Raw genomic sequence first — 110388 nt, 5'->3', positions numbered from 1 at the left:
TGCTGGTTGCCGCCGGAGAAATTGGCCGTCCTCAGCTGCGGATTGCCTGGACGGATGTCGTATTTCTCGATCTTGTCCTGCGCGTCGGCCATGATGGCGTCGACGTTGAGGAACGGTCCCTTCAGGTAGCGCTCGTCGTCGTGATAGCCGAGGATCGAATTCTCGTTCTCCTCGAAGGCCAGCACCAGCCCGACATGGTGGCGGTCTTCCGGCACATGGGCGAGACCGCGGTCGCGCAACTCACCGGGGTCGGCCTTGCCGGTCAGGTCGATCGGCTTGCCGTCGAGCATGACTTCGCCCGAGACGGCATGCCGGATGCCGGAAATCGCCTCGAGCAGCTCCGACTGGCCGTTGCCGGCCACGCCGGCGATGCCGACGATCTCGCCGCCGCGCACGTCGAAGGAGACGTCGTCGACCATGGTGACGCCGCGCTGGTCCTTCACAGTCAGGTTCTTGACCGAGAGCTTGATGGCGCCGGCCTTGGCCTCGCCCTTCTCGACCCTCAAGAGCACGCGCCGCCCCACCATAAGTTCGGCCAGTTCGCCGACTGTGGTCTCCTTCGTCACCCTGGTCGCCACCATGGTTCCCTGGCGCATCACCGACACGGTGTCGGTGATGGCCATGATCTCGCGCAGCTTGTGGGTGATCAGCACCACCGTTTTTCCCTGCTCCTTCAATTGCTTGAGGATGCGGAAGAGGTGGTCGGCCTCGGCCGGGGTCAGAACCCCGGTCGGCTCGTCGAGGATAAGGATCTCGGCGCCGCGATAGAGCGCCTTGAGGATCTCGACGCGCTGCTGCAGGCCGACAGGCAATTCCTCGATGATGGCGTCGGGATCGACTTCGAGGCCGTATTCGCGCTCCAGCCGCTCGAGCTCCGAACGTGCCTTGGCGATGCTTTTCTTCAAGAGCGCATCGCTTTCGGCGCCGAGGATGACGTTTTCCAGCACGGTGAAATTGTCGACCAGCATGAAATGCTGGTGCACCATGCCGATGCCGAGCGCGATGGCGTCGTTGGAGGTGTTGATCGACACCGGCTTGCCGCCGACGTGGATCTCGCCGCTGTCGGCCTGGTAGAAGCCGTAGAGGATCGACATCAGCGTCGACTTGCCGGCGCCGTTCTCGCCGACGATGCCGTGGATGGTGCCGCGCGCGACTTCCAGGTTGATGTCGCGGTTGGCGCGCACCGCGCCAAAACTCTTGTTGATGCCTATGAGCTCGATTGCGGCTTGCGCCATGCAGCCTGTCCCACTCGTTATTTTTTTATCGCTTGGTCAAAATGCCTAGCATGATGCCCCGCCCGTGCCAATTGGCCGGAACGCCATTCACTCTCGACAAATCCCCGCGCGCTTGTCAATTTCGAAGGTGGCCGAGAGCTTCACATTCACAGAGACAGGATTTTGAATGACCATGTCTGACGATCGGCTGACGACGCTGGAAATCCGTGCAGCCGAGCAGGAAAAGACCATTGAGGAACTGTCCGGCCAGATCGCCGAGCAGTGGAAGCTGATCGAGCGCATGGAACGCAAGCTTGCCGCCCTTACCGACCGGTTCCTGGCCTTGGAGGAGCAGGCCGCTTCCGATGTGCCGGTGACCAAGCCGCCGCACTGGTGAGTGAACAAGAGCGAGCATCGGGGAGGACGCGCATGGCCGGTGAAGGAGACCGCATCGCAAGGGCCGGCGACTATGTCTTCGGCCTGATGGATGAAAGGGAGCGGGCGCGTGCCGAGCACGACCTCGAGATCGATCCCGCCTTTCGCGACGCGGTGCTGAGGCTTGCCGAACGCATGCGTGCCCTGGATCCGGCGGGAGCGTCGAACACGGCTTCGGACGAACGCTGGCGGCTTGTCCAGCGCCGGCTTGGCGAGCTGCCGCAGATGCGGCTTGCCGGCCTGGGCAATGTTGAGGCCAAGTCGCAGCCTATCGTGATCCATCGGCTTGAGCGCAAGCCCTATGGCGTCGGCCTGCATTCGCTTGGCGGCCGGCTCGGACTCGTCATTGCGATGGCGCTGCTGGCGGCGTTCGCGCTGGGCTATCTCGCCGGCACACTATAACTCTCGCACCATCAGGAGCATCGGCTCGCCGTCCTGCTCAAAGGTCTCGATCGCCGTCCAGCCGAGCGCTTCGTAGAAGGGACGCGCCTGCCAGGTGTAGAGATGGAGCTTGCTCACGCCGGCCGATACGGCATGGGCTTCGACTGTTCTGACCAGCGCCGTGCCGATGCCCCGTCCTCGATACGCCTCGTCCACGACCAGCCCGGCAAGCCAGGGCGTCAGATCATGCGCCGGGTCGATCTCGTCGCGGACGAACAGGCAGCTGCCGATCGGCGAACCATCGAGGTGAGCGACGAAGGCCGCCTCGAAGCCGTCGCCCGCGATCAGTCCGCGAAGCGCGTTCATATCCTCTTCGAGCGTCCGGCAGGTGCCCTCGAAGAACGCGACCAGGCGCAGCCTGCCGATCGCCCGGACATCGCGCTCCGTCATGGCTTCGATAGTCGGCTGCATGGATGCTTATCCAAAAAGAAACCGCCGGGCGAAGGCCCGGCGGTCGATTAATCCTGGTTCAGTTGCCGATCAATATGGGCAGGCGTTGTCCGCGGTATAATCGTGCACCTGGACCTTGCCGGCTATGATGTCGGCCTTGGCCTTTTCGACGGCGGCCTTCATCTCATCCGTCACCAGCGCCTTGTTGTTGTCGTCCATGGCGTAGTCGACGCCGCCTTCCTTGAGGCCGAGATTTTGCACGCCGCCCTTGAAGGTGCCGTTCTTGCCGTCCATGAAGGCCGTGTAGACGGCGACGTCCACGCGCTTCAACATCGAGGTCAGCACCTTGCCGGGCTGCAGGCCGTTCTGGTTGGAATCGACGCCGATGCCGAGCTTGCCGGCATCCGCCGCGGCCTGCAGCACGCCGACGCCGGTACCGCCGGCGGCGGCATAGACGACGTCCGCGCCCTGATCGATCTGCGTCTTGGCGATCTCGCCGCCCTTGGCCGGGTCGTTCCAGGCGGCCGGCGTGTCGCCGGTCATGTTCTGGATGACGTCGGTGGCCCCGGCCGACTTGGCGCCGCCGACATAGCCGCATTCGAACTTGCGGATCAGCGGGATGTCCATGCCGCCGACGAAGCCGACCTTCTTCGACTTCGACGCCATCGCCGCCAGGATGCCGACGAGGTAGGAGCCTTCGTTCTCCTTGAACACCAGCGAGCGGACATTGGGCAGGTCGACGGCATCGTCGATGATGGCGAAGTTGAGGTCGGTATATTCGGCCGCGACCTTCTTCAGCGCATCCTCCCAGGCAAAGCCGGCCATCACGATCGGGTTGCGGCCGTCCTCGGCGAAGCGGCGCAGCGCCTGCTCGCGCTGCGAGGCGTTGGAGACTTCGAACTCGACGTACGCGACGCCGGTTTCCTGCTTGAATTTCTCGGCGCCGTGAAAGGCGGCCTCGTTGAAGGATTTGTCGAACTTGCCGCCGAGATCGTAAAGGAGGGCCGGCTGGACATCCGCGGCGAAAGCCGGAAGAACCATCGCGGTTGCGGCCAGAAGGCCGAGAACGATACGTTTCATGTGATCCACACCCTGTCGGTTATTTTTCCGTTGCACCGCACGCCTGCCCGGTTCTCCGGCAGCCATGCGACGTCTGGCAGGAAGTGTATTCCCCTCCCCGCTCGCCGCCAATCTGGCACGGCCCGAAACAAAATTCACGTGGAATTTTGACCTGTTGGAAAAAGCGTCTGGGCCGGCCGTTTCGGGCGGTGCGAAACGCCCGCGTCAGTTGGTCGGGGCGAATTCGTGGCGCCGCCGCCGGTAGCCGATGGCGTAGAGCAGGAACGCCAATACCGCGAACACCGCGAACCCTGGCTGGCCGAGCACCCAGGCGACGGCGCCGTCCCAGACCAGCGGATTGGCCTTGGCGCGAACATAGGTCTCGAAGGCCGCGCGGGTGTCGGGCGATACCGCCAGCCAGCTTGCGTTGAGCGGCGTCATGACGAGCGCCGACGCAGCCACCGAGCGCGTGGTGTCGACCACCGCCATGATGACGGAAATCGATAATGCAACCATAGCCGCCAGCCGAAAGATGAAACGCAACATCCAACGCACTCCCCGAGAAAAGCTCCCGTCTGCCCCGCAACCGACATAGTGCGTGCGCAATCGCCACGCAATCGCGACACGTGATTTTGAGGCTAGCTCGTTCTTGCCGGTTTCCGCCGGTTGACCCGCCAGATGGCGGAGATTCCGCCGGCGATCGCCCCGACGATCAGGCCTGCGAGGCCGATGAAGGCAGCGAGGAACCCGCAGGCGCCCTCGAACCAGCTCATATGGGTGGCGTCGGCGATCAGCGACCCGGCGAAAAATCCGGCGCAGGCACCGATGGCGCCGCCAAGGACGATACCGAGCAGCGCGGCAACGAGCGAGACCAAAAGCGACGGGCGTTCGGTCTCGCGATTGGCATAGACGGTCTCGGCGCCGTGCCGCAGGAGGTAGATGCAGAGCAGGCCGACGGCGATCTCGGCCGCGGTGAAGCCCAGCGCTTCGGCCGAGAAGACGAAGTCGGGCACCAGAAGCGTGTGGGCCTGGCGCACGACGAGCCACAGTATGATGGCGACCTGCCAGATGATGTAGTGACGCGGGAAGCGCGCCGATCGGTTGAAGGCAAGACCGAGCAGGTAAAGCCCCCACAGGATCGTGACGAGGCCGCCGGCGAGACCGCCATAGATCAGGAAGAGCACGCTTTCCGGCAGGTTGAAGTCGCCGATCAGCCGCCAGCTCGAGATCAGGCCATAGGCCGAAAGCCCCATGACGATGATCAGCCATGCCACCGGAATGAAGGAGAGCCCGCTGTCCGGGCGGCGCGCGGGTTCCGGGTTGGTCGATGCCATGTCAGGACTATGCCCCTCGCAAAGCCCAGGCCATTCCGGGAAAGGCGCGTAGCGGTTTTCCGTCCGGAATTGCGCAGAAAACAAACATTTCAGGCAGTCGACAGGCCGCCGGGGCCGGAGTCAAGCGCAGCAAACGGCGCGATCCGGCCTGTGCACATCATTCGAACGCCGGTACCCCTTGTGGAAACACTTGCTCGAGCCATCCACGGCAAAGGCCTTTGGACCGTCACTATGGCCGTCATTATGGCTTGGCATTCGCTCTAGGATCGACTAGATGAGCCCCGCGCCTGTTTTGCGTAGACGGCTAGAGGTGCCGGGAAAGGGTTGTCCGCCGGTTGAAGGCACCCCAAATAGTCCGTTGAGGATTTCCCGAGGGAGGTGTATCTCCCCAACCCGCGCGGCGAAACCGGCCGGCGCGCAATGCAAGGACGGAGAGGTGGCCGAGTGGTTGAAGGCGCACGCCTGGAAAGTGTGTTTACGGGAAACCGTAACGCGGGTTCGAATCCCGCTCTCTCCGCCAGCTTTATCACTAATAATCATTTGATTTCAAAAACTTAACCGAACCGGCAACGCCGCAATATTGGCTAATGTGAGAGACGCAGAGAAATCTTGACCCGTGGTGCGAAAAAGCAACGCAAATACGGCTGATTGGTTATGACGTACGTGTTCTCGCAGATATGGTATTGCTCGTCCGGTGATTCCTGCACACGGTCTCGCGGAATGGTGAAATCATGCGGCAAATAGGTGTAACCGCCGTCAACCCTGGCCCGTACTGAAGATTGAGGTATGGCGCGGCAATCATAACCACCGCAACACTTGAATTTCGTCACCGGGTCAATCTTGTCTTCGTACCAATCATGGGCGGTAGCGCCCGTTGCGACGGCGATACATATTGCCGTGAAGATGAACCTTCGCATCGCATTCCTCAGACGCGGCTCATACGAGCGTCCAAGTATATTGGCGATCCGCTGAAAAGACCATTCATCTCCGAATGACCGACGTGTCCCCGGTAAACGACGGTCGCAACCGAAAGACCGCAATGGCCGTTTCCGGCCATTGAGCCTGTGCGAGATGGCTTCCTAGCCTGCCAGCAGGCCCTCGAAAGCCTTCTCGAACACCTTGGCCATCTCGGCATAGCCAGCGTCGGACGGATGCAGGCCGTCGCCGCAATCGAAGGCGGTGAGCAGCCTGGACGGGTTGGCGGGATCGGCAAGCGCGGGCTCGAAATCGACGACGGCATCGGCTTCGCCCGATGTCCTGATCCAGGCGTTCACCGCTTGCCGGTCGCGCTCCTTGGAGGGAGAGTAGAAGGTCTTTAGCGGCTGGCCTTCGAACGCGCCGCCGAAGGGCGGCAGCGTGCCGAGCAAAACCTTGATGCCGTTGAGGCGGGCGCGCGCGATCAACTGCCGGTAGGCCGCGATCAGGTTTTCGACGGCGACGGCCTCTTGGCCCCCGGCGAGCATGGTTTCCGGCCAGCCGATGTCGTTGATGCCTTCCAGCACCGATATCCACCGCACATTCGGAAAGCTCAGCACGTCGCGGTCGAAGCGGGCGAGCGCGTTGGCGCCGCGGGCGCGGTTGGCAAGCACGCGGTTGCCGCCGATCCCCTGGTTGAGGACGCCGACGCCCGGCAGCCGGCCGCTTTTCGCAAGCCGCTCCGCCAACCGGTCCGGCCAGCGCGCATTTCCGTCGACGGTCGAGCCGAAGCCGTCGGTGATGGAATCGCCGAGGCAGACCAGCGAGCCGCTGCCCGGCCCCCTCTCGACCAGGACGGCGCTGAGGAAATAACGGCTGGTCGAGATCTGCTGCACCGGCAGTTCGGCTGCGCCGGCGAAATCCCCGAACTCGGAGATGTAGGCGGTCTGCTGCGCCTCGTAATGATAGGTCTCGATCGGCGCAAAGTCGGGAAAATAGAGGCTGATCGCGATCTGCCCGAGATCGGGAACCGTGAGGTCCACGACATCGCTGAGCAACGGCGCACCGGGCGCCAGATCGGTCTGCGCCTCACCGCCAAATGTCACTCGCCGGATGGTCGCGTCGTCGACCGCGCCTTCTTTAGAGGTAAGGGCGACGGTGGCGGCGCCGATCCGGATCGGCGAGGCGCCATATTCGTTGGACAGCCTGATTCGCAACCTCTCGCCACCCGTGCTGACGCGCAACACCTGGCGCACCGTCTGCTGGTGGAAGCCATAGAGCACCGCATCTCCCGGCCAGACGTTCATCGGGCTGGCGCTCCAGGTTCCGATCCAGTGTTCCATGCTCTCCATCCCTTCGATTTCGGCGAACAGCGCCCGGTGAACACAGATAGCCGCAGCGCGCGACGCGGGCTACGCCTTCCGCGACACATACATTTTTGGCTCGCCGACCGTGAGCCGGCAGGCAAGTCCCTTGCCTTGGCGGCTGCCGGCGCGGCTGCCGTATCGGTTTTCCCGTGCGGAATCAAAAAAATACTAACACCTGCCTTGGAACGTGGTGGCTGGCCGCACAGCACCCGCCTAGCCTGAAATCGACATCAGATCGCCGGGGGAGGAGACGTTCCGGCAGATGTCCGGGGTCGCGTGCCCCGCCGAGCGACTTGGTGGAAAGTCGCGCCGGCAAAGGATTCCAACCATTTCAGGGAGCGAGACATGGGTTGCGAGACCAAGAGCTTTACGATGAACCGTCGCATGCTTTTGCAGGGCGCGGCAGCGGCCGCCGGCGGCCTGTTGCTGGCGGGAGGCGAGCGCGCCGCGGCGCAGGGCGCGGCCTCCAAGATTGTGGCCTGGGAGACCGGCTATCTCGGTTTCTTCTTCTTCGTCGTGCTGCAGGAGGCGCTGAAGCGCAAGGTCGAAGGCCTCGGCCTGGAGTTCGTCGGCAAGGACGCCAATGGCGATGCCAACGCGCAGGTCAACGACTGGAACAGCCTTCTGCTGCAGCGACCCCGCTACCTCATTTCCGACGCGCTGGACTCGGAGCTGCTCATCCCGCTGAGCAAGAAGGCGAAGTCGCTCGGCGTGCCGCTCGGCATGGTCGATACCGTACTCACCGGCGGCGAGGTGGCCGCTTCGGTTACCTTCGACAACAAGCAGTCGGGCGTCATGGCGGCGGAAAAGACCGCCGAGCTGCTCACCAAGAAACACGGCTCGCCGAAGGGCAGCGTGCTCAACAACTACGGCTCGCTGACGGCCGTCGCGTTGCGCGACCGCAAGGATGGTTTCGAGGACACGCTGAAGAGCAAGTACCCCGACATCGAGATCATCTCGCGGCCGCAGAACAACCAGCATGAGCAGGCGCTCGCCGTGGTCTCGGCGACGCTGCGCGAACGGCCGGACCTCGACGCCATCCACATGCCGACCGACATCTTCGTCGTCGATGCGCGCAAGGCGCTCGAAACGCAGAAACGACTGTTCCCGGTCGGCCATGAGAAGCACATCATCCTGACCAGCATCGACGCCTCGCCGAACGCGCTGGAATGGGTGAAGGCCGGCGAGATCGACGCCGATATCGCGCAGGACCCGATCGCCTATGTCGAGATCGTCGTCGACCTGCTGGAAGAATACACGCTGAAGGGCAAGCCGGTTCCGACCGGGCCTTACGAGAACAAGAAGTATTTCTGGGAGAAGGGCACGATCGCCGACAGCCCGTCCGGCCCGCTGCTCACCATCCCGCCCTACTTCCTCACCAAGGAAAACGCCGACGATCCGCGCCATTGGGCGAATGTCGTCACCCAGGTTTGGAAGATGCAGCAGAACGCCGGCTGATATTTCAGCCGACCAGAAGGGTGGGGACGCGCCGTCGCGTTCCCACCCCATTTCGAGATTACCGGTTATTCCAATGGTCATCGCCGACGGCACGATCGTGCCCGATAGTCTTGTGCCGGACAGCGCCGACGCTGTTCTGACCGTCGACAACGTCTTCAAGCGCTTCGGCCCGCTTGCGGTGTTGGACGACGTCTCGCTGACCGTCACGAAAGGCGCGATCCATGGCCTGCTCGGCAAGAACGGCGCCGGCAAGTCGACGCTGTCCAACATCATCGCCGGCCTTTTGCGCCATGACGGCGGTACCGTCCTGTTGAACGGCGAGGACGTGTCGGCCCTGCCGCTGACGGCGCGCAAGAAGCGCGGGCTCCATCTTCTGTCGCAGCATTCGGAGATCTTCGAGGACCTCTCGATCGGCGAGAACCTCTTGCTGCCCGATCTGCCGAGGCGCCTTGGCCTGACCACCTGGCCCGCGCTGCATCGCCTGGCGGGGAGCCTGCTCGAAAGCCACGGCATGCCGGTCGACCCGAGGCGGCGCGCCGGCGATCTCGGCGCCAGCGACCGGCGAAGGCTCGCCATCATCAAGGCGGTGGCGGCCGAAGCCTCACTGATCATACTCGATGAGCCGACGGCGGGCTTGGCGGCAGCAGAACGGCTGCACCTTCTGGAGTGGGTCGAGAGCCTCACCGAAAGAGGCACGTCCTTCATCTACATCTCGCACCACAATGACGAAGTGCGGCAGCTCTGTTCGGAATACACGGTGCTGCGCGATGGCAAGGTCACCGCCGGCGGCAAGGCGGCGGAGCTGTCGGCCGACGCCATGGCACGCGTCATCACCGGTGCCGACGTCACCGAATTCCACCGAATTCGCGAGGACCACCCCGCGGCAATCGAGCTCAGCGGGCTTGTCTTTGCAGGCGGCGGGCCGGTCGATCTCACGATCGGCCGCGGCGAGATCGTCGGCCTGGTCGGCCTGCTTGGCGAAGGGCCGCAGGAGCTGATGCGGGCGATGGGCGGCCTGCTGCCCATTGAAGCCGGCGCTGTTGTCATCGATGGCCGCCAGGCGCGCCTCGGCTCGCCGGGGCAGAGCCTCGGATCGGGCGTCGCCTATCTCACCCACGACCGCATCGGCGAGGGCCTGGTCGGCTCGATGTCGGTGACGGAGAACCTCAACCTCGGCAACTGGCCGCGGTCGCTCGGCTGGCTGGTGAGCGGCGCCGGCATGAACCGCCGCATGCGCGAGGCGCGCGGCGCCATGGATATCGTCATGGGCGGCGGCAGCCAGGAGATCGGCGAATTGTCGGGCGGCAACCAGCAGAAGGTGCTGCTCGGCCGGCTGCTGGAACGCAAGCCGAGGCTGCTCCTGCTCGACGAGCCGACCGTCGGCGTCGACGTCGCCGCCAAGGAACAGATCCACCGCCTGATTGACGATGCGACCAGGAAGGGCGTCAGCGTGCTGCTGCTGGCGCAGGACCCGGAGGAGATGCAGCGCCTCGTCGACCGCGTGGTGATCTTCTCCAAGGGCCGGATCGCGCGAACGCTCAGGGCGCCGAGATAACCATCGATGCGACCGCCGAAGCGAGAACGGCGCGATGACAGGGGCAGTATAGGAAATGGCCAGCAAGAAATTCCTTCTCGACAATGTGGTCTGGATCCTGATCGTCGTGTTCAGCATCCTCGCCGGCTTCCTCAACCCGTTCTTCCTTTCGGAAGGCAATCTGCAGAATGTGCTGGTGCAGGCGACCACGCTGGGCGTGCTGGTGCTGGCGGTCTCTTTCACGCTTTTGATCGGCGAGATCGATCTGTCGGTGGTCGGCAATCTCGTCTTCTCCAGCATGGTCGGCGCCTACGCCATGCAGCAGTTCGGCGTCCACTGGACGCTGGCCGTCCTCATCACCATCGCCGCAGGCGTCCTCGTCGGCCTGCTCAACGGCTACTTCGTCGCCTATCTGCGCATGAACTCGCTGATCGCGACGCTGGCGATGGGGCTTTTCCTGCAGGGCGCGGTGCTTGGCGCCACGCAGGCGCGCACAATGGTCGTCACCGATGAAGGGTACAGCTACATAGGCAGCGCCACCATCGGCAATTGGCCGGTGATGCCGATCGCGCTGTTCGTCGCCTATCTGCTGGCCCATATCGTGCTTGCCTATTCGGCCTGGGGCCGCAACCTTTACGCCACCGGCGGCAACCGCCGGGCGGCGAATGCCGCCGGCATCAACGTCAAGCGCGCGAGACTCGGCGCCTTCATCGCTTCCGGCTTTCTTGCCGGACTCGCCGGCTTCCTCTACACCTCCTATCTCGGCGGCGTCAGCGTCACCGTCGGCAGCACGACGCTGCTCTATGCCGTGGCAGCACCCGTCATCGGCGGCGTCTCGCTGTTCGGCGGGCGCGGCCGCGTCATCGGCATGCTCGGCGGCACGCTGCTCATCACCGTCATCCAGACCGGCCTTCAGCTCATCAATGTCTCGGCCTACTATATCCAGATGATCGGCGGCGCGATGATCCTGCTCGCGATCGCCGTCGACGCCTTCCGCATCAGGAGCGAGGAGCGCGGCATCGTTTGAGGCGCCGTTCAATGCCGCGGAGGCTCAGGATAGTCAAAAAAGTACCAATGATGGGACGGGAACATGGTGGCGCCGATTTTGTCGGCTCAGTAGTTTGGATGGCATGAGGCCGATAGCAGATGGCGCATCGATGAGGCGATGGCGTTAAAGGCTTCTAAACGGGAGGAACCGCGATGAAACCTGATCTCGAGGTTGTGCAGATCAGGCCGGGCGAGTCGTTCACGGCTTGGTCGCACGGCTATCCGTTCCGCACGGTGCGCTGGCATTTCCATCCGGAGTACGAGTTGCACCTCATCGTCGCCACGCGCGGCCGCTATTTCGTCGGCGACTTCATCGGCGAGTTCGAGCCGGGCAATCTAGTGCTGACTGGCCCCAACCTGCCGCACAACTGGGTGAGCGATGTGCCGAAGGACGCGACGGTGCCGCTGCGCTGCCGCATCATCCAGTTCAACGAGGGCTTCATCGACGGCGCCATCAACACCTTCCCCGAGCTCGCGGCGCTGACGCCGGTGCTCGAAGCCTCGCGCCGAGGCGTGCTGTTCAGCCGGCAGACCAGCCGGCAGCTCGCGCCGCTGATGGAGGAGATCATGAATTCGCAAGGGGTGCGCCGCATCGAGCTATTCATGATGATGATGGGCCTGCTCAGCCGCGCCGAGGGCGCGCAAATGCTCGCCAGCGCAAGCTATCTGCCGGACCCGTCGGGCTACATGTCGGCCGGCATCAACAAGGCGCTTGCCTATCTGCGCGAGAACCTCACCCAGCCCTTCAGCGAGACGGACCTGGCCGCCATCGCCGACCAGTCGCCCAGCGTCTTTTCCCGCGCCTTCCGCCAGCACACCGGCATGACTTTGGTGCAGTATGTGAAGCGGCTGCGCATCAACCTGGCCTGCCAGATGCTGATGAGCGACGAGCAGGCCTCGATCACCAGCATTTGCTTCGAGGTCGGCTACAACACCCTTTCCAACTTCAACCGGCAGTTCCTCGCCGAAAAGGGCATGACGCCCTCGCATTTCCGGCGGCTGACACTGCACAACATCAACCTGGCGAAGGCGGCCTAGACGACAGACGGCTGCATCGAGATGTGGCCGGGCAAGCCGTTCCCGGCGAGGTAAGGCTTTGCCTGCACCACGGGTCTGTCAACATGGATAGGAAGACGAGGAACGCATGGCTCAGAAACTGATCGACAAGGTCGCCGCGGTCACCGGAGCGGCCTCCGGCATCGGGCTTGAATGCGCCCGCATGATGGTCTCGGAAGGCGCGCGCGTGGTGCTGGTCGACCGGGACGAAGAAGCGCTGCGTGCCGCCTGCGAGGGGCTTGGCAAGGCGGCGATCCCCTTGCGCGTCGATCTGACGGATGCCGCCGATGCCGCCCGCATGATGCCGGAAATCCTCGATCGCGCCGGCCGGCTCGATATCTTCCACGCCAATGCCGGCGCCTATATCGGCGGCGAGGTGGCGAGTGGCGACCCCGATGCCTGGGACCGCATGCTGAACCTCAACGTCAATGCCGCCTTCCGCTCCATCCGGGCCGTGCTGCCGCATATGGTCGAGCGCAAGACGGGCGACATCGTCATGACCAGCTCGATCGCCGGCCTGGTGCCATCGTATGGGAGCCGATCTACACCGCCTCCAAGCACGCGGTTCAGGCTTTCGTCCACACTGTCAGAAGACAGGTCGCCAAATACGGCTTGCGTGTCGGCGCCGTGGCACCAGGTCCGGTGGTCACCGCGCTCATCAAGGACTGGCCGAAGGACAAGCTCGAGCAGGAGCTTGCCGCCGGCGGACTGATGCAGCCGGTTGAGGTGGCGGAAGCCGTCATGTTCATGCTGACCAGGCCGCGCAACATCACCATTCGCGACCTTGTCATCCTGCCGCAAAGCAATGACCTATAGAGCAATTCCAGGAAAAGTGCGTAGCGGTTTTCCGTCCGGAATTGCGCGAAAAACAACATAGTTAGAGCAGTTCAGCGGAACATCGAACGCTGAACTGCTCTGAGGAACCGGACGGATCGGGCGAAGGATCTGAAGTCATGAGTAGCCATTTCATCGGCATCGACATCGGCACCGGCAGCGCCCGTGCCGGCGTCTTCGACGAAGCGGGCGCGCTGCTCGCATCCGCCAAGGCCGACATCGCCGTCTGGCACGCCGAAGGCCATATCGTCGAGCAATCGAGCAACGACATCTGGCGCGCCGTCGCGGCCACCGTCCGCGAGGCCGTGTCGCTCGCCGGTATTTCATCGCAGTCGGTGCATGGCATCGGCTTCGACGCCACCTGCTCGCTTGTCGTTCTTGGGCCGCAGGGCGCGCCGTTGACGGTCAGCCCGTCGGGAGATCCGGAGCGCAACATCATCGTCTGGATGGATCACCGCGCCACCGAGCAGGCGCGCAGGATCAACGACACCGGCGAGGAGGTGCTGCGTTATGTCGGCGGCACCATCTCGCCCGAGATGGAGACGCCGAAACTCTTGTGGCTAGCCGAGAACATGCCGCCGACCTTCGCCGCGGCGTGGCAATTCATGGACCTCGCCGATTTCCTCACCTGGAAGGCCACCGGCAGCCTGGCGCGCTCGACCTGCACGGTGACCTGCAAATGGACCTATCTTGCGCATGAGGCGCGCTGGGACGACGCCTATTTCCGCAAAATAGGATTGGGCGCGCTCGCAGACGAGAAATTTGCGCGGATCGGCACCGAGATCGTGGCGCCCGGCACGGCTCTTTCCAGCGGCTTGACGAAGGCGGCGGCGGCTGAGCTCGGCCTCTCGCCTGGAACGCCCGTCGCGGCCGGCATGATAGACGCCCATGCCGGTGGCATCGGCTCGGTCGGCGCGCGCGGCGGCGCCGGCGACGTGACGACGCGCATGGCCTATGTCTTCGGCACCTCGGCCTGCACCATGACGACGACCGAGCAGGCGGCCTTCGTGCCTGGCGTGTGGGGGCCTTATTTTTCCGCCATGGTGCCGGGCCTGTGGCTGAACGAAGGCGGGCAGTCGGCTGCGGGTGCCGCCATCGATCGCCTGGTCGGCATGCATCCTGCCGCCGTGGAGCTTGCCGGGATCGTGGCGCGAAACGGCCAAAGCCTCAGCCAATGGCTGGCGCAGGAGGCGGAACGGCGCGGCGGCGCGGCCAGGGCGGACAGGCTGATCGCCGGCCTGCATGTCGTTCCCGAATTTCTCGGCAACCGCGCTCCCCTGGCCAATTCCGACGCCCGCGCGCTGATCGCCGGGCTGGACATGGCGACCGGCGGCGACAGTCTCGTCGCGCTCTATCTCGCCGGCCTCTGCGGCCTCGGCTATGGCGCAAAACAGATCCTCGAGGCCATGCGCGCCTGCGGCATCGGGATCGACACCATCGCCATCAGCGGCGGCGCGGGACAGAGCCCGCTGGTGCGGCAGCTCATTGCCGACGCGACCGGCAAGGTGGTCTACGCGCCGACCTCTCCCGAGCCGGTGCTGCTCGGCTCGGCGATGCTCGGCGCCGTGGCCGCCGGACGCCACGCGGACCTTCCCGCGGCCATGTCCGCCATGTCGGAAGTGGGCGAGGTCTATTCGCCCAACCCTTCGCTTGCAGCCTGGCACAACAGGCGCTTTGAAGCGTTCGAGCGCCTGCAGGCCGCGGCGCTGTCGGTGCTGTCTGCCTGAGGCTCCATCGGGCGCTGAAAAGCGGCTGCCTGGCACGAACCGTTATGCCCCTCCGCCGGGAACCATCGCCCGGCAGAGGGGTTGTGTCGTCAGACTTCGAGACATGGAGGAAAGACGATGCGGACATTGACGATGGTCCTCATGCTTTCGGCCCTGGCACTGGCACAGCCGGTGTGCGCCCAACGGGCGGACCCGCAGCCGCCTCAGGCCCTGCCTCCGGCACAGGGGCCCTCGCTTGACCAGGCGCAACCCGATCAGCCACAGCCGAATCAGGCGCAACCCGATCCGGAAAGTCAGGGGCAGCGCTTCACCAACGTGGTGGTGGTTGCGATGGAGGACTTACCCGCTGAAGTGAAGACACAGGCGGAAGCAGTGGTCACCAGGACGACCGCGAAGGACTTGGCGAAATTGCAGAAGTCGATCGATGACTCGCCTGAGGCGGTATCGGTCCTGCGAGCGAACGGACTGAATTCCTCGCAAGTCGTCGCCGCCAACATCGATGGCGACGGTACGCTGACGCTGATCATCCAGACGACGACATGACCGGCGCCGCCAAGCGCCGCTGATCGGAACCCGGCGCCGGCCAAGATAGAACCAGATCCCGCGAAGGGGCCGCCATGGCCGAAACCGCAGTCCGCAACTTCACGCTCAACTTCGGACCGCAACACCCCTCCGCGCACGGCGTGCTCAGGCTGGTGCTGGAACTGGACGGCGAGGTCGTCGACCGCGCCGATCCGCATATCGGCCTGCTCCACCGCGGCACCGAGAAGCTGATCGAATACAAGAACTACCTGCAGGCCCTGCCCTATTTCGACCGGCTCGACTATGTGGCGCCGATGAACCAGGAGCACGCCTTCTGCCTCGCCGCCGAGAAGCTGCTCAAAATATCGGTTCCCCGGCGCGGGCAGCTCATCCGCGTCCTGTTCTGCGAGATCGGCCGGCTGCTGTCGCATCTGCTCAACGTCACCACCCAGGCGATGGATATCGGCGCGCTGACGCCGCCGCTCTGGGGCTTCGCCGAGCGCGAGAAGCTGATGGTCTTCTACGAACGCGCGTCCGGCGCCCGCATGCATGCGAACTATTTCAGGGTCGGCGGCGTGCACCAGGATCTGCCGCCGAAGCTTCTCGACGACATCTGGAACTTTTGCGATCCGTTCCTGAAAGCTTTGGACAACCTCGATGAACTGCTGACTGAAAACCGCATCTTCAAGCAACGCAATGTCGACGTCGGCGTAATCGGACAGGATGATGCCTGGGCCTGGGGGTTCTCCGGCCCGATGGTGCGCGGCTCTGGCGCCGCCTGGGACTTGCGCAAGGCGCAGCCCTATGAGTGCTATCCCGAGATGGATTTCGACATTCCGATCGGCAAGAACGGCGACTGCTACGACCGCTATCTCGTGCGCATGGAAGAGATGCGCCAGTCGGTGCGGATCATGAGGCAGTGCCTGGAAAAGCTGCGCTCGGCCGATGGCGCGGGACCCGTCGCCGTGCCCAACCAGAAGATCACGCCGCCGACGCGCGCCACCATGAAGCGCTCGATGGAAGCGACGATCCACCATTTCAAGCTCTACACCGAAGGGCACAGGGTGCCGCCTGGCGAGGTCTACGCCGCGGTGGAAGCTCCCAAGGGCGAATTCGGCGTCTATCTGGTCTCGAATGGCAGCAATGTTCCGTACCGCTGCAAGATACGCGCGCCGTCCTTCGCCCATCTCCAGGCGATGGACTTCCTGTCGCGCGGGCACATGATCGCCGATGTCGCAGCCATCATAGGATCGCTGGATATCGTCTTCGGCGAGATCGATCGCTGACTGGTGGCTAAGAGCATTCCAGGAAAAGTGCGTAGCGGTTTTCCGTCCGGAATTGCGTTAGCAGAAAGAGCAATTCCGGGAAAAGTGCGTAGCGGTTAGGCTCGGCGACTTCGCCGCAGCCTTCCGTCCGGAATTGCGTGAAAACAAAGGGTAGAGCGGTTCGGCGTTTCCGTGAAACGGTGAACCGCTCTAGCTGTCGACGGCGGCGAGAACAGGCAATTCCCCCGTCTCCGACAAAGTCCGGGATTGAACTTGCCGCGGCTCCATGAACCGCGGCAAATCGCTTCAGTGCATGAACACCGCTCTCAGCCAGGCAAGGATGCCTGAGCCTGGAGTGATGGCCGCGCGGACGCGGGACGCTGCCCAGCGTGCCGGCAGATTGGCGCCGACATGGCAATGGCAGACGACCTCGTGCAATTGCCAGTCACTGAGTTCGAAGAAGCGCTTCGCTTCGCCGTAAGTGTCGTCCTTCAGGCCCTGAGCACGAAAGATCGGGTCTTCGAAGGCGACAGTGATCGGCGATCCGGTGGAACGCATTCTTTCGCGCACGTCTGGAGTGGCGTATTCGGTGCCAGCAAGCGCCACGAGGCGCCGGCCGGGATCCTGCTCGAGAAGTTGCGCCCAGCGTTCGAGACGTTGGCCTCGACTGGCTATGAGAACCGCTGCTTCAGCATGAACGTCGGCAACGGCATTGAGTTGGTCTACGGTTTGATGCTTCAAGGCCGCCTCCTATGTCGGCAGATGATCACCCGCCCCGCAACGGAACTAAGGCGCTGCATGGCGCCGGCAAGGGCGAAATGGACGACAGGAAATCATTTGATCGCCATTCATGCCCTGCGCCGCCGAAATGCGCAGATATCGATGTGGAACCATCCCCCCTCGTGACCGTTCTGCCAGCGTCAGCCGCCGGCCAATCAGGTGTCGATGAAGCACCGGATGCGGCGGCCTATCCATCATGTTCTGGTCGAGCAGATATCCGGTTGCCGGAAACCGCATCGCGCCGACAGCTCGCCAGCGCAACGAGGGAATGATTTTATGGCCATTCTCCCCAATCCCGACCCGACACCAACGCCGGTCCCCACGCCGCCACCGTTTCCCGACCCGAAGCCGATGCGCGAACCGGATCCGGAGAGGCTGCCGGACGAGGAACCCGTCCCCAATCCGGATGAGAACGATGTGCCGCCCAAGCACTCGGGAGCGGGCGATCGGTCGACACGAAACCGTGCGGCCGGCTAGGCCGCCGGCGGCCGATCATCGGGCCGGACGGTCAGGCACCAGAAGTGCCTTCCGGCATTGCTCCCTGCGCACTTCCGAAGTGCCTCGCGCCGAAATGCTGGCGGAACCGACGGTTGAAGGTCGCCAGATCGCCGAAGAAGGAGATGTCCAATGCATAATCCGTTGCAAGAACATCAGCAGGAGACTGCACATCTCGTCGATGTGCGCGCTACCGAGATGATCGAGATCCAGGGCCCGACGATTCAGTTTCTGACGCCGCTTGCGGCGATCGGCTCAACTGCCGATGACGACGGTCCCTGCGTCATGCGGGGCACCATCCCGCCTGGCGTGTCGGTGCCGCTGCACAGCCATCACGATCCCGAGACGTTTCTCACCCTCTCCGGAGAGTTGGAGGGGCTTGCCGAATCCCGCCGCGGCTTCGAATGGATCCGCATCGAACCCGGCGATGTCTTCCACGTGCCGGGTGGAGCGAGGCACGCTTTCCGCAACATCGGCCAGGAGGCCGCGGTCATGAACATCGTCAGCACTGCGAGGATTGCCCGGTTCTTCCGGGAGGTCGGCAGGCCGGTCCCGGCTTCCGGCGAACCACCGCTCGGTCCGCCATCGGCCGAGACGATCCGGCACTTCCTCGCCACCGCCGAGAAATATGGCTACTGGAATGCGAGCCCGGAAGAGAATGCGAGAATAGGCATCGCGCTGCCGGACGCGTCGTGACCGATGCAGTCGGCATCCGGCCGCGAGGAATAGGCGGGAGGCGGCGAAGCGCCTCACCAGCACCTGCGCCGCAGTCGGCTTGTCCGCAATTCCGACATTCACGCTCTGACGGCGCGTAGGAAATGCAGGCCAAGCCAGTTGAGTGGGCCGCCCTCGATGCGTTCGAAACCTGCGTCCACCAGCGGTCCACGAAGACGCGCCACATCGAATTGGCCATGCAGGCCGTGCCTTGCCGACAGATGCCTGCGCTCGGCCACGGGGCCTGAATAGTCGACCAGCAACAGCCGACCGCCCGGTGGCAGAATACGCGCCGCCTCGCGCAGGCAAAGGCTGCGCCTTGCTTCCGGCACCATGTGCAGCACCGTCGTGAAAGTGACTACATCAAAGCGTCCGTCCTCGAACGGCAGGGCGGCTGCATCGGCATGATGAAACGCGATGTCGAGGCCCGCCTGACTGGCCTTGCGGCGAGCCGCGGCAAGCATCTTTTCGGAGATGTCGACGCCAACCACCGACCCGCCAGGCTGCACGCGGCGCCAGGCTGAAATCGCCTGCGTGCCGGTGCCGCATCCGACGTCCAGCAGTTGGAACCCAGGCGCCAGACCGGCCAGATCGAGCACAGCCTCGCGATAGGCCCGATCCCGCCCACGAGTTAGCAGGAGGACCAGCAGATCGTAGAGACGCGGAAAGCCGATGCCCTTGTTTTCTTCCGGGCCGATTGCGGCCCCGGCGGTGCCCATTTCGCTTCGCATATGGTGCATGTTCGTCACGTCCTTTCTTCAGCAGCGCAGAGCCAGCTACAGCGACTGCCAACTGGTGAAGTTTCGAAACAGTCAGTATGATAATGCACCCTCTGTCCGGAATCTTCGACGGACGATGGAGGCAGAATGTCCGCTAGTGGACAATCCGAGTGCGCTGTCCTGGAAAAGGCACCGAGGGTACAGGTAAAGGAGCAGTGACCCATGCCGCGGGAGATTGATCGCCGAGCCGCCCGTACCCGCAAAGCCCTTCATCACGCGCTACTCACGCTCATGCTGCAAAAGGGCTACGAGGCCCTCTCTGTGCAGGACATCATCGACGAAGCCGATGTCGGCCGCTCAACATTTTATGCACACTATACCGGCAAAGAGGATCTTCTGCGGAGCGGTTTCCAGATGCTTCGGGAGGAACTCCGGGAGGCGCAGTCCACCGCGCGTGAGAAAGCCGGAGTGCCACACGACGACCCACTTGGCTTCAGCGCCACGATGTTCGAGCATGCAGCCCGGTATGCCGACCACTACCGGACGATGATTGGCGGGCGAGGCGGCGCCGTTACGGAGAACGAAATCCGCCTGATCCTTTCGGAGGTGGTGCGGCAGGAACTTTCCTCCACCCTCCAAGACGATGCCATCCCGCGCGACTTCGTCGTGCAGTTCATCGTCGGCGCCTTCCTTACGGCTCTGAACTGGTGGTTCGAGCGGAAGCCCGGACTGCCGCCGTCCACGGTTGACGCCATGTTCAAAAGCCTGGTGCTCGACGGGCTTTCATCCTTCAGCGGTGGCCGCCGGTCCGGCGATCATCCGACTACAAATCGCGGTGCGCATCGATCGAATCTCAAAGACCGGGGCTGATCGAGCTCATCCAAATCGCGCCGGCGTCCACGCCCCGCCGGCTTTATTCGACTCAACCGCCGCCGCAACGAACTTCACACCTCGCGCGCCGTCGACCACATCGGGCACCTGGGCCGCGCGCGCGGCATCGACCGCTTCGCCCGAACGATGCGTGCGGATGATGTCGGCGGCGTCGCGGTAGAAATTGGCGAAGGCCTCGATATAGCCTTCCGGATGCGCGGCCGGCATGCGCGAGATGCGCCGGGCTTCCGCCGTCGATCCGTGGCCGCCGCGCACCAGCGTGCGCGTCTCCTCCCCATAGGGCGAGAAACGCAGCTCCTCCGGCCGCGTGCCCGACCATTCGAGCCCGGCCTTGTCGCCATAGACCCTCACCGAGAGGTCGTTGTAATGACCGGGCGAGGTCTGGCTGGCGAGGATCGTGCCGCGCGCGCCGCCCGTCCAGCGCACCATGACATGCGCATTGTCGTCGAGCCGCCGTCTCGGCACCGCCGTGAACAGGTCGGCCGAGACCGCCTCGGCCTCGAAGCCTGGGATGAAGCTCGCTAGGTTGAAGGCGTGGACGCCGATGTCGGCGAGCACCGCCGACTGCCCGGCGCGCGCCGGGTCGGTGCGCCATTCCGCCTGCTTCTGGCCCTCGGCGTCGATCGGCTTGGTCAGCCAGTCCTGGATATAGGCGCCATGCACGGAAACGATACGGCCGAGCGCGCCCGCCGCCACCATCTCGCGCGCCTGGCGCACCATGGCGTAGCCGGTGTTGTTGAGGGTGACGACGAAGCGGCGCTTCCTGGCTTTGGTCAGCGCCACCAGCGCTTCGGCCTCGGCAAGCGTCGTCGACAGCGGCTTGTCGCAGATGACGTCGATGCCCGCTTCAAGGAACGCGGTGGCGATCGGCGCATGCAGATGGTTGGGCGTGACGATGACCACCGCCTCGATGCCGTCCGGCCGCGCCGCTTCGGCTTTCGCCATGGCACGATAGTCGGCATAGCTGCGCTCAGGCGCGATGCCGATCTCCGCCGCCGAAGCAGCCGCATTTTCGGGATCGGAGGACAGCGCTCCCGCGACCAGCGAAATCTGGTCGTCGAGCCGCATGGCCAGCCGGTGCACGGCACCGATGAAGGCGTTGCGGCCGCCTCCGACCATGCCGACCGACAAGCGTTTGCGCGAGGTTCCGTCGGCGGTTGCATCGACCATGGTTCGTTTTTTCCTCCCGGATGGCTGTCATTGGCAGCGCAGGACTATAGGGGTCTCCCCGCCAATTTCGAACAGTCTTTCCAAATTTTGTTTTGTAAAACGATCGTGCCGCACTAGCCTTGCGCGAAAACGGGAGGAGAGTTCGGGCGATGAAGCGTCGCATGACTGCCGGTCGGCTCACCGAGGCTATGGAAGCAGGACAATCGCTTCAGGTTTTGAGTTCGCTCTTTTTCCCGGGCGCCGGCGCTGCCCCCCACCTGCCTGCCCGTCCTCCGCAGCAGCTGCGCTGCAGCTGCGGAGGGTGGACCGGCAGGCACTCCCCGTATAGTGACGGGGAGAGGGGTGCTCTCATCGCCGGTTTCGTCAATCGCCAGCGTTGCAGGAAGGGCGCCGGGGCTGCAGCCAGCCCCCTTCTCCCCGTCACTATACGGGGAGAAGTGCCCGACAGGGCGATGAGGGGCAGCGCCGACTTCGACGATTCGTGGTCTCGACCACGAGTTTGGGTCCATTCATACGCGATAGCTCAAAGGCCCATCCCATGAGCGGCGCGCGAACCTCACCCGGGCGGGCCGGCACCGGCGAGAGCGCTCCCCGCAAACAGGGCCGTTCGCTGGCAGCGCTTGGCTACACCAAGCCGCAGACCTATGAAGAACTGCGCGCCGTGCTCTCGTCCGGCACCGTGCATTTTCCGAAGCGGTTGCGCCAGGTCGCCATCTTCCTGTGGCAGCATCCGAGCGACGTCGCGCTCGGCACCATCGCGCAGGTGGCCGACCAGGCCGGCGTGCAGCCCTCGACGCTGGTGCGCTTCGCGCAGATCTTCGGCTATGCCGGCTTTTCCGATTTCCAGGGCCTGTTCAAGGACCATATGAAAGGCTCCTGGCCGGAGGGACGCCAGCAGGACAACCAGGAGCCGGCGGCCGAACCCAACGCCAACCTGCACTTTCTCAACGGTATGGTCGGCGCCTCGCAGGCCTCGCTCGGCCGCATCGGCAGCGGCTTCGACATCGACAGCTTCGAAAAGATGGTCGACCTGCTGGCAGGAGCCGAGCTGATTTACGTCATCGGCAGCAAGCGCGCCTTCCCCGTCACCACCTATCTGTCGCTGACGCTGTCGCAACAGGGCGTACGCAATGTGCTGGTCGACAATGTCGGCTCGACCGCTCTCGACCAGGTCGGCTGCATAAGCCGGCGCGACGCGGTACTTGCCGTCTCCTTCAGCCCCTATAACTCGATCACGCCAGACCTGGTCGCCGTCGCGCATGAGCGCGGAGCGCGCATCGTCACCATCACCGACAGCACCTTCTCGCCGCTGGTGAAGCTCTCCGACACCTGGCTCGAAGTGGTCGAGTCCGACTTCGCAGGTTTCCGCTCGCTTGCCGCCTCGCTCGCGGTCGGCATGGCTTTGGTCCACGGCGTCGTCGCACGCCGGACAGGCTGACGGCGCGATTGACTATCAGGAACTGTCGTTCCATATTTGAAAAAATAGAAACTTTGTTCCGGGAGGAGGAATGGAGGTTCGGCTCGACGGCAAGGTGGTGCTGGTCACCGGCGCGACGCAAGGCATCGGCCGCGCGATCGCGGAGATTGCCGCGCGCTCGGGCGCTGCCGGTCTGCTGATCACTGGCCGTAACCGGAAGCGCGGCGACGCTGTCGCGGCGGAACTGTCGGCCATGGGCGCGCCTGCCGCTTTCGTCGCCGCCGACCTCGGCGACCCGCAGACTCCGGCGCTGCTCGCCGCTGCATGCATCGAGCGCTTCGGCCGCATCGATGGGCTGGTCAATGCAGGGGCTCTGACCGACCGCGCCTCCTTCGTCGATGCCGGCCTCGACGACTGGGAATCATTGTTCGCCGTCAATGCCCGCGCGCCGTTCTTCCTGATGCAGGCGGCCATCGCCGACATGAAGAAGCGCGGACAGGGCGGCGCCATCGTCAACATCCTGTCGATCAACGCGCATTGCGGCTCACCTGAGCTTGCCGTCTATTCGGCCACCAAGGGCGCGCTGGCGACGCTGACCAAGAACGCCGCCAACGCCCATCGCTTCGACCGCATCCGCGTCAACGGCATCAATGTCGGCTGGACCGACACGCCGGCCGAACGCGTCATGCAGACCGAGACCCTCGGCCATGGTCCGGGTTGGCTCGACGCCGCCAACGCCGCACAGCCCTTCGGCCGGCTGTTCTCGGTCGACGACATCGCCAACCTCGCCGTGTTCCTGCTTTCCGACGCGGCCGGACCGATGACCGGCGCGCTGATCGACCAGGAGCAATGGGTGATCGGAGCGAACCGGTGAGCCCAGCGCACGGCGCAAGCCTCGGCCCTGCCCTGCTCGGCGACCTATCGTCCAAGGTCCGCAAGCCGGCTTACGATCGCTCGGCGCTCAAGCCGGGCATCGCGCATATCGGCGTCGGCGCCTTCCATCGCTGCCATCAGGCCGAATACACCGACGATCTTCTGGCCAAGGATTTCGACCGCTGGGGACTGGTCGGCATCAACATCCGCCCGCCTTTGCTTGGCCAAACGCTTGGCCGGCAAGGTGGCCTCTACACGCGGCTGATCCGCCAGAACGACGAGGTCGAGGCCCGCGTCATCGGCAGCATCGTCCGGGTCGTCGACAGCCAGGACAGCGCGGCGCCGGCGCTCGAAGTGCTTTCCTCTCCCGACATCGAGACGGTCACCATGACGGTGACGGAGAAAGGCTATTGCCACATTCCGTCGAGCGGCGCGCTCGACCTCGATCACCCCGACATCGTCTATGACCTCGCCAATCCGCAAGCGCCGCGCAGCGTGCCCGGCATGCTGGCTCGGGCGCTGGAGTTGCGCATGGCTTCGCATGGCAGGCCGGTGACGCTGCTTTCCTGCGACAACATCCCGGCCAACGGCATCATCCTCGGCAATGTCGTGCGGACAATCGCCGAGCGGCGCGGCAACGGACTGGCGGAGTGGACTGCCGCCAACGTCGCCTTCCCCTCGGCCATGGTCGACCGCATCGCGCCGGCGACGACGGAGGCCGATATCGACACTGTCGAGCGGCGCTTCGGCTATCGCGACAGCGCCGTCGTCGTCGGCGAGCGCTTCCGCCAATGGGTGATCGAGAACCGCTTCGCCGGCCGCATGCCGCGCTGGGACCTTGTCGGCGCCGCCTTCGTCGACGAGGTCACCCCGTTCGAGCATCTCAAGATGCGGGTGCTGAACGGCGCCCAGACAACGCTCAGCTATCTCGGCGTTTTGGGCGGCTTCGAACATACATTCGAAGCGATCGCCGATCCGCTTCTGGCGACCTTCGTCCGCCGCATGCTGATGGAAGAGACGCTGCCGACGCTGATGCCGGTGCCCGGCATCTCGCCGCCTGCCTATGCCGAGCAGAGCCTTGCGCGCCTTGCCAACACCGCGATCCGCCACCGCAACCACCAGATCGCCACCGACGGCTCGCAGAAGATCGTGCAGCGCCTGCTCAACCCGATCCGCGACCGCCTGGCAAAAGACGAGAGCATCGCGCTGCTGTCGGTTCCCGTCGCCGGCTGGATGGCTTATCTGGTCAAGGCTTCCGCGCGTTTCGGCCGCGCCTGGCATGTGTCGGATCCCTTTGCCGAGAAGATCGCGGCAATCGCCGAGCGCGTCGGCGCTGACAGCAACGAACTGGCCAATACAATCCTTGCCATCGATGCCATTTTCGATCCGTCGCTCGCAGCCCATGACACATTCCGCGCAAATGTCGTCGCCGCCCTTGAGGGACTGCTCTCAGAGAATCCGATGGCCTTCGTGAAGTATGTCTGCACTGAGCCAATAGATGCGTGGTTGAAGCATCCAGCACGATCTGCATAGTACGGGAAGGGAGGCATCATGAAGCTTGGATTGCTCACGGCACCATTTCCGGATACTCCGCTCGGCGAGGTCGCCGACTGGGCAAGATCCGCTGGCTTCGAAGCGCTTGAGATCGCCTGCTGGCCGAAGGCTTCCGGCGCCAGCCGCCGCTATGCCGGCACCAGCCATATCGACGCCGCCAACACATCCGCCGCGCAAGCGAAGGACATCGCGGCCGAGCTTGCCGGCAAGGGCCTGACCATCTCCGGTCTCGGTTACTATCCCAATCCCCTGCATCCAGATCAGGCGCATCGCGAGGCCGTGATCGATCACCTCAAGAAGGTGATCGTGCTGGCCAGCCACGTTGGTGTCTCGCTCGTCAACACCTTTTGCGGCGGCGACGCCTCGAAGACCGTCGACGCAAACTGGGAGACAGCGCAAAAGGTCTGGCCCTCGATCATCGCCCATGCCCGCGAGCACGGCGTCAAGCTTGCCTTCGAGAACTGCCCGATGATCTTCAGCTATGACGAATGGCCGGGCGGGCACAATATCGCCTACTCGCCTTACGTCTGGCGCCGCATCCTCGAAGCCTGGGGCGGCGACGTCGGCATGAATTTCGACCCCTCGCATCTCGTCTGGCAGATGATCGACAAGGAGCGCTTCATCCGCGAGTTCGGCCCGCACATGCAGCATGTGCATGCCAAGGACCTGATGATTGATCATGATGGTTTGTACGAGCGCGGAATCCTTTCGGCCGGCATAGGCTGGCAGGTGCCGCGCATGCCGGGGCTGGGCGACATCAACTGGAGCACCATTTTTTCAGGGCTCTACCGGGCCGGATATGACGGGCCGGTCATCATCGAGCATGAGGACCGGCGCTTCGAGGGGAGCGACGACAAGGTGAAGCGCGGTTTCCTGCTTGCCCGCGACGTGCTGCGTCCCTTCGTGAAATGACAATAAGCAGGGCTCCGATACATCGGAGCCCTGGAACTGCAACTGACAGCCAATGTGGAGGAGCACTGAAATGAAGAAATACCTGACCATGGCCCCGCTGCTTGCCGGCGTCGCCCTGCTTGCCTCGGTGGGCGTTTCGTCCGCCGCCGGCAAGTACACGATCGGCATTTCCAACACCGTGCAGGGCAATGGCTGGCGCGAGGAGATGATCTGCGCCATGAAGGCCCAGGCGCTCGCTTCCGGCGAGGTGGCGAAGCTCAACATCGCCCACCGCAACACCGATGCCGCCGGCCAGCTCGAGGATATCCGCAACCTGATCAGCGCCAAGGTCGACGCCATTGTCGTCAACCCGGCCGATCCTGCCGGCATCAAGTCCGGCCTCGAGGAAGCCACCAAGGCCGGTATCGTCGTCGTCGCCGTCGACCAGGCGGTGACCGAGCCGTCCGCCTACATCATCTCCAACAACCAGGAACAATACGCCTATCTCGGCGCCAAGTGGCTGTTCCAGCAGATGGGCGGCAAGGGCGAGGTGCTCTACATGCGCGGCGCCGCCGGCGCTTCCGCCGATAGCGATCGCGACAAGGGCTTCAAGCAGGCGCTGGCCGAATTCCCTGACGTGAAGGTCGCGCAGGAGGTCTTCACCGGCTGGCAGCAGGATCAGGCCAAGCAGCAGATACTCTCCTTCCTCGCCACCGGAACGCCGATCAACGGCATCTGGACCTCCGGCATCGACAACGTCATCGTCGACGCGCTGGTCGAGCAGCAGGCGCCGATGGTGCCGGTTGTCGGCGCCGACAATGCCGGCTTCGTCGGCCAGCTGAATACGGTCAAGGATCTGGTGGGTGCCGCCGTCACCAACCCCGGCTCGATCGGCGGCGCCGGCGTCACGCTGGCGCTGCAGATCCTCGACGGCAAGAAGCCGGCGCAGCAGACCGTCCTGGTCGAGCCGCAGCTCTGGGAGAATGCCACCGATGAAGGCAAGGCCAAGGTGAAGACTGCCGCCGACCCGTCTCTCAGCCCCGAATGGCCGGTCTCGATCTCGATCCCGGATTGGACCACCTACACCAAGGACCAGATCGTCGCCTGCAAGGGCCCGGGCGAATAAGCGCCTGATCTGAACGGAAGCGCGAGGACGCCGGACTAAGGTCTGGCGTCCTTGCCATTTGATTTGGCACGCATAATTTGAGCCGTTGGACCCAGACGCTTTGATCACCAACCCTCTCCTCGACGCCATGGGCGTGGCAAAGAATTACGGCGCTGTCGCCGCGCTGCGCAACGCCTCGCTGTCGGTGTTGCCGGGCGAGGTCCATGCGCTGATGGGCGCCAACGGCGCCGGCAAGTCGACCTTGGTGAAGATCCTCACCGGCGCAATCCGGTCGGACGCCGGCCACGTCCTGATTCGCGGCGAGGCCCGCGACGTGCGCTCGCCCGCCGCCGCGCGCCGTGCCGGCCTGCTGCCGGTCTACCAGGAACCGGCGCTGATCCCCGATCTGGATGTGCTTTCCAATCTCAGGCTCACCGGCACCCCGGTCGAGCCGTTCCGTGCCTGGGTGCGTGAGCTCGGCATTCCCAACCTCGACATACGCGAGACCGCGCGCCACATTCCGCTGGCCGTCCTGCGCGTGCTCGACCTGGCGCGCGCGCTCGCCGTCGAGCCCGACGTGCTGCTGCTCGACGAGATGACGGCCGCACTGCCCGCCAACCTTGCCGAGAAGGTGCTGGAAGTGGTGCGCCGCCAGGGCGACAGCGGCCGTTCGGTGATCTTCATCTCTCACCGTTTCGTCGAGATCTCGGCGCTCTGCGACCGCGCCACGGTGCTGCGTGACGGCGTCACCGTCGGCGTCGTCGACATCGAGCCGGGCGTCGAGGAAAAGATCGTCGAGATGATGCTTGGCGCCCGCATCGAGAAGACCAGCGTCGCCGCCGCGCGGATGGCAAATGAGACGCCAGCCGCCAAGGACAGCCACCCTCGGCTCGCGGTCCGCAACCTGCAGCTCGGCACCAAGCTGCATGACGTCTCCTTCGACCTCGCCAATGGGGAGGTGGCCGGCGTCGTCGCGCTCGAGGGCCAGGGCCAGGACGAGCTCTTCGCCGCGCTTGCCGGCTCGATCCGGCCGGCCGGCGGCACGATCGCGGTCGATGGCGCGCCAATAAAGTTTTCGCACCCGAGCGACGCCATCCGCGCTGGCATCGCCTATGTGCCTGGCGACCGTACCGAGGCGCTCGCCATGCAGCGCTCGGTGCGCGAGAACATCGCGCTTCCCTTCAGCGCCGCGCCGCGCAAATGGGGGCCGATCCGGGTGCGGCGCGAGCGCATGGTCGTTTCCAGCGCCATCGCCCGACTGCAGATCGACACCCGCGCGCAGGGCGAGGTGCAGCGCCTTTCCGGCGGCAACCAGCAGAAGGTCACCATCGCCCGCTGGATCGCTGCGGATGCCCGCACCATCCTTTGTTTCGACCCGACGCGCGGCATCGATGTCGGGACCAAGCAGGAGATCTACAAATTGCTTCGCGAGCTCGCCGGCCTCGGCAAGTCGGTGCTGTTCTACACATCCGAGCTGGAGGAAGTACAGCGTGTCTGCGATCGCGTCATCGTCATCTTCGGCGGCCGCGTCGTCGACACTTTCCCGGTCGAGCTCGCCGACGAGCCGGCGCTGATGCGGGCGGCCTACGGCCTGCCGCGCGGCGCCAGGGAGGATGTCGGCATCCTTGCCGACATCAGGCCCGCCTCCGATACGGAGACCGCGCCATGACCCGCTTCCTCCGCAACCAGGGTTGGGTCGCCGGCCTGCTCGCCTTGCTCATATTCCTCTTCGTCGTCACCAGGCTGATACAGCCGGGCTATGGCAGCGGCGACTTCGGCTCGCTGGTCCGCGCCGTGCTGCCCTATGCCTTCGCCGTCGCGGCGCAGACCGTCGTCGTCATCGCCGGTGGCATCGACCTCTCGGTAGCCGCCATGATGGCGCTGACAAGTGTGACCGCCGCCTCGATGATGAACGGCGCCAGCGAGGAATATGCGTTCTTCGTCGTGCCGTTTGTGCTTGCGATGGGCCTCGTGCTCGGCGCGCTGAACGGCTTGCTCATCGTCGTCACCCGCGTGCCGGATATCGTCGTCACCTTGGCCACTTTGTTCGTGCTGCAGGGGGCCGCGCTTCTGGTGCTCGACGCGCCCGGCGGTGCCGCCGCCGAGTGGCTGAAGGCAACCGTCGTCGGCACCATGCCGATCCCCGGCCTGCCGGATTGGACCGACGCCTGGGTTCCGAAGGCGCTGGTGCTGCTCGTCGTCTGCCTCTTCGTCGTCTGGCTACCGCTCAGGCGCTCGCGCCTCGGGCTTTCCATCTACGCCATCGGCAGCAACGAGCTTGCCGCCTTCCGCAGCGGCGTGCCGGTGGCCCGCACCAGGATCTTCGCCTATGCGCTCTCCGGCCTGTTCGCAGCGCTTGGCGGGTTGTCGCTCACCATCAGCACCGGCATCGGCGCACCGATTCCGGGCCCCTATCTGCTCGCCAGCGTCGCGGCAGTGGTGCTGGGCGGCGTCGCGCTCGGCGGCGGCAAGGGCGGGCTGCTCGGACCGATCATCGCCGTCTTCGTGCTCAGGCTGGTGCGCACCGACCTGACGCTGCTCGCCATCGACCCCAACGTCACCACCATCATCGAGGGCGCGATCATGGTCGCCGTCGTGATGTTCGGCGCCTTCATCACCATCCGGGGGCGCCCGGCAGGAGCTACGCCATGACGACCAGCGCGACCATGCCCCAGGCGGCCTCCTTCGGCGGCCGCCTGAAACGCTTCATGGCGGACCGGCCGCTCATTCCGCTGGTCATCCTGCTGGTCATCCTGGTGATGATCCTGCAGATCCTTCGCCCCGGCATCGTCAACGAGCGCTGGATCGCCAATACCGCGAAGTTCGCCATCCCACTGGCGATCCTCGCCGGCTGCCAGACCATGACGATGCTCACCGGCGGCATCGACCTCTCGGTCGGCACGGTGGCGACGATGAGCGCCTTCATCATGGCAACGCAGATCGTCAACCAGGATCCGGCGGTGGCATTTGTCCTCGCCATGCTGCCGGCGGTGCTGATCGGCCTCGTTAACGGCGTGGGCGTCGGTGTTTTCCGCGTCCATCCGCTGATCATGACCCTGGGCACCAGCTTGATCGGCACCGGCTTCCTGCAGGTCTACCAGCGCACCGTGATCGCGTCCGGCGCCAGGATTCCGGATTTCCTCAACTGGCTGGGCACCGGCCTCACCTACGGCTTTCCCAACGCCCTGTTCCTGTTCGTGCCGGTGGCGGTGCTGATCGTCTTCACCCTCAACCGCACCGGCTTCGGCCGCCTGCTCTATGCCGTCGGCGACAATGAGCGTGCAGCACGCCTGTCCGGTGTCCGCTACTGGCAGGTGATCACCGCGCTTTACGTCATCTCCAGCCTGCTCGCGGGCATCACCGGCCTGCTCTATATCGGCCTGATCAAGGCCCCGTCGCTGTCGCTCGCCGAGCCGCTGGTGCTGCCTTCGGTGGCCGCGGCGGTCATCGGCGGCACCTCGATCTTCGGCGGCCGCGGCGGCTATATGGGCACCATCATCGGCGCGCTGATCCTGACCGTGCTGACGACGCTGCTCACCATCCTGCACATGCCCGAAGGCGGCCGCCGCATCCTCTTCGGCTTCATCGTGCTGTTCGTGACCGCGGCGTATTTGAGGATCATCGAGGATAGGTAGGATTTTGAGCTAAGGTGGCCCATCCCTGTCGCATCGGAGAGGCACCCTTATGGCCGAACGTTCGAGTGCTGCTGCAAACGGCCCTGCCGACGACGACCCTCGTCTCGTATTCATCTATCAGGAGGCGGTGAGAGGTCTCACTCACCAGCAGACTGTCGTGGAGAAAATGAATACCCGCGCCGGCAGCCTTATCTTTGCCACCGCGTTCGCGAACTCGCTGCTCGGCAGCGCGGCCCTCTCAAACGGGCTTGGGCTGTGGGACTGGACTGCGGTGGCTCTCCTGTTCGCCATTGGCGGGCTGATCGTCTTCATGCTTTGGGCCTACCACCAATACGCATTCCGCTTCGACCCGGAAGAACTGCTCCATCAATATGTCGACGGCGATGGGCCGAGGACGATGTCGGCCATGCACCGCGCGCTTGCCCTTCGCATCAAGGCGGACATGGCCTGCAACTGGCGGATTATCCAGCGGCTCCGTGTGGCTTTGCAGATAGCGCTGCTCTTTCTGCTCGATATCCTGGCCTGGCTTCTGGCGATTGCGGGCGTTTGAGCCAGAGGTATTGGGCAGACATCGCGCCTGTCGGGCTGTGCCGCGGGCAAGTCGTCACGGTCCGGCCAGATCGACGTGATGAGCGCCGTGCGGCAACGGGATGCGGCCAAGCCGTTCCAGCGCCGGTCGATCGCCGCTGTCGGCATCGCCCTTGACGACACGGAAGACCTCAAGCCCCGCGCCGGTTTCGGGTCCCGAGCCGTCATGGCCCTGAAACACAGCGGCGAGGAAATGGTCTCCGGTCTTGTCGAAACTGCCGCCTTCCGGCAACGATCCATCGAAGGGATAATCGGCGATTTTGGCAATGCCGCCGGTCACTGGATCGAAGCTTAGCAGCGTGACGGTAGCGTCGCGCTGAAAGCGGTCGGAGGCCGGCGGGAAAGCAGTGCCGCGCATGTTGACGGTTGCCACCAGCCTTCCATCCGGGCTGATCGCGATGCCCTCGGCCGACAGATCGGTCACGGCCCGGGCGACAAGCCGGTGGTGGGCGACGACGCCAGTCGATGCTTCGGGATCGGCAAGCCGCACGACGCTGACAGTCGATGGCGTCTCGGGGATGCGCCCCTCGAGATTGGCGGCCGCGAAATTCCGCCCCCAGTTGGAAGTCAGGTAATGGCGCCCATCCGGCGTGAAACGGCCGACGAAGGGATCGGCGCCGACCTCCACGCTATTGCGCCAGGGGCGCAGGTTCGGCTGGCCGTTCGCGTCGCCGACCTTGAAGAAGACGACCCGATTTTGGGTGTTGATATTGACCGCGATGACGCGGCCGCTTGGATGCCAGTGCACGTTGGTCGCCGTGACGCCGCCGCGAGGCGTGGGAGCAGATCCCGTGATCCCGAGAGCGGCGAGGTCGAACCGGGCGACGGGACCGAAACGACCGCCGGGATAGCCGATGATCTGAACGAAGCTTGCCTCCGCAGTGTTCGATACCACGGCGATGCGGCGCCCGTCGGGCGAGACCGACAGGCCTTCGGGGAAAGCGGCAATCTCGGCCGCGTCCGCGAGGCGGGGTGCGGCGCTGTCCGAAAGGTCGACGGCGAACAGCCGCCGTCCCGGCGGCAGGTCGCGAACGGTATCGCCTTCTTCCGTGCGTTCGCCCAGTCTTTCGGTGACGAAGGCGGTCTTCCCATCCTTGGTCATCTGCAGGATTTCGGGAGCGGCGGTCACGGAATTGGAGATCGGCACGGCGCCGCTAACCACCTTGCCGTCGATGACGGACAGGATCGTCAGTATATCGCGGAACCCCGCCTCGCGCGGCGCAAGCTGGCCCGTGGCGTATGTTTGGGCGACGAAGTCGCCGTCGGAGATCACGGCGATCCGGCTCGCCGAGATCCGGCCGGCAAGATCGAGCGACTGCGCCGCCGCGGTCGACGGCCCGCCCAGCGCGGTGACGAATATGAGGCCGCGAAAAGCTGAACTGAACATGGACGTTGTTCCTTTTGCTGGTTCCCGCCGAAAGCACCCTTGTGTGTCTGAAACTATTGCTGGCATTGATCGTCTTCCAATCGGAATATTATCGTCTGTGATAGGGGATCTGCATAAGGAGCGATTTTGGACATCCGCACCCTGGCCTGTTTCATCGCCGTCGCCGAAGACCTGCATTTTCGCCGCGCGGCCGATCGGATGAACCTCACCCAGCCGTCGCTCAGCCAGCGCATCCGCGCCCTCGAGAACGAGATCGGCGCCGAGTTGTTTGAGCGGGACCGTCGCGGCGTTGCGCTGACGCCAGCCGGAGCCGCCTTCCTTGGTCCAGCTCGAAAGGCGGTCGAGCACGCCAATGCCGCCAGGACGCAGGCGCTGAGAGCCGTTCGCGGCGAGGTCGGGCACTTGCGGCTCGGCTTCACCGTCATCGCCTTCTACGGAGTTCTGCCGGAAGCGGTGCGCGCGTTTCGCGCCCGTTACCCCGATGTCGAGGTGGATCTGATCGAAATGAACTCGCCGCTGCTGGAGGCGGCACTTGCGGCCGGCGATATCGACCTCGGCGTGCTGCATCCGCCCTTGTCGACGCCGGACTTGATTGCTCATCCCCTGCCGGACGAACCGCTGGTGCTGGCGCTCCCGTCGGCGCACCGGCTCGCCGAGCAGGCCGCCATCCATGTGGCCGATCTCGACGGCGAGCCCTTTCTGCTGGCGCCCCGCGCCATTGGGCCAAGCATCTACGACCGCGTGATCGCCTTGTTCCAGACCGAAGGCCTGAGCCCCCGGATCGTCCAAGAAGTGACGCCGATGACGACATTGGCCGGCCTGGTCGCGGCCGGCGCCGGCCTGGGTTTCGTCACGGCAGGCATCGCCCGGGTGGCTCGGCCCGGCGTGACTTATCGCCCGGTCACCCCGGCACCACCATCCTTGCCGATGGCGGCCGCCTGGCGCGAGCCGGCGTTGTCTGCCAGCGGCCGACGGTTTCTCGAAATGGTCAGGACGTTGGTTGCAGCGTCCGGATCCTGACACTTGCGGCGATTGCTTCCGCTGCGAACGCTAACGCCCGCGTAGCTTCCTGCCGCAGGCCCCCGCTGAGGAAGCGGCGTGGCCAGCCGCTTCCTCAGCCACGCCCGTACCATCACGCTGCCGAACTGCCCTGCTCGGCCTCAGCGGCATTCGGATTGCCCGGCGCCGTTGCCCAGGCGAGCTCGACCAGCGTCACCGTGCGGCGGCCGACGCCGTCGATCTGGCAGACGATGAGGCCCTGCTCCTCGATGTAATCGAGCAGCCGCCGCGCGCGGCGCAGCGAATGCGAGCCATAGGCCCGCGCAATCGCCGCGTCGCTCGGGCATGGCCAGCCTTCCTTGGCGGCTCTCGCGATCATCATGAACACGCCCTGCATATCCTCGGGCAGAAGCGAGGCGCGCACCGAGACGTCCCGCCACGCGTCGTCCTCGGCCACGTCGGAGCCGACGCCGGCGCGGGCGCGCGTCAGCATGCGGCGGAACGCCGAAAGGTCCGGCACGGCCGAAGCGAGACCTTCGATACGGCAGCGGACCACGAACTCCTGGTAGAGCACGCCGATGACGCGGAAACCGGCGTCGGGCTCGGCGAGGATGGCGCGCAGGATGTGGTCCATCCGCCCGCGCCGCTCGGCGAGGTCCTCGGCGCTCGGCTGCGGCTCGGCAGGCTCGGGGCGCATGTCCAGCGGTGCCGCCTTGGCCGCCATCAACTGATCGAGCAGGTCCGGCGAGGGCCGACGCTGCGGGCGCACAGTCTCGGGCGGCGGTGCCGCGAGGATGATCGAGCGCGCATCCTCCAGCGCCGCCTCCGGCAGCGGCATCAGCCGCGGCGTGCCGTTGCGTGGGCTGGTTTCGGTCGAGCCGATCCGCACGCTTAGCGGACGGTGCGACAACGCGGGTCCGAGCGCCATGAAATGCCCGCGCTCCAGGTCTCGAAAGGCTTCCGCCTGCCGCCGCTCCATGCCAAGCAGGTCGGCCGCGCGCGCCATGTCGATGTCGAGGAAAGTCCGGCCCATCAGGAAGTTGGAAGCTTCCGCCGCGACGTTCTTGGCGAGCTTCGCCAGCCGCTGCGTGGCGATGATGCCGGCAAGCCCGCGCTTGCGGCCGCGGCACATCAGATTGGTCATGGCGCCGAGGGAGAGCTTGCGCGCCTCGTCGGAAACCTCGCCGGCTGCGGCCGGCGCGAAGAGCTGCGCCTCGTCCACCACCACCAGCATCGGATACCAATGGTCGCGCGCGACTTCGAACAGGCCGCCGAGGAAGGCGGCGGCGCGCCGCATCTGGTTCTCGGCGTCGAGCCCTTCGAGGTTGAGCACCGTCGAGACGCGGTGGATGCGCGCCCGCTCGCCGGCCGCCTGCAGGCCGCGCTCGGTGTGCTCCTCGGCATCGATCACCAGATGACCGTAGCGCTCGCCGAGCGACACGAAATCGCCTTCGGGGTCGATGATGGTTTGCTGCACCCAGGGCGCGCTCTGCTCGAGCAAACGGCGCAACAGATGCGACTTGCCCGAACCAGAATTGCCCTGCACCAGCAGGCGGGTCGCCAGCAGTTCCTCAAGGTCGAGGGGCGCCGGCGCACCTGCCGTCGTCTGCCCCATCTCGATTGCAACCGTCATGTCGACTCAGAAGTCTCCCTGCGCCGGATGGGGTTATCAACCCGATCATCGTGCGTCGAGTGTGCAATCGCTGGCCGCCCGGTGTTCGCACAGCTACTCGGTTCGCAAACGTCGACCCAAGCGGCCGGATATCCTCGACGGCCGCATCATTGGCGGCTAGGTTTCGCTACCTGCTATGTCAACAACAAAGATGGGAACCACCGTGCCGACTGAACCGCGTTCTCCACGGCTTGCAGTGCTGATCGACGCAGACAATGCTTCGGCCAGAATTGTCGATGGGCTGTTCGAGGAGATTGCCAAGATCGGCGAGGCAAGCGTCCGCCGCATCTATGGCGACTTTTCCAGCGCTCGTTCGAAGGCTTGGACCGACGTGTTGTCCAACCACGCGATCATCCCGCAACAGCAATTCGCCTATACCACGGGCAAGAACGCGTCCGACATCACATTGGTCATCGATGCGATGGACCTGCTTCACAGCGGTCGCTTCGACGGCTTCTGCCTGGTGTCGTCCGACAGCGATTTCACCCGTCTTGCCTCGCGCATCCGGGAAGAGGGTATCGACGTGTACGGGTTCGGCGAGCAGAAGACGCCGGAGAGCTTTCGTCAGGCCTGCCGGAGATTTGTCTACACGGAAAACCTGCTGCCAATGTCGCCGGCAAACACCCCGGACGCAGTCTCAACCACGAAACCGCTGCAGCCGCCGAGCGCCGCCACGCCGATCATCACCAGGGTTATCGCGCAAATGGAAAGCGAAGACGGCTGGGTGCCGCTCGGCGCGGTTGGCAACCAACTTGCCAACCTTGCTTCGGACTTCGACCCCAGAACCTTCGGCTTCCGCAAGTTGAGCGACCTCGTGCGCAAGACAAACGCGTTCGACATCGAGCATCCCGAAGGCGGAACCATGCGAATAAGGATCAAGCCGGCTTCGCGGAAATCCAGGGCGAAAAGGCGCTGAACAAGGTCTGTCCGGCCAACTGGTCGGACCACCATTTCGCTGGCGCAATCCGGCCATTGGCGTATCATCTTTTCAGGGAGGGTTCATGGCAGGAGGAGGCCGATGAACGTCGCTGCGGAAGTGCCCGTCATCGATCAGACGGCGGAAGATATTGTTTCGTCTGCTCTTTCGAAATTTCGCGCCGGCGACACCGTTTCGACCCGGGCGATGCTCGACGCCATTCGCCGATCCGACCCCGCCTGCGAGGACAGCGACGACCATCTGGTCGAATTGATCGTGATGGGCGCCGTTGGTAAGACCATGGGGGTCGTATTCGATCATCGCTCGCCTGACGAGCGGTTGCCGCACCTTTCCTAGGAGATCTATTAGCCGAAGCCTCCCCAACGTCGTCATCCTTGGACGTAGCGCCGCGAAGCGGGGCGAAGACCCAAGGATGTGACCTCAGCCCCGTGTCGCTTCGCTCCTTGCTACGCCCAAGGATGACGAAATGACCGGCGCTTCGGTCAATCTCCACAATGGGCGATTTTGTCAACGCAGGCGCCTTCCAATAGGGTCCTAGCTTCCCAGCGGATGCGGCATATAGCCGACGAAGCCGGCGATCTTCCAGCGGCCGCCGGCCTTGCGGCAGAAATAGAGCGTCTGCCATTTGAGCCTGTCGACGCCGCCATCTGCCTTGGCGACGGAACCGTCGAATTTCTTGTGCAGCACCGCGCGGTCGCCGTCGACGTCGATGTCGCGCATGTTGGTGACGCGGAACAGCGCTTCGCGCAGCGGCTCGGCGAATTTCGTCGCCGCGGTTTCCTTGGCCTGGCGCAGCCATTCGTCGCGATAGACCTCCAGCCTCGGGAACTGCAGCCGCCAGGCATCGGCGTTGTTGAGGAAGTGCGCATGCATGCCGAAGAAGCTTTCGGCGATGAAATCGTCCTCGACCATCGACCAGTCCTGGCTGAGGAAGGCATCGATGTCGCGCCGCACCAGCATTTCCCACAGCGCGTGGCGATCGGCGTCGCCTTCCGGAAACGGATTCTTGTCGAAGGTCATGCCGGATCTCCCTCTCTCATGCATGCCGCAGGCGGCTACGGGTTGCCGACACGGCTTTGAGGCGCAGGATGCTCAGGCTTCTGTAATAAAGCAACATGGATTCGCGAAAAAATGTTGCTTTCCGACATTGCCTCTAGGAGGATCACGCCGGCAAGCGTAGACGGCCATAAGAACGGCCCGACCAGTCGATAACAGGAGGCTCATTTGCCCAAGCAGTGCTTTGGAAAATCGCACGTCCCGCTCTCGCCCGCCGTGCGCGCCGGAGATTTCGTCTATGTCTCCGGCCAGGTGCCGGTGGGCAGTGACGGGCTGGTGGTCAAGGGCGGCATCGCCGAGCAGGCTGAGCAGGTGCTGCAGAACGTCAAGGCCGCGCTGGCGCTCGCCGGCTGCACCATGGACGATGTGGTGAAAACCACCATCTGGCTCGAGGACGCCCGCGACTTCGGCGCCTTCAACACTGTCTATGCCAGGCACTTCCCGAAGGATCCGCCCGCGCGCACCACGGTGGAGTCGCGCCTGATGATCGACATCAAGATCGAGATCGAAGCGGTCGCTTACCGGCCGGTCTAATCGCTGGAGCAATTCCAGGAAAAGTGCATAGCGGCTTTCCGTTCGGAATTGCGTAAAAAACAACAGTTAGACAACAGGGAGGCGCCGATGCAGTTCGATCTGCTGATCAAGGGCGGCCGCGTGATCGACCCGGCCTCCGGGTTGGACGCGGCGCGCGATGTCGCCATTGCCGATGGCCGCGTCGCCGCGATCGACGTGGCCATCGACGCAGAGGCCGCCGGCGAGGTCGTCGATGCCAGGGATTGCATCGTCACGCCCGGCCTCGTCGACCTGCACAGCCATGTCTATTGGGGCGGCACCTCGCTCGGCGTCGATGCCGACCGGCTCGCCGCCAAGAGCGGCACCACCACTTTCATCGACGCCGGCAGCGCCGGCGCCGGCAATTTTCTGGGCTTCCGCCGCCATGTCATCGAGCGTTCTAAGGCGCGCATCCTCGCTTACGTCAACATCTCCTTCGCCGGCATATTCGGCTTCTCCAAGACTGTATCCGTCGGCGAATGCTGCGATCTCAGGCTCTGCGAGCCGCGCGAGACGGTGGCCGCGGTGCGCGAGCACGCCGACATCGTCGTCGGCGTCAAGGTCCGTTCCGGCCGCCACGCCAGCGGCACCAGCGGCATCGCCCCGGTCGACCTCGCGCTGGAAGCCGCCGACAAGGTCGGCCTGCCGCTGATGGCGCATATCGACGAGCCGCCGCCCGGGCGCTCGGAAGTGCTGCCGCGCCTGCGCCGCGGCGACATCCTCACCCATTGCTTCCGGCCGTTTCCCAACGCGCCGGTCTTCGCTTCCGGCGCGGTGCGGCCGGACATGCGGCTGGCTCGCGAGCGCGGCGTCATCTTCGACATCGGCCACGGCATGGGCTCCTTCGACTTCGAGGTCGCGAAAGCGATGCTCCAGGAAGGCCTGGCACCCGATGTCATCTCGAGCGATGTCCATCTCTACTGCGTCGACGGCCCCGCTTTCGACATCCTGGTCTGCGTGTCGAAGCTCATGGCGCTCGGCATGCCGCTGATCGAGGTTTTGCGCGCGGCGACGCAGCGGCCGGCCGAGGCTATCGCCAGGCCCGAGCTCGGCGCGCTGAAAGTCGGCGGCATCGGCGATGTGGCAGTGCTCAAATTTCTGCCTGGACGCTTCACCTTCGTCGACGCCGTCGGCGCCTCGCTGGTCGCGGATCAGCGGCTGGTCTCGGAGGGCATCGTCATCGGCGGCACATGGTGGCCGAACGAAGCGGCCGACCACAACGAGACCGAGCGCTTCGAGGCGCATGCGCATCACGCTCATGTCGAGGTCGCGGCCAGGCATTTCGGGAGGTGATTGACTAATCTCCCCCTCGAGGGTCCCTCGAGGGGGAGATCGAACGTCACCGTCTCGCATTGCTCGGCTCGCCGTAAACCGGCGTGGCAATCCCTTCCATGCGCGCCTTGAGCTGCAGCGCCACGAATTTCGAATAGTAGCGCGACAGCGCCAGGTTGCCGCCGTGGAACCACAGCGCGTCCTGAGCCGTCGGCTTCCACATGTTGCGCAATTCGCCCTGCCAGGGGGCGGGGTCGCCCTTCACGCCGGAGCCGAGCCCCCAGCATGGACCGACCTTGTCGGCAACCTCGCGCGAGACGATGCCCGCCACCGTCTCGTTCATCGACTGGTAGCCGGTGCAGCAGACGATGGCATCGACGGCGAGCTCGCTGCCGTCCTCGAACAGGATGCCGTTCGGCGTCAGCGACTTGATGCCGACGCCGCTCTTCACCGCGATCTCGCCGTTCAGGATCAGCTCGCAGGCGCCGACGTCGATGTAATAGCCGGAGCCGGTGCGGTAGGCCTTCATCAACAGTCCGGTCTCGTCCTCGCCGAAGTCGATGGCGAATCCGCTGTCGCTGAGGCGCTGGTAGAAATCCGCGTCGCGCTCGCGGATGACATCGTAGAGCGCCCGCTGGCCTTTCGGCACCAGCGCGAACGGCGTCGAGGCGACGATCATGTCGGCCTTGTCGGTGGTGATGCCGCGCGCCAGCGCCTTTTCGGAAAAGATCTCGAAGCCGACCTCCATCAGCGTGTCGGACTTCACCACCGTCGTCGGCGAGCGCTGCACCATGGTGACCCTGGCGCCCGCCTCCCAGAGATCGACGCTGACATCATGGCCTGAGCTTGCAGCACCTATCACCGCGACGCGCTTGCCGCGGAATTTCTCGCCGGTGGAATACCGGCTCGATTGCAAAAGCTCGCCCTTGAAGCTGTCCGCGCCGGGCAAATCGATCTGCCGTGGCGGTCCGTAGGCGCCGGTGGCGAAGACGATATGCCTGGGTTTCAGCGTGATGCGCTGGCCGACTCGGTCGACCACCACCGTCCAGACCATTTCCGTCTCGTCATAGGCCGCGCTGATGCATTTGGTGGCGGCCCAGTAATTCAGCTCCATGACGCGGGCATACATTTCCAGCCAGTCGCCCATCTTGTCCTTGGGCGTGAAGACCGGCCAGTTTTCCGGGAATGGAATGTAGGGCAGATGGTCGTACCAGACCGGGTCGTGCAGCACGAGCGAACGGTAGCGCTTGCGCCAGGAATCGCCGGCGCGCGCATTCTTCTCGACGATGATTGAGGGAACGCCGAGCTGCCGCAGCCGGGCGCCCAGCATGATCCCGCCCTGGCCGCCGCCGATCACCAGGCAGTAGGGCTGCTCGTGAACGCCAAGCTCGCGCGCCTCGCGCGCTCGTGCTTCCGCCCAGGTCTCACGCTCGGGATCGGCCTTGTGGCGGATGCCGAGCGGCCGGGCCGGGCCTTTCCGCTCCTCGAAACCCTTGAGCTCGCTCATCGCCGTGAACAGCGTTCGGCAGCGTCCATCCTTGAGCCGCAGTATTCCCTCGCCTCGGGCTACGGCTGTCTCGAAACTGAACCAGCCTTCGATAACGCCGTCGTCGACGCTCGCTTCGCCGGATAATCGCCAGTGGGAGGGCCTTGCCGATGACAGGGTCGCCTTGAGCATCTCGCTGACCGCCGCCTGGCCTTCCATGGTTTTTATGTTCCATGTGAAGGTCAGCAGGTCGCGCCAGTAGCAATCCTCCAAGAAAAGGTTGGCTACCGCCTCGATGTCGCCGCTGTCGAGCGCCCGGCCGAACGAGCCGAGCCAGGTTGCCGCCTGTTGCGATGGTGCGATGTCGAGCATTGTCGTCCTTCCAGCTGGCCTCGCATGGCTGCAGGCTTTGTTCAGCGCCCCCGCCGACTTTAGCATATTTGCGATTATCTGCTGCTGGCCATCGGGGACTCCGGGGGAGTCTATAAGCATCTTTATTCGCTGCCTGAGGACAGCCGAATGGTGAACTGGCCATGGCTGGCCGAAGACGCTGAACCAAAAAGCTCCTATGAAATTCCTATATCTTTCCCACCCGCCCCGTCTCGAACCTTTATGGCGATTGGGTCCATATTTCCTTCCGAAAAGAAGCTTTGATCGCCGTCACCACCAAGGTGACGCGCGTTCGCATACAGTTTTTCGTCCGTCGGCATCAGGCGGGAAAGCACGAGCAAAAACAAGGAACGCCTAAAATGGATCTCATTGTTTTCGGGATCGGGATTTTATTCTTCGCCCTGTCCTTGGCCTACGTCAAAGCTTGCAACAGTATCTGAGCGGAAGATCAGGCCATGCTTTTCGACTACATCCTCGGCGGCGCGGTGACCTTGTTCCTGCTTGCCTACCTCACCTACGCGCTCATCCGTCCAGAGCGCTTCTGACCGGCGCGCGGAGAGCTCATCATGACCATAAATGGCTGGATACAGATCCTCGTCTATTGCAGCATCCTGCTTTTGCTCGTGAAGCCGCTCGGCGGCTATATGTACCGCGTTTTCAGCGGCGATCGTACCTTGCTGTCGCCGCTGCTCGCTCCGGTCGAGCGCGGCCTCTACCGCCTCGCCGGAACGAGCGAGAAGGAAGAACAGCACTGGGCCGTCTATGCGACCGGCATGCTGCTCTTCAACCTCGCCGGCTTCCTGGTTCTTTACGCGCTGCAGCGGCTGCAGGGCGCCCTGCCCTATAATCCCGCGGGCATGAGCGCGGTCGAGCCAGGGCTTGCCTTCAACACCGCCGTCAGCTTCGTCACCAACACCAACTGGCAGAACTACGGCGGCGAAAGCACGATGTCCTATCTCGTGCAGATGGCCGGCCTCACCGTCCAGAATTTCGTCTCGGCCGCCACAGGCATTGCCATCGCCATTGCCCTGATCCGCGGCTTCGCGCGCGCTTCCGGCAAATCGATCGGCAATTTCTGGGTCGATCTGACCCGCTGCACGCTTTATGTGCTCTTGCCGCTCTGCATCGTGCTGACGCTCGCCTATGTCTGGCTGGGCATCCCGCAGACGTTTGGGCCCTATGTCGATGCGACCACGCTGGAAGGTGCCAAGCAGACCATCGCGCTCGGGCCGGTCGCCTCGCAGATCGCCATCAAGATGCTCGGCACCAACGGCGGCGGTTTCTTCAACGCCAACGCCGCGCATCCGTTCGAGAATCCGGACGCGATCTCCAACCTGATCCAGATGCTATCGATCTTCGCCCTCGGCGCTGCTCTCACCAACGTCTTCGGCTGCATGGTCGGCAACCAGCGCCAGGGCTGGGCGATCCTCGCCTCGATGGGCGTGCTGTTCCTCGTCGGCGTCACGGTCTGCTACTGGGCCGAGGCCGCCGGCAACCCGCTGGTGCATGCGCTCGGCATCGACGGCGGTAACATGGAAGGCAAGGAAACGCGCTTCGGCATCGCCTTGTCGGCGCTGTTCGCGGTCATCACCACGGCCGCCTCCTGCGGCGCCGTCAACGCCATGCATGACAGTTTCACCGCGCTTGGCGGCATGATCCCGCTCATCAACATGCAGCTCGGCGAGGTCATCGTCGGCGGTGTCGGCGCCGGTTTCTACGGCATCCTGATGTTCGTCGTCATCGCCGTCTTCGTCGCCGGCCTGATGGTCGGCCGCACACCGGAATATCTCGGCAAGAAGATCGAGGCCAAGGAGGTCAAGATGGCGATGCTTGCCATCCTGTCCCTGCCGTTGGCGATGCTTATCTTCACGGCAATCGCCGTGGTCCTGCCGGGCGCCGTGGCTTCGATAGCCAATGGCGGCCCGCACGGCTTCAGCGAGGTGCTCTATGCCTATACCTCGGCGGCCGCGAACAACGGCTCGGCCTTCGGCGGCCTCTCCGGCAACACGCCCTGGTACAACATCACGCTGGGTCTCGGCATGCTAATGGGCCGCTTCCTGGTCATCATCCCGGCGCTCGCCATCGCCGGCTCGCTGGCCGCGAAGAAGACCGTGCCCGCCTCCGCCGGCACCTTCCCGACCGACGGCACGCTGTTCGTCGGCCTGCTGGTCGGCGTCATCATCATCGTCGGCGGCCTCACCTTCTTCCCCTCGCTCGCCGTCGGTCCGATCGTCGAGCACCTGGCGATGATCCATGGACAGACTTTCTGAGATGACCATGCCCTGGTTCAACCTCATACGCTGGCACGACCGTCACCAACCCGATGACGGAAGGCCGGATGACGGGAGGGACGAGAAGCCTCGTCCTTTCCCCACACTCTCCACCTTCCTCGGCATGGCAGCGGTGCTGTTCGTGCTGTGGCTGCTGGCTTCCGGCCTTCCGCACCTGTTCCCCAAGACCGAGCACCCGGCGCCGTCCAACATCACCGATACCGGAGCCTCGAAATGAGCCAGTCCAAATCAGCGAGCATTCTGGATGCCCGCATCCTGGTGCCCGCCATCGGCGGCGCCTTCCGCAAGCTCGATCCGCGCACGCTGATCCGCAATCCGGTGATGTTCGTCGTCGCGGTCGTCTCGCTGCTCACCACCTTGCTTTTCATCCGCGACCTGGTCATCGGCGGCGGCGATCTCGGCTTCACCCTGCAGATCATCATCTGGCTGTGGTTCACCGTGCTGTTCGCCAATTTCGCCGAAGCCGTGGCCGAGGGCCGCGGCAAGGCGCAGGCCGACTCGCTGCGCAAGGCGCGCACCGAGACCCAGGCCAAGCTGCTCGTCAACGGCGGGGATCGCTCGAAGTTCAAGCTGGTACCCGGCACCAGCCTGAAGGTCGGCGACGTCGTGCTGGTCGAGGCCGGCGACATCATCCCGTCCGACGGCGAGGTGATCGAAGGCGTGGCCTCCGTCAACGAGGCGGCGATCACCGGCGAGTCCGCGCCCGTCATCCGCGAATCCGGCGGCGACCGCTCGGCCGTCACCGGCGGCACGCAAGTGCTGTCCGATTGGATCCGCGTGCGCATTTCCGCCGCTTCCGGCCATACCTTCCTCGACCGCATGATCTCGCTTGTGGAAGGCGCGGAACGCCAGAAGACGCCGAACGAGATCGCGCTCAACATCCTGCTCGTCGGCATGACGCTGATCTTCGTGCTGGCCACCGCGACCATCCCGAGCTTCGCCTCCTATTCGGGCGGCTATATCTCGGTGACGATCCTCGTGGCTCTGTTCGTGACGCTGATCCCGACCACGATCGGCGCGCTGCTCTCGGCCATCGGCATCGCCGGCATGGACCGCCTGGTGCGCTTCAACGTGCTCGCCATGTCCGGCCGCGCCGTCGAGGCAGCCGGCGACGTCGACACGCTGCTGCTCGACAAGACCGGCACCATCACGCTCGGCAACCGCCAGGCGACTGAGTTCCGCCCGGCCAAGGGCGTCACGGAGCAGGAGCTGGCCGATGCGGCGCAGCTCGCCTCGCTCGCCGACGAGACGCCGGAAGGCCGCTCGATCGTCGTGCTCGCCAAGGAAAAATACGGCATCCGCGCCCGCGATATGGCGACCTTGCATGCCACCTTCGTGCCCTTTACCGCGCAGACCCGCATGAGCGGCGTCGACATCGAGGGCTCGTCGGTGCGCAAGGGCGCCGTCGATGCGTTGCTTGCCCATGTCAATCGGGCAACGGTCGCAGCCCATGGCACACGGCCGACAAGCGACTCCATCCGCGACCTGCAGGCCATTGCCGACGAGATGGCCAAGGCCGGCGGCACGCCGCTGGCGGTCGAGCGCGACGGGCGCCTGCTCGGCGTCGTGCATCTCAAGGACATCGTCAAGGGCGGCATCCGCGAGCGTTTCGCGGAGCTGCGCAAGATGGGCATCCGCACGGTGATGATCACCGGCGACAACCCGCTGACGGCGGCGGCCATCGCGGCGGAAGCCGGCGTCGACGACTTCCTCGCCCAGGCCACGCCCGAGAACAAGCTGTCGCTGATCCGCGAGGAACAGGCCAAGGGCAAACTGGTCGCCATGTGCGGCGACGGCACCAACGACGCGCCGGCGCTCGCCCAGGCCGATGTCGGTGTCGCCATGAACACAGGCACGGTAGCCGCGCGCGAGGCCGGCAACATGGTCGACCTCGACAGCGACCCGACCAAGCTGATCGAGATCGTCGAGATCGGCAAGGCGCTCCTGATGACGCGCGGCTCGCTGACCACCTTCTCGATCGCCAACGACGTGGCCAAGTACTTCGCCATCATCCCGGCGATGTTCGCGGTCTTTTACGTCGCGCCCGGCCAGGCCGCCGGCCCGCTGCAGGCGCTCAACATCATGCACCTGGCGACGCCGCAGAGCGCCATCCTGTCGGCCATTATCTTCAACGCGCTGATCATCATCGCGCTGATCCCGCTGTCGCTGAGGGGCGTGAAGTACCGCGCCATCGGCGCCGGCGCGCTGCTCAGCCGCAACCTTCTCGTCTACGGCCTCGGCGGCATCATCGTGCCGTTCGTCGGCATCAAGGCGATCGACCTGATCGTCACGGCCCTCGGCCTCGCATAAGGATTTGCTCCAATGTTTAAGCAACTGAGACCCGCGATCGTCATGATTGTCTTCTTCACGGTGCTGACCGGCCTCATCTATCCGATCGGTATGACCGGCATCGCCCAGGCGCTGTTTCCCAACCAGGCCAATGGCAGCCTGATCGAAAAAGATGGCAAGGTCATCGGCTCCGAGCTGATCGGCCAGGCCTTCGCCAGCGACCGCTATTTCCATGGCCGGCCGTCGCCCGCCGGTGACGGCTACAACGCCGCCTCCTCCGGCGGCTCCAATCTCGGCCCGACCAACCCGAAGCTCATTGAACGCATCAAGAGCGACGCCGAGAAGCTGACGGCGGAAAACCCGAGCGCGCCGGTGCCGATGGACCTCGTCACCACCTCGGGCAGCGGCCTTGATCCCGACATCAGCCCGGAGGCAGCCTATTTCCAGGTGTCGCGGGTCGCCAAGGTCCGGGGCATCGATGAAGCCAAGGTGAAGTCGCTTGTCGACAGCCATGTCGAGGATCGCGAGTTGGGCTTCATGGGTGAGCCGGCGGTCAACGTGCTCGCCCTCAATCTCGCGCTGAACGACCTGAAGTAGCCAAGCCAGGCGTCGGGGATCGACACGGTCCCCGGCGCCGTTCAAACTATGGTTCCATGCCCGACGACCGAAGCAACGATTCCAGACCTTCTCCCGACGCGCTGCTCGAGCATGCCGAGCGGGAGGGCCGCGGCCGTCTGCGGATTTTCCTCGGCGCGGCGCCCGGCGTCGGCAAGACCTACGAGATGCTGATGGCGGGCCGCGCCCGCCGCGTCGACGGCATCGACGTTGTGATCGGCGTCGTCGAGACACACGGCCGCAAGGAAACCCAGACGCTGGTCGACGGCTATGAGGTGATCCCGCGCCGTCAGGTCGAATACAGGGGCCGCACTCTCGACGAGATGGATCTCGACGCCATCCTGAAGCGGCGCCCGGCGTTGGTCCTGGTCGACGAGCTCGCCCACACCAACGCGCCCGGCAGCCGCCATCCCAAGCGCTACCTCGACGTCCAGGAGATCCTGGCGCAAGGCATCGACGTCTACACCACGCTCAACATCCAGCATGTCGAGAGCCTGAACGACGTAGTCGCGCAGATCACTCGCGTCAGGGTCCGCGAAACGGTTCCCGATTCCATCATCGACGAGGCCGACGACATCGAGGTCATCGACCTCACCCCCGACGACCTGATCAAGCGGCTGCAAGAAGGCAAGGTCTATTTCCCCAACACCGCCCAGCGCGCAATCGAGAACTATTTCTCGCCGGGCAACCTGACGGCGCTGCGCGAGCTGGCGCTGAGGCGCACCGCCCAGCGCGTCGACGAGCAGTTGCTCAACCATATGCAGTCCCATGCCATCCCGGGGCCGTGGGCCGCCGGCGAACGAGTTCTCGTCTGCGTCGATTCGCGGCCCGGCGGGGCCGCCCGCATCCGCTACGCGCGCCGGCTCGCCGATCGGCTGCGTGCGCCCTGGACGGCGCTTCATGTCGACACGCCTCGCCTGGCCGGCATGTCCGAAGAGGACAAGGACCGGCTCGCGACGAACCTGCGCCTTGCCGAGCAGCTCGGCGCCGAGGTGACCACCATTCCGGGCCAGAATGTAGCCCAGGACATAGTGCGCCACGCGACGGCAAACAACTTCACCCATATCGTCATTGGCCGGCCGACCCGCTCGCGCTGGCGGGAGTTGATCGAGGGCTCGCTCACCTACGATCTGATCCGCAATGCCGGCGACATCAGCGTCCACGTCATTTCGGGCACAGGGCGCGACGCAGGGACGCCTTCGGCAAGGGTGAAGGCCGCGGCCGAACAGAAGCCCTTCCAGATCTGGCCCTATCTGTTCTCCACCGCCTATGTCGCCGGCGCGCTGGCCGTCAGCTCGATCCTCGACCAGTTCCTCGATTTCCGCAATTTGGCGATTGTGCTCCTGCTGTCGGTGCTGACATCGGCGGTGACGTTCGGGCTCTGGCCGGCGCTCTACGCTTGTTTCCTGAGCGCCCTTGCGTTCAACTTCTTTTTCCTCGAGCCGCGCTACACGCTGACGATCAGGGACCCCGAGAGCATCGTCGCCTTTGCCGTCTTCCTCGTCGTCGCCGTCATCGCCAGCAATCTGACGGCGCGCGTGCAGCGCCAGGCAGTCGCCGCCCGCTCGCGTGCGCGGGCCACGCAAGACATCTATTCCTTCTCGAAGAAGCTCGCCGGCGCCGGCACGCTCGACGACGTGCTTTGGGCCACCGCCTTCCAGATAGCTTCCATGCTGAAAGTGCGGGTGGTGCTGCTTCTGCCCGAGAACGGCACGATCACCGTCAAGGCCGGCTATCCGCCGGATGACACGCTGGCCGAGGCCGATATCGCAGCCGCCCGCTGGGCGTGGGAGCACGATCGCCCCGCCGGCCGCGGCGCCGACACGCTGCCCGGAGCGAAGCGCCTTTACCTGCCCTTGCGGACGGGGCGCACGGCGGTCGGCGTCGTCGGGCTCGACAACGACAAGCAAGGCCCGTTGCTGACGCCCGAACAGCAGCGTCTTCTCGACGCGCTTGCCGACCAGGCGGCGGTCGCCATCGAGCGCATCCAGCTTGTCGCCGACGTCGACCGCGCCAGGCTTGCGGCGGAAGCGGACCGGCTGCGCACGGCGTTGCTCACCTCTATCTCGCATGACCTGAAGACGCCGCTTGCCGCCATCATGGGCGCCGCCGGCACGCTTCGGGAATACGCGGCCGCCCTTCCCGAAAAGGATCGCGCTGAACTTCTCTCCACCGTGATCGACGAATCGGAGCGGCTGAACCGCTTCATCGCCAACCTGCTCGACATGACCAAGATCGAGTCCGGCGCCATGGAGCCGAACCATGCCTTCCACTATGTCGGCGACATCGTCGGCTCGGCGCTCGATCGAGCCCGAAAGATCACCGGCGAACACCGGATCGACACCGACATTCCGCCTGATTTGCCGATGTTGCGCCTCGACCCTGTGCTGTTCGAGCAGGCGCTGTTCAACCTCCTCGACAATGCCGCGAAATATGCGCCGCCCGGCTCGACCATCCGCCTGCAAGGCTGGGTCGACAACGGCTCCGTCATCTTGCAGGTCATGGACGAGGGACCGGGGATTCCGCCCGACGACCTCGAGCGGATCTTCGACACCTTCTACCGCGTGCGCAAGCGCGATCAGGTCCGCGCCGGAACGGGTCTCGGTCTGTCGATCAGCCGGGGCTTCGTCGAGGCCATGGGCGGCTCGATCTCGGCGGCGAACCGCACCGACCGGCCGGGCGCGATCTTCACCATCCGCATGCCGGTGCCGGGGGAAATCCCGGATCTGGACGTCGCCAAAACGGATGACGCGGCATGACCAGCCAGAACGTCAGTGTCCTGGTCGTCGACGACGAGCCGCCGATCCGCAAGCTGCTTCGGGTCGGCCTCGGCAGTCAGGGCTATACCGTGTTCGAGGCGTCGAATGCCAAGGCGGCGATCGAGCTCATTGAGACGGAACGGCCCGACCTGATCCTGCTCGACCTCGGCCTGCCCGGCATGACCGGCCTCGAGTTGCTCGGCAAATGGCGGAGCGACGGCCTCGACATCCCGGTCGTCATCCTGTCAAGCCGCACCGACGAGGCCGGCATCGTGTCGGCGCTCGAGCTCGGCGCCGACGACTATGTGACAAAACCCTTCGGCATGAACGAACTCGTCGCCCGCATCCGTGTGGCTCTGCGCCACAAGTTCCAGCAACAGGGCGAGAAGCCGGTTTTTCAAACCGGCGATCTCAGCGTCGATCTCGTCAAACGCATCGTCAAAGTCGAGGGCAAGGAAGTAAAACTGTCGCCCAAGGAATACGACATCCTGCGCACGCTCGTGCAGTATGCCGGCAAGGTGCTGACCCACCAGTTCCTGATGAAGCAGATCTGGAACGACACGACCGACGTGCAATATCTCAGGGTCTATGTCCGCCAATTGAGACAGAAGATCGAGAAGACGCCGGACCAGCCGCGCTACATCATCACGGAGACCGGCGTCGGCTATCGTTTGCGCGAGGTGGATTGAACGGGGAAGGAGCGACCGGCGGCCACCGATCGCTCGAGGTCGTGCCGCGATCAGTCTGCCGAAAGGTCCGCTGTCGTGGCGAGCGCGCCGGCAAATCCGTTGAGCGAGATGGTGAAGGCGATCGGCTGCGTCGTGTCCGCCGCGGTGGCGTTGATCTTCAGCGCGGTGCTGTTCTGCAGCAGCGAGGTGATGTCGGCATCGAACGACACCGGCACCAGGCAGCCGACGGCCTGACAGGTCTTGAACTGCAGGGTCCCGTCCAGCTTCTTGTCATCGATCTGGAGCGAGATGCCGTTGGCCAAAGCCAGCCCGAACGGCAACGCCAGCGTGCCGGCAGCGTCCTTGCCGGTCTTGCTCGTCAATTCAATCGCCAGCAGCCGCTGCCCGCTCTGCACGTTGAACTGCTGATGCGACAGGCTGCACACCTTGTTCGTGCCCGTCACCTGGCAGTTGTCGGTCCAGTCGCCATGCGTTTCCGACAACGCCGAAGCGCCGCCCGGCAGCTGCGGCTTGGCCGTGGCGTCTGGCTGGCTGGCCGCCGGCGCCACCTTGTTCTGCGCGGCGAGCGCCGGCAGACCTACGACAGCTGCGGCAGCCAGAACCGCGACGGACAATCTGTATCTGATTTTCATGGAATTCCTCTTCACTCAGCCCGATCCGGTCCCTTGGACTGAGCCGCGCGATAGAGCGGCGAAACAGCTGCTCCCGTCAAGTGCAATGCCAGGCCAAGGGCCGGATTTTCTTTGGCATGACAGTCGGTCAACCAGCCACACACGAACCGTGGACCATGGCACATTCGGGCAAACATCCTATATTACGGCAAGGTTCTGTTTTTCATGCGGGAAGGAAGCGATGTCGCAACCTCGCTTATCGATGGCTTTGATATCGGCGGCTCTGGTGACCGCTGCCATTTCGGGTGTGGCATCAAATGCCTCGGCTCAGGTGGTCATTCCGACGAACCGCAACGCTCTGATCCAGCAGAACGAACTGCAGACGCTCCGCAACCAGCTGCAGCGGCAGCAGTTCCAGCAACAGCAGCAGCTTTACCGCGAGCAGGACCGGCAGATCGCGCCCAAGCCTCGCCCTGAAGTGCCGATCGTCAAGCAGAATTGCCAGTCCCAGGTGATTGGCACCACCATTTCGCGGGTTTGCCGCTGACATCTTTCTTTTTTCGGTTTATTTAGCCGACTTACTGTCGGCAAGGCCGGATTGCGCGGGCGGCGGTTTTAGGGTTTGCAGGAGCGGGATTTTTGCCGCGCGGATAAGGTGCGGCGGGAATGCCGCTCTCATCGGATTTTGGGATGGCAACAGCCAAGAAAAAAGCGGTACGCAGGGCAAAGAAAGGGGAGCGGATCCGCCAGGTGGCGGCCATCCCCTTTCGTCTGCGCGGAGACGACAGCCTCGAGGTGTTGTTGGTCACCTCGCGCACGACGAGGCGCTTCATCGTGCCCAAGGGCTGGCCGATGAAGGGCAAGAGCGGGCGTAAGGCGGCCGCGATCGAGGCCCAGGAAGAGGCGGGCGTGCTGGGCAAGGCGCTGAAGCAGCCCGCCGGCGGCTACTCCTACTGGAAGCGGATGGCCAACCGTTTCGTCCGTGTCGACGTGGTGGTCTATCTGCTCGAGGTCACCGAGGAGATGGCCGACTGGCCGGAAGCCGCGAACCGCCAGCGGGCCTGGCTGCCGGCGGCCGATGCGGCTCTGCTGATCGACGAGCCGGAGCTTGCGACGCTACTGAGGGATTTGACGGCCCCGGCGACCGATCCGGCGTAGGTCTACTCGGAATCGCCAGGAAATGACCGTGCAGGTGCCCCCGTATAGGCCCACAGCCATTCCTTGGGCAGCGGCCCCTTGTTGCGGTCGCTCTCCGCCGACTGCTCCCACGCATGCGCCAGGATGCCGACCGAGCGCGACAGCACGAAGAGGCCGCGCGTCAGCGGCGGCGGGAAGCCAAGCTCGCCATAGATGACGGCGGTGGCGCCGTCGATGTTGAGCGGGATCGACTTGCCCTTGCGTGTTGCCACCTCCGCCTCGATCGCCCCGGCAATGTCGGCGAAACGTCCGCTGACCACGCCGCGCGCGGCGAACGCCCGCGTCAGTTCGATGAGGCGCGGCGCCCGCGGATCGACCGGGTGGAAGCGATGGCCGAGGCCGGGCACGTAGCCTTTTTCGCCGGCGAAGAACCGGTCGAGCCGCGACGACACCGCTTCCGCCAGGCCTGCGCCGCCATCCATCGCAGCGGCGATGTCGCCGTAGAAGGAAAGCGCCTGCTCGCCGGCGCCGCCATGCACGTCGCCAAGCACATTGATGGCGGAGGCCATGGCGTTGTTGATGCCGACGCCGCAGGTGGCGGCCATGCGGGCGATGGCGATCGACGGCGCCTGCGGGCCGTGGTCGACGGCGGCGCCGAGCGCGATGCCGAGCAGCGCCGCCTGGTCCTCTGTCGGCAACTCGCCGCGCAGCATCAGCCAGATCATCGCCGGGAAGCTGACGCGGCCTATCAGATCCTGGATCTCATAGCCGCGCATCCGGATCACGCCGGGCCGCATCTCGATGATGCCGGTCCGCCACCACTCCTCGCCGCGCTCGCGGCCGGACTTTTTCTCCCCGCTCATGCCCGCGCCCTCGTCTTGCCGCGCGCCGGCAAGGCGGCGAAAATCTCGTCCGCATGCTCGTCGAGGTGCGGCGGCGGGCCTGCTGGCATGGGAGCCGCGCCGTCGACCATAAAACCGCCGCGCACCACCGTGAGCGGCCGGTCCATGCCTGGTATCTCCTGGAAGCGGGTCGTCATGCCGCGCTCGGTGACCTGGCGCTCCTGGAGCACTTGCGGGATCGTCAGCACTCGCCCGGCCGGCACGCCGGCCCGGTTGAGCTTTTCTTCCCAGGCCGCCGCCGAAGCGCCGGCAAGCGCGTCCTCGATCAGCGTCTTTAGCGCGGCCCGATTCTGCTTGCGCGTCTCGCGCTCGGCAAAGCGGGGATCCGACGCCAGTTCCGGCCGGCCGATCAGCCCGCATAATGTGACAAACTGCTCCTGCTTGTTGGCGGCGATGTTGAGCAGGCCCTCGCCGGTGCGGAAGGCGCCGGAGGGCGCGGCCGTCATGTTTTCGTTGCCCATCGGCCGCGGCACGACGCCCGCCGTCAAATAGTTCGACACCGGCCAGCCCAGCGCCGACAGCGTGCATTCAAGCATCGAGACGTCGAGGAAGGCGCCGTCGCCGCTCGTCTTCTGTCGCACCAGGGCCGCGGCAATGGCGAAGGCCCCCACCAGCCCGCCAAGCGTGTCGGCGACCGGATAGCCGACCCGCAGCGGCGCGGTCTCCGGCGTGCCGGTGATGCTCATGATCCCGGACAGTCCCTGGATGATCTGGTCGTAGGCCGGGTTGCCGCGCATCGGCCCGGTCTGGCCGAACCCCGATATCGCGCAATAGACGAGGCTCGGCCGGACTTCCTTCAACCTCTCATGGCCGAGGCCAAGCCGATCCATCACGCCCGGCCGGAAATTCTCGACCAGCGCGTCGGACGTAGCGACGAGGTCGAGAAAACGCTCGCAGTCTTCAGGCTTCTTCAGGTCGAGCACGACCGATCGTTTGCCGGCGTTCTGCGCCAGGAACGATGCGCCCATGCCCGCCTGGTTGAGTTCCGGCGAGGCGCCGAGCTGGCGCGCGAGATCGCCGCCCGGCGGCGCCTCGACCTTGATCACGTCTGCACCAAGCAGCGCCAACTGGTAGGCGCAGTAAGGGCCTGCCAGCACATTGGTGAGGTCAAGGATGCGGATGCCGGAAAGCAGGTCTGTCATGATGCTCCAAATCGGTCAGGCATCGCCAGGCACGTGCTCCGGCCCCCGCAGGCGTCGCCGCTCGACATAGGCCCAGATATGCGGTCCGGCGAGGCCGATGAAGGCGAGCGTCAAAAGCGTCAGCGACAGCGGATGCCGGTAGAACACCGTCCAGTCGCCATTGGCGATCGTCATAGCGCGGCGAAACTGCGTCTCGGCGAGCGGCCCGAGGATCATGCCGATGATGACGGGCGCCGTCGGGAAATCGAAGCGCCGCATCAGGAAACCCGCCGCGCCCAGCAGATAGAGGATGACGAGGTCGATGGGCGACTGCGAGATGCCGTAGGTGCCGACGGTGGCGAACACCAGGATGCCGGCATAGAGCTGCGGCGCAGGGATTTTCAGCAAACGCACCCACAGGCCGATCAGCGGCAGGTTGAGGATGACCAGGATGACATTGGCGATGAACAGGCTGGCGATCAGGCCCCAGACGAGATTGGCCTGCGTCGTCAACAGCAGCGGTCCGGGATTGATGCCGTAGCTCTGGAAGGCCGACAGCATGATCGCCGCCGTCGCCGAGGTCGGCAGGCCAAGCGTCAGCATCGGCACCAGCACGCCGGCGGCCGACGCGTTGTTGGCAGCTTCCGGTCCGGCGACGCCTTCGATGGCGCCGACCGTGCCGAACTCCTCCTTGTGCTTCGAAAGCTTCTTCTCGATCGCGTAGGAGAGAAAGGTCGGGATCTCGGCGCCGCCGGCGGGCATCGCGCCGATCGGGAAGCCGATCGCGGCGCCCCTAAGCCACGGCTTCCATGAGCGCGCCCATTCGGCTGCCGTCATATAGAGCGAGCCCTTCAGCGGCACGATCTCGTCCCTTCCGGCATAGCGGCGCGATGCCATGTAGAGCGTCTCGCCGACCGCGAAGAGGCCGACCGCGACGACGATGACGTCGACGCCGTCCAGCAGCTCGCCCATGCCGAAGGTGAAGCGCGGTTGCCCGGTCTGCAGGTCGACGCCGATCATGCCGATGACGAAGCCGGCGAACAGGCTGGTCAGCCCGCGCACCGAGGACGAGCCGAGCACCGCCGAAACGGTTATGAAGGCGAGCACCATCAGCGAGAAATACTCGGCCGGCCCGAAGGCCAGCGCGAACTTGACCACGATCGGCGCGAGGAAGGCGACGCCCAGCGTGCCGAGTGTGCCGGCGACGAAGGAGCCGATCGCCGAGGTCGCAAGCGCCGCGCCGCCGCGCCCCGAACGCGCCATCCGGTTACCCTCAAGCGCGGTGACGATGGTGGCGCTTTCGCCGGGGGTGTTGAGCAGGATCGACGTCGTCGAGCCGCCATACATGGCACCGTAATAGATGCCGGCAAACAGGATGAAGGAAGCTTCCGGCGCCACCTGATAGGTGATCGGCAAAAGCAGCGCGATGGTCAGCGCCGGCCCGAGGCCGGGCAGCACGCCGATCGCGGTTCCGAGCGTCGTGCCGAGCAGGCACCACAACAGGTTGGTCGGCGTGAAGGCGACCGCAAATCCGTGCGCGAGATAGCCGAGCGTGTCCATCGTCTCAGCCCCTCCCGATGCCGAAGACGGCGTTGACCAGCGCATTGAGCTGGTTCTCGATCAGGCCGGCGCCGATGTTGACGCCGAGCGCCCTGGCAAAACCGAAATAGGCCGCCAGCGCCAAGACCAGGCCGAGCAACGCATCGCGCAGCGGATGACGACTACCGAAGCCGAAGCAGACCAGCACGAACATGATCACCGAGGCGACGGTGAAGCCGAGCGGTTGGATAAGCAGGAGATTGGCGACGAGGCCGGCGACCACAAAACCCATCGCTTTCCGGTCGGTCGGCGTCTCCTTTTCCTCCTCCGGCTGCCAGCCGCCACGAACGGCGGCAAGGATGAGCAGCAGCGATAGGATCACCATTCCGGCCATGGTGATGTAGGGGAAGATTTTCGGACCGACCTTGGAATAGAGCGGCGACACCGGGATCGCCAGGGTCTGCCAGGCAACGGCGCCGGCGCAGGCGAGGAGCCCGACGCCGATCAGCAATTCGGGTATGGCAAGGCGTGGCGGTGACGCCTGCTGGTCGCTGGTGCTCATGATCTCCTCCCCGGAAGGGCCGGCCTTCCACCGCCAGCATCGCCGCAGTTTCGTTGCTGAACCGCCACATGTCCACGCTGTCTCGAAGGAGGCGATGCGGCCCCCTTCGAGGTCAGGCGGAACCGGCTCAGGCGAGGCCGAGATCCTTGAGGATGGTGCCGATGCGGGCCGTGTCCTCGGCGACGAACTTGGCATAGTCGTCGCCGGTCAGCAGGATCTGCGTCCAGTTGCGGTTCTTGCACTCGGTCGCCCAGGCCTCGCTCTTGGCCATGGTCTCGACCAGCTTGATCATCGCCGCCTTGTCATCGTCCGAAACGCCGGGCGGGGCAAAGACGCCGCGCCAGTTGAAAAGCTCAACATCGATGCCGGCTTCTTTCAGCGTCGGCGCGTCGATGCCTTCCTGGCGCTTGTCGGAGGAGATCGCCAGCAGCCTGAGCGCGCCAGCCTTGACCTGCTCGGAGAACTCGCCATAGCCGGAAATGCCGGCCGCGACCTGGTTGCCGAGCAGCGCCGACAGCGCCTCGCCGCCGCCGGCGAACGGCACGTAGGACAGGTCGGCGGCAGGCACGCCGACCGTCTTGGCGATCAGGCCGAACAGGATGTGATCGGAACCGCCGGCAGAACCGCCGGCCACCGGAACCTTCGTCGGATCCTCCTTGAGCGCCGCGACGAAATCGTTAGCCGTCTTGAACGGCGAGGCTGCCGGCACCACCAGCGCCTCGAACTCGCCGGTGAGGCGCGCGATCGGCGTGACTTCCGTGAGATTATTGGCGGCCTTGTTGGCGATGATCGCGCCGACCATGACCATGCCGGCGACCATCAGGGAATTGCCCTTTCCCTTCCACTGATTGACGAATTGCGGCAGGCCGACCGTGCCGCCGGCGCCGCCGACATTGGTGATCTGCGAGCCGGAGATCAGCTTCTCGGAGCGCAGCACCTGGTCGATCGCGCGCGCCGTCTGGTCCCAGCCGCCGCCGGGCGCGGCCGGCACGAAGATCTGGATCTGCGGGGCGTCCTGCGCAAAGGCCAGCGTGAGGTGCAAGGCGGCGAAACCGGCAGCACCGGCCGCGGCGGTGGTCGTCAAGAATCTGCGTCTGTTTAGCATGGGATTCCTCCAAATCACGACACCTCCTCCGGTGCCTGCCAAGACGTGGCCTGAATTAAGACCCGCATTCGAGTTCAAGCATTTGTTATCGCGTTCTGTCAACGGGAATGCCATTCTGCTGGACAGAACACATCAGACCGGACTAAATCCGCATGTCCGGGGTCGCTTCCGGATTGGGCGGCCACAATGAAATCTACACTGCGATGACAGACACTCGTCCCAGCCCGCGGTCGGCCGACGGCGTTGCGGCGCTCGACCGCGCGATAGCCATTCTCGACGCGTTCACCATTGCTGACCGGTCGCTCGGCCTGGCCGAGATCGCGGCCCGCACCGGCCTCTACAAGAGCACGATCCTGCGGTTGGCCAACTCGCTGATGCGCGGGCAATTGCTGGAGCGCCTGGACGACGGGCGCTATCGCATCGGACCGGCCACCTTCAGGCTTGGCGCGCTCTATCAGCGCTCGGTCGTGGCGATGGATATCCTGCTGCCGATCATGCGCGATCTCTCCGAGCGGAGCTGGGAAAGCGTCGCCTTCTACGTCCGCTCGGGCGACGTGCGTACCTGCCTCTACCGGGTCGAGTCCAAGCATCCGATCCGCTACACGATACGCGAAGGCGACGTGCTGCCTTTGCTGCTGGGCTCCGGCGGCCGGGTGCTTGCCGCCTTCTCGGGTGAGCAGGGCGAGCCCTACGAAACGATCCGCAAGACCTATAACTGCATCTCGATCGGCGACCGCGATCCGCAGACGGCCGGCATCTCCGCCCCTGTTTTCGGGCCGGGACGGGCACTGCTCGGCGCGCTCACGCTCGCCGGGCCAAGCACGCGGGTCGACGCGGCCTTCCTCGCGCGCATGAAGCGCCCGCTGCTCGAAGCAGCCGCCCGCGCCACCCGAGCCTTCGGCGAAGACGCATCCATGCTGGAGGAGGCAAGCCTCACCACGGACGCAGCCGGCTAAATTGTTCGAAGCAGGAAAGCGCGAAAACTCTCCGGCGCCTGGCCGGTGATGCCGCTGAAATCGCAAGAGACTTGGCTATAACGACCTTCGGCGATTGAACCACAGAGTGTCGCAAAGGCATGAGGCCAGGGTTCATCCAGGCGTGTCGACGCTGACGTCAGATATTCGTCCTCGGTACAGGACCGATAGCGCAATTGCTCCCCGATCGCTCGGCCATAGTCGACGGCGATCTCGCCAAAGTCCAACGATTGACCGCCCGTGATCGTATAGGTGGCACGGGATTTCTCAGGCATGGTCGCTGCCGCCGCGACCGCGGACGCCACGTCGTCGCGCGAGATCGGCGCGACCCGACCATCTTCCGCGGGCAACGCGAATTCTCCCGACGTCCGGCACGGCTTAAGCCAATGGTCGAGAATGAAATCGCAATAGAGCCCACACCGAAGGATCGTCGCCGGCACGCCGCAAAGCGCCAGCCGGCGTTCCGCATCGCGGTAGACGGGCGCAAAATAGAATGGCGACGCCTCATCGATATCGACAATGCTGGTGAATGTTATGTGACCGATATTGGCCGCCACGGCAGCCTCGATCGCGTTGGCATGATGGCGGAGCACCGTGGTTGCCTCGCCATCGCCCGAAATGAGGACAAGGTCATCGATGCCCGCGAACGCGTTTCTGAGGGCGGTGACATCCTCATAGTCCGCAACGCGCATGATAGTTCCGGATGGTAGCCGCAGCCGCGCGGTCTCGACGTCCCGGACTATAGCGACCACGTCATGGCCGAGTGACGACAGCGTGCGGACGATGGCGCGCCCGACATGGCCCGTTGCTCCCGTGACGAGGATCATCCTGCCGCTCCAAGCTTCCGCCCCCTCTACCCCTCTACGCTTTCACTTGACTCACACATATCTCAATGGTTATAGATTAATCAATAGCCAATGGGTTATTGATTTGCCAATGGGTTGTTGAATGGAATGACGGCCACGCACGATATGCTCTTCCGGACGCTTGCCGATCCGACAAGGCGCGCCATTTTTGAGCGTCTGTGCCGTCAAGGCGAGCAGACGGTCGGCGCGCTGACGGCTGAGGCCGGGGTCTCGCAGCCGGCGGTGTCGAAACATCTTGGCGTCCTCAAGGGAGCCGGGCTGGTGCGCGACCGCCACGAGGGCCGGCAGACCCACTATAGCGCGCAGCTTGGCGCGCTGGCGCCGCTGATGGACTGGACACGCGAGATGGCAGGCGTCTGGGAGAGCCGGTTCGATGATCTCGAGAATCTGCTGAAGAGGATGGATCAATGAACGATATGCCGGCCGGAACGCGATCCGTCGTCGTCGAGCGCGAGATTCCCTATCCGCCGGAAAAGATCTGGCGGGCGCTCACCCAACCGCATCTCATCGAGGAGTGGCTGATGAAGAACGACTTCAAGCCGGTTGTGGATTACCGCTTCAATCTGAACGCGGACTGGGGCGGTGTCGAGTGCCAGGTCCAGACCGTCGAGCCCAACAAGACCCTGTCCTATACCTGGGACACCAAGGACCTGGAGAGCGTCGTCACCTGGACGCTTACGCCGATGGGCACGGGCACCCGTCTGCGCATGGAGCAAACGGGCTTCCGCGCAGATCAGCAGTCCTACTACCGGGGCGCAACCGTCGGCTGGCAGAAGTTCCTTGCAGCCCTGGAAGAGGTCCTGGCGCGGATCGACTGAAGTCCCGCTGAAAGAGTTCAAAAAGTTGGCGGGTGACAACCTGCAGGCGTGAGCAATGGAGGAGATGCGATGAAGATCAAGCTGACAAGCGTCTATGTCGACGACCAGGAGAAGGCTCTTGGCTTCTACACGGACGTGCTGGGCTTCACCAAGAAAGCCGATTTCACCAATGGGCCGTTTCGCTGGCTAACGGTCGCCTCGCCCGACGATCCGGACGGCACCGAGCTGCAGCTGGCGCTGAACGACAATCCGGCGGCCAAGACCTACCAGCAGGCCATCTTCAAGAAGGGCCAGCCGGCGCTCATGCTGTTCACCGACGACATCAAGGGCGACCACGAGCGCATCACGGCAAATGGCGGCAGCTTTGCCATGGCGCCGACCGAGGTGACCGGCTCTACAATCGCGCAGCTCAACGACACCTGCGGCAATCTCATCCAGATCACGCAGCTGGCGCGCTGGTAAGCCAGACATTTCATTCGTTTCTTCAGAGGAGGCAGCATTGGACTGGAGCAAGTGGATCAGGCAATTGCATCGCTGGCTGTCGATCATCTTTACCGTGACCGTCATCGCCAACTTCGTCGCTATGGCATTGGGCGAGCCGCCCGCCTGGGTGGTCTATTCGCCGCTTCTTCCGCTTTTCCTGCTGCTGTTCAGCGGCCTCTACATGTTCGTGCTGCCCTACGCCGCCAGATGGCGCGGTGGGCCGGCGCGCGAGCGCATAGGATAGGCCTGATGGCGAAGGCGAGATCGCCGAAGGTAGCCGCCGGGGCCTCGAGCGCGAAGCCCGTGCTGCTTTCAGGCGGCAACCCGCAGATCGCCAAGGGCTATGGCGACGCTCCCGTGCAGGCCTATATCGCGGCGATGCCGGGCTGGAAGAGCGAGGTCGGCCGCCGGCTCGACCAACTCATCACGCAGGCCGTTCCCGGCGTGCAGAAGGCCGTCAAATGGAACTCGCCATTCTACGGGATGGAGGGCGAAGGCTGGTTCCTCGGCATCCACTGTTTCACCAAATACATCAAGGTGGCCTTCTTTCGCGGCATGTCGCTGAAGCCGGTGCCGCCCGACGAATCCAAGAGCAAGGACACGCGCTATTTTCACATCCATGAGGACGACCAGCTCGACGAGGCGCAATTCGTCTCCTGGGTGAAACAGGCAAGCCAATTGCCTGGCGAACGAATGTAGGCGCATTGTCGATCAAGCACGGTTCGCCTGAAGAGCCATCATGGCGTTCGATTTGTTAAAGCATTGGAGGAGAACAGACATGGAGAAAAGCGGCGTGCAGGATAGCAAATCTCCTTCCGAGTTGATCGATGGACGCATCGCGGAATTGGGCGATTGGCGAGGCGAGATGCTCGGCCGGTTGCGCGCCCTGATCAAGGAAGCCGATCCCGACGTCACCGAGGAATGGAAGTGGCGCGGCGTGCCGGTCTGGGAGGACGCCGGAATGATCTGTACCGGCGAGACCTACAAGGCTGTCGTCAAGCTGACCTTCGCCAAGGGTGCGGCGCTGCCGGATCCCTCACGCCTCTTCAATTCCAGCCTCGAAGGCAACACAAGGCGCGCCATCGATTTTCGCGAGGGCGACAAGATCGACGAGGAAGCGCTCAAGGCTCTCGTCCGTGCAGCCGCCGCCCTGAACAGGTCCAAGGCCAAACGCTGATCGGCGGAGACTGACGGGCCGTCTGCTAGGCATTGGCCCACCGCTCCAGTAGGATCGTCGGCTTGTCGTGATAGGTGGTCCGCAGGACTTCGCGATAGCCGTTCTTTTCGGCCACCTTGAGCGAGGCGCCGTTGTCGGGATCGATGATGCAGACGGTCCTGGCCCGCCCGAACACCACGTCCCCCCAGGCGACGATGCGCCCGACGACTTCGCTCGCCAGCCCCTGGCCATGCGCGACTGAGGCCAGCGCCCAGCCGGCTTCTGGCACACCTTCGATCGAGGGCTCGATCTCGCGCTTGAGATCGTGGAACCCGGCCTCGCCGATGAACCTGCCGGTGGCCTTGTCCTCGATCGCCCAGAACCCATAGCCAAGCAGCGACCAGAGCCCGGCGTGACGCAGAAAACGCATCCAGCTTTCCTCGCGGGTGCGTGGCTTGCCGCCGATGAAACGGGTGACGCCGGGGTCGGCCCACATGGCGACATAGCTCTCGAAATCGTCGAGCCGATGCGGCCGCAGGATGGTTCGCGCCGTCTCAAGGATCGGCACACCGGCTTCCTTTGCAATGCTCATGCAATTCGCCTCTGTTGAACCGTCAGCACCTACCAATCCGGCGCACCAGCACAAGGGCCAGACGAAGTCATTTTCCAGCGCAAGGCCATTCAGCCGTGCAGGCCTGGCTGGCCCCTGTATAGGCTTTTCGCCCCGCGATGCTACTCTGCGCCAAGGCCGATTCAGACGCGCCACGTTCGATCGAAGGGAAAGACCATGGGCACCACCGACCTTCTGCTGGCGATCGCCCATCACCTCTTGGTGTTCTCGCTGGCCGGCATCATCGGCGCCGAGTTCGTGCTGGTGCGCGGCGAGTTGGGGGCGGCGACGCTCAAGCGCCTTGCCGGCATCGACCGCCACTACGGCATCATCGCCGCGCTGATCGTCATCGTCGGCGTCTGCCGGGTGTTCTTCGGGCTGAAGGGCTGGGAGTTCTACGTCTACAACTGGGTGTTCTGGGCAAAGATGGCGGCCTTCATCGTCGTCGGCCTGCTGTCGATCATCCCGACCGTCCGCTTCATCTCCTGGAGCAGGCAGGCGAGCGGCAATCCTTCCTTCTCGGTGCCGGCGGCGGAAATCGCCTCGGTGAAGAACTATGTCCGCGCCGAGGGCTTCATCTTCCTGCTCATCCCCGTCTTTGCCGCGGCGTTGGCGCGCGGCTACGGCTACTGAGCAATTCCTGGAAAAGTGTGCAGCGGTTTTCCAACATCGTCATCCAAGGGCGTAGCGACGCGAAGCGGAGCGAAGACCCAAGGATCCATGCCGTGACCTCTGCCTGGGAATGCAGCGGAGCGGAATTCTGCACCGTTGCGGCTCTCGAAACCAACACACAGGATCCTATGGTCTGCGCCGCGTCGCTCCGCTCCTTGCTCCGCCATAGGATGACGAAGCGATGGGCGTTTCGGCCAATCGCCAAGGCGTGCGATCTGCCAAGGCGGGCACTATCCGACTCGTCAAAATTTCGGTGCGAGGGGAACTAAACCTCCGCGGGAAAGGCCTCCTTCAAGGGCGCAATCGGCACCAGCGGCGCCGGCACGTCGGTGGTCTTTTCCTTGGATTTGCAGATATCGGCGATCACGCAAACCGGGCAATCGGGCTTGCGCGCCTTGCAGACATAGCGGCCGTGCAGGATCAGCCAGTGATGCGCGTGGCGCATGTATTCGGCCGGGATCACTTTTAAGAGCCCCTGCTCGACCTGTTCCGGCGTCTTGCCGGGCGCCAGCCCAATGCGGTTGCCGATGCGAAAGATATGCGTGTCGACCGCCATCGTATGCTGGCCGAAGGCGACATTGAGCACGACATTGGCGGTCTTGCGCCCTACGCCCGGCAGCTTGACCAGCTCGTCGCGGTCCTCCGGCACTTTGCCGGCATGGTCGTCGATCAGCGCCTTCGACAGCGCAATCACGTTCTTGGCCTTGTTGCGCCACAGCCCGATTGTGCGGATGTAGTCGCCGACCTTGGCTTCGCCGAGCGCCAGCATCTTCTGCGGTGTGTCGGCCACCGAAAACAACGCTTTTGTCGCCTTATTGACGCCGGCATCGGTCGCCTGCGCCGACAACACCACCGCGATCAGCAATGTGAAAGGGTTGATGTAGTCGAGCTCGCCTTTCGGCTCCGGCCGCTGCACGGAAAAGCGCCGGAAAATCTCGTGCACCTCGGCGGAAGTGTAGAGCGAGCGCGGCCCGCCTTTCAGGGACGGCGCCTTTGCTTTCGCGCCGTTGCCTGCGGCGGAGGCTGATGGCTTTTTGACGGGTAGGGAATTTTTGGACTTGGGGGGTGCCATTCCCTTCCTATAATATCACCCCATGAGTGACACAAACGCCTCGTTCGAACCCGACGAGCCTTTTTTCCAGGCCCTGCTAACGCCCCATCGTTCCCTCGGCCGCACCGGATTTCTGATATTGATGGGCGCTCTGCTGTTCGGCTGGGCGGTCACAGGCGCGATCTTCCTGACGCGTGGCGCATGGCCGGTCTTCGGCTTCTTCGGGCTCGACGTCGCCGCCGTCTATGTCGCCTTCCGCGTCAACTATCGCGCCGCGCGCGCCCGCGAGGAAATATCGGTCTCGCGCACGAGCCTCGACATCCGCAAGACGGCGCCGTCGGGCCGCTTCGAGGATCATCGCTTCAACCCGTTCTGGACGCGGTTTTCGATCGCCCGCCATGCCGAGATCGGCATCACCAAGATGGCTGTCGAGGCGCAAGGCAGAAGCGTTTCGATCGGTGGCTTCCTCAACCCGGACGATCGAGAAAGCTTCGCCACCGCCTTCTCGCGCGCTTTGGCGACCGCCAAGGCGCGCTGAGGATGATTCCGAAAAGTGGGCACCGGTTTTTGCTTGGCTGACCTGCGGTTCGGACAAGATCATGCTCAAGACAAAACCGGCACCTCAGAAACGGTAGCGCAACAGCCTACCGATCTTGCGCAGCGCCGGAATGTGTTTCCAAAGACGAACGAACAGTTTTGCGGACCAGCGCATATGAGTGGCATGCTCCGGTTTGTAGGCCGGGACCTCCTCGACGAATCGTAGCTTTGGAACGGCCCGCTCCAGTTCCAGCGGATCCTCGATCGCCCAGTGGACCTCGGCGCCTGTCGCTTTCACGGCCGGATTGAGGCGAAGCAGCTTCAGGCCGAAACGGCTGTAGGCATCGAACATCAGCTCGCCGCCGGCCAGATGCGAGACAAGCCGCGAAAGCAGGCGTGGTCCCTGGTCGGCGGCGAGATAGGGCATCAGCCCCTCCGCCACCACAATGGCCGGGCGGTTGCGCGGCACGTCGGCCAGCCAACCCGGTTCGGTCAGCGACGACGCGACCAGATAGTAACGGTCCGGGGACGGGTAGAGCTTGCGCCTGAGTTCGATGACTTCCGGATAGTCGACATCGAACCAGTCAACGTCTCGTGGCAGATTGACACGGAGGACGCGCGTGTCGAGCCCGCATCCCAGATGCAGCACGATGGCATCGGGATTTCTGGCAACAAAGTCCTCGACATGAACGTCCAGCGTCTTGGCCCTGATGGCAAAGCCGATGCCGAGATTGCCGTCGACCTTGAGCCTGGAGAAATCGTAATCGATCCTGCGCACCGCCTCGTCGGCGAAGTGGTCCTTGAGCAGCGAATGGGGCAGCCGGCTCTCCAGCGCCTTGCCGTAGAGCGTCATCAGCAGGGTCTCCCTCGCCCCGGTCAGATTGACTTTTTCCGTGGTCATCGACGCCTCCGGCTCGAAACCGGAGTCTATCTGGGTATGGGAGCCGGGAAGGCAAGTTTCGGGTGGAGGCAGAGCGCTGGAAGACCGATATTCGCGGTCAAGGAGATATTGCCATGGGAGATATTGCCATGAACGCCCAGATGACCATGAATACCCGGATGAAACCGTCCGCGATCCTGCAGAACGACATCACGCCTGAAGGCAGCGACTACGAAGTGGTGCGCCGCGCCATCGAGAAGATCAGCCTCGACTATCGCGACCAGCCCTCGCTCGAGGTCCTGGCCGAGGCCGTCGGCGAGACGCCGACCGGACTGCAGAAACTGTTCACGCGCTGGGCCGGCCTGTCGCCCAAGGCCTTCCTGCAGGCGGTGACCCTCGACCATGCGCGCAGGCTGCTCGATTCCGGCATGCCGCTGCTGGAGACCTCGTTCGAGCTCGGCATGTCCGGCCCCGGCCGGCTGCACGACCTCTTCGTCACCCACGAGGCGATGTCGCCCGGCGACTACAAGACCCGTGGCGCCGGCCTCACCATCCGCTACGGCTACCACATCTCGCCCTTCGGCATCGCCTTGGTGATGGTCACCGACCGCGGCCTGGCCGGCCTTGCCTTCTGCGATCCCGGCGGCGAGCGGGCTGCCTTCGCCGACATGTCCGGCCGCTGGCCGAACGCTACTTACGTCGAGGACATGTCGGCCACCCAGCCCTATGCCGCGCGCATCTTCGATCCGACGCTCTGGCGTGCCGACCAGCCGCTGCGCGTGGTGATGATCGGCACCGATTTCCAGCTGCGCGTCTGGGAGGCGCTGCTGCGCATTCCGATGGGCAAGGCCTGCACCTATTCCTCGATCGCGGCGAGCATCGGCGCGCCGAGCGCAAGCCGGGCGGTCGGCGCGGCAGTCGGCGCCAATCCGATGTCCTTCGTGGTTCCCTGCCACCGCGCGCTGGGCAAGTCCGGTGCCCTCACCGGCTATCACTGGGGCCTGACGCGCAAGCGCGCCATCCTTGGCTGGGAAGCGGGACAGGTGGCGTCCTGAAACCTCGATTTTTCCGCACGTCATTGCGGAGAACCGTGGATCGCAATATAAACAGGTATAGTCGAAACAAAAATATCTCGACTGTCCGGCAATACAACTGGCTACAACTTTCGCCAGTTGTATTTTAAGTTGTTTGATGTTGTTATTTCACTTAACGCTAAATTAACCACGATAAAGAGATGATGCCTCTATATTGAGCAGTTTGGCTCGAAAGAGGGGTCTCGATGAAATTCCTTCGCGCAGCAATGGCAGCAAGCCTGCTGGCCGCCTGCGCTGGCCAGACGGCATCGGCCGCCACCGGAAATGTTCTCTTCAACGGCACCATCACCGCCACCTGCACGCTGACGGTCAACTCCAACGGCACCATGACCGTCAGCAGCAACCTGCAATCGCTGAGTTCCCACAACGCGGGTGGCTCTGCCGGTAGCGTCCAGGTCGACACAACGGGCGGCGTTTCGCTGAGCGTCGACCCGGTGACCGTCACCACCGTGCCGGCTAGCGACGTCACGGCCACCACCTGGACACCGACCTTCGCCACCACCGGCGCGCAGACGATTGCCGAAACCGGCACGGCACGGCGCTCACCGTGCCCGGCACGTCGACGGCCGCGATCAATCTTACCGGCGCCAAGAGCGGCACCAATCGCTTCTCGGCCGGCGGCTACCAGGCGACAGTGACGGTGCGCTGCGAACAGCCCTCTCGCGAAAGGAGCGGTCTTTGAGAACGATTGGAATCCTAGCGGCGGGGCTGACCGTCGTGTTGTCTCCGATTGCCGCGACCAGTCAGTCGATGACGCCGATGCGCGGCGAGGTGAGATCCTTCACCGAAGCCTTCGCCGTCCGCGTCTTCCCCGGCAATCTACGACCAGCGCATACGCGTCGAGGTCCATGTCTATGACCAAGATTTCCAGCCGATCGACGTCAAGATCACGCCAAGCGCCTTCCTTCTGGCGGGCCAGGCGTCGCGTCCGGTTCTGGTGGTCGTCCCGTTCGACGGCGCGAACGAACGTAAGGTGCGTATCTGTGCAGAGAGTATCCCCTTTCCAGGCGAGCAGACGCAGATAAGGGCGCAGATACGCGGAAAGTTCTTCGGGCATGGCAGGTTCTGACCCTTTCCTTGCTGCCCGCTTTGGTGACCGCAAGCCAGGGGTTTGCCGAGGATATCCTGAACCTGAACCAGAACCAGACGGGCTTCACCTTGCCCGGCGTCACCTTGCCACAGGGCCAGGACGAGGTTCATGCTTCCGACGGCACGACCTGCCGCTCCGCCGTTTCCGGCAGCGGCGCCTATCTCGACGTCGGCGTCATCCGCGGCAGCAACAACAGCCAGTCGAACAGCGACATCGCCACTTACGGCCGCGTTGCGGTCCCGATCAGGCGGACGCCGAAGCGCGTCGATTGCAGTCGCCTCTACGAACTCGAGGTCGAGCGCCTGCAGCTTGAACTGAAGCTTCTCAAGATGGGCCTCGGCGCTGACAGCCAGACTGGGAGCGTGGCTGCTCCCGCTCCCGCGACCGCCTCCGCTGCGGCATCAGCCGGATGGGCTAACGAAGGCTGGAGCATCAGAGGAACAACCGGCAATGACAAGAAAAAGAAGAAGAGATAGCCGCGTGCTGCTGGCGATGGCGTTGCTTGCCGGCTTCCATCTCCCGGCGCAAGCGGCAATCATCGGCACCTGCACCATCATGATCGGTGCCTCGGAAACGATGAAATCGAACCCGGCGATCAACATCTTCGGCTCCAGGCAGGCGGGCGGATCGAGCGCAACCGCCACCATCACGGCAAGCTCGCTGCTCTGCACGATCCTCAACCTGCTGGATTGCTATTCGGTCTCGGCACCGGCGCCGATCGCCTTCACCTCCTCGCCGAGCGGCGGCGACACCAACGTCACCTTTGATACCGTCTTCCGCCTCGACGGCTCCGGGCCCGACATCCCTGGCGGCTCGCCGCAGCGCGTCATCAACGGGACCCACTCCGTCCAGGTCGATCTCACGGCGACGAAATCGCCCGGCATCTTCCCGGCGGGCAATTACCAGGGCACGGTCACTCTGCGCTGCGAATGATGCTGTGGGCCAGCGGCGCGCATAAAGCGACATGATCTGGCAACCGGCCGTCTTTGCGGCTAGCCTCGCGCGCAATCAATTGCGTAAAAGCAAGGACTTGGAGCGGTTCAGCCTTTTATCGAAGGCCAACCCGCTCCGGCAGGAGGCGTTTCTTGATCATCATAGTCGGCTCGATCAACCTCGACCTGATCGCCAATGTCGACCGCCTGCCGGAACCCGGCGAGACGGTCCGCGGCTCCGCCTTCGCCACCGCGCCCGGCGGCAAGGGCGCCAACCAGGCGCTGGCAGCGGCCCGCGCCGGCGCCAAGGTGCGCTTGGTGGGCGCCGTCGGCAAGGACAGCTTTGCCGCCGAAGCGCTGGCGCTGCTGAAAGCCGGCAAGGTCGATCTTTCCGGCGTCGGCGAAAGCTTCGCCTCGACCGGCACGGCGCTGATCCTGGTCGGAGCCGACGGCGAGAACGTGATCGCCGTAGTGCCGGGCGCCAATGATTCGGTGCTGCCCGGCGACGTCGCCAAAGCCTTCCTGAAGAAGGGCGATGTCGTGCTCTTGCAGCATGAGATCCCTCTGCACACGGTGGAAGCGGCGCTCGATGCAGCACGCTCGGCAGGCGCCGTCAGCGTGCTCAACACCGCGCCTTTCCGCGTCGAGGCTTCCGGTTTTCTCAGCAAGGCCGACTACGCCGTCGCCAACGAGACCGAGTTCGACCTCTATGGCGAGGCGCTGGCGCTCTCCGGGCGGGACCGGCAGGCGCGGATGCGCGACTATGCCCAAAAGACCGGCCGCGCTATCGTTGTCACGCTCGGCGGCGACGGCGTGCTGGCCGCCACCCCCGACCATTCCCTCACCGTCCCGGCGCTCAAGATCGCCCCAGTCGACACGGTCGGCGCCGGCGACACCTTTTGCGGCTATTTCGGCGCCGGCCTGTCGTCGGGCCTCTCGCTGGAGCAGGCGCTTGCGCGCGCCGCGGCGGCAGGCTCGCTCGCCTGCCTGAAGCCGGGCGCGCAGCCGGCGATCCCGCTGGCAAAGGACGTCGACGCCGCCTTGGCCGCGCGGTGACGGCGATGCGCCCCGCTACGAAACATGCCGTGCCGCCGGCCGGCGACATCTGCCGCTTGTCGGCGATCGATCTTGCCCAAGCCATTCGGCAACGGCGCCTTTCGGTGCGCGAAGTGGTCGCCGCTTTCCTCGACCGCATCGAGGCCGTAAACCCGTTGGTCAACGCCATCGTGTCGCTGCGCGAGCGCGCCGACGTCCTGGCGGAAGCCGAGCGGGCCGATACCCATTTGGCGCAGGGCGGCGCGGCTGGATCGTTGTTCGGCCTGCCGATCGCCATCAAGGACCTGGCCCTCACCAAGGGCCTGAGGACCACTTTCGGCTCGCCGATCTTCGCCGATTTCGTCCCGCAAGAGGACGACTTCTTCGTCGAGCGGCTCCGCAAGGCCGGCGCCATCATCATCGGCAAGACCAATGTTCCCGAATTCGGGCTGGGTTCCAACACCTACAATCCGGTCTTCGGCCCGACGCTCAATGCCTTCGATCCGGCGCTCACTGCCGGCGGCTCGAGCGGCGGCGCAGCCGTGGCGCTGGCGCTCGACATGGTGCCTTTGGCCGACGGCAGCGACTTCGGCGGCTCGCTGCGCAATCCGGCGGCCTACAACAACGTCTACGGCTTCCGCCCCTCGCAGGGACTCGTGCCAGCCGGCCCCGACATTGATGTCTTCCACGCCCAGATGGGCGTCGAGGGGCCGATGGGCCGCAACGTCGCCGATATCGCGCTGCTGCTCGACGAGCAGGCCGGCTACCATCCGCACGCGCCGCTGTCGCATCACAAGCAGGGCTCGTTCCTCGAAGGTTTGCGCACGAAAGCCACCGGCGGTCGCACCGCCTGGCTCGGCGATCTCGGCGGCCACTTGCCGATGGAGCCTGGAATCCTCGACCTTTGCCAGGCCGCCCTCGCCCGCTTCGCCGATGCGTCCTTCCATACCGAGGCGCTGGTGCCGGATTTCGACTTCGAGGCGCTATGGCAGGCCTTCGTGACGCTGCGCCAGGCAAGCAGCGGCTGCGGGCTGAAGGCGCACTATGACGATCCGGAAAAACGCAAGCTGCTGAAGCCGGAAGTGGTTTGGGAAGTCGAGCAGGCAATCCGCCTCACCGCGCCGCAGGTCCATGCCGCCACGGTCTGGCGCTCCTCATGGCACCGCACGCTGCTGTCGCTGTTCGAGCGCTTCGACCTCATCGTCCTGCCAACGGCGCAGATCTTCCCCTTCGACGTAGCCACCCACTGGCCGCGCGAGGTCGCCGGGCGGGCCATGGACAGCTATCACCGCTGGATGCAGGTCTCCGCCTTTGCCACCCTGGGCGGCTGCCCGGCGCTCAACGTCCCGGTCGGCTTCGACGACAAGGGCCGGCCGATGGGCATGCAGTTGATCGGCCGCCCACGCGGCGACCTCGCCGTGCTCAAAGCCGGCGCCGCCTATGAGGCGACGCTGCCCTGGCCGGTGGGCGCTGCCTGACGGCCACCTGGCCGGCGCGCTTGCGCCGGCGCGAACTCCGTGCATTGATCGCGCTCCGCCCAAGTCGGCGCCATCCTGTTCGAGGCAAGACCATGTCGCTGGAACTCTACGCCACCTATGTCGTCGCCTGCATCGTCATCGTCCTGGTGCCCGGGCCGACGGTCACGCTGATCATCGCCAACAGCATGCGTCACGGCTCGCGCGCCGGGCTCGCCAATGTCGCGGGCACTCAAGCCGGGCTTGCCATCATGATTGCCATCGTCGGCATCGGCCTCAACACGCTGATCGCCGGCATGGGCCACTGGTTCGAGTGGGTGCGACTGATCGGCGCCGGCTATCTGATCTGGATGGGCGTGCAGATGTTCCGCTCGAAAGGCAAGCTGAACGCCGACGGGTCGGTGAAAAAGCCGCGCGGCGGCTTCTTCCTGCAGGGCTTCCTGGTCGCGATCTCCAATCCGAAAACGCTGGTGTTCTTTGGCGCCTTCTTCCCGCAGTTCATCGCGCCGCACGGCAATTACACGCTGCAGATCGTGGTCATGGGCCTGACCGCCATGGTCTTTGCCGCCTTGTCGGACTCGACCTACGCGCTTGCCGCCGGCCGCGCCGGGCGCCTGCTCTCGGCCAGCCGCGTCAAGCTTATGTCCCGCATCAGCGGCAGCTTCCTGGTCGGCGGCGGGCTGTGGCTGGCGTTCTCGAAGGCGAAGTAAGACAAACGAACAGGCCTTCACAACAACACTTCTGACCCCCACATCATAAGTCGCTGGGGGTCAAGCAAATGCCTAAAAGGTACACTGAACTACGCAGAAACGCGCTCGCCATTCTGCTGGTTGGCGTGCTGTTTGCGTTTGGTGCGTTCGTCTTCATCCGACAAGTGACAAATGATGCCAGCCCCGTCCGTTCGGTCGATGCATTGGGCGCTACAATCAGGAGCGTTCAATGGGGAAAAGGCTCCCCGACAATCTATGTGCTCTTTCTCGATAGCGGCGCTACGGTTCTCGCCAATGACAATCGCCCTCACCCGATCGGCTCACACGCGAATATAGAACGCGTCACCCGCGACAACGGCTTCGTTTTCTATCGATTCCCGGAATGAGCCTCGGGCTTTCAACCGCAATTATTTTCAAGAACATATTGAATAGCTTTAGCCGTCACCACAACTCTTCACCATGAACAAGTCAAACGTTTCCTTCCGGAATCGCTTGCTTATTTGGCAATACGAGTACAGCGACGCCGTGATCGGCGTCGCTTTCTTTTGCGCCTTCGCGCTGAGCGGAATCATCGGCGTCGTGCGGTTACAAAATAATCCAGTCATCTCAACGCAACGCGTGACCGGCATTGTCGAGTACGTCAGACTGATGCCCGTCAACCCGACAGCCGCCGTCGGCCGCGGGCTGTATTACGCCTACGACGTGCGCCTCGAGGATGGTGACGCAGAGATATCGGTAGATGACGGAGTGGGGATACCGCACCCTGTCGGTTCGATCGTCCCCATCGAGCGCTAGCACCACAAGCGTGGTGCCAACACATATCGGCTGCTGCGAGAATGAGCGCCCCTACAGCCGCCCCAGCCTCTCCAGCAGCAGCCCGAAGAACGCGTCATGGTCGATGTCGCGCATCACCATGGCGTTCTTCTCGCGCTTGGTGACGCCCCACCAGTCGATCACAGTCATGCCCATGGTGAGCTCGGAAGCCGTCTCGACGCTGACGCTGCAGCGGCGGCCTTTGAACAGCTCCGGCTTGATGAGATAGGCGATCACGCAAGGATCGTGCAGCGGCCCGCCATCGGTGCCGTATTTCTCCTCGTCGAAACGCTCGAAGAACTCCAGCATCTGGGCAGTGGCCGTGCCGACCCTGGTGCCTAGCTCGCGGAAAGCCTTGGTCCGCCTTGCCGTGGTCAGCGCCTTGTGGGTGACATCGAGCGGCATCATCACGATCGGTATGCCCGACTTGAACACCAGATCGGCCGCCTGCGGGTCGACATAGATGTTGAATTCGGCCGCTGGCGTGACGTTGCCGCCCTCGAAGAAACCGCCGCCCATCAGCACGATTTCCTTGATGCGCGGCGCGATCCGCGGCTCGCGGATCAGCGCCAGCGCGATATTGGTGAGCGGCCCGAGCGGGCAGAGCGTGATGGTGCCGCTTTCCTCGCGCATCAGCGTCTCGACGATGAAATCGACCGCGTACTGCTCCTGCAGCGGCATCGTCGGTTCGGGCAGTTGCGGTCCGTTGAGGCCGGTCTTGCCATGCACTTCCTCGGCGGTGACGAGCTCCCGCGCCAGCGGGCGGATGGCGCCGGCATAGACCTTGATGTCGGGCCGGCCGGCGAGCTCGCAAATCTTGCGGGCATTCTTCTCGGTGAGTTTCAGCGGCACGTTGCCGGCAACGGCGGTGATGCCGACGACCTCCAGCTCGGAGCTGCCGAGCGCCAGCAATATGGCGACGGCATCGTCCTGGCCGGGGTCCGTGTCGATGATGATCTTTCGTGACTGGGGCATTTCAATTCCTTTTGGGGAGTCTTTTTGGGCGGGGTTTTGACGGCTTGAACTTGATCGCGCGGCGGACCATATCAACGCAATCGGGAAAAATGCCATCCGGGTTTTTCCAGTTTATGTCGCTCTTGAGAGGACAGTGTAACAATGAGTCGAATGACGCCCTTTTCGAGCCCGCTCCTTCTGGGTTTCGACGCCATGGAAAAGACGCTGGAGCGTCTGGCGAAGTCGGGGGACAGCTATCCCCCCTACAACATCGAGCGCCTAGGCGCCTCGGACGGCAAGGCCGAGAGGCTGCGCATCACGCTTGCCGTGGCGGGTTTTGCCGAAAGCGACCTCGATGTCACCACGGAGGAAAACCAGCTGATCGTGCGCGGCCGTCAGACCGACGACACCGAGCGCGAGTTCCTCCACCGCGGCATCGCCGCGCGCCAGTTCCAGCGCTGCTTCGTGCTGGCCGATGGCATGCGGGTGGTCGGCGCGGAATTGAAGAACGGCCTTTTGTCGATCGATCTCGACCGTCCGGAGGCCGAGCGGCTGGTACGGAAAATAAACATATCGGTGAAAGACTGATCTTTGCCGATGGCTCTAATGCGGGACGGCCGGAAGTGGCGTCCTCGCGCCAAGGAGGCTTGAAATGACCAGAACTGACGAAACCCTGACCATGACCAGCGGCGAGTTCGCTCATCTTGGCGAAGGTTCGGTCGCTTACCTGAGGAAAGTATCGAGCGACGATCTGCGCGGCCGCTTCCCCGGCCTCGGCGAAATCGCGCCCGGCCTGGAACTGTGGGCGCTGTTTGCCGCCAACGGCCAGCCGATCCTGCTTTCCGATGCCCGCGACCGGGCGCTGGCGGGTGCGCTGGAGAACGACCTGACCACGGTCGCCATTCACTGACCCCAGTTACTATTTGAATTTGGGGTCATCGTCTGAATTGGAAAGGGCCGCTCCCGGCGGCTCTTTAGAGGTTTTACCCCTAAAGCTTCAGGCAGCGTGCGAGGCCTGCGTGTCCGACAACAGCGCGTGGATCGCCACCGCGTCGCGCGTTCCCCTGATCTTGGCCACCGTATCGGCGTCGCGCAGCACACGCGCGATGCGCGACAGCGCCTTGAGATGGTCGGCGCCGGCGCCTTCGGGCGCAAGCAGCAGAAACACCAGGTCGACCGGCTGGTCGTCGAGCGCCTCGAAATCCACCGGCGTCTCCAGCCGGGCGAACACGCCCGCGATCCGCTTCACGCCCGCGAGCTTGCCGTGCGGAATGGCTATGCCATTGCCGACGCCAGTAGAGCCCAGCCGCTCGCGCTGCAGGATGGTGTCGAACACTTCCCGCTCCGGAATCCCTGAAATTGCCGCCGCCCTCTCCGACAGCAATTGCAGAAGCTGTTTCTTGGAATTCGCCTTCAACGCCGGCATGATAGCCGAGACGCTGATGAGATCGCTGAGATCCATGCTTGAAAAATCCCTTGCTCGCCTGCCGCGCCGGTCGTCCCCCTCGCGCGGCCGGTTTTCTTATCCCTGGGCGACTTTGATCGTCGACGGATCGATCCAGCCGATGTTTCCATCCGGCCTGCGGTAGACGATATTGACATGGCCGTTTCCGGCGTTGCGGAAGACGAAAACCGGGCTGTCCTTGGTGTCGAGCTCGATGACGGCCGACGCCACCGACATGGTGCGAAGCGTCACGGTCGATTCGGCGACGATGGCCGGAGCGAAGTTCTCCGGGATTTCCTCCTCGTCGTCGGCCAGTGGCTCCATCACGGTGTAGGCGATGTCGGTAGCCTCGCCATTGCCGGGACCATGCGACTTCAGCCGGCGCTTGTAGCGCCGCAGCCGCGTTTCGAGGCGATCGGCGGCCGCCTCGAAGGCAAGCGTGGGATCCTGGGCATCGCCGGTCGCCTGCAGCGAGGCGCCGGAATCGAGACGGATCATGCAATCGGCCGAGAAGCGCGACCCCGCCTTGATGACCGTTACATGTCCTGAAAAACCCCGATCGAAATACTTTTCAATCGCTTCGTTGACACGATCGTTGATGCGCGTGCGGAACGCATCGCCGATGTCCATGTGTTTTCCCGAAATGCGCAGATTCATCTGAAAACTGACCTTCCTTGCTCAGGCTTCAAACTGTCCCGAGTTTATACCCGTGGTGCGCGCGCACAAGCTTTGCGGCGGCACGCGCGCCGATTTTAGACCTGAACTTTCCGGTTGATCACAAGTCGCCTTCTTGGCCGTCCGAGGCCTTCGCTTTGACGGACCCATTCGCGAGCGGGCATCACGGCACGGCTCATGCGGGCGGGCTTCTAGACACTTCATTGCAGCTTGTCAATGAAGTGCGAAAACTGTGAAAATCAGCCCGTTCCCCAAGCTTGCAGAAACTAGGTCAGGCCGGCTGAATATCAATTACCCTTAGCGCCCGGCGTTGGCCAACGCGCGCTTCTCGCGCCGCCGCTGCACCGACGAAGGGATGCTCATTCCTTCCCTGTATTTGGCGACGGTGCGGCGGGCGATGTCGACGCCGCTTTCCCGCAGCATGTCGACGATGGCGTCATCAGAAAGCACGTCGGCGGGCTTTTCCTCGTCGATAAGCTGCTTGATGCGGTCGCGCACTGCTTCCGAGGAATGGGCTTCGCCGCCCTCCGCCGAGGCGATCGAAGCGGTGAAGAAATAGCGCAGCTCGAACACGCCGCGCGGCGTCAGCATGTATTTGTTGGCTGTGACGCGGCTCACGGTCGATTCATGCATGCCGATCGCATCGGCTACCGTGCGCAGGTTGAGCGGCTTGAGATGCCGCACGCCATGGACGAGGAACGCATCCTGCTGGCGCACGATCTCCGAGGCCACCTTCAGGATGGTCTTCGCCCGCTGGTCGAGGCTGCGCGTCAGCCAGTTGGCGTTCTGCAGGCATTCGGCGAGAAACTCCTTTTCCGCCTGGTCCTTGGCATGACCGGAAACCCGGGCGAAATAGATATGATCGACCAAGACGCGCGGCAGCGTGTCGGCGTTGAGCTCCACCGTCCAGCTGCCGTCGGCGGCGGCCCGTACCTCGACATCGGCGATGATCGCGTCGCTCGCTCCGCCCGAAAAGGCCGTGCCGGGCCGCGGATCGAGCGCTCGGATCTCGGCTAGCATGTCGAGAAGGTCTTCCTCGTCGACGCCGCAGATGCGCTTCAGCGTCTGAAAGTCGCGCCGGGCAAGCAGCTCGAGATTAGCGACCAGGGCCTTCATCGCGGGATCGAGCCGGTCGCGCACGGCAAGCTGCAAAGACAGGCATTCGGCGAGATCGCGAGCAAACAAGCCGGTCGGCTCGAAGGTCTGGCAGACGTCCAGCACGCGTGCCGCAGCCGCCTTGCCTGCGCCCAACCGCGCGGCGACCTCCTCCAGGTCGGCGCGCAGATAGCCGGCCTCGTCAAGGCTGTCGGCAAGCTCGCCGGCAATCAGGCGTTCGGCGGGGGTAGGGAAGGCAAGAGCGATCTGCTCGCTGACATGCTCGCGCAGCGTCACCGCGGTCGCGGCCATCTCGCCGACATCGAAACCCTCCGACGAAGCGCCGCCGGCGCTGCCTCCGGACGCCGACTTCCATTGCGCGGTGAGGTCCGGTCCCAGCCGTTCGCTCGTCCCGGGATCATCGGGGAAGAGATTCTCCAGCGACGAGTCGAGCTTTTCCGAGATCGCCTCGGCGCTCCATTCCGTCTCGGCCTCGAACCAGTCGCCCTCCGGCGTCGGCTCGGGCGCGGCCTCGCTCTTCGGCGGCTGATCGCCGCCGGTCTCATCCTGCGCCTCGGCCCGCTCCAGCAGCGGGTTGCGCTCAATCTCCTCGTCGATGAAGCGTTCGAGCTCGACATGGGTGAGCTGCAGCAGCCTGATCGACTGCATCAGCTGGGGCGTCATCACCAGCGACTGGGACTGTCTGAGCTGCAGTTTGGCCGCCAGCGCCATGGTTGGATTCAAACGCCCCGTCTACACATCGAACTACCGCTTTTCGGTCGGGCATAGAAACTGGCCCGGCTTTTGCTTGTCAAGCCAAACGCTAGCAGCAGCGGCTTACCGGAGCGTTATTTGCCGTAAGAGCAGGCAAGAATCTCGCGAAATGACGCCAGAAGCCCGAAAAACAGGACTTTCACGCTCAGAGCGTGAAGCCCTCGCCGAGATAGAGCCGCCGGACGTCGGCGTTGGCGACGATTTCGTCGGCCCGGCCATGCGTCAGCACCTGGCCGGCATGGATGATATAGGCGCGGTCGATCAGGCCGAGCGTCTCGCGCACATTGTGATCCGTGATCAGCACGCCGATGCCGCGCGCGGTCAGATGGCGAACGAGTTGCTGGATGTCGGCGACCGCGATCGGATCGATACCGGCGAAAGGCTCGTCCAGCAGCATATAGGCCGGCCGCGTCGCCAACGCCCGCGCGATCTCGAGACGGCGCCGTTCACCGCCTGACAGCGACATCGACGGCGCTTTGCGCAGATGGCTGATGTGGAATTCCTCGAGCAACTCGTCGAGCGTGCGCTCACGTTCCTTGCGGCTCTTTTCCACCACTTCCAGAACGGCGCGAATGTTCTGCTCGACGTTGAGGCCGCGGAAGATCGACGCCTCCTGCGGCAGATAGCCGATGCCGAGGCGGGCGCGCCGGTACATCGGCATCGAGGTGACGTCAAAGCCGTCGATCTCGATCGTGCCTTCGTCCACCGGCACGAGACCGGTGACCATGTAGAAGCAGGTGGTCTTGCCGGCGCCATTGGGGCCAAGCAGCCCGACGGCCTCGCCGGCGCGCACGCCGAGCGTCACGCCGCTCACCACCTTGCGGCCCTTGTAGCTCTTGGTCAGGCCCTTGGCGATCAGGGTGCCCTTGAACTTCGCCTTGTCGGCGCCGACCGTCGCCGGCGCAGACGGTTTTGCGACCGCCCGCCCCGGGAGGCGGGCCAGCAGCGACGATACGCCGGCCATTACTTGCTCGACGCTCCCTGCTGGGCCGTTCCCTGTTTCTGGGGCGTGATCGACATGATGACGCGACCGCCGGTGCCGCAACCGTCGACATTGGCAAGACCGCTCTTCATCTGAACGGTGAGCTTGCAGCCCTTGAGCACGTTGTCGCCCTGCGAGAGCACCACTTCGTTGCCGGAAAGAACGAGCACCTCGGTCTTCATGTCGAACGTGCCCTTGTCGCCGGTGGCGATCTGGTCGTTCGATTTGATGTAGACTTTGTTCTCGACCACGAGGTGGTCGATGTTGGCGGCACCCGTCATCGCCGACGCGCCGGCCGCCGCGCCCTTGGGGGCATTGGCATCCTTGACATAGTAGACCGTCATCTTGCCGGCCTTGAGCAGCGTCGGCCCCTGATTGACGGTGACGTTGCCGCTGAAGATCGCCGCGCTGTCGGCCTGACGAACTTCGAGCTTGTCGCTTTCGATCTGGATCGGCTGGTCGCCCGATAATTTCAGGCCGGACATCTGGCTGGTGCTGCCGGACTGGGCAAGCGCGGGCGCTGCCCCGGGCAACAGCAAAAGGGAGGCCGCCGCTGCAAGCCTTGCCAAACTACTGCGACGCATTCTGCTCTCCGCTCTTTGCCTCTGCCGCCTTCAGACTTGCCGCATCGATGTTGACGCGCACCCGGTTCTCGAAGACCACCACCTTGCCGTTCTCTTCCACCGACATCGAGTCGGCGGTGATGCGCGACCCGCCACGGCTGACATCGACCGGATTGTCCGTCTTCATAGAGCCTTTGCCCATGTCTAGGAAGACTGATTTGAACTTGGCAACGAGGCCATCGGAGGTCGTCACGTCGACGTCGCTGGTGAGATCCATCGTGTTGGCGTCGCGATTGTAGATGCCGTGCGCGGCGTTGACGGCCACGACATTGTCGCTGGCGACAGGCAATTTGGCATCGATGCCTTCGAGGTCGATAATGCCCTGGTTGCCGACATCCTGCGTCGCCCTGGTCGCCGTCAGAGAATAAGGCAGTTTCTGCTTGGTGAAGCCGTTGAGCTTGGGGTTGGCCATCACCAGCTTGCCGTTCGAAAAAGCGGTGCCGTCGGCTTGCACCGAAATCGACACCGGCGCGGCGAGATAGGAATAGACCGGAAAGGCGACCGCAATTGCCGCCGCCAGCAGCGGCACGGCGAACTTCAGCACGCGCACGCGGCGCGAATGCCGCTTCGCACGGTCGAACGCGTCGCCGCGCGTGCCGCTTTCGCCAGCGGCAGCCGACACCATTTCGGCATCGCTCGTTTCGTCAGATCGCGCCAACATGACTGTTTTCTAATGAGCCCTTGCCCCGCCAAACACCGCCTATAGGTGGTATGCCGGTCCCCGCAAGCAAGCACAAGCGGAGGAAAACTGCAAAAATGTGACGGTTACTACCGCACGACTAGGACGAATTCGGCTGAACTGCCAGCCCTTCATAGCAGATAGGGACGGGCTGCGTTAATTTTTCGTGAGGTCGTCGTGACCGCCACGTTGCGCCAAGGTAATCAGCAACCACAGCTGTCAGGAAACGGTAGCCCCGCGCGGGTGGTTGCTTTAAAAAGCGTCTTTTCCCACCGATTGTGAGGCTGACGATGGCAATGAGAGCCGACGACCTGATCGACCGCCGCCACTTGCGCCGCAAGCTGACCTTCTGGCGCGTGGCTGCGTTTTTGGTTCTGGCGGCAGCGCTGATTGCGTTTTCGGCTTGGATCTACGGTGAGGATCTCACCGGCCAGGCTGTCGACCACATCGCCAAGGTCAAGATCGAAGGCACCATCACCGAGGACGACGAACTGATCAAAAGGCTGGAGACGATCCGCAAGTCGGCGGTGGTGAAAGGCGTCATCCTGTCGATCGATTCGCCCGGCGGCACCACCGTCGGCGGCGAGTCGATCTATGAGGAGGTGCGCAAGCTTGCCGGCGACAAGCCGGTGGTGGCCGAGGTCGGCACGCTAGCGGCGTCCGCCGGCTACATGATCGCGAGCGCGGCCGACCACATCGTTGCCCGCAAGACCTCGATCGTCGGCTCGATCGGCGTGCTGATCCAGTATCCCGACGTCAGCGGCCTGATGGACAGGCTCGGCATCAAGCTGGAAGAGGTGAAGTCGTCGCCGCTCAAGGCCGCGCCCTCGCCGTTCAAGCCGACCAATGACGACGAGCGCGCCATGGTGCGCAAGCTCATCCTCGACAGCTACGACTGGTTCGTCGGCATCGTCGCCGAGCGGCGCAAGATGACCCGCGAGCAGGCGCTGGCGCTGGCCGACGGCTCGATCTTCACCGGCCGCCAGGCGCTCGGCAATCATCTGGTCGACGCGGTCGGCGGCGAGACCGAGGCGATCGACTGGCTGGCGACCAAGGGCGTCGACAGCAAGCTCAAGGTCGTCGAGTGGAAGGACACGGAACGGCGCGGTTTCCTGTTTTCGAAAAGCATGACCAAAGCCATCGCCAGCGCGCTCGGCCTGCCGGACGCCGGCGGCGACATCATTCACGAACTTGGCGCCGACCGCTTGTTCCTTGACGGTCTCGTTTCGGTCTGGCACCCTTGACAATCGTCGGGACGAGCCAAATAAAGCAATAAAATCATCCTGATAATTTGACCGCAGTGGCTTACGGGGAACGTTCTCATGATCAAGTCCGAACTTGTGCAGATCATTGCCGCGCGCAACCCGCATCTTTTCCTGCGCGACGTTGAAAACATCGTCGGCGCGATCTTTGACGAGATCACCGACGCGCTCGCCGAGGGCAACAGGGTCGAGCTGCGCGGTTTCGGCGCCTTTTCGGTGAAAAACCGTCCTGCCCGCACCGGCCGCAACCCGCGCACCGGCGAATCCGTCGAGGTCGAGGAGAAGTGGGTGCCGTTCTTCAAGACCGGCAAGGAGTTGCGCGAAAGGCTGAACGGCGGCAAATAGGCGCCGCGCCGGCAGGTCGAAACGACGGCTCGGCGCTCAAAGCATGTCTCCCGAAAGTGGAGACCGGTTTCGGGACAAAGACTTGCGCGCTATAAACCGCCTCTCCACGGAGATTTGATGTTCAATCGCTTCATGCTCGTCGTGGTCTTCGTGCCGCTGGCCGTCATCCTGATCGCGCTTGCCGTCGCCAACCGCGGACCGGTCGCCTTCACGCTCGACCCGTTCCATCCGGGCAATCCGGCACTGACGCTGAATTTGCCGCTCTTCATCTTCCTGTTCCTGGCTTTAGCCATCGGCATGGTCGTCGGCAGCTTGGCGACCTGGGTGAAGCAGGGCCGCTACCGCAAGCTCGCGCGCCAGCGCGGCATCGAGGCCGAGAACCTGCGCCAGGCAGTGAACCGCGCGCCCGCGGCGCCGAAAGGACCGGCGCTGCCCAAGCCGACGAACTGAAGCCAGGCGAAGCGCGTCGCGGTTCGGCCTGGAATTGCGTGAAACAAGTACTTGGAGCAGGTGAAAGCTGAGCCGCTCGCCTGCCCCGTCACGGAGCTTTCCATGCTGACCATCTCGGCCGCCGAGGTCGATCAGGCGCTCACCTTTCCCGGACTGGTCGAGACACTGCGCACGGCCTTCCGCGACGGCGCCGTGCAGCCGGTTCGCCATCACCACGCCGTCGAGCGGCCGGATGGCGCCGCCTCGACGCTGCTGTTGATGCCGGCCTGGACAGACTTCAATGCCGCAGGCAGCTCGGCCGGCGGCCATATCGGCGTCAAGATCGTCACCGTGTCGCCCGACAACAACGCCATCGGCAAGCCGGCGGTGATGGGCCTCTATCTGCTGCTCGACGGCGTGACCGGCGAGCCGCAAGCGCTGATCGACGGCCAGCGGCTGACGCAATGGCGCACCGCTTGCGCCTCGGCGCTCGCCGCATCCTATCTCGCCCGCAAGGACGCGTCGCGTCTGCTGGTGATTGGCGCCGGCGCGTTGTCGTCCTTCCTCGCCAAGGCGCATTCGGCGGTGAGACCGATCAAATCCATCCGCATCTGGAACCGCACGCCGGCCAGTGCCGAAAAAGTCGCGGCAGCGCTCCGCGCCGAAGGCCTTCCGGCGAGTGCAGCCGGCGATCTCGAAACCGAGCTTGGCGAGGCCGACATCGTCTCGTCGGCGACCATCTCGACCGCGCCGCTGATCAAGGGCGCGCTGCTGAGGCCGGGCGCACACGTCGATCTGGTCGGCGGCTTCACGCCGCAGATGCGCGAGAGCGACGATGACGCAATTTCGCGCGCCCGTGTCTATGTCGACACCCGCGCCGGCGCCACCAAGGAGGCCGGCGACATCGTCCAGCCATTGGCCTCGGGCGTGCTGAAGCTTGAAGCGATCGTCGCCGACCTGCATGAACTGGCGCGCGGCGAGAAACAAGGCCGGCAGAGTGACAGCGAGGTCACGCTGTTCAAATCTGTGGGCGCCGCGCTCGAGGACCTCGCAGCCGGCATCGCCGTCTACAAGGCGGTCAGCGCAAGGTAGTAGGGGAACAGGGCAGTAAGGCAGTATGTGAACTGCCACGCCCCCTACTGCCCTACTGCCCTACTCCCTACTCCCCTACTCGTTCGGCCAGTAAACGCGCAGCCGATGACCGTCGGGATCGAGCGCGACGAAGGTACGGCCGAAGTCGAGATCGACCGGCGCCTGCAGGATTCTCAGGCCGCGCCCAACCCAGTCCGCGTGTGTCGCATCGACTGCACCCGCATTCTCGACCGCAAGCACGAGCTCGCCACCGCCGCCCGCAGCAGCGGCCGCCGGCTCAACGGTGTGGCGCGACCACAAGCCGAGCTTGAAGCCGTTGTCGAGGACGAACATTGCGAAGGTTGGCGAGGCCTCGACCGGCTGGCGTCCGAGCAAGGAAGAATAGAACGCGCCACTCTTTTCTGGGCTGTCGACGTAGAGGATAACGAAATTGGGCGTGGTCATGTCTGATCTCCTGGGTGTTTGAACCTCAGCGATCCTAGATGACACCACTGTCAGAATCTGGCAGCAGCAATCAGCCGGCCGAGTCTTTCGGCGTGTTGTGTCCCGGCTTGTCGTGCGTTGCCCGCCATTCCTTGAGCATCGCCTGGCGGCGGCGCGGGTAGCGAACATCGGTGGCAGTGAGACCCGACATGCGATCGGTGCGGAAATGCCGGAAATCCCGGCGCATCTCGCACCACGCCACCATCACCCGCACCTTGTCGAAGAAGCCGAGCGCGAATGGCCAGACCATGCGCTCCGATGCGGCGCCGCCGGCGTCACGGTAGAGGAAGCCGAGCTTGCGCTCGTTGCGGATCGCCTGTCTGACGATGCCGAGGTCGATCGCCTCGGCGCTCTCCGAACGCGGCCCGACCAACAGCGTCGTGGCATCGAGATCCTGGCGCACATCGTCCGGCAGCACCGCCGCGATCTTCGCCACCGCGTCTCTCGCGGCGGCGGCCTATCGCTTGTCCGGCTGCTTGGCCACCCAGCGCGAGCCGAGCACGATCGCCTCGATCTCCTCGTCGGTGAACATCAGCGGCGGCAGCATGAAGCCGGGCTTCAGCACATAGCCCAGCCCCGCCTCGCCTTCGATCGAAGCGCCCTGCCCCCTGCAACGTCGCGATAAAGCGTGCGGGTCGAAATGCCCATTTCATCCGCAAGCGTGCGGCCGTTTACCGGTCGGCGGTGGCGGCGCAGGATCTGGATCAGGTCGAGCAGGCGTTCGGAACGGGACATCGATTTGCCATCCAGGATGCCGGACGATAGGTCCGCAACCTATACCGCGGCAAGGCACGGGAACGCCTGCGGTCCGACACCGTTATTCACACAATGGAGATGCGCGGATTCTGGCTGTTCTGGTCGGTGCTTGCCGCTACGGTCGCGGCGCTCAGCCTCGGCCCGTCCTTTACCCATGTGATCGAATCGCTGCCCAGCTGACGAAATGGTCACCGGAGCTTTCGCGCGAGGCGACCGTCTTTAACGCCCAGTTCCAGCTCTTCGCGGTCGTCGGGGCGCCGCTCGACGTCGCGGCGATCGTCTGCCCGGCATTGCTTGCATGGATGCTGCGCGACGAATCTCCCGCTTTCTGGTTCGTGCCTGTGGCCACCTTGCTCTATGCGGCCTCGCTGGCGGTCTGGTTCGGGCTTGTCAAGCCGGCCAACGACGTCCTCGCGACTTGGGCGCCCGGTCCGATCCCCGACAATTTCGAGGCGATCCGTTGCGCTGGGAGACTGGCCACATGGCGGTGACGGCGGCCAAGGCCCTCGGCTTCATTTCGCTTTGCCTCGGCCTGCTCTCGATCCGGCATGGCTAAAGGCTCCGTCGACCCTGTGGAGCATGGTTTGTTGCGCCGGTGGGTTGAGCTGTGGCAGAAGCGAGCCGAACCGCCGGAGATAGCCTCTGTTGAAATCCTTTCGCGACAAACGCCGCGACAACCGTCCGCACTCTGCAAGGACCGAGCCGTCCCGCCAGCGCGACGCGTTAGCGTCGGCACGGCCGCAGGCCAAGGCTGCCGAGCGTCATCAAACGAAATCGGCGGATCGACAGGAGGCGAAACCTGCGCCGCGCATTCTTTCACGCCGCGAAGGCCCGCTGCCCGCCGAGCGCCTGCCGCTGATCCTCGAAGTCGCACCCAATGCCGACTATTCCCTGCTTGACAGCGGCGCCGGCGAAAAACTGGAGCAATACGGGCCCTACCGCATCGTGCGCCCCGAGGGCCAGGCGATATGGCAGCGGGCGCTTCCCGCGAAGGAGTGGGAGCGCGCCGACGCCATCTTCACCGGCGATACCGATGAGGAAGGCATCGGCCGCTGGCGTTTCCCGAAGGCGCCGCTCGGCGAGACCTGGCCGATGAAGCACGACGGCATCGATTATCTCGGCCGCTTCACCTCGTTCCGCCATGTCGGCGTCTTTCCGGAACAAGCCTCGCACTGGGACCATATGGCCGGGCTGATCGCCGCGGCAAGGCGCCCGGTCAAGGTGCTGAACCTCTTCGGCTATACCGGCCTTGCCTCGCTGGTGGCGGCGCGCGCCGGCGCCGAGGTCACCCATGTCGACGCCTCGAAGAAGGCGATCGGCTGGGCGCGCGAGAACCAGGAGATGGCCGGCCTTTCCGACAAGCCGATCCGCTGGATCGTTGAGGATGCGGTGAAGTTCGCCGAGCGCGAAGAGCGTCGCGGCAGCCGCTACGACATCGTGCTCTTCGATCCGCCCGCCTATGGGCGCGGCCCGAAGGGCGAGGTATGGCAATTGTTCGCGGATCTGCCGGGTCTCACCGACCTCTGCCGCTCGATCCTGACGCCGAAGCCGCTGGCTGTGGTTCTCACCGCCTATTCGATCCGGGCTTCATTCTTCGCCATCCATGCCTTGATGCGCGATACCTTCGCCGGCATGGGCGGCACGGTCGAGTCCGGCGAATTGATCATCCGCGAGAAATCCGCCGGCCGCGCGCTGTCGACCTCGCTGTTCTCGCGCTGGGTGGCTTGAATATGGCAGCACACGACGGACATCGCCCTGTCGGCCAGGTCAAGGAAGTCACCAGCCTCGCCAATCCGCTGGTCAAGGACATCAAGGCGCTGGCGCTGAAGAAATTCCGCGACCAGCAGAACGCCTTCATGGCCGAAGGGCTGAAGCTCGTCATCGACGCGCTCGATCTCGGTTGGTCGATCAGGACGCTGGTCTTCGCCAAGGCTGGGCGCGGCAACGCGGCGATAGAAAAGGTCGCGGCGCGCACGGTCGCCGCCGGCGGCACCGTGCTCGAGGTCTCGGAAAAGGTGCTGGCCGCGATCACCCGCCGCGAAAACCCGCAAATGGTCGTCGGCGTCTTCGCGCAGCGGACGCTGCCGTTGAAGGACATCCGCGCCACAGACGGCGACGTCTGGGTTGCGCTCGACCGCGTGCGCGACCCCGGCAATCTCGGCACCGTCATCCGCACCGTCGATGCCGTCGGCGCCAAGGGCATCATCCTGGTCGGCGACACCACCGACCCGTTCTCGCTGGAAACGGTGCGCGCCACCATGGGCTCGATCTTCGCCGTGCCGGTCGCCAAGGCAACGGAAGAGGCCTTTCTCGCCTGGCGGCGCGACTTTCCCGGCCTGGTCGCCGGAACGCATCTGAAGGGTGCCGTCGACTATCGCTCGGTCGACTTCTCAAGGAGCCCGGTGCTGCTCTTGATGGGTAACGAGCAGCAGGGCCTGCCCGACAGCCTCGCTGAAAGCTGCGACCGGTTGTTGAGGATCCCGCAGGCTGGCCGCGCCGACTCGCTCAATCTGGCGGTCGCCACCGGCGTGATGCTGTTCGAGATCCGGCGCGGCGCCTTGAGGCTCGATCCCGCCACCGACACGCGATGAGGACTGCGAAATCGTGAAATCCTGGTCCCCTTACGCCCTGCTGGCCGTCGCGGCAATCGCGCTCGACCAGTGGATAAAACAGCTGATCGAGAACGGTCTCGCTTTTCAGGAAAAGGTCGACCTCCTGCCGTTCCTGGCGCTGTTCCGCACCTACAATACCGGCATCGCCTTCTCGATGTTCTCCTCCTTCGGCGATACCGGCCTGGTGGTCATCGCCGCGCTCGTCGTCGCCTTCGTGCTTTATCTGGCCGTGCGCACGCCCGCCGGCCACGTCCTTGCCCGGATCGGCTTTGCCCTGATTGTCGGCGGCGCGCTCGGCAATCTGATCGACCGCGCCGTCTACGGCCACGTCATCGACTACATCCTGTTCCACACGCCGGTCTGGTCCTTCGCGGTGTTCAATCTCGCCGACGCCTTCATTTCCGTGGGCGCGGCACTAGTTGTCCTCGACGAGCTGATCGGCTGGCGGCGGGAAACCAAGCCCCAGGACTGAGATAATTGACCTCGCGCGGCCACCGCCGCAAAGTAGTTTCAAGAGCAATTCCAGGAAAAGTGCGCAGCGGTTTTCCGACCGGAATTGCGTAAAACAGGTCGCCAGAGACGAGGAGACAAGAATGTCCGATACCTTCAAAGCCATCCTCGTTTCGCGCGACGCCGAGAAGAAGCAGTCGGTCGAAATCGTCGACCTCACCGAAGCCGACCTGATGGAAGGCGATGTCACCGTTGCAGTCGAGGCGACGACGGTGAACTACAAGGATGGGCTGGCCATCACCGGCAAGGCCCCGGTCGTGCGCCGCTGGCCGCTGGTACCCGGCATCGATTTCGCCGGCACCGTCATTTCCTCCTCCCATGCCGACTGGCGCAAGGGCGACAAGGTGATCCTCAACGGCTGGGGGGTCGGCGAGACGCATTACGGCGCTTATGCCGGGCGCGCCCGCGTCAAGGGCGACTGGCTCGTGCCGCTGCCCGACGGCATGAGCCCGCACGATGCGATGGCCGTCGGCACCGCCGGCTATACCGCGATGCTCGCCGTCATGGCGCTGGAACGGCACGGCATCGTGCCGGATCGCGGACCGGTGGTGGTGACGGGAGCCGCCGGCGGCGTCGGCTCGGTCGCCATCTCGATCCTCTCCACCCTCGGCTACCATGTCGTCGCCTCCACGGGACGCAATGCCGAAAGTCCCTATCTGATCGACCTCGGCGCGGCCGAGGTGATCTCGCGCGACGAGCTCAGCCAGCCGGCAAAGCCGCTTGGCAAGGAACGCTGGGCCGGCGGCGTCGACTCGGTCGGCACCCACACTCTGGCCAATGTGCTGTCGATGACATCCTATGGCGGCGCGATCGCCGCTTGCGGCCTGGCCGGCGGCATGGACCTGCCGACCAGCGTCGCCCCCTTTATCCTGCGCGGCGTCTCGCTGCTCGGCATTGATTCCGTCATGGCGCCGAAACCGGTCCGCCTCGAGGCGTGGCGCCGCATCGGCGCCGATCTCGATCTCAAGAAGCTGTCGACCCTGTCGCGCGCGATCGGCTTCGACGGCATCATCGGCGCCGCGCGCGACATCGTCGATGGCAAGATCAGGGGCCGTGTGGTGGTCGATATGTAGTGCAATTCCAGGAAAAGTGTTCGGCGGTTTTCCGTCCGGAATTGCACTAAAACGAGCGAAAACCACCGGAAAACGGCGTGGAAGACTAAAATTCGAACGATCCGCCGCAATCTTCCATAATCTCTGTCTGGCAAGGTCTCCCGCATGTTCGCGGACTCCGACATCAGACAGGACAGCAAGGCCGCAGGCGATGACGGCGCCGGCCCGGACGCGCCGAAGCGGCAGGTGCTTGTCGCGCCGCCGCTGGCTCCCGAACTGCCGACGGCCAGCCGCGAAGGCCTGCCGTTCCTGACGATCGTCGCGACAGTCGTGCTGGCCGGGCTTTCGCATCTCACCGGAGCGCCGATCTTCATCACCATCGGCCTCCTGGCGACGGGTCTGGGCGGTCTCGCGATGCATCTGCGCAACCAGCGCACCGAGCGCCGCACAGCTGCACTTCTCGACGAGACCGCCGCCCGCAGCCGCGCCGAGATCGAGACGCTCGCCGACCGCATGTGGGAGATGCAGGAGAGCGAGGAGCGTTTTCGCGGTCTGATCGATGCGCTCGGCGATCTCGTCGTTCATCGCGACCGCGACGGGCACATCGTCTACGCCAACAAGGTGTTCGCCTCGCTCGTCGACATCGATCAGCGCGATCTCGCCGGCAAGACGCTCTCCGAGCTCGGCATCGATGTCGGTGTCGTGCCCGACGCCGCCTTCTCGGACCATGAATGCCTGAGTTCCACCGACGTCGCCATCCGCACGCCGAACGGGCCACGCTGGTTCTCCTGGATCGAGCTCTCGGTGCGCGACAGGGATACCGCTGCTGTTTCGCACCGGGCGATCGCCCGCGACATCACCGCCCGCAAGCGCGCTGAAGCGTCGCTGATCACCGCCCGTGAGCGGGCCGAATATGCCAGCCAGGCCAAGTCGCGCTTCCTTGCCACCGTCAGCCACGAGATTCGCACGCCGATGAACGGCATCATGGGCATGGCGAAGCTGCTCGCCGACACCGACCTCTCGCCCGAGCAGCGCACCTATGTCGGCGCCGTCTCGACGTCAGCAAGCGCGCTGCTTGCCCTGATCGAGGACCTGCTCGACTATTCCAAGATCGAGGCCGGCCGCTTCGATCCCGAGCCGCAGCCGACGTCGCTGCGCGAGATCGCCGACAACATCATCGAGCTGCTGGCGGCGAGGGCTTTCTCAAAGAACATCGGCCTCGGCTGCCATGTCGAGCCCGACGTGCCGCAGATGATCACCGCCGACCCCGGCCGCGTGCGCCAGGTGCTGCTCAACCTCATCGGCAATGCCGTAAAGTTCACCGATGCCGGCGGCGTGCTGCTTACCGTCGCGCGCGCCCGCACCGAGAGCACCGACCGCATCCGCTTCACCATCGCCGACACCGGTCCAGGGCTGCGCGAAGAGGACATGGAGCGCATCTTCGAGGAATTCGAGCAATCCGACGGCACTTCGACCAGGGTGCATGGCGGCGCGGGCCTCGGCCTTGCCATTTCCAAGCGGCTGGTGATCGCCATGGGCGGCACAATCTCGGTTTCGAGCCGGCTTGGCGAGGGATCCGAATTCGTCTTCGACATCCCGGCGACCGCGGCAACCGAACCGCCGCAATATCGCCAGAGCATCCTCTCGGACAGGCGCGCCGTGATCGTATCCAAGAACGCCGTCGAGGCCGATGCCATCGCCCGCACCGTTCGCGCGCATGGCGGTGCCGTCGAGATTGCGGCGACGCCGGACCAGGCCGCCGCCTTCGCCGCCGGCTGCAACGTGCTTCTGGTCGATGCCGCGCTCGAAAACAGCGACGGCCGCCTGCTCAAGCGGCTGCGTCAGAACGGTTTTGTCGATTGCGAAGCCGTCACCCTGATTGCACCCGCCGATCGCGGCATGCTTGGCGAGTTCCGCGCCGGCGGCTACGCGACGTTCCTGGCCCGGCCAGTGCGCGGCGAAACGCTGCTGCGCGTGCTGTTGACCAGCCATGTGCCGGCACCCGCCGAGCCGCGGCCGGAACCGCGCGGCGTCGCGTCCGTCCGCCGCCGCGACCAGGGTCTGTCCGTGCTTATCGCCGAGGACAATGACATCAACGCGATGCTCGCCCGCGCCACGCTTCTCAAGGCCGGACATCGCGTCAAGATCGTCGGCAACGGCAAGGCCGCGGTCGACGCCGTCACCGACGCCGGCCTCAAGCATCGTTTCGACGTCGTGCTGATGGACCTGCACATGCCGGTGATGGACGGGCTGGACGCGATCGCCGCCATCCGCCGCCATGAGGAAGCGCTTGCCGTGCCGCCGATCCCCATCATGGTGCTTTCGGCCGACAGCCAGGAAAAGACGCGCCACACCGTGCTGGCCCACGGCGCCAGCGGCTTCGTCACCAAGCCTCTCGACCCCGATGCGCTCGTCCAGGCCGTCGAGGGCCAGGTCGCGGCGTAACGAAATTTTTAGATTTCGCGAACGCGTTGGATCGCTTGGCTTTCATAGCCGCAAGATAGCCGGTTGAGGGTATTGCCCAGCCGACGAAGTATTGCCCGGCTCGCCGTATCACGGTACTGTCACAATCCTGTTGCACCTACACCGTATCCCCGTGCCAAGAGGGATGGCTCGAAGGAGAATCACTCGTGCATACAGTCATGCCTGAATGCGATACTCGGCCGAACGCCAGCGCCCTGCTCGGCGCGCGTGCTGTCGACGCCGTCGCAAGCGGCGCACCGCTGGGCCGTATCGGCAACCTTGAAGTGCGGCTCGCCCGCAACGAGGCCGAGATCGCCGCCGCCCAGGAAGTGCGCTATCGGGTATTCTACGACGAGCTTGGCGCTCGGAAGGATCTGTTCCAGGCGCAGGATCGGCGCGATGCCGACCGTTTCGACCCGCTCTGCGACCATCTCCTGGTTTTCGACACCTCGCTTCCCGGCCCCGAGCACCGCCGCATCGTCGGCACTTATCGCCTGCTGCGGCAGGAGATCGCCAAGGCCGCGGGCGGGTTCTACTCCGAGGGCGAGTTCGAGTTGACCAAGCTGGTCGCGCGCCATCCGGGCCAGCGCTTCCTCGAGCTCGGCCGCTCCTGCGTGCTGCCGGAATACCGGTCCAAGCGCACCATCGAGGCGCTCTGGCAAGGCATCTGGGCCTATATCAACCACTATGGCATCGGCGTGATGACCGGCTGCGCCTCCTTCCATGGCACTGTGCCCGCCGCGCATGCCGAGGCGCTCACCTATCTCGCCCATCATTGCCGCACCGATCAGGCCTGGGATGTCCGGGCGGTGGCCGGCCGCTACTGCTCGATGGACCTGATGCCGATCGAGGCGGTCAACGCCAAGGCGGCGATCGCCGCCATGCCGCCGCTGGTCAAGGGCTATCTGCGCGTCGGCGCCCGCATTGGCGACGGCTGCGTCATCGACCACGAATTCTCCACGGTCGACGTCTTCGTGGTCATGCCAGTCAAGGAAATCGGCGCCCGCTATGTCAACTACTATGGCGGCGAGGGGCAGCGCTTCGCGGCGTGAGTCTAGCGAATAGCGAATAGCGAATAGCGAATAGCGAATAGCGAATAGCAGTAAATGGTGGTGGCTCGACCACATCAACCCCTATTGGCTACTCCTATTCGCTATTCGCTTCTTTCACGGAATATCCTCCGGCCTTCGGCCGGGCCGGCTCTTATAGGCTGGAAACGACCAGCCGAATTTGAGCGCGCCGCCGCGCACCAGGAAAGCCGCCGCGAAGCCGAGCACGCTGGAGGCAAGCGCCGGCAGGCCGGCAAGGTCGCCAAGCGTGAAGAGCGCCGCACCGGCAAGCGCCGCCGTGACATAGATTTCGGGTCTGAGCAGCACGGAAGGCTCGCCGGCGAGCAGGTCGCGCAATATGCCGCCGAAGGTCGCGGTAAGCACCCCGGTGATGACGGATACGACCGGCGAGCCGGTGATCGCCAGGCCCTTTGCAGCGCCCATCACCGCGAAGGCGGCAACCCCGATCGCATCGAGCCAGAGAAGCAGCCTGTAGCGGGATTCGATGCGATGGGCGCTGAAGAAGACAAGCACCGCGACAACGGCGCAGATCAGCACATAACCGCTATTGGCAACCCAGAACACCGGCAGGTTGAGGATGACATCGCGCAGCGTGCCGCCGCCGATGCCGGTGACGCTGGCCAGGAACAGGAAGCCGATGATGTCGAGCTCTTTGCGCGACGCCGCGAGCGCGCCCGTCGCCGCGAAGACTGCGACGCCGGCATAGTCGAGCAGTTCGATGGGGTTCAAGGGCATAGGCAGTAAGGCAGTAGGGCAATGCAACTGTGTAGGTCAAACCTACGCAATTGCCTACTGTCTCACATACTCCCTTACTGCCCTACTCCCTTACTCCCTAACTATGCATCCTTCTCGGCCTGCTCGTTCACCGGGCCCGGCTCGACCGGCGCCTCGGCCGCGGCGGCCTTCGGGCCGCCCTTGGCGACGCCGACCATCGCCGGCCGCAACACCCGCTCGCCGATCGAATAGCCGGGCTGCACGACCTGGACGACGGTGCCGGCCGGAACATCGGAGTTGGGCACCTCGAACATCGCCTGGTGGAAGTTCGGGTCGAACTTCTCGCCTTCCGGCGCAAGCTTCTTCACGCCGTGCCGCTCCAGCGCCGACAGCATGGCGCGCTCGGTGAGGTCGACGCCCTCGATCAGCGCCTTGAAGCCGGCATCGCCGGAGGCTTTGGCCTCGGCCGGGATGGCATCGAGCGCGCGGCGCAGATTGTCCGACACCGACAGCATGTCACGTGCGAAATTGGCGACCGCGTAAGTGCGCGCGTCATGCACGTCGCGCGCCGTGCGCCGCCGCAGATTCTCCATTTCGGCCGCGACTCGAAGCGCGCGGTCCTTGAGTTCCTCGTTTTCCTTCAGCAGCCGCACAAGCGCTTCATAGTCGCCGTCGACGCCGCCTTCCGCACGCTCGCCGGAAGCCTGGGTGGCTTCGATTTCCTCGGGCGCGCGTTCGTCTTTTGCCTGGTCGCTCATCGCCGTTTCCCGTCATTCCGATTGGTTTGGATTTGCGCCCGATATCGAGGTTTGAGGGCCAAAAATCAAGGGGTAAGCACCGGCGAGGTCGTCCCCCAGTCATTCCAAATTAATTCAAACTTTACCGTACTGTACGGCTTTGCTTGCTTCCGAAGGCCGACGCGGGAACCATTGCCGGGCTGCAGGAGTTTCGAAGCCGATACAGGATTTTGGGACATGAACGGCAATAAAGGCGAAAGGCGCGCCAGACTCGCTAAGGATATCAGGCGGCAAGTGGGCACGGAGGCGACGAAGCGCCTCTTGCGCACGCTGCCGGTATTCCGCCTGGAAAAAGAGGTGCCCAAGCGCTTCAAGGACCTGCTCGACCGTCTCGAACGCCTCGAAGGGGTCGAAGGGGTCGAAGCCAGCAGCGATCGCCGGCGGTAGATCACGAACCGAGGCGTGGCAATTACGCGCAGTAATTTTGCGTGAACCGCGCCTTGCGGCGGCGAGGCGCTCTGCCTATGGTTCCTGATGAACATGATTTCCCCCGAGACGGCGGCCAACAGCAAGCGCGCCTGGTTGAAGATCCTGGCACGTTACAAGAAACCTGACCGGCGCCGCAGTGCCATCGAACTCGCTATCACCCTCATCCCTTTCGTCACGCTCTGGGCGTTATCTTCGGCCGCCTATTCCTACGGCCATTGGTGGGGTTTGATCCTCATCGTTCCGGCGGCCGGCTTTCTTGTGCGGATTTTCATGATCCAGCATGATTGCGGCCACGGCTCTTTCTTCGCCAATCGCTATGCCGACGACTGGATCGGCCGCGCCCTCGGCGTGTTGACGCTGACACCTTATGATTGCTGGCGGCGAGCCCACGCCACCCATCACGCCAGCGCCGGCAATCTAGACCAGCGCGGCACGGGCGACATCACGACGCTGACCGTCGCCGAATACCGGCAAATGCCTTGGCGTGGCCGCCTTGCCTATCGTCTTTATCGCCACCCTTTGGTCATGTTCGGGCTCGGCCCGACATGGATCTTCATTTTCGAGCAGAGGCTGCCGCTCGGCATGATGCGGGGCGGCCTCACGCCCTGGGTGTCGTCCATGGCCACCAATCTCGCCATTGCACTCGGCGCCGCGGCGCTTATCTGGTTCGTCGGCCTCGGCGCGTTCCTGGTCGTCCACTTGCCGATCGTCATCCTCGCCGGTTCGGCTGGTGTCTGGCTGTTCTATGTCCAGCACCAGTTCGAGGAGACGGAGTGGGCAAACGATACCGAGTGGGAATTCCAGCATGCCGCGTTGCATGGATCGTCCTATTACGACCTGCCGCCGCTGCTGAACTGGTTCACCGGCAATATCGGCGTCCACCACGTCCACCATCTCTCCGCCAAGGTGCCGTGCTACCGGCTTCCGGAAGTGCTGCGCGACTATCCGGAGCTGCGCCGTATCGGCCGTGTCACGCTTCTCGACAGCCTGCGTTGCGTTAAGCTGGCGCTGTGGGACGAAAATCGCAGCAAGCTGATATCGTTCCGCGAAGCGCGGATGGCGACCTAAAATCAATCGACAGTCGCGGATCGGGCATAGGGCTTAAAGCAACTTGCAGCGACCGATGCGATGGAGCTTGCTTGAAGAATAGCCGTCGCACCCAGGGTGCGGCGGCTTGTTCAAGGACAGTTCAGGCTGCTTTCCGCTCGTCGCGCATAAGCGCTTCGCCATGGCGGATCTCGGTGCCGAGCACCCTCAGGCACTCCCCCATGAAGGCGGCAAGGCCGGGCCATCCCTTTGCCGACACCAGATTGCCGTCGACATGCGCGCCGGTCGGCGCAACGTCGATATAAGTGCCGCCGGCAAGCGTCACCTCGGGTTCGCAATAATGCAGCGCCGCGACCTCCCTGCCGCGCACCACGCCGTCGACGGCGATCAGGATCTGCACGCCGTGGCAGATGGTGAAGATCGGCTTGCCGGTCTCGTGGAAATGCCTGACCAGCGCCTGCACGCGCTTGTCGATACGGATATATTCCGGCCCGCGCCCGCCGGCCGCGTAGACCGCGTCGTAGTCCGCCGGATTCACCTCGGCGAAGGTCTTGTTGAGGATGTAGTCGTGGCCGAGCTTTTCGGTATAGGTCTGATGTCCCTCGAAGTCGTGCAGCGAGGTCTTGAGCACGTCGCCGGCCTTCTTGTCGGGGCAGACGACGTGCACGGTGTGGCCGACCGCATGCATGGCCTGCTCAAAGACGAAAATCTCGTATTCCTCGCTGAACTCGCCAACGAGCATCAATATCTTCTTGCCTGCCATGCCGGTTCCTCCCTTTGCTGGCCATTATGTCGGACTGCGAAATAATAGCCCCTATCCTAAAGGCAGGACGGCAAGAGGGGAAGCGCAAACCGCATATGTGGTCCGACCAGATCGCTGCAAAGGGCACCTGGGGAGCAAATCTGACCGCCGCCTGGCCGTCGAAAACGAGTTTCCTGGTCAGACCAAAGCTGCAGGCCCGTTTCGTTTCCGATAAGGACGAATGCCTTTCGGCTGCGTCAGTGGAGTTGAGCGGCTCAGCCGGGGCGCTTGCGCCGCCAGGAATATTTCGGGCCCTTGGCCTCGGGTTCCACGGCCGGCTGGTAGTAGACCGGCAGCCCGCCGGTGCGTCCTTCTTCCAGCCGCTTCAACAGCACTGGATTGGAGACCTCGAACTCGTCGAAACCGAGCCGCAGCATATGCGGCAGCTGGTCGACAAGCACCTGTCCCGTGGCGCGAACCGCGCCGGTGAAATGGTGCCGGGTGCGCAGCAATTCGCCCTTGGAAAAGGAGCGGCCGTCGTTGAATGCGGGAAAAGCGAGCGCCACCAGCGACAGCTGGTCGAGCAGGCCGACGATCTTGTCGAGCTCGTCACCGGGCTGCAAGAGCACGCCGATGCGCTCCTTGGCCGACTTACGGACCTCGTTCTCGAGCCCGAGGAAGGCTTGCAGCGGCAGGATGAAGCGGCCATTGCCGGCAAGCGCCTCGGCACTCTCGGCGTGGGTCCACTCATCCTCGCGGAAACCCTTCGGGGTCCAGAGGCGGGTCCCTGACGTCGTCAATTCAGTCATCAAAATTCCTAAAGCCCAAAATCCAAGGGTATGTCGAGATTCAGGTCAGGCCGAATGGTGGCTTCCGAGAACCGGAGCGTACTTGAAGTACGTAAGCACCGGAAGCGCAGGAAGCCGCCGTTCGCAGGCCGGCATCACCTGAATATCGGCATATCCTAAAGCGAAGCGTCGGTCAGCGACTTCTCCAGCCCCGACAGGTGGATGCCGCACTCGGTCTTGGCGTGTCCCGCCCAACGGCCGCTGCGCGCATCCTCGCCCGGCTGTACCGGTTGCGTGCACGGGAAGCAACCGATCGAGAGATAGCCATAGGCGACCAGCGGGTTCTCGCGCAGCGCGTGCGCGCGCATGTAGTCGGCCTGGTCCGATGTCGTCCAGCGCGCCAGCGGGTTGATGCGAATGCGCGAGCCGACTGCCTCGAAGACGGGAAGTGCTGCGCGCGTCGAGGCCTGGAAGCGTTTGCGGCCGGTGAACCAGGCGCGGAACGGCTCGACGCCGCGCGCCAGCGGCTCCACCTTGCGCACGTTGCAGCAGGAGTCGGTGTCCGTCTCGTGCAGCCTGCCGGTCGGGTCTACGCGATCGAGCGCGGCCTCGTCCGGCTTGATCACCCTGACGTCGGTCAGCCCGAAATCGGCGACCAGCGCATCCCGATAGCCGAGCGTCTCCTCGAAATGCTTGCCGGTATCGAGGAAGATCACCGGCAGCGAGCGGTCGACCTCGGCGATCATGTGCAAGAGCACCGCCGAATCCGCGCCGAAGGACGACACGGCGGCGATCTCGCCGCGGAAGAATTCGCGCGCCGAGCGCTCTATGATCTCGATCGGCTTCAGATGGCCGAGCAGCGCGTCGAGCCCCGCCGCTTCCGCGGCAATGCCGGCCTCGACGCCGCCGGTGCGGTCAAGCGGCCTTGGTTTCGCTAGCATAGAGCGCCTCCTTGAACGGCGCGGGACCGACTCGGCGGTAGGCGTCGATAAAACGTTCATCGGGATTGAGCCGAAGGCCGAGATAGGTCTCGATGATCTGCTCGATGGCGTCGGTGATCTCTTCCGAGGAGAAGCCGCGGCCGATGATCTCGCCGACAGACGTGTTCTCGTCGGCCGAGCCGCCGAGCGTCACCTGGTAGAGCTCGGTGCCCTTCTTCTCGACACCGAGGATACCGATATGGCCGACATGATGGTGGCCGCAGGCGTTGATGCAGCCGGAGATCTTGAGCTTCAATTCTCCGATCTCGCGTTGCCGCTCCAGCGAGGCGAAACGGCGCGAGATTTCCTGCGCCACGGGAATGGAGCGCGCCGTGGCCAGCGCGCAATAGTCGAGGCCCGGGCAAGAGATGATGTCGCTGATCAGGTTGGAATTGGCCGTCGCCAGCCCGATATCGACCAGCGCGTCGTAGATCGCCTTGAGGTCGGCGCGCGCCACATGCGGCAGGATCAGGTTCTGCTCGTGACTGACGCGCAGCTCGTCGAAGGCGTATTTCTCGGCGATGTCGGCGACCGCCTCCATCTGGCTGTCGGTGGCGTCGCCAGGCACCTCGCCGATGCCCTTGAGCGAGATGGTCACCGCCGCATAGTCGGGATGGCGATGGGTCACGACGTTCTGGTCGAGCCATTCCGAGAAACTTTTGGAATCGAGCCGCGCCTGCTTCACCGCCGCATCGCCCTCAGGCCGGTCGGGCAGCGCCGGCGGCGCGAAATAGGCATTGATCGCCTGGATGTCGGCTTCCGGCAGCTTCAGCTCGGCGTCCTTCAGCTCCTGCCACTCGGCTTCGACTTGGCGCGTGATCTCCTCGACGCCGGTCTCGTGAACCAGGATCTTGATGCGCGCCTTGAACTTGTTGTCGCGGCGGCCATAGAGGTTGTACACGCGCAGGATCGCCGTGCAGTAGGACAGAAGGTCCGCCTCCGACAGGAAGTCGCGGATCTTCTTGGCGACCATCGGCGTGCGACCCTGGCCGCCGCCGACATAGACTGCGAAGCCCAGCTCGCCGGCAGCGTTCTTCTTCAGATGCAGGCCGATATCGTGCGTCTGGATGGCGGCGCGGTCGCGCTCGGCGCCGGTCACGGCGATCTTGAACTTGCGCGGCAGGTACGAGAACTCCGGATGCACCGACGACCACTGGCGCAGGATTTCGGCATAAGGGCGCGGATCGGCGACCTCGTCGGCGGCGGCACCCGCGAAATGGTCGGCTGTGACGTTGCGAATGCAGTTGCCGCTGGTCTGGATGGCGTGCATCTCGACGCTGGCGAGATCGGCCAGGATGGCCGGGATGTCGGATAGCGCCGGCCAGTTGAACTGGATGTTCTGGCGCGTGGTGAAATGACCGTAACCCTTGTCGTATTTGCGCGCGATGTGGCCGAGCATGCGCAACTGCCTGCTGTTCAGCGTGCCGTAGGGCACGGCGATGCGCAGCATATAGGCATGCAATTGCAGATAGACGCCGTTCATCAGCCTGAGCGGCCGGAACTGGTCCTCGGTGATCTCGCCGGCAAGCCGGCGCTGCACCTGGTCGCTGAACTCGGCGACACGGGCCTTCACGAAATCGTGGTCGAACTCGTCGTAACGGTACATGCTTCGTCTTTCAGGGCGCGTCCGCCCGCTCTTTCCTGTGTTCTATGCCGCGCGGGCGGATTCCGGGCTCGCCTGCTTGCCGATGTCGGTGCGGATGGTGGGGCCGGCGGCGCGAATCTTCTCGCGTAGCCGCACCGGCTCCACCAACCCGTCGACCACGGTGACGTCGATCAGGTTGACGTCGACAACCTCGTTGTTGGCATAGGCCGCGGCGCCGATCGCTTCCAGCCGGTCCTCCGCCGCCTTGTCATGGGCGATGTCGGCATGGCCGACGGTTTCCGCCCAGCCGCCATCGGCGTACCAGACGGCGATGCCGTCGGAGAGCCTGTTCGCGGTCAGAACCTTCATTGCTGAACTCCGTCGGCGGCCGCAGCGCTGGCCGCGTCTTCTTCTTGCCTGTGCGCCGCGAGCGGCTCTGATCGTTCGAAATTGGCGCCGGCGACCGCGTCGCCGATGATGGTCATCACCGGGCCGGTGAGGTCGGCGCGCGCTTCCAGCGACGGCAGGTCGGCCAGCGTGCCGTGGAACCGCCGGCGGTTGCCGAGGCTGGCATTCTCGACGACGGCGACCGCCGTGTCGGGCGACAGTCCGGCTTCGATCAACCGGCCGGCAACCTCGGCCGCGACCGAGCGGCCCATATAGACGGCGACGGTGGCGCCAGAAATCGCAAGCTTCGCCCAGTCGGGCAGCGAGTTGCCCTTGAGATCGTGCCCGGTGGTGAACACCATCGAGGACGAAACGCCACGCAGCGTCAGCGGCAATTCGAAATCGGCGGCGGCCGCGAAGGCGGCGGTGACGCCCGGGACCACCTCATAGGCGATGCCGGCTTCGCGGAGCGCGGCCATCTCCTCGCCGGCCCGGCCGAACACTAGCGGATCGCCGGACTTCAGCCGCACCACGCGCTTGCCGGCGCTGCCGAGTTCAATGAGCAGCGCGTTGATCTCTTCCTGGCTCTTGGAATGGCAGCCCTTGCGCTTGCCGACTGGCAGGCGCTCGCCGTCGCGACGGCCCATGGCGACGATCGCCTCCGGCACCAGCGCGTCATAGACGATCGCGTCCGCTTCCATGAGCAGGCGGTGGGCGCGCAGCGTCAAAAGATCCTCCGCGCCGGGGCCGGCGCCGACCAGCGCGATGTGCCCCATCGCCGGCGCGCCGGAAGCCAGTAGGTCGAGTGCTGCATAATGCGCCTTGGCAAATTCTCCAGCTTCAACCGCCTTGGCCGGAGCGCCGGCGAAGAAATCGTTCCAGAAGCGGCGACGGCGATTGCCCTTCGGCAGCCGCTCAGCCGCGGCACGGAACGAAGCCGCCAAGGCGGCCAGCCGGCCGAGTGACGGCGACAGCATGCGGTCGATGCGCACGCGCAGCAGCTGCGCGAGCACCGGGCCAGCGCCCTCGGTGCCGATGGCGATGGCGACCGGCGCTCGGTTGACCAGCGCCGGGGTGAAGAAATCGCAGAGCTCCGGACGGTCGACGGCATTGACCGGGATGCCCAGCCTGCGCGCGTCTTCGGCGACCCTGCGGTCGAGCGCCTCGTCGCCGCTGGCGGCGAACACCATGGCCGCGCCTTCGATCTGCGCGGCATCATAGGCGGCATCGACATGGACGGCGCCAGCGGTTGCGATGAATGCAAGCAGCTCCGCGTCGGCATTGTCGGCAATGATGCGCAGCGCCGCGCTCGACTGCGCAAGCAGCCTGGCCTTGGCCAGCGCCTCCTCGCCGTTGCCGACGATGGCCACGGCTTCGCCGTCGACCCGCATGAAGACGGGAAAGGCGTTGAGCTTGGCATTGGCTGGCGACATGGCGATAAACAATACGAGAACAGTCTGGCAGTTTTATGCGGGCGCGGCAAAAACCAGAAGGCAAGCACTCGCGCATCCTTCGATGGCAGGCAATCGCTTTTTCGCGACCGCGAAAGGCAGGAGAAAAAAATTCTACGCCGCAGCCTGAGGTGGCCAGGCACCCCGCCAGCGCCCATTGATCTCGCGTAATTTTTAGCGCTGCCCGATCAAGGCGGCAAAACTTTTTTTTCTAATTTCTACTAAGTTAGTAGATTAAAGCCGTGCCGCGCCGCACGGGCTGTCGATGCGCCCTGCAAGAAACCATCGAGCAGCCATCATTGGCTGGAACAATCGCGCTCCGCGGCACGTTTGGATAGCGACCCATGCCTGCCGTCAGGCTGCACATTTACGTCCGATCGACAGGCCGGAAGCTAAAGGAGGAGCGCCATGAGCATCAAGCTGAAACACGGTCTATGGGTCATCGTGGCCGACGGTGAAAAGGCGCTTTTCCTTCGCAACGAGGGCAACACCAGATTCCCGAACCTGGAGGTGGTCCAGGAAATCGAGCAAGAGAATCCGGCCACCCGCGAGCAGGGAAGCGACAGGCCTGGCCGCTACAGCGACGGGCCCACCGTTCACCGAAGCGCGGTTGAAGATACCGACTGGCATCGTCTCGGCAAGGAACGCTTTGCCGACACTATCGCGGAGCGACTCTACAAGCTTGCGCATCGGGGTGACTTCGACGAGGTCGTGCTGATCGCGCCGCCGCAGGTGCTCGGCGAGATGCGCCAGAAGCTGCACAAGGAGGTCTGCGACAAGGTGAAGGCGGAGATATCGAAGACGTTGACCAACCACACCATCTTCGAGATCGAGAGGCTGCTCCAGGCGGCCTGAGCCGGACAGATCATGGGCGAGCGCGAGATCGCGCGCGGCATCGTCGAGGTGGTGCTCACAAACCCGCCGCGCCCGCCATGTTGATGCGTATCAGGCCACGAATGCGGAACCGCCGTTTTGCGAGATGTCGTTGAGGTATTTCGCAGGCGGCTTGCCCAGCGCCTTCTTGAACATGGTGATGAAGGCCGTGACGGATCCATAGCCGAGATCGACCGAGACCTGCTGCACGCTGGCGCCCGAGGCCAGTTCTCTTAGCGCGACGATCAGATGCAGCTGCTGGCGCCAGCGGCCGAAAGTCAGCCCGGTCTCCTTCACGACGAGACGCGCCAGACTGCTCTCGCTGAGCGCGACACGGTTTGTCCATTGCGCCAAAGTGCTGCGATCGGCGGGGTCCTCGGCCAACGCTTCGGCGATCCGCCGTAGCCGCGGCTCAGCGGAAATCGGCAAGTGCAATTGCTGAACCGGCATAAGCGGCAGCTCGGCGAGCAGAATCCTTCCAAGGAAGCCGCTCCGCGCATCGTCCGGAGCGCAGTCCGACAGTTCGATGATGAGCTCGCGCAGCAGCGGCGACATCGAAAGCGTGCAGCACCGGTCCGGCAGTTCGGCCGCGCCCGGCTCGATGTAGACGAAGAAAATCCGCGCGTTGGCGGTCGCGACGTTGCTGTGCTCCATGCCGCCCGGAATCCAAACACCGCAATGCGGCGGCACCATCCAGAACCCGCTGGGAACGCGGCAGGTGACGCCGCCTCCAAGCGCGAAGACGAGTTGCCCTTTGCGATGCCAATGCTCGGCCACCTCAGCCCTGGTCTCGGTGACGTCGACGCGCACGGCAATTGCCGGTGCGAGCACGTCATCGACGTCGAAATCGGGCCAGGGCCAGCGAAGAGGTTGTCTCATGTGTCTCATGATTGACGGTTTTTAGCGATGAAATGCCATGATACCTAAATTCTTCAGACGGGAAAGTCGATAGAGTCCGGTTTGCGCTTGGCGGGCGACAGTTGATTGCGCTGACGCCGCGCCAACCAGCAAGAAGGTACGATCCCATGCTCGCCCTAGTCACGTCTCACGACAACACCGCCGGGCTGAGGCTCGCCGAGGTCGCGGAACCTCAGCCCATCGCGAACGAGGCGGTTATCTCGGTCCACGCAACCTCGTTGAACCGCGGCGAGCTGCGCCTGCTCGCCCTACGTCCGGACGGCTGGATACCTGGCCAGGACATCGTCGGGGTTGTCGAACGGGCGGCCGCCGATGGCTCCGGGCCGGCCGTGGGCACCCGGGTTGCAGCTTTGGTCGACCAGGCCGGCTGGGCCGAACGTGTCGCCGTCCCAACCGACCGTCTCGCCGTCCTGCCGGATGATGTCAGCTTCGTCTCCGCGGCCACGCTTCCGGTCGCGGGCACGACGGCGCTAAGGACTTTAGGCCATGGCGGCGACTTGGCCGGCCAGCAGGTTCTGATCACCGGCGCAAGCGGCGCGGTCGGTCGCTTCCAGATCCAGATCGCGCATCAGCAGGGCGGACGCGTGACCGCGGTCGCCGCCTCCCGGCACGACGTGGATCTCCGCGGGCTGGGAGCCGAGCAAGTTGTCGGATCGATCGAGCTGGCTGCGGGGCCTTTTTCGTTGATCACCGAGTCCGTCGGCGGCGAAAGCCTCGCACACGCGATCGAACGTATCGCACCTGGCGGGATCATCGTCATGTTCGGTTCGAGCAGTGGCGAGCTCACGCCGGTCGGCTTCCGTCAGTTCGTTCCCGGCCACGAGGGAGCGAGGCTTCAGACTTTCGCCTACTACACCTCTGGCTCGGGCATTGGCGCGGACATCGCCTGGCTGCTCACCCTGGTCGCGGCTGGCCGGCTGGAAACTCGCGTGGCCCTGACCGTGCCGTGGACAGACATCGCCCAAGCCCTGGACGCGCTGCGACAGCGCAGCTTCAGCGGCAAGGCTGTTCTCACCATAACCGGATGAGGCCTTAGCCTGAAGCCAGCCGTCTCACACGTGCTGGCCGCCGTTGATGTGGATTTCCGAGCCGGTGACGTAGGATGCCTGCTGCGAGCACAGGAAGAAGATGATGTCGGCGACCTCCGAGGTGGCGCCGAGGCGCCGCAGCGGGATCGTCTCCACGATCTTGTCGGTGCCGGGCGAAAGGATCGCCGTGTCGATCTCGCCCGGCGCGATCGCGTTGACGCGGATGCCGTGCGGACCGAAGTCATGCGCCATCTCGCGCGTCAGCGAGCCGAGCGCGGCCTTCGACGTCGCGTAGGCCGTGCCGGCGAATGGATGCACCCGCGTGCCGGCGATCGAGGTGACGTTGACGATCGAGCCCTTGGCCGCGGCCAGTTCCTTGAACAGACCTCTCGCCAGCATGATCGGTGCGAAGAAGTTGACCTGGAACACGTCGCGCCAGACATGCATCGGCGTCTCGATCGAGTTCATCCGGCCACCGTCCTTCAGCTTCGGCGAGATGCCGGCATTGTTGACCAGGGCGTGCAACTGGCCGCCATGCGCCTCCAGCCTATGCCGGATTTCCGAGACGGCGATGCCGACATCCTCCTGGTCGGCCAGGTCGACCTTGATGTGATCCTCCGGACCGGCCGGCCACGGACAATCCTCGGCGAAGGCCTGGCGCGAGCAGGTGATGACGCGCCAGCCCTCTCGCGAAAAACGCTTGACCGTCGCATGGCCGATGCCGCGGCTGGCGCCGGTAAGCACGATGGTTTTTCTGATGTCGATTTCGGCCATGGGCTTGGTCTCCGGCCGGACATGTAGCCGAAGGCGCCTGCCATTGCGAGAGGCGACTTGCAGCTGGGCCATGATCCCGAGCCCGATCCTATCGGGATGGATCAGGCTCTAGCCGCCGCTGAGGATGTCGAGGATCGAGGTTTGCCGCCGCTTCTTCGGGCCGCCGACCTCGCCGGGCGGCACCGGATGCCCGACCGAGGCGGTGGTGCCGCCGTCGCTCGGCATGCCGAAACCGTCGGCGTCGACCGTCTCGGCCGGCTTGGCCTGCCGCGACGGGGCCCGGGCAACAGGTATCGACTGGCCGACCGGCGCGGGCGGCGTCGGCGGCTGCGAAGCGTCAGTGGACGGGATCTCGTCCGGCACGATCGTATCGGGCGGCGTCGACTTCCACGTGCCGGGCAGCGGCCTGACCGGCACGCCTTCATGCGCGGCGACCATGAATTCGTGCCAGGCCTGCGCCGGCAAGGCGCCGCCGGTCACCTTCTTCATTGGGCTGCCGTCGTCATTGCCGAACCACACGCCCGTGGTGAGGTTGGCGGTGTAGCCGACGAACCAGGCGTCGCGCGAATTCTGGCTGGTGCCGGTCTTGCCGGCCGAGGGCCAGTTGAAGGCCGCCTTCTTGGCGGTGCCGATCTCGACGGTGCCCGTCATCATCGAATTCATCATGCCGACGATGTCGGCCTTGATGACGCGCGGCGCGCTGCCGCCATTGTTGTCGTAGAGCACCTTGCCGCCGGTCGTGGTGACGCGGCGGATGAAATGGATGTCCGGCTTGTAGCCGCCATTGGCGAAAGGCACGTAGGCGGCGGTGAGTTCCAGCGGCGTGACTTCCGAGGTGCCGAGCGCGATCGAGGTGTTGGCCTGCAGGTCGGACTGGATGCCCATGCGGTGCGCCGCCTCGACCACGGCATCGGGCCCGACCTCCATGGTGAGCTGCGCCGCCACCGAGTTCAGCGATTTGGCCAGTGCGGTGGCCAGCGTCACCTTGCCGTAATACTTGCCGCCATAATTGTCCGGCGTCCACTTGCCTATTCTGATCGGCGCGTCGTTGCGCACGCTGTCCGGCGTGCGGCCGGCTTCGAGCGCCGCCATGTAGACGAACGGCTTGAAGGCCGAGCCCGGCTGGCGGCGCGCTTCCGAGGCGCGGTCGAACTGACTGGTCGAATAGTCGTAGCCGCCGACCATGGCGCGTACGGCGCCAGAATCGTCGATCGAGACCAGCACGCCCTGCGTGACGTTGAGCTTCTTGCCGCTCTCGTCGATCAACCGGCGGATCGACTGCTCGGCAAGCTTCTGCAGGGTCAGGTCGACGGTGGTGTCGATGACGATGTCGCCGCGCACGTCGCCGATCAGGTCGGGCAGTTCCTCCATGACCGTGTCGGCGACATAGTTCTCCGAGCCGGTCCAGTAGGAGGGCGCGCGCGTCGCCGGCGCGCTCAGCGCCATCTTGTATTCCTTGTCGCCGATCTTGCCTTCCTCGCGCATGGCGGCGAGCACGAGCTGCGCGCGCTCTTCCGCCGCCTTCGGGTCGCGCGCCGGCGAGAGCCGCGACGGCGCCTTCAAGAGGCCGGCCAGAAGCGCTGCCTCCGACAGCGAGACATCGCGCGCGCTCTTGCCGAAATAGCGTCGCGAGGCGGCTTCCACGCCATAGGCGCCGGAGCCGAAATAGACCCGGTTGAGGTACATTTCGAGAATCTGGTCCTTGCTGTGCTTGTGCTCGAGCCACAGCGAGAGCAGCACCTCCTGCACCTTGCGCTCCAGCGTGCGGTCCGGCGTCAGGAACAGGTTCTTCGCCAATTGCTGCGTCAGCGTCGAGCCGCCCTGCGAGAAATGCCCGCCGAGAACGTTGGTGACCATGGCACGCGTCAGCCCGATCGGGTCGATGCCGAAATGCGAATAGAAGCGCCGGTCCTCGATAGCGACGACGGCCTCGGGGATATAGGGCGACATTTCATGCAGGCCGACGGCCTCGCCGCCCGACATGCCGCGATTGCCGATGAGCTGCCCGTCGACCGAGACGATCTTGATGTTGGGCGCGCGGTCGGGGATCGACCAGGTGGTCGCCGCCGGCATCTTGGCGCCGTAGTAGACCACAATTCCCGCCGTCGCGATGCCGCCCCAGATGCAGAGCACGAAGCACCAGTAGAGCAGCCGGCCGAAGATGGAAAACAGCCCGCGCCGGCTGCCGCTCCGGCCGCGACCGCGCGACTTCGCCTTGGCGGATTTGCGTTTTGCTGCGGATTTGCGATTTGCCGGCACGACGCGATCCTCCTCGCCGACCGAAAAGCCGTCTGAGGATTTCGCGCGCGGCGAGCCCTCGAAGCTCGGTTCGATGCGACTGTCTCTGCGGTTCGCCATGCGCTGTGCTTGTCTGCCCCCGGTGCCGATGGCGCTCGGGTTGCAGAGTAGATGCGGCGGTTTAAAGGCGCGTTAAATTGGCGCTCGGCCAGCCAATTGAAATTCCTTAGGAATTTCTTAATCCGTTACCGCGCGTTACCGCTGCCGTTACCGCTCTGTTCACGGCGTTTAAGCCGGGCCTCAGCGAACCGATTGGCAGCTTCCAACACGGCGCGGTCCAGCGACCTTGCTGGCGTCGTCCAGCCTAGCGCCTGACGCCCTGCCTTCGGTGATGCCCGAGGCGCGGAGATCGCGAGCCCACAAGGTCGCCGGCAGGCCGGCCGCCTTGCGGTCTACTGTCCAGCGCTGCGCGAAGATCGAGGCTCGCAACGGCAGGCCGTTTTCTTCCGAAAGGATCATCGGGCCTGTCCGCATCTTAGCAGGCCAGTGCTGCAGCTCGTCCATCACCATCGGCGCTTTTTTCAGCGAGTAGGAAATGCTCGCGCCCGAGCTGTCGGCCGTCTTGGACGGCGTGTAGTGGAGCACCAGGTCGGCGTCGATGTCTTCCCACCGCAGACCGAACCATTTCAGATCCCGGTCGGCATCGAGAACTTCGGATATGCCACCCATATCCAGCGGCCACCACTGGCCTATCACGTCCCACAAGCGCAGCACCGTCTCGAAGCAAAGGGCATAGGCCAACGCCGACGACGGCCTGCCGTTCTCGTGTGCGGCGGCACGCGCAGCGATGATCTGCTGAGCCGTGGCAGACTGGTTGCGCGGCTTCGGGTGCGGCAGTGTTTTCGCCGTCTCGCGCATCACCACGGCCAGCGCTGAGCAGCCAGGCAGGCGCATCATGATCCCGAAGGTTACCGCCGCGAACAACACCGCGCGCGCCGTGGTTGCGGCGGCGAGATATCGGCCGTTCTCTGACCAAACGTCGTGCCAGTCCATCAGATCGACTCCAGTGGTTTCGTCAATCCGGACGCTGCCGATATGGGCTTTCAGGTTCTTTAAGTAGTGGTTATAGGGCCGGAGCGACCCCGGCCGCAGTTTCCGATACGTGCTGCGCGGGTGCGTTTCATAGATCGACAACAGCGACTTGATCGAGCCATCGAACTTCAGCGGATCGGCGCGGTACCCGGTGCGCCACAGGATCATTTCCGCCTGCAATGAATCGCACTTCGCCTTCAGCATGTCGGGCTGATCGGCGAGGTAGTACAGGTTCACCGTCTTCGGGATATAGCCGTTCTTCACGTCGGCTTCGTCGGCAACCCAATGCGGTACGCGCCCACTGGCACGCTTGATCCATTTCAGGCCTGGGGCCTTGATCGGCTCTTTGTCTTCCATTGGCTTGCGTCCGCTCTGCCTGGCGGCGCCGCCGCTGGCGACTGGGCGGTGCCGAGATAACTTTCATAGAAACGACGGACGAGAGCAACTGACCGACCGCCATGGAACTCGTCAATAGCCGGGAAACCTGGCTTGCCTGACAGGGTTGGCAGGCGCTCGCGCATCCATCTTTCAGCGTTCTCACGGCCGACGATCGCTTCCGCGATCTGCCGATCGGTCGCGAACATGGGCAGATCGTCGAGCCGCAGCGGTGATGGTTCGATGGCCTTCCTCGGCGCCATCAATATCCCGCCAACCACATCCGGCACTTGCTCTCGATCGACCGGCTGGACCGTCCTTTCCACCGAGGCGTCGTCGACCGCGCGTCTATGAGTAAACAAGCTGGCGTCGCCCTGCCGACCAGCGTTCTCCGCGTTGTTGTCATCGCTCTTGCCCAGCTTCGGACGTGCAACCGCAACGTCAGGGCAAGCATCGTCGAAATCTCTCCAATTGCGTATGGCCGTTGTGTACGCTCCTGTCTCCTTTTCTGCTCCGCTTTTGTTCCTGAGACCCGGAAAATCCCCGGCCTCCACGAAACAGGCCGCGCCAAGAGCAGCGTTCAAGTCGTGTCGTATTCGACCGGCGCTGGTTCGTCGGCTGACCCCTTGTCCGTCTCAGCGTGGAGCACGACCAATTCCTCCCCCAATGCAGCAATCAAGGCTGATACGCGATTGCGCACTCGCGGATGAAGATTCATCAGCCCCTCAATAAGTCGCCGGCCTTCCGCGCTGGCAATAAAGTCTATGCGCTCGTCGACCGGCAGATGCCGAGTTCCACCGCTGGTCTCGTAGGTTCCGGGCAGGCCTCAAAAAAAGCGGCTGACGGGGACGCCCAGCGACCGGCCGATCTCATAGAGCATGGATGCGCCGTTCTCGTATTTCTGCAGCTGTTGAAAGCTGATGCCGATGGATCGGGCAAGCTGGTCTTGCGAGACATCCGACTGGACGCGAACCGTGGCGATCTGCCTGCCGACATGCTGGTCGGCGGGGTGAGGGCTACTCTCGATCCTCGGCTGTTCCTGTGCCAGGAAGACACGGAGGCGTTTCGGTTCCGACAAGTCCTTTCGACACCGCATCTGATGGCATCAATGAAAGGAATGCTGGTGAGCACTTTCCATCATGCCTTCCAGCTCCGGATGGGTGAGCCAGCCTGGAGGTGCTTAAACACCTCAAACCAGAAGCGATATTCCCGCGTATCTCCCTCACAGTGCGCCGACAGGGCGGACCAGGCAACAACCGTTGCAGCCCCGTCGCGCCACAGTGCCCTAGCCACCTCTGCACCTTCAGTGACGGACCACTGGCCGCGCGGCGCGGCGGCCTTCTTTGCGATTGAATGGAAGGACATCGAACAGGCATTGGATGATCCTGCCTTCTCGCCACCGAAGGCAGAACTTTCGATCAAAATGGGCGATCCGCCGGCTCGTTTCTTCATGCTGCGCTCCCATTCCTGTCGGGGTTTGATGTGCCTAACCTGTTTGGGAGCATCTGCCCCGGCACAAGCTCTTGTCCGATGCGGATCACATCATCGAGTACAGAGCGGATCTGTGGCCAGGGAAACTCGGCATCGTCTTCCGAGGACTGTCCTTCCCTAAGCGCGGCATCAAGCTTGGCAGCCACACCGGCAAGGGAGGCGGCGGGGGTCTCGGACAATAGCTCGAGCAGGGCCTCCGCTTGGTCGGCAGCCTCGCGTTCGGCCCGCAGCGTCGCCGAATAGCCAATTTCTCTATCCGCTGCATTCCAGCGCGCCTGATGAGCAGCAAGATCGGTTTCAGCCTTCGCCCGTAGTGCAACGTCTTCCGGACCAAGGTCGAGCACTTGGCGAAGCGCCTGAAGTGAATGCAGCGTCACGGGCACGCCGTCGCCGAGCCGGATGGTCGCACAAGGAAACCCAACTGTTTCGGCAAGTATCCGCTCCATGCGCTGCTGCTCACGGCACAGCCGTTCCGTCTCCTCGTGGGCCGCCTGCCATTTGCGCCACGCCGCCACAGCACGATCGACGGATGGGTCTGTTTCCAAAGCGTTGCCGGCAAATGCCTTTCGCTCCAATCCCACAACTGCAATTGCCGTTCCCGCAAGCACCCTCCTGCGGGTGACGATAGGCAAAGTCGTGCTATTGTCGGAATCACCCATGATCCGAGCTCCCAACAGCTTAGGTTGTGGTCAGGCCAAGCGAGGCGTGCCAGCGCCGAGCTCGGCCGTGTGCACAGTACATTCTTATACAAATTGATTGATGTCAATCGGATTGTCAAACAGCGTGCAACAGCCATTAACGGTAGAGCAATGTCGCGGTGCCCGAGCGATGCTCGGGTGGAGCCAAGACGAGTTAGCCAAAGCTGCGAATGTTGCTCGACAGACCGTTGCGGATTTTGAGCGCGGGGCACGTATCCCGATTGCGAATAATCTCACAAGTATGAGGCAGACACTCGAAAGAGCCGGAATCGAATTCTTGTCTGGGAACGGCATCCGACTCAAAGGCCACAGCTAGCCTCAGGGACATCCGTCCGATGCGAGCGAATGGAACTCACCGTTCGGATGATGCCTGACGTTCCCGCCTGCGCGAAAGCCGGCTCACAGCCCCAACCCACGCTTGCGACTGATGTTCCACTCTATGCCGCCGGCCTCGCGCATGACGCCCGAGATGTGCTTTCCGATCTGCCTGTCGAGGACGGGCTGCCAGGGGACGAGCTGGAAGCCGGGGCCGTCTTGGAGCATGGCGAAGCGGCCGGAGGCGAGATTGGCCACACCAGCGACGCGGCCGGCGACAAACTCGCCCGGCCTGCCCGCCGTGTAGGATAGCCCACGCTCGGCCGCCATCTCACGGCCGACGCGGGCGACTTACCGAACCTGCTCACC

General features: G+C 64.4%; 118 protein-coding genes, 1 tRNA gene and 4 pseudogenes (1 of these 123 only partly in view). 73 read left to right on the top strand and 50 right to left on the bottom strand.

Annotation, left to right across the window (positions count from 1 at the left end; genetic code table 11):
• Positions 1-1235 carry the 5' portion of an ABC transporter ATP-binding protein gene (locus tag EH240_RS00635; RefSeq protein WP_124995483.1) on the bottom strand. 298 nt of this gene lie to the left of the window's left edge, so only the first 1235 of its 1533 coding nucleotides appear in the window; the start codon lies at positions 1233-1235; its stop codon lies beyond the left edge, outside the window.
• A 166-nt stretch (positions 1236-1401) separates the two neighbouring features.
• Here EH240_RS00635 and EH240_RS00630 point away from each other — a divergent pair, with 166 nt between their 5' ends.
• Together EH240_RS00630 and EH240_RS00625 are read left to right on the top strand one after the other, a co-directional pair.
• Complete coding sequence (locus EH240_RS00630) at positions 1402-1611, top strand: SlyX family protein (RefSeq protein ID WP_124995482.1); 210 nt, start codon at positions 1402-1404, stop codon at positions 1609-1611.
• 32 nt (positions 1612-1643) lie between these two features.
• Positions 1644-2051 (top strand): hypothetical protein, encoded by a 408-nt coding sequence (locus EH240_RS00625; RefSeq protein WP_124995481.1) that lies wholly within the window; start codon positions 1644-1646, stop codon positions 2049-2051.
• Here EH240_RS00625 and EH240_RS00620 read toward each other — a convergent pair.
• The 4 genes from EH240_RS00620 to EH240_RS00605 form a co-directional block, all read right to left on the bottom strand.
• Entirely contained in the window at positions 2046-2501 is a 456-nt protein-coding gene (locus tag EH240_RS00620) for a GNAT family N-acetyltransferase (protein WP_124995480.1), read from the bottom strand. The genes EH240_RS00625 and EH240_RS00620 overlap by 6 nt on opposite strands.
• A gap of 69 nt (positions 2502-2570) precedes the next feature.
• Positions 2571-3560, bottom strand: coding sequence for a BMP family lipoprotein (locus EH240_RS00615; protein WP_124995479.1), 990 nt, complete (start codon positions 3558-3560; stop codon positions 2571-2573).
• 204 nt (positions 3561-3764) lie between these two features.
• Positions 3765-4085 (bottom strand): hypothetical protein, encoded by a 321-nt coding sequence (locus EH240_RS00610; RefSeq protein WP_124995478.1) that lies wholly within the window; start codon positions 4083-4085, stop codon positions 3765-3767.
• 92 nt (positions 4086-4177) lie between these two features.
• Positions 4178-4873 (bottom strand): DUF2569 family protein, encoded by a 696-nt coding sequence (locus EH240_RS00605; protein ID WP_124995477.1) that lies wholly within the window; start codon positions 4871-4873, stop codon positions 4178-4180.
• A 430-nt stretch (positions 4874-5303) separates the two neighbouring features.
• Between EH240_RS00605 and EH240_RS00600 the strand changes: the two genes are divergently transcribed.
• Positions 5304-5393 (top strand) — tRNA-Ser (locus tag EH240_RS00600).
• Between the two features lie 559 nt (positions 5394-5952).
• Here EH240_RS00600 and EH240_RS00595 read toward each other — a convergent pair.
• A complete protein-coding gene (locus EH240_RS00595) occupies positions 5953-7131 on the bottom strand; it encodes an SGNH/GDSL hydrolase family protein (RefSeq protein WP_167483885.1) in 1179 nt (392 codons plus the stop codon).
• Between the two features lie 369 nt (positions 7132-7500).
• Here EH240_RS00595 and EH240_RS00590 point away from each other — a divergent pair, with 369 nt between their 5' ends.
• From EH240_RS00590 to EH240_RS00555, 8 genes and pseudogenes are all read left to right on the top strand, one after another.
• Positions 7501-8613 carry a sugar ABC transporter substrate-binding protein gene (locus EH240_RS00590; protein ID WP_124995475.1) on the top strand — a complete coding sequence of 371 codons (1113 nt, stop codon included), beginning with the start codon at positions 7501-7503 and terminating at the stop codon, positions 8611-8613.
• A gap of 73 nt (positions 8614-8686) precedes the next feature.
• Positions 8687-10168: a sugar ABC transporter ATP-binding protein gene (locus EH240_RS00585; RefSeq protein WP_167483884.1), complete on the top strand. Its 1482-nt coding sequence runs from the start codon at positions 8687-8689 to the stop codon at positions 10166-10168.
• Between the two features lie 55 nt (positions 10169-10223).
• On the top strand, positions 10224-11174 hold the full coding sequence (locus tag EH240_RS00580) for an ABC transporter permease (protein WP_124995473.1): 951 nt from the start codon (positions 10224-10226) through the stop codon (positions 11172-11174).
• Between the two features lie 173 nt (positions 11175-11347).
• Positions 11348-12232: a helix-turn-helix domain-containing protein gene (locus EH240_RS00575; RefSeq protein WP_124995472.1), complete on the top strand. Its 885-nt coding sequence runs from the start codon at positions 11348-11350 to the stop codon at positions 12230-12232.
• Positions 12233-12338: 106 nt separating this feature from the next.
• A pseudogene (locus EH240_RS00570) lies at positions 12339-13066 on the top strand (SDR family oxidoreductase).
• Positions 13067-13203: 137 nt separating this feature from the next.
• Entirely contained in the window at positions 13204-14811 is a 1608-nt protein-coding gene (locus tag EH240_RS00565) for an FGGY-family carbohydrate kinase (protein WP_124995471.1), read from the top strand.
• A gap of 117 nt (positions 14812-14928) precedes the next feature.
• A complete protein-coding gene (locus tag EH240_RS00560; RefSeq protein WP_124995470.1) occupies positions 14929-15354 on the top strand; it encodes a hypothetical protein in 426 nt (141 codons plus the stop codon).
• A 74-nt stretch (positions 15355-15428) separates the two neighbouring features.
• Positions 15429-16619: an NADH-quinone oxidoreductase subunit D gene (locus EH240_RS00555; protein ID WP_124995469.1), complete on the top strand. Its 1191-nt coding sequence runs from the start codon at positions 15429-15431 to the stop codon at positions 16617-16619.
• Positions 16620-16904: 285 nt separating this feature from the next.
• Here the strand turns inward: EH240_RS00555 and EH240_RS00545 are convergent, their stop codons facing one another.
• Complete coding sequence (locus tag EH240_RS00545) at positions 16905-17339, bottom strand: hypothetical protein (protein WP_124995467.1); 435 nt, start codon at positions 17337-17339, stop codon at positions 16905-16907.
• A gap of 666 nt (positions 17340-18005) precedes the next feature.
• Between EH240_RS00545 and EH240_RS00535 the strand changes: the two genes are divergently transcribed.
• Entirely contained in the window at positions 18006-18569 is a 564-nt protein-coding gene (locus EH240_RS00535; protein WP_124995465.1) for a cupin domain-containing protein, read from the top strand.
• 98 nt (positions 18570-18667) lie between these two features.
• On the opposite strand, the gene EH240_RS00530 is transcribed toward EH240_RS00535, so the two are convergent.
• Entirely contained in the window at positions 18668-19327 is a 660-nt protein-coding gene (locus EH240_RS00530) for a class I SAM-dependent methyltransferase (protein ID WP_245435803.1), read from the bottom strand.
• Positions 19328-19528: 201 nt separating this feature from the next.
• Here EH240_RS00530 and EH240_RS00525 point away from each other — a divergent pair, with 201 nt between their 5' ends.
• The gene (locus EH240_RS00525; protein WP_124995463.1) at positions 19529-20176 is read left to right on the top strand and encodes a TetR/AcrR family transcriptional regulator; all 648 of its coding nucleotides are present in this window, start codon (positions 19529-19531) and stop codon (positions 20174-20176) included.
• A gap of 6 nt (positions 20177-20182) precedes the next feature.
• On the opposite strand, the gene EH240_RS00520 is transcribed toward EH240_RS00525, so the two are convergent.
• On the bottom strand, positions 20183-21367 hold the full coding sequence (locus tag EH240_RS00520; RefSeq protein WP_124995462.1) for a Gfo/Idh/MocA family protein: 1185 nt from the start codon (positions 21365-21367) through the stop codon (positions 20183-20185).
• A 538-nt stretch (positions 21368-21905) separates the two neighbouring features.
• Here EH240_RS00520 and EH240_RS00510 point away from each other — a divergent pair.
• From EH240_RS00510 to EH240_RS00470, 9 genes are all read left to right on the top strand, one after another.
• A complete protein-coding gene (locus EH240_RS00510) occupies positions 21906-22805 on the top strand; it encodes a MurR/RpiR family transcriptional regulator (RefSeq protein WP_124995461.1) in 900 nt (299 codons plus the stop codon).
• A 70-nt stretch (positions 22806-22875) separates the two neighbouring features.
• Positions 22876-23658 (top strand): SDR family oxidoreductase, encoded by a 783-nt coding sequence (locus EH240_RS00505; RefSeq protein WP_124995460.1) that lies wholly within the window; start codon positions 22876-22878, stop codon positions 23656-23658.
• Positions 23655-25190, top strand: a complete 1536-nt coding sequence (locus EH240_RS00500; RefSeq protein ID WP_245435797.1) for a mannitol dehydrogenase family protein — start codon at positions 23655-23657, stop codon at positions 25188-25190. Before EH240_RS00505 ends, EH240_RS00500 begins: the two co-directional genes overlap by 4 nt.
• A gap of 18 nt (positions 25191-25208) precedes the next feature.
• Positions 25209-26123 carry a sugar phosphate isomerase/epimerase family protein gene (locus tag EH240_RS00495; protein WP_124995458.1) on the top strand — a complete coding sequence of 305 codons (915 nt, stop codon included), beginning with the start codon at positions 25209-25211 and terminating at the stop codon, positions 26121-26123.
• A 70-nt stretch (positions 26124-26193) separates the two neighbouring features.
• Positions 26194-27228, top strand: coding sequence for an ABC transporter substrate-binding protein (locus EH240_RS00490; protein WP_124995457.1), 1035 nt, complete (start codon positions 26194-26196; stop codon positions 27226-27228).
• Positions 27229-27328: 100 nt separating this feature from the next.
• Positions 27329-28876: a sugar ABC transporter ATP-binding protein gene (locus EH240_RS00485; protein ID WP_124995456.1), complete on the top strand. Its 1548-nt coding sequence runs from the start codon at positions 27329-27331 to the stop codon at positions 28874-28876.
• Entirely contained in the window at positions 28873-29859 is a 987-nt protein-coding gene (locus tag EH240_RS00480) for an ABC transporter permease (protein WP_124995455.1), read from the top strand. The genes EH240_RS00485 and EH240_RS00480 overlap by 4 nt, the downstream gene beginning before the upstream one ends.
• The gene (locus EH240_RS00475) at positions 29856-30842 is read left to right on the top strand and encodes an ABC transporter permease (RefSeq protein WP_124995454.1); all 987 of its coding nucleotides are present in this window, start codon (positions 29856-29858) and stop codon (positions 30840-30842) included. Before EH240_RS00480 ends, EH240_RS00475 begins: the two co-directional genes overlap by 4 nt.
• A 49-nt stretch (positions 30843-30891) precedes the next feature.
• Positions 30892-31392, top strand: coding sequence for a hypothetical protein (locus EH240_RS00470; RefSeq protein WP_167483883.1), 501 nt, complete (start codon positions 30892-30894; stop codon positions 31390-31392).
• A 54-nt stretch (positions 31393-31446) separates the two neighbouring features.
• Here the strand turns inward: EH240_RS00470 and EH240_RS00465 are convergent, their stop codons facing one another.
• The gene (locus EH240_RS00465) at positions 31447-32817 is read right to left on the bottom strand and encodes a lactonase family protein (protein WP_124995453.1); all 1371 of its coding nucleotides are present in this window, start codon (positions 32815-32817) and stop codon (positions 31447-31449) included.
• 126 nt (positions 32818-32943) lie between these two features.
• On the opposite strand from EH240_RS00465, the gene EH240_RS00460 reads away from it, so the two are divergent.
• Positions 32944-33837, top strand: a complete 894-nt coding sequence (locus EH240_RS00460; RefSeq protein ID WP_124995452.1) for a LysR family transcriptional regulator — start codon at positions 32944-32946, stop codon at positions 33835-33837.
• A gap of 112 nt (positions 33838-33949) precedes the next feature.
• Here the strand turns inward: EH240_RS00460 and EH240_RS00455 are convergent, their stop codons facing one another.
• Positions 33950-35449, bottom strand: a complete 1500-nt coding sequence (locus tag EH240_RS00455) for a helicase HerA domain-containing protein (protein WP_124995451.1) — start codon at positions 35447-35449, stop codon at positions 33950-33952.
• Positions 35450-35651: 202 nt separating this feature from the next.
• On the opposite strand from EH240_RS00455, the gene EH240_RS00450 reads away from it, so the two are divergent.
• Positions 35652-36404 carry an NYN domain-containing protein gene (locus tag EH240_RS00450; RefSeq protein ID WP_124995450.1) on the top strand — a complete coding sequence of 251 codons (753 nt, stop codon included), beginning with the start codon at positions 35652-35654 and terminating at the stop codon, positions 36402-36404.
• A 102-nt stretch (positions 36405-36506) separates the two neighbouring features.
• Positions 36507-36761: a hypothetical protein gene (locus tag EH240_RS00445; protein WP_124995449.1), complete on the top strand. Its 255-nt coding sequence runs from the start codon at positions 36507-36509 to the stop codon at positions 36759-36761.
• A gap of 198 nt (positions 36762-36959) precedes the next feature.
• Here EH240_RS00445 and EH240_RS00440 read toward each other — a convergent pair whose 3' ends face one another.
• Positions 36960-37445, bottom strand: coding sequence for a hypothetical protein (locus EH240_RS00440; protein WP_124995448.1), 486 nt, complete (start codon positions 37443-37445; stop codon positions 36960-36962).
• 204 nt (positions 37446-37649) lie between these two features.
• Between EH240_RS00440 and EH240_RS00435 the strand changes: the two genes are divergently transcribed.
• Both EH240_RS00435 and EH240_RS00430 read left to right on the top strand, forming a co-directional pair.
• Complete coding sequence (locus EH240_RS00435; RefSeq protein ID WP_124995447.1) at positions 37650-38015, top strand: RidA family protein; 366 nt, start codon at positions 37650-37652, stop codon at positions 38013-38015.
• A gap of 87 nt (positions 38016-38102) precedes the next feature.
• Positions 38103-39326, top strand: a complete 1224-nt coding sequence (locus tag EH240_RS00430; RefSeq protein ID WP_124995446.1) for an amidohydrolase/deacetylase family metallohydrolase — start codon at positions 38103-38105, stop codon at positions 39324-39326.
• A gap of 46 nt (positions 39327-39372) precedes the next feature.
• Here the strand turns inward: EH240_RS00430 and EH240_RS00425 are convergent, their stop codons facing one another.
• Positions 39373-41163 carry an NAD(P)/FAD-dependent oxidoreductase gene (locus EH240_RS00425; protein ID WP_124995445.1) on the bottom strand — a complete coding sequence of 597 codons (1791 nt, stop codon included), beginning with the start codon at positions 41161-41163 and terminating at the stop codon, positions 39373-39375.
• 278 nt (positions 41164-41441) lie between these two features.
• Between EH240_RS00425 and EH240_RS00420 the strand changes: the two genes are divergently transcribed.
• From EH240_RS00420 to EH240_RS00385, 8 genes are read left to right on the top strand one after another with little or no spacing between them, the layout of a single operon-like run.
• Entirely contained in the window at positions 41442-41621 is a 180-nt protein-coding gene (locus EH240_RS00420) for a hypothetical protein (RefSeq protein WP_124995444.1), read from the top strand.
• Positions 41622-41636: 15 nt separating this feature from the next.
• The gene (locus EH240_RS00415; protein ID WP_036257910.1) at positions 41637-41726 is read left to right on the top strand and encodes a K(+)-transporting ATPase subunit F; all 90 of its coding nucleotides are present in this window, start codon (positions 41637-41639) and stop codon (positions 41724-41726) included.
• Between the two features lie 21 nt (positions 41727-41747).
• Positions 41748-43451, top strand: a complete 1704-nt coding sequence (gene kdpA / locus EH240_RS00410; RefSeq protein ID WP_124995443.1) for a potassium-transporting ATPase subunit KdpA — start codon at positions 41748-41750, stop codon at positions 43449-43451.
• On the top strand, positions 43435-43689 hold the full coding sequence (locus EH240_RS00405; protein WP_245435796.1) for a hypothetical protein: 255 nt from the start codon (positions 43435-43437) through the stop codon (positions 43687-43689). The genes kdpA and EH240_RS00405 overlap by 17 nt, the downstream gene beginning before the upstream one ends.
• Positions 43686-45782, top strand: a complete 2097-nt coding sequence (gene kdpB / locus EH240_RS00400; RefSeq protein ID WP_124995442.1) for a potassium-transporting ATPase subunit KdpB — start codon at positions 43686-43688, stop codon at positions 45780-45782. The genes EH240_RS00405 and kdpB overlap by 4 nt, the downstream gene beginning before the upstream one ends.
• Before the next feature lie 12 nt (positions 45783-45794).
• Complete coding sequence (gene kdpC, locus EH240_RS00395) at positions 45795-46358, top strand: potassium-transporting ATPase subunit KdpC (RefSeq protein ID WP_124995441.1); 564 nt, start codon at positions 45795-45797, stop codon at positions 46356-46358.
• 56 nt (positions 46359-46414) lie between these two features.
• Positions 46415-49135 carry a sensor histidine kinase gene (locus EH240_RS00390; protein ID WP_124995440.1) on the top strand — a complete coding sequence of 907 codons (2721 nt, stop codon included), beginning with the start codon at positions 46415-46417 and terminating at the stop codon, positions 49133-49135.
• Entirely contained in the window at positions 49132-49824 is a 693-nt protein-coding gene (locus EH240_RS00385) for a response regulator transcription factor (RefSeq protein ID WP_124995439.1), read from the top strand. Before EH240_RS00390 ends, EH240_RS00385 begins: the two co-directional genes overlap by 4 nt.
• A 50-nt stretch (positions 49825-49874) precedes the next feature.
• On the opposite strand, the gene EH240_RS00380 is transcribed toward EH240_RS00385, so the two are convergent.
• Positions 49875-50456 (bottom strand): invasion associated locus B family protein, encoded by a 582-nt coding sequence (locus tag EH240_RS00380; RefSeq protein ID WP_124995438.1) that lies wholly within the window; start codon positions 50454-50456, stop codon positions 49875-49877.
• A 265-nt stretch (positions 50457-50721) separates the two neighbouring features.
• Between EH240_RS00380 and EH240_RS00375 the strand changes: the two genes are divergently transcribed.
• Both EH240_RS00375 and EH240_RS00370 read left to right on the top strand, forming a co-directional pair.
• A complete protein-coding gene (locus tag EH240_RS00375; RefSeq protein WP_342634065.1) occupies positions 50722-50982 on the top strand; it encodes a hypothetical protein in 261 nt (86 codons plus the stop codon).
• A gap of 143 nt (positions 50983-51125) precedes the next feature.
• A complete protein-coding gene (locus EH240_RS00370; protein WP_124995436.1) occupies positions 51126-51593 on the top strand; it encodes an NUDIX hydrolase in 468 nt (155 codons plus the stop codon).
• 2 nt (positions 51594-51595) lie between these two features.
• On the opposite strand, the gene EH240_RS00365 is transcribed toward EH240_RS00370, so the two are convergent.
• From EH240_RS00365 to EH240_RS00345, 5 genes are all read right to left on the bottom strand, one after another.
• The gene (locus tag EH240_RS00365; RefSeq protein WP_124995435.1) at positions 51596-52435 is read right to left on the bottom strand and encodes a citryl-CoA lyase; all 840 of its coding nucleotides are present in this window, start codon (positions 52433-52435) and stop codon (positions 51596-51598) included.
• Positions 52432-53616 carry a CaiB/BaiF CoA transferase family protein gene (locus EH240_RS00360; protein ID WP_124995434.1) on the bottom strand — a complete coding sequence of 395 codons (1185 nt, stop codon included), beginning with the start codon at positions 53614-53616 and terminating at the stop codon, positions 52432-52434. Before EH240_RS00360 ends, EH240_RS00365 begins: the two co-directional genes overlap by 4 nt.
• Before the next feature lie 15 nt (positions 53617-53631).
• Positions 53632-55155, bottom strand: coding sequence for a tripartite tricarboxylate transporter permease (locus tag EH240_RS00355; protein ID WP_124995433.1), 1524 nt, complete (start codon positions 55153-55155; stop codon positions 53632-53634).
• 4 nt (positions 55156-55159) lie between these two features.
• Complete coding sequence (locus EH240_RS00350) at positions 55160-55696, bottom strand: tripartite tricarboxylate transporter TctB family protein (protein ID WP_124995432.1); 537 nt, start codon at positions 55694-55696, stop codon at positions 55160-55162.
• 127 nt (positions 55697-55823) lie between these two features.
• Complete coding sequence (locus EH240_RS00345; RefSeq protein WP_124995431.1) at positions 55824-56801, bottom strand: Bug family tripartite tricarboxylate transporter substrate binding protein; 978 nt, start codon at positions 56799-56801, stop codon at positions 55824-55826.
• A gap of 203 nt (positions 56802-57004) precedes the next feature.
• On the opposite strand from EH240_RS00345, the gene EH240_RS00340 reads away from it, so the two are divergent.
• Positions 57005-57757 carry an IclR family transcriptional regulator gene (locus EH240_RS00340; protein WP_124995674.1) on the top strand — a complete coding sequence of 251 codons (753 nt, stop codon included), beginning with the start codon at positions 57005-57007 and terminating at the stop codon, positions 57755-57757.
• Here the strand turns inward: EH240_RS00340 and EH240_RS00335 are convergent.
• Positions 57754-58602 (bottom strand): NAD(P)H-binding protein, encoded by an 849-nt coding sequence (locus EH240_RS00335; RefSeq protein ID WP_124995430.1) that lies wholly within the window; start codon positions 58600-58602, stop codon positions 57754-57756. The two genes, EH240_RS00340 and EH240_RS00335, sit on opposite strands and share 4 nt — an antisense overlap.
• A 126-nt stretch (positions 58603-58728) precedes the next feature.
• On the opposite strand from EH240_RS00335, the gene EH240_RS00330 reads away from it, so the two are divergent.
• From EH240_RS00330 to EH240_RS00305, 6 genes are all read left to right on the top strand, one after another.
• The gene (locus tag EH240_RS00330) at positions 58729-59052 is read left to right on the top strand and encodes an ArsR/SmtB family transcription factor (RefSeq protein WP_124995429.1); all 324 of its coding nucleotides are present in this window, start codon (positions 58729-58731) and stop codon (positions 59050-59052) included.
• Positions 59049-59459, top strand: a complete 411-nt coding sequence (locus EH240_RS00325) for an SRPBCC family protein (RefSeq protein WP_124995428.1) — start codon at positions 59049-59051, stop codon at positions 59457-59459. Before EH240_RS00330 ends, EH240_RS00325 begins: the two co-directional genes overlap by 4 nt.
• A 69-nt stretch (positions 59460-59528) precedes the next feature.
• On the top strand, positions 59529-59921 hold the full coding sequence (locus tag EH240_RS00320; protein WP_124995427.1) for a VOC family protein: 393 nt from the start codon (positions 59529-59531) through the stop codon (positions 59919-59921).
• A 37-nt stretch (positions 59922-59958) separates the two neighbouring features.
• The gene (locus tag EH240_RS00315; RefSeq protein WP_124995426.1) at positions 59959-60186 is read left to right on the top strand and encodes a hypothetical protein; all 228 of its coding nucleotides are present in this window, start codon (positions 59959-59961) and stop codon (positions 60184-60186) included.
• A 5-nt stretch (positions 60187-60191) separates the two neighbouring features.
• On the top strand, positions 60192-60641 hold the full coding sequence (locus tag EH240_RS00310) for a DUF1801 domain-containing protein (protein WP_167483882.1): 450 nt from the start codon (positions 60192-60194) through the stop codon (positions 60639-60641).
• Between the two features lie 79 nt (positions 60642-60720).
• A complete protein-coding gene (locus EH240_RS00305; protein ID WP_124995424.1) occupies positions 60721-61119 on the top strand; it encodes a DUF1801 domain-containing protein in 399 nt (132 codons plus the stop codon).
• 25 nt (positions 61120-61144) lie between these two features.
• Here the strand turns inward: EH240_RS00305 and EH240_RS00300 are convergent, their stop codons facing one another.
• On the bottom strand, positions 61145-61690 hold the full coding sequence (locus tag EH240_RS00300) for a GNAT family N-acetyltransferase (RefSeq protein WP_124995423.1): 546 nt from the start codon (positions 61688-61690) through the stop codon (positions 61145-61147).
• A 195-nt stretch (positions 61691-61885) separates the two neighbouring features.
• On the opposite strand from EH240_RS00300, the gene EH240_RS00295 reads away from it, so the two are divergent.
• Positions 61886-62341: a DUF2214 family protein gene (locus EH240_RS00295; RefSeq protein WP_124995422.1), complete on the top strand. Its 456-nt coding sequence runs from the start codon at positions 61886-61888 to the stop codon at positions 62339-62341.
• 304 nt (positions 62342-62645) lie between these two features.
• Here the strand turns inward: EH240_RS00295 and nth are convergent, their stop codons facing one another.
• Positions 62646-63452, bottom strand: coding sequence for an endonuclease III (nth, locus tag EH240_RS00285; RefSeq protein WP_124995420.1), 807 nt, complete (start codon positions 63450-63452; stop codon positions 62646-62648).
• A gap of 22 nt (positions 63453-63474) precedes the next feature.
• Here nth and EH240_RS00280 point away from each other — a divergent pair, with 22 nt between their 5' ends.
• Positions 63475-63969, top strand: coding sequence for a DUF2244 domain-containing protein (locus tag EH240_RS00280; protein WP_124995419.1), 495 nt, complete (start codon positions 63475-63477; stop codon positions 63967-63969).
• Positions 63970-64053: 84 nt separating this feature from the next.
• On the opposite strand, the gene EH240_RS00275 is transcribed toward EH240_RS00280, so the two are convergent.
• Positions 64054-64869 (bottom strand): class I SAM-dependent methyltransferase, encoded by an 816-nt coding sequence (locus EH240_RS00275; RefSeq protein ID WP_124995418.1) that lies wholly within the window; start codon positions 64867-64869, stop codon positions 64054-64056.
• A 128-nt stretch (positions 64870-64997) separates the two neighbouring features.
• Here EH240_RS00275 and EH240_RS00270 point away from each other — a divergent pair, with 128 nt between their 5' ends.
• Positions 64998-65903, top strand: a complete 906-nt coding sequence (locus EH240_RS00270; protein ID WP_167483891.1) for a methylated-DNA--[protein]-cysteine S-methyltransferase — start codon at positions 64998-65000, stop codon at positions 65901-65903.
• Between the two features lie 157 nt (positions 65904-66060).
• On the opposite strand, the gene EH240_RS38710 is transcribed toward EH240_RS00270, so the two are convergent.
• The gene (locus EH240_RS38710; protein ID WP_245435795.1) at positions 66061-66474 is read right to left on the bottom strand and encodes a hypothetical protein; all 414 of its coding nucleotides are present in this window, start codon (positions 66472-66474) and stop codon (positions 66061-66063) included.
• A 15-nt stretch (positions 66475-66489) separates the two neighbouring features.
• Between EH240_RS38710 and EH240_RS39595 the strand changes: the two genes are divergently transcribed.
• The 9 genes and pseudogenes from EH240_RS39595 (at position 66490) to EH240_RS00225 (ending at position 71979) form a co-directional block, all read left to right on the top strand.
• Positions 66490-66624, top strand: coding sequence for a hypothetical protein (locus EH240_RS39595; RefSeq protein ID WP_281035098.1), 135 nt, complete (start codon positions 66490-66492; stop codon positions 66622-66624).
• Positions 66621-67011 (top strand): annotated as a pseudogene (locus EH240_RS38705) (hypothetical protein). The gene EH240_RS39595 and the pseudogene EH240_RS38705 overlap by 4 nt, the downstream one beginning before the upstream one ends.
• Positions 67012-67034: 23 nt before the next feature.
• Positions 67035-67508, top strand: a complete 474-nt coding sequence (locus EH240_RS00255) for a hypothetical protein (RefSeq protein WP_425374759.1) — start codon at positions 67035-67037, stop codon at positions 67506-67508.
• Positions 67483-67965 carry a hypothetical protein gene (locus EH240_RS00250; RefSeq protein ID WP_124995416.1) on the top strand — a complete coding sequence of 161 codons (483 nt, stop codon included), beginning with the start codon at positions 67483-67485 and terminating at the stop codon, positions 67963-67965. Before EH240_RS00255 ends, EH240_RS00250 begins: the two co-directional genes overlap by 26 nt.
• Before the next feature lie 152 nt (positions 67966-68117).
• Entirely contained in the window at positions 68118-69020 is a 903-nt protein-coding gene (locus EH240_RS00245) for a ribokinase (RefSeq protein WP_124995415.1), read from the top strand.
• A gap of 5 nt (positions 69021-69025) precedes the next feature.
• Positions 69026-70477: an amidase gene (locus EH240_RS00240; protein ID WP_124995414.1), complete on the top strand. Its 1452-nt coding sequence runs from the start codon at positions 69026-69028 to the stop codon at positions 70475-70477.
• 92 nt (positions 70478-70569) lie between these two features.
• Positions 70570-71184 carry a LysE family translocator gene (locus EH240_RS00235; protein ID WP_124995413.1) on the top strand — a complete coding sequence of 205 codons (615 nt, stop codon included), beginning with the start codon at positions 70570-70572 and terminating at the stop codon, positions 71182-71184.
• A 68-nt stretch (positions 71185-71252) separates the two neighbouring features.
• Positions 71253-71570 carry a hypothetical protein gene (locus EH240_RS00230; RefSeq protein ID WP_124995412.1) on the top strand — a complete coding sequence of 106 codons (318 nt, stop codon included), beginning with the start codon at positions 71253-71255 and terminating at the stop codon, positions 71568-71570.
• A 73-nt stretch (positions 71571-71643) separates the two neighbouring features.
• On the top strand, positions 71644-71979 hold the full coding sequence (locus tag EH240_RS00225; RefSeq protein WP_124995411.1) for a hypothetical protein: 336 nt from the start codon (positions 71644-71646) through the stop codon (positions 71977-71979).
• 51 nt (positions 71980-72030) lie between these two features.
• On the opposite strand, the gene EH240_RS00220 is transcribed toward EH240_RS00225, so the two are convergent.
• Positions 72031-72972 (bottom strand): nucleoside hydrolase, encoded by a 942-nt coding sequence (locus tag EH240_RS00220; protein ID WP_124995410.1) that lies wholly within the window; start codon positions 72970-72972, stop codon positions 72031-72033.
• Between the two features lie 141 nt (positions 72973-73113).
• Here EH240_RS00220 and EH240_RS00215 point away from each other — a divergent pair, with 141 nt between their 5' ends.
• A complete protein-coding gene (locus EH240_RS00215) occupies positions 73114-73539 on the top strand; it encodes an Hsp20 family protein (RefSeq protein WP_124995409.1) in 426 nt (141 codons plus the stop codon).
• Positions 73540-73603: 64 nt separating this feature from the next.
• A complete protein-coding gene (locus EH240_RS00210) occupies positions 73604-73861 on the top strand; it encodes a BQ00720 family protein (RefSeq protein ID WP_124995408.1) in 258 nt (85 codons plus the stop codon).
• Between the two features lie 87 nt (positions 73862-73948).
• Here EH240_RS00210 and ptsN read toward each other — a convergent pair whose 3' ends face one another.
• From ptsN to lptC, 6 genes are all read right to left on the bottom strand, one after another.
• Positions 73949-74413 carry a PTS IIA-like nitrogen regulatory protein PtsN gene (gene ptsN / locus EH240_RS00205; RefSeq protein ID WP_027165361.1) on the bottom strand — a complete coding sequence of 155 codons (465 nt, stop codon included), beginning with the start codon at positions 74411-74413 and terminating at the stop codon, positions 73949-73951.
• A 60-nt stretch (positions 74414-74473) separates the two neighbouring features.
• Positions 74474-75052 (bottom strand): ribosome hibernation-promoting factor, HPF/YfiA family, encoded by a 579-nt coding sequence (gene hpf, locus EH240_RS00200; protein WP_124995407.1) that lies wholly within the window; start codon positions 75050-75052, stop codon positions 74474-74476.
• 315 nt (positions 75053-75367) lie between these two features.
• On the bottom strand, positions 75368-76897 hold the full coding sequence (rpoN, locus tag EH240_RS00195) for an RNA polymerase factor sigma-54 (protein WP_124995406.1): 1530 nt from the start codon (positions 76895-76897) through the stop codon (positions 75368-75370).
• Between the two features lie 187 nt (positions 76898-77084).
• Complete coding sequence (gene lptB / locus EH240_RS00190) at positions 77085-77903, bottom strand: LPS export ABC transporter ATP-binding protein (protein WP_124995405.1); 819 nt, start codon at positions 77901-77903, stop codon at positions 77085-77087.
• On the bottom strand, positions 77903-78505 hold the full coding sequence (locus tag EH240_RS00185) for an LptA/OstA family protein (protein WP_124995404.1): 603 nt from the start codon (positions 78503-78505) through the stop codon (positions 77903-77905). The genes lptB and EH240_RS00185 overlap by 1 nt, the downstream gene beginning before the upstream one ends.
• Positions 78492-79205 carry an LPS export ABC transporter periplasmic protein LptC gene (gene lptC, locus EH240_RS00180; protein ID WP_124995403.1) on the bottom strand — a complete coding sequence of 238 codons (714 nt, stop codon included), beginning with the start codon at positions 79203-79205 and terminating at the stop codon, positions 78492-78494. Before lptC ends, EH240_RS00185 begins: the two co-directional genes overlap by 14 nt.
• Before the next feature lie 308 nt (positions 79206-79513).
• Here lptC and sppA point away from each other — a divergent pair, with 308 nt between their 5' ends.
• From sppA to lhpI, 4 genes are all read left to right on the top strand, one after another.
• Positions 79514-80467, top strand: coding sequence for a signal peptide peptidase SppA (sppA, locus tag EH240_RS00175; protein WP_124995402.1), 954 nt, complete (start codon positions 79514-79516; stop codon positions 80465-80467).
• A gap of 78 nt (positions 80468-80545) precedes the next feature.
• Positions 80546-80830 (top strand): integration host factor subunit beta, encoded by a 285-nt coding sequence (locus EH240_RS00170; protein ID WP_027165368.1) that lies wholly within the window; start codon positions 80546-80548, stop codon positions 80828-80830.
• A 117-nt stretch (positions 80831-80947) separates the two neighbouring features.
• Entirely contained in the window at positions 80948-81280 is a 333-nt protein-coding gene (locus EH240_RS00165) for a LapA family protein (RefSeq protein WP_124995401.1), read from the top strand.
• Between the two features lie 102 nt (positions 81281-81382).
• Positions 81383-82351 carry a bifunctional Delta(1)-pyrroline-2-carboxylate/Delta(1)-piperideine-2-carboxylate reductase gene (lhpI, locus tag EH240_RS00160; protein WP_124995400.1) on the top strand — a complete coding sequence of 323 codons (969 nt, stop codon included), beginning with the start codon at positions 81383-81385 and terminating at the stop codon, positions 82349-82351.
• A gap of 75 nt (positions 82352-82426) precedes the next feature.
• On the opposite strand, the gene EH240_RS00155 is transcribed toward lhpI, so the two are convergent.
• Together EH240_RS00155 and EH240_RS00150 are read right to left on the bottom strand one after the other, a co-directional pair.
• Entirely contained in the window at positions 82427-82795 is a 369-nt protein-coding gene (locus EH240_RS00155) for a VOC family protein (protein WP_124995399.1), read from the bottom strand.
• A 70-nt stretch (positions 82796-82865) separates the two neighbouring features.
• Positions 82866-83569, bottom strand: a pseudogene (locus tag EH240_RS00150) (helix-turn-helix transcriptional regulator).
• A gap of 666 nt (positions 83570-84235) precedes the next feature.
• On the opposite strand from EH240_RS00150, the gene EH240_RS00140 reads away from it, so the two are divergent.
• From EH240_RS00140 to olsB, 6 genes are all read left to right on the top strand, one after another.
• Positions 84236-85318: an RsmD family RNA methyltransferase gene (locus EH240_RS00140; protein ID WP_124995398.1), complete on the top strand. Its 1083-nt coding sequence runs from the start codon at positions 84236-84238 to the stop codon at positions 85316-85318.
• Between the two features lie 2 nt (positions 85319-85320).
• Positions 85321-86181, top strand: a complete 861-nt coding sequence (locus EH240_RS00135) for a TrmH family RNA methyltransferase (RefSeq protein ID WP_124995397.1) — start codon at positions 85321-85323, stop codon at positions 86179-86181.
• Between the two features lie 13 nt (positions 86182-86194).
• Entirely contained in the window at positions 86195-86674 is a 480-nt protein-coding gene (gene lspA, locus EH240_RS00130) for a signal peptidase II (RefSeq protein ID WP_124995396.1), read from the top strand.
• Positions 86675-86795: 121 nt separating this feature from the next.
• Complete coding sequence (acuI, locus tag EH240_RS00125; protein ID WP_124995395.1) at positions 86796-87785, top strand: acrylyl-CoA reductase (NADPH); 990 nt, start codon at positions 86796-86798, stop codon at positions 87783-87785.
• A 144-nt stretch (positions 87786-87929) separates the two neighbouring features.
• Positions 87930-90209, top strand: coding sequence for a PAS domain-containing sensor histidine kinase (locus EH240_RS00120; RefSeq protein WP_124995394.1), 2280 nt, complete (start codon positions 87930-87932; stop codon positions 90207-90209).
• 185 nt (positions 90210-90394) lie between these two features.
• The gene (gene olsB, locus EH240_RS00115) at positions 90395-91279 is read left to right on the top strand and encodes a l-ornithine N(alpha)-acyltransferase (protein WP_124995393.1); all 885 of its coding nucleotides are present in this window, start codon (positions 90395-90397) and stop codon (positions 91277-91279) included.
• Positions 91280-91393: 114 nt separating this feature from the next.
• Here olsB and EH240_RS00110 read toward each other — a convergent pair whose 3' ends face one another.
• Together EH240_RS00110 and grpE are read right to left on the bottom strand one after the other, a co-directional pair.
• Positions 91394-92026, bottom strand: a complete 633-nt coding sequence (locus EH240_RS00110; protein WP_124995392.1) for a trimeric intracellular cation channel family protein — start codon at positions 92024-92026, stop codon at positions 91394-91396.
• 107 nt (positions 92027-92133) lie between these two features.
• Complete coding sequence (gene grpE / locus EH240_RS00105; RefSeq protein ID WP_124995391.1) at positions 92134-92769, bottom strand: nucleotide exchange factor GrpE; 636 nt, start codon at positions 92767-92769, stop codon at positions 92134-92136.
• 216 nt (positions 92770-92985) lie between these two features.
• Between grpE and EH240_RS00100 the strand changes: the two genes are divergently transcribed.
• Positions 92986-93195, top strand: coding sequence for a hypothetical protein (locus EH240_RS00100; protein WP_124995390.1), 210 nt, complete (start codon positions 92986-92988; stop codon positions 93193-93195).
• An 87-nt stretch (positions 93196-93282) separates the two neighbouring features.
• Entirely contained in the window at positions 93283-94305 is a 1023-nt protein-coding gene (locus EH240_RS00095; protein WP_124995389.1) for a fatty acid desaturase, read from the top strand.
• Positions 94306-94426: 121 nt separating this feature from the next.
• Here EH240_RS00095 and EH240_RS00090 read toward each other — a convergent pair whose 3' ends face one another.
• The 6 genes from EH240_RS00090 to cysG form a co-directional block, all read right to left on the bottom strand.
• On the bottom strand, positions 94427-95047 hold the full coding sequence (locus tag EH240_RS00090) for a DJ-1/PfpI family protein (RefSeq protein WP_124995388.1): 621 nt from the start codon (positions 95045-95047) through the stop codon (positions 94427-94429).
• Positions 95048-95301: 254 nt separating this feature from the next.
• Positions 95302-95835 carry a DUF934 domain-containing protein gene (locus EH240_RS00085; RefSeq protein WP_124995387.1) on the bottom strand — a complete coding sequence of 178 codons (534 nt, stop codon included), beginning with the start codon at positions 95833-95835 and terminating at the stop codon, positions 95302-95304.
• Between the two features lie 155 nt (positions 95836-95990).
• Entirely contained in the window at positions 95991-96755 is a 765-nt protein-coding gene (locus EH240_RS00080) for a phosphoadenylyl-sulfate reductase (RefSeq protein WP_124995386.1), read from the bottom strand.
• Positions 96730-98400 carry a nitrite/sulfite reductase gene (locus tag EH240_RS00075; RefSeq protein WP_124995385.1) on the bottom strand — a complete coding sequence of 557 codons (1671 nt, stop codon included), beginning with the start codon at positions 98398-98400 and terminating at the stop codon, positions 96730-96732. Before EH240_RS00075 ends, EH240_RS00080 begins: the two co-directional genes overlap by 26 nt.
• Positions 98401-98442: 42 nt before the next feature.
• The gene (locus EH240_RS00070) at positions 98443-98748 is read right to left on the bottom strand and encodes a DUF2849 domain-containing protein (RefSeq protein WP_124995384.1); all 306 of its coding nucleotides are present in this window, start codon (positions 98746-98748) and stop codon (positions 98443-98445) included.
• Positions 98745-100199 carry a siroheme synthase CysG gene (cysG, locus tag EH240_RS00065; protein WP_124995383.1) on the bottom strand — a complete coding sequence of 485 codons (1455 nt, stop codon included), beginning with the start codon at positions 100197-100199 and terminating at the stop codon, positions 98745-98747. The genes EH240_RS00070 and cysG overlap by 4 nt, the downstream gene beginning before the upstream one ends.
• Positions 100200-100625: 426 nt before the next feature.
• On the opposite strand from cysG, the gene EH240_RS00060 reads away from it, so the two are divergent.
• On the top strand, positions 100626-101072 hold the full coding sequence (locus EH240_RS00060) for a baeRF12 domain-containing protein (protein ID WP_124995382.1): 447 nt from the start codon (positions 100626-100628) through the stop codon (positions 101070-101072).
• A 90-nt stretch (positions 101073-101162) separates the two neighbouring features.
• On the opposite strand, the gene EH240_RS00055 is transcribed toward EH240_RS00060, so the two are convergent.
• On the bottom strand, positions 101163-101969 hold the full coding sequence (locus EH240_RS00055; protein ID WP_124995381.1) for an AraC family transcriptional regulator: 807 nt from the start codon (positions 101967-101969) through the stop codon (positions 101163-101165).
• A 146-nt stretch (positions 101970-102115) separates the two neighbouring features.
• Between EH240_RS00055 and EH240_RS00050 the strand changes: the two genes are divergently transcribed.
• Positions 102116-103036 (top strand): zinc-binding dehydrogenase, encoded by a 921-nt coding sequence (locus tag EH240_RS00050; RefSeq protein ID WP_124995380.1) that lies wholly within the window; start codon positions 102116-102118, stop codon positions 103034-103036.
• 24 nt (positions 103037-103060) lie between these two features.
• Here the strand turns inward: EH240_RS00050 and EH240_RS00045 are convergent, their stop codons facing one another.
• From EH240_RS00045 to EH240_RS00015, 7 genes are all read right to left on the bottom strand, one after another.
• Positions 103061-103810, bottom strand: coding sequence for an SDR family NAD(P)-dependent oxidoreductase (locus tag EH240_RS00045; RefSeq protein ID WP_124995379.1), 750 nt, complete (start codon positions 103808-103810; stop codon positions 103061-103063).
• Between the two features lie 108 nt (positions 103811-103918).
• Positions 103919-106168, bottom strand: coding sequence for a transglycosylase domain-containing protein (locus tag EH240_RS00040; protein WP_124995378.1), 2250 nt, complete (start codon positions 106166-106168; stop codon positions 103919-103921).
• Between the two features lie 180 nt (positions 106169-106348).
• Positions 106349-107497 (bottom strand): site-specific integrase, encoded by a 1149-nt coding sequence (locus EH240_RS00035; protein ID WP_124995377.1) that lies wholly within the window; start codon positions 107495-107497, stop codon positions 106349-106351.
• A complete protein-coding gene (locus EH240_RS38700; protein WP_245435794.1) occupies positions 107461-108099 on the bottom strand; it encodes a hypothetical protein in 639 nt (212 codons plus the stop codon). The genes EH240_RS00035 and EH240_RS38700 overlap by 37 nt, the downstream gene beginning before the upstream one ends.
• A gap of 242 nt (positions 108100-108341) precedes the next feature.
• Entirely contained in the window at positions 108342-108593 is a 252-nt protein-coding gene (locus EH240_RS38695) for a helix-turn-helix domain-containing protein (protein ID WP_245435793.1), read from the bottom strand.
• 59 nt (positions 108594-108652) lie between these two features.
• Complete coding sequence (locus EH240_RS00020) at positions 108653-108967, bottom strand: hypothetical protein (RefSeq protein ID WP_124995376.1); 315 nt, start codon at positions 108965-108967, stop codon at positions 108653-108655.
• On the bottom strand, positions 108964-109665 hold the full coding sequence (locus EH240_RS00015; protein WP_206075211.1) for a hypothetical protein: 702 nt from the start codon (positions 109663-109665) through the stop codon (positions 108964-108966). The genes EH240_RS00020 and EH240_RS00015 overlap by 4 nt, the downstream gene beginning before the upstream one ends.
• A gap of 100 nt (positions 109666-109765) precedes the next feature.
• Between EH240_RS00015 and EH240_RS00010 the strand changes: the two genes are divergently transcribed.
• Positions 109766-110020: a helix-turn-helix transcriptional regulator gene (locus EH240_RS00010; protein ID WP_281035097.1), complete on the top strand. Its 255-nt coding sequence runs from the start codon at positions 109766-109768 to the stop codon at positions 110018-110020.
• Between the two features lie 83 nt (positions 110021-110103).
• On the opposite strand, the pseudogene EH240_RS00005 reads toward EH240_RS00010, so the two are convergent.
• Positions 110104-110358: pseudogene (locus tag EH240_RS00005) on the bottom strand (DUF3363 domain-containing protein); the annotation flags it as partial.
• Between the last annotated feature and the right edge of the window lie 30 nt (positions 110359-110388).

It is taken from the genome of Mesorhizobium tamadayense (assembly GCF_003863365.1).
Taxonomy (GTDB): Bacteria; Pseudomonadota; Alphaproteobacteria; order Rhizobiales; family Rhizobiaceae; genus Mesorhizobium; species Mesorhizobium tamadayense.
Note: the sequence above shows the minus strand (reverse complement) of the source record. Positions and strands in the feature narration are given on the sequence as shown.

Coding starts and splice junctions, on each gene's coding strand:
- EH240_RS00120 (WP_124995394.1), top strand. CDS start 87,930: ATGTTCGCGGACTCCGACATCAGACAGGACAGCAAGGCCGCAGGCGAT.
- EH240_RS00100 (WP_124995390.1), top strand. CDS start 92,986: ATGAACGGCAATAAAGGCGAAAGGCGCGCCAGACTCGCTAAGGATATC.
- nth (WP_124995420.1), bottom strand. CDS start 63,452: ATGGCACCCCCCAAGTCCAAAAATTCCCTACCCGTCAAAAAGCCATCA.
- EH240_RS00585 (WP_167483884.1), top strand. CDS start 8,687: ATGGTCATCGCCGACGGCACGATCGTGCCCGATAGTCTTGTGCCGGAC.
- EH240_RS00575 (WP_124995472.1), top strand. CDS start 11,348: ATGAAACCTGATCTCGAGGTTGTGCAGATCAGGCCGGGCGAGTCGTTC.
- EH240_RS00385 (WP_124995439.1), top strand. CDS start 49,132: ATGACCAGCCAGAACGTCAGTGTCCTGGTCGTCGACGACGAGCCGCCG.
- EH240_RS00555 (WP_124995469.1), top strand. CDS start 15,429: ATGGCCGAAACCGCAGTCCGCAACTTCACGCTCAACTTCGGACCGCAA.
- EH240_RS00345 (WP_124995431.1), bottom strand. CDS start 56,801: ATGCTAAACAGACGCAGATTCTTGACGACCACCGCCGCGGCCGGTGCT.
- EH240_RS00605 (WP_124995477.1), bottom strand. CDS start 4,873: ATGGCATCGACCAACCCGGAACCCGCGCGCCGCCCGGACAGCGGGCTC.
- EH240_RS00280 (WP_124995419.1), top strand. CDS start 63,475: ATGAGTGACACAAACGCCTCGTTCGAACCCGACGAGCCTTTTTTCCAG.
- EH240_RS00520 (WP_124995462.1), bottom strand. CDS start 21,367: ATGGTCGATGCAACCGCCGACGGAACCTCGCGCAAACGCTTGTCGGTC.
- sppA (WP_124995402.1), top strand. CDS start 79,514: ATGGCAATGAGAGCCGACGACCTGATCGACCGCCGCCACTTGCGCCGC.
- EH240_RS00035 (WP_124995377.1), bottom strand. CDS start 107,497: ATGGAAGACAAAGAGCCGATCAAGGCCCCAGGCCTGAAATGGATCAAG.
- EH240_RS00235 (WP_124995413.1), top strand. CDS start 70,570: ATGTCGCTGGAACTCTACGCCACCTATGTCGTCGCCTGCATCGTCATC.
- EH240_RS00490 (WP_124995457.1), top strand. CDS start 26,194: ATGAAGAAATACCTGACCATGGCCCCGCTGCTTGCCGGCGTCGCCCTG.
- EH240_RS00525 (WP_124995463.1), top strand. CDS start 19,529: ATGCCGCGGGAGATTGATCGCCGAGCCGCCCGTACCCGCAAAGCCCTT.
- EH240_RS00415 (WP_036257910.1), top strand. CDS start 41,637: ATGCTTTTCGACTACATCCTCGGCGGCGCGGTGACCTTGTTCCTGCTT.
- EH240_RS00080 (WP_124995386.1), bottom strand. CDS start 96,755: ATGCTAGCGAAACCAAGGCCGCTTGACCGCACCGGCGGCGTCGAGGCC.
- EH240_RS00165 (WP_124995401.1), top strand. CDS start 80,948: ATGTTCAATCGCTTCATGCTCGTCGTGGTCTTCGTGCCGCTGGCCGTC.
- EH240_RS00425 (WP_124995445.1), bottom strand. CDS start 41,163: ATGCTCGACATCGCACCATCGCAACAGGCGGCAACCTGGCTCGGCTCG.
- EH240_RS00580 (WP_124995473.1), top strand. CDS start 10,224: ATGGCCAGCAAGAAATTCCTTCTCGACAATGTGGTCTGGATCCTGATC.
- EH240_RS00365 (WP_124995435.1), bottom strand. CDS start 52,435: ATGAGCGGGGAGAAAAAGTCCGGCCGCGAGCGCGGCGAGGAGTGGTGG.
- EH240_RS00445 (WP_124995449.1), top strand. CDS start 36,507: ATGAACGTCGCTGCGGAAGTGCCCGTCATCGATCAGACGGCGGAAGAT.
- EH240_RS00350 (WP_124995432.1), bottom strand. CDS start 55,696: ATGAGCACCAGCGACCAGCAGGCGTCACCGCCACGCCTTGCCATACCC.
- EH240_RS00340 (WP_124995674.1), top strand. CDS start 57,005: ATGACAGACACTCGTCCCAGCCCGCGGTCGGCCGACGGCGTTGCGGCG.
- EH240_RS00015 (WP_206075211.1), bottom strand. CDS start 109,665: ATGGGTGATTCCGACAATAGCACGACTTTGCCTATCGTCACCCGCAGG.
- EH240_RS00370 (WP_124995436.1), top strand. CDS start 51,126: ATGGCAACAGCCAAGAAAAAAGCGGTACGCAGGGCAAAGAAAGGGGAG.
- EH240_RS00250 (WP_124995416.1), top strand. CDS start 67,483: ATGACAAGAAAAAGAAGAAGAGATAGCCGCGTGCTGCTGGCGATGGCG.
- EH240_RS00095 (WP_124995389.1), top strand. CDS start 93,283: ATGAACATGATTTCCCCCGAGACGGCGGCCAACAGCAAGCGCGCCTGG.
- EH240_RS00155 (WP_124995399.1), bottom strand. CDS start 82,795: ATGACCACGCCCAATTTCGTTATCCTCTACGTCGACAGCCCAGAAAAG.
- EH240_RS00305 (WP_124995424.1), top strand. CDS start 60,721: ATGGAGAAAAGCGGCGTGCAGGATAGCAAATCTCCTTCCGAGTTGATC.
- EH240_RS00070 (WP_124995384.1), bottom strand. CDS start 98,748: ATGAAGGTTCTGACCGCGAACAGGCTCTCCGACGGCATCGCCGTCTGG.
- EH240_RS00595 (WP_167483885.1), bottom strand. CDS start 7,131: ATGGAACACTGGATCGGAACCTGGAGCGCCAGCCCGATGAACGTCTGG.
- EH240_RS00535 (WP_124995465.1), top strand. CDS start 18,006: ATGCATAATCCGTTGCAAGAACATCAGCAGGAGACTGCACATCTCGTC.
- EH240_RS00010 (WP_281035097.1), top strand. CDS start 109,766: ATGTCAATCGGATTGTCAAACAGCGTGCAACAGCCATTAACGGTAGAG.
- EH240_RS00380 (WP_124995438.1), bottom strand. CDS start 50,456: ATGAAAATCAGATACAGATTGTCCGTCGCGGTTCTGGCTGCCGCAGCT.
- EH240_RS00495 (WP_124995458.1), top strand. CDS start 25,209: ATGAAGCTTGGATTGCTCACGGCACCATTTCCGGATACTCCGCTCGGC.
- EH240_RS00620 (WP_124995480.1), bottom strand. CDS start 2,501: ATGCAGCCGACTATCGAAGCCATGACGGAGCGCGATGTCCGGGCGATC.
- EH240_RS00300 (WP_124995423.1), bottom strand. CDS start 61,690: ATGAGCATTGCAAAGGAAGCCGGTGTGCCGATCCTTGAGACGGCGCGA.
- EH240_RS00170 (WP_027165368.1), top strand. CDS start 80,546: ATGATCAAGTCCGAACTTGTGCAGATCATTGCCGCGCGCAACCCGCAT.
- EH240_RS00090 (WP_124995388.1), bottom strand. CDS start 95,047: ATGGCAGGCAAGAAGATATTGATGCTCGTTGGCGAGTTCAGCGAGGAA.
- EH240_RS00230 (WP_124995412.1), top strand. CDS start 71,253: ATGCCTAAAAGGTACACTGAACTACGCAGAAACGCGCTCGCCATTCTG.
- EH240_RS00135 (WP_124995397.1), top strand. CDS start 85,321: ATGGCAGCACACGACGGACATCGCCCTGTCGGCCAGGTCAAGGAAGTC.
- EH240_RS00405 (WP_245435796.1), top strand. CDS start 43,435: ATGGACAGACTTTCTGAGATGACCATGCCCTGGTTCAACCTCATACGC.
- EH240_RS00455 (WP_124995451.1), bottom strand. CDS start 35,449: ATGACGGTTGCAATCGAGATGGGGCAGACGACGGCAGGTGCGCCGGCG.
- EH240_RS00220 (WP_124995410.1), bottom strand. CDS start 72,972: ATGCCCCAGTCACGAAAGATCATCATCGACACGGACCCCGGCCAGGAC.
- EH240_RS00225 (WP_124995411.1), top strand. CDS start 71,644: ATGAACAAGTCAAACGTTTCCTTCCGGAATCGCTTGCTTATTTGGCAA.
- EH240_RS00390 (WP_124995440.1), top strand. CDS start 46,415: ATGCCCGACGACCGAAGCAACGATTCCAGACCTTCTCCCGACGCGCTG.
- lhpI (WP_124995400.1), top strand. CDS start 81,383: ATGCTGACCATCTCGGCCGCCGAGGTCGATCAGGCGCTCACCTTTCCC.
- EH240_RS00295 (WP_124995422.1), top strand. CDS start 61,886: ATGGGCACCACCGACCTTCTGCTGGCGATCGCCCATCACCTCTTGGTG.
- EH240_RS00630 (WP_124995482.1), top strand. CDS start 1,402: ATGACCATGTCTGACGATCGGCTGACGACGCTGGAAATCCGTGCAGCC.
- kdpA (WP_124995443.1), top strand. CDS start 41,748: ATGACCATAAATGGCTGGATACAGATCCTCGTCTATTGCAGCATCCTG.
- EH240_RS00075 (WP_124995385.1), bottom strand. CDS start 98,400: ATGTACCGTTACGACGAGTTCGACCACGATTTCGTGAAGGCCCGTGTC.
- EH240_RS00040 (WP_124995378.1), bottom strand. CDS start 106,168: ATGGCGAACCGCAGAGACAGTCGCATCGAACCGAGCTTCGAGGGCTCG.
- cysG (WP_124995383.1), bottom strand. CDS start 100,199: ATGTCGCCAGCCAATGCCAAGCTCAACGCCTTTCCCGTCTTCATGCGG.
- EH240_RS00045 (WP_124995379.1), bottom strand. CDS start 103,810: ATGGCCGAAATCGACATCAGAAAAACCATCGTGCTTACCGGCGCCAGC.
- EH240_RS00020 (WP_124995376.1), bottom strand. CDS start 108,967: ATGAAGAAACGAGCCGGCGGATCGCCCATTTTGATCGAAAGTTCTGCC.
- EH240_RS00565 (WP_124995471.1), top strand. CDS start 13,204: ATGAGTAGCCATTTCATCGGCATCGACATCGGCACCGGCAGCGCCCGT.
- EH240_RS00480 (WP_124995455.1), top strand. CDS start 28,873: ATGACCCGCTTCCTCCGCAACCAGGGTTGGGTCGCCGGCCTGCTCGCC.
- EH240_RS00055 (WP_124995381.1), bottom strand. CDS start 101,969: ATGAGACAACCTCTTCGCTGGCCCTGGCCCGATTTCGACGTCGATGAC.
- EH240_RS00440 (WP_124995448.1), bottom strand. CDS start 37,445: ATGACCTTCGACAAGAATCCGTTTCCGGAAGGCGACGCCGATCGCCAC.
- EH240_RS00610 (WP_124995478.1), bottom strand. CDS start 4,085: ATGTTGCGTTTCATCTTTCGGCTGGCGGCTATGGTTGCATTATCGATT.
- EH240_RS00210 (WP_124995408.1), top strand. CDS start 73,604: ATGACCAGAACTGACGAAACCCTGACCATGACCAGCGGCGAGTTCGCT.
- lptB (WP_124995405.1), bottom strand. CDS start 77,903: ATGGCCGGCGTATCGTCGCTGCTGGCCCGCCTCCCGGGGCGGGCGGTC.
- hpf (WP_124995407.1), bottom strand. CDS start 75,052: ATGAATCTGCGCATTTCGGGAAAACACATGGACATCGGCGATGCGTTC.
- grpE (WP_124995391.1), bottom strand. CDS start 92,769: ATGAGCGACCAGGCAAAAGACGAACGCGCGCCCGAGGAAATCGAAGCC.
- rpoN (WP_124995406.1), bottom strand. CDS start 76,897: ATGGCGCTGGCGGCCAAACTGCAGCTCAGACAGTCCCAGTCGCTGGTG.
- EH240_RS00430 (WP_124995446.1), top strand. CDS start 38,103: ATGCAGTTCGATCTGCTGATCAAGGGCGGCCGCGTGATCGACCCGGCC.
- kdpB (WP_124995442.1), top strand. CDS start 43,686: ATGAGCCAGTCCAAATCAGCGAGCATTCTGGATGCCCGCATCCTGGTG.
- EH240_RS00240 (WP_124995414.1), top strand. CDS start 69,026: ATGCGCCCCGCTACGAAACATGCCGTGCCGCCGGCCGGCGACATCTGC.
- EH240_RS00475 (WP_124995454.1), top strand. CDS start 29,856: ATGACGACCAGCGCGACCATGCCCCAGGCGGCCTCCTTCGGCGGCCGC.
- EH240_RS00185 (WP_124995404.1), bottom strand. CDS start 78,505: ATGCGTCGCAGTAGTTTGGCAAGGCTTGCAGCGGCGGCCTCCCTTTTG.
- EH240_RS00470 (WP_167483883.1), top strand. CDS start 30,892: ATGGCCGAACGTTCGAGTGCTGCTGCAAACGGCCCTGCCGACGACGAC.
- EH240_RS00560 (WP_124995470.1), top strand. CDS start 14,929: ATGCGGACATTGACGATGGTCCTCATGCTTTCGGCCCTGGCACTGGCA.
- EH240_RS00615 (WP_124995479.1), bottom strand. CDS start 3,560: ATGAAACGTATCGTTCTCGGCCTTCTGGCCGCAACCGCGATGGTTCTT.
- EH240_RS00330 (WP_124995429.1), top strand. CDS start 58,729: ATGACGGCCACGCACGATATGCTCTTCCGGACGCTTGCCGATCCGACA.
- EH240_RS00590 (WP_124995475.1), top strand. CDS start 7,501: ATGGGTTGCGAGACCAAGAGCTTTACGATGAACCGTCGCATGCTTTTG.
- lptC (WP_124995403.1), bottom strand. CDS start 79,205: ATGTTGGCGCGATCTGACGAAACGAGCGATGCCGAAATGGTGTCGGCT.
- EH240_RS00335 (WP_124995430.1), bottom strand. CDS start 58,602: ATGATCCTCGTCACGGGAGCAACGGGCCATGTCGGGCGCGCCATCGTC.
- EH240_RS00050 (WP_124995380.1), top strand. CDS start 102,116: ATGCTCGCCCTAGTCACGTCTCACGACAACACCGCCGGGCTGAGGCTC.
- acuI (WP_124995395.1), top strand. CDS start 86,796: ATGTCCGATACCTTCAAAGCCATCCTCGTTTCGCGCGACGCCGAGAAG.
- EH240_RS00310 (WP_167483882.1), top strand. CDS start 60,192: ATGGCGAAGGCGAGATCGCCGAAGGTAGCCGCCGGGGCCTCGAGCGCG.
- ptsN (WP_027165361.1), bottom strand. CDS start 74,413: ATGGATCTCAGCGATCTCATCAGCGTCTCGGCTATCATGCCGGCGTTG.
- EH240_RS00085 (WP_124995387.1), bottom strand. CDS start 95,835: ATGACTGAATTGACGACGTCAGGGACCCGCCTCTGGACCCCGAAGGGT.
- kdpC (WP_124995441.1), top strand. CDS start 45,795: ATGTTTAAGCAACTGAGACCCGCGATCGTCATGATTGTCTTCTTCACG.
- EH240_RS00465 (WP_124995453.1), bottom strand. CDS start 32,817: ATGTTCAGTTCAGCTTTTCGCGGCCTCATATTCGTCACCGCGCTGGGC.
- EH240_RS00530 (WP_245435803.1), bottom strand. CDS start 19,327: ATGCACCATATGCGAAGCGAAATGGGCACCGCCGGGGCCGCAATCGGC.
- EH240_RS00215 (WP_124995409.1), top strand. CDS start 73,114: ATGAGTCGAATGACGCCCTTTTCGAGCCCGCTCCTTCTGGGTTTCGAC.
- EH240_RS00325 (WP_124995428.1), top strand. CDS start 59,049: ATGAACGATATGCCGGCCGGAACGCGATCCGTCGTCGTCGAGCGCGAG.
- EH240_RS00320 (WP_124995427.1), top strand. CDS start 59,529: ATGAAGATCAAGCTGACAAGCGTCTATGTCGACGACCAGGAGAAGGCT.
- EH240_RS00060 (WP_124995382.1), top strand. CDS start 100,626: ATGAGCATCAAGCTGAAACACGGTCTATGGGTCATCGTGGCCGACGGT.
- EH240_RS00510 (WP_124995461.1), top strand. CDS start 21,906: ATGAGCGGCGCGCGAACCTCACCCGGGCGGGCCGGCACCGGCGAGAGC.
- EH240_RS00505 (WP_124995460.1), top strand. CDS start 22,876: ATGGAGGTTCGGCTCGACGGCAAGGTGGTGCTGGTCACCGGCGCGACG.
- EH240_RS00360 (WP_124995434.1), bottom strand. CDS start 53,616: ATGACAGACCTGCTTTCCGGCATCCGCATCCTTGACCTCACCAATGTG.
- EH240_RS00625 (WP_124995481.1), top strand. CDS start 1,644: ATGGCCGGTGAAGGAGACCGCATCGCAAGGGCCGGCGACTATGTCTTC.
- EH240_RS00270 (WP_167483891.1), top strand. CDS start 64,998: ATGAACGCCCAGATGACCATGAATACCCGGATGAAACCGTCCGCGATC.
- EH240_RS00355 (WP_124995433.1), bottom strand. CDS start 55,155: ATGGACACGCTCGGCTATCTCGCGCACGGATTTGCGGTCGCCTTCACG.
- EH240_RS00275 (WP_124995418.1), bottom strand. CDS start 64,869: ATGACCACGGAAAAAGTCAATCTGACCGGGGCGAGGGAGACCCTGCTG.